General features: G+C 19.6%; 96 protein-coding genes, 1 tRNA gene and 3 pseudogenes (1 of these 100 running past the window's edge). 49 read left to right on the forward strand and 51 right to left on the reverse strand.

What is annotated here, in order from left to right; all coding sequences use genetic code 11:
* Positions 1-1,146: 1,146 nt before the first annotated feature.
* The 3 genes from nrdF to DH96_RS00015 all read right to left on the reverse strand — a co-directional run bounded on the left by nrdF (position 1,147) and on the right by DH96_RS00015 (position 3,970).
* On the reverse strand, positions 1,147-2,196 hold the full coding sequence (gene nrdF / locus DH96_RS00005) for a class 1b ribonucleoside-diphosphate reductase subunit beta (protein ID WP_181451609.1): 1,050 nt from the start codon (positions 2,194-2,196) through the stop codon (positions 1,147-1,149).
* A 21-nt stretch (positions 2,197-2,217) separates the two neighbouring features.
* A complete protein-coding gene (gene recA, locus DH96_RS00010; protein ID WP_111961275.1) occupies positions 2,218-3,207 on the reverse strand; it encodes a recombinase RecA in 990 nt (329 codons plus the stop codon).
* Positions 3,208-3,307: 100 nt separating this feature from the next.
* Positions 3,308-3,970 (reverse strand): CDP-alcohol phosphatidyltransferase family protein, encoded by a 663-nt coding sequence (locus tag DH96_RS00015; RefSeq protein ID WP_066539706.1) that lies wholly within the window; start codon positions 3,968-3,970, stop codon positions 3,308-3,310.
* Positions 3,971-4,743: 773 nt separating this feature from the next.
* Here DH96_RS00015 and rpsT point away from each other — a divergent pair.
* The 8 genes from rpsT to DH96_RS00055 all read left to right on the forward strand — a co-directional run bounded on the left by rpsT (position 4,744) and on the right by DH96_RS00055 (position 14,605).
* Positions 4,744-5,013 carry a 30S ribosomal protein S20 gene (gene rpsT, locus DH96_RS00020; RefSeq protein ID WP_066539708.1) on the forward strand — a complete coding sequence of 90 codons (270 nt, stop codon included), beginning with the start codon at positions 4,744-4,746 and terminating at the stop codon, positions 5,011-5,013.
* A 62-nt stretch (positions 5,014-5,075) separates the two neighbouring features.
* Complete coding sequence (serS, locus tag DH96_RS00025; protein WP_066539715.1) at positions 5,076-6,350, forward strand: serine--tRNA ligase; 1,275 nt, start codon at positions 5,076-5,078, stop codon at positions 6,348-6,350.
* Positions 6,351-6,529: 179 nt separating this feature from the next.
* The gene (gene ftsH / locus DH96_RS00030; protein WP_066539718.1) at positions 6,530-8,584 is read left to right on the forward strand and encodes an ATP-dependent zinc metalloprotease FtsH; all 2,055 of its coding nucleotides are present in this window, start codon (positions 6,530-6,532) and stop codon (positions 8,582-8,584) included.
* 69 nt (positions 8,585-8,653) lie between these two features.
* Positions 8,654-9,559, forward strand: a complete 906-nt coding sequence (locus DH96_RS00035; RefSeq protein WP_066539724.1) for an RluA family pseudouridine synthase — start codon at positions 8,654-8,656, stop codon at positions 9,557-9,559.
* 45 nt (positions 9,560-9,604) lie between these two features.
* On the forward strand, positions 9,605-11,299 hold the full coding sequence (gene argS, locus DH96_RS00040; RefSeq protein WP_066539726.1) for an arginine--tRNA ligase: 1,695 nt from the start codon (positions 9,605-9,607) through the stop codon (positions 11,297-11,299).
* Positions 11,300-11,334: 35 nt separating this feature from the next.
* On the forward strand, positions 11,335-13,362 hold the full coding sequence (gene ligA / locus DH96_RS00045; protein WP_066539728.1) for an NAD-dependent DNA ligase LigA: 2,028 nt from the start codon (positions 11,335-11,337) through the stop codon (positions 13,360-13,362).
* A gap of 27 nt (positions 13,363-13,389) precedes the next feature.
* Entirely contained in the window at positions 13,390-13,731 is a 342-nt protein-coding gene (locus DH96_RS00050; protein WP_066539729.1) for a holo-ACP synthase, read from the forward strand.
* A gap of 424 nt (positions 13,732-14,155) precedes the next feature.
* Entirely contained in the window at positions 14,156-14,605 is a 450-nt protein-coding gene (locus DH96_RS00055; protein ID WP_066539732.1) for a Spx/MgsR family RNA polymerase-binding regulatory protein, read from the forward strand.
* Between the two features lie 47 nt (positions 14,606-14,652).
* Here the strand turns inward: DH96_RS00055 and DH96_RS00060 are convergent, their stop codons facing one another.
* The 14 genes from DH96_RS00060 to rny form a co-directional block, all read right to left on the reverse strand.
* Positions 14,653-15,963, reverse strand: a complete 1,311-nt coding sequence (locus tag DH96_RS00060; RefSeq protein ID WP_111961276.1) for a DUF2963 domain-containing protein — start codon at positions 15,961-15,963, stop codon at positions 14,653-14,655.
* 69 nt (positions 15,964-16,032) lie between these two features.
* A complete protein-coding gene (locus DH96_RS00065; protein WP_111961277.1) occupies positions 16,033-16,809 on the reverse strand; it encodes a TatD family hydrolase in 777 nt (258 codons plus the stop codon).
* 82 nt (positions 16,810-16,891) lie between these two features.
* On the reverse strand, positions 16,892-18,289 hold the full coding sequence (lpdA, locus tag DH96_RS00070) for a dihydrolipoyl dehydrogenase (RefSeq protein WP_102135017.1): 1,398 nt from the start codon (positions 18,287-18,289) through the stop codon (positions 16,892-16,894).
* A gap of 13 nt (positions 18,290-18,302) precedes the next feature.
* On the reverse strand, positions 18,303-19,019 hold the full coding sequence (locus DH96_RS00075) for a dihydrolipoamide acetyltransferase family protein (RefSeq protein WP_066539739.1): 717 nt from the start codon (positions 19,017-19,019) through the stop codon (positions 18,303-18,305).
* Positions 19,020-19,040: 21 nt separating this feature from the next.
* Entirely contained in the window at positions 19,041-19,316 is a 276-nt protein-coding gene (locus DH96_RS02205) for a biotin/lipoyl-containing protein (RefSeq protein ID WP_235590190.1), read from the reverse strand.
* Between the two features lie 50 nt (positions 19,317-19,366).
* Positions 19,367-20,374 carry an alpha-ketoacid dehydrogenase subunit beta gene (locus DH96_RS00080; protein ID WP_066539741.1) on the reverse strand — a complete coding sequence of 336 codons (1,008 nt, stop codon included), beginning with the start codon at positions 20,372-20,374 and terminating at the stop codon, positions 19,367-19,369.
* A gap of 25 nt (positions 20,375-20,399) precedes the next feature.
* Positions 20,400-21,488, reverse strand: coding sequence for a pyruvate dehydrogenase (acetyl-transferring) E1 component subunit alpha (gene pdhA, locus DH96_RS00085; protein WP_066539746.1), 1,089 nt, complete (start codon positions 21,486-21,488; stop codon positions 20,400-20,402).
* Positions 21,489-21,842: 354 nt separating this feature from the next.
* Positions 21,843-22,592: an ABC transporter permease subunit gene (locus DH96_RS00090; RefSeq protein ID WP_066539748.1), complete on the reverse strand. Its 750-nt coding sequence runs from the start codon at positions 22,590-22,592 to the stop codon at positions 21,843-21,845.
* Positions 22,593-22,645: 53 nt separating this feature from the next.
* Positions 22,646-23,731 (reverse strand): type 2 periplasmic-binding domain-containing protein, encoded by a 1,086-nt coding sequence (locus DH96_RS00095; RefSeq protein WP_146735083.1) that lies wholly within the window; start codon positions 23,729-23,731, stop codon positions 22,646-22,648.
* Between the two features lie 70 nt (positions 23,732-23,801).
* Positions 23,802-24,497, reverse strand: coding sequence for an ATP-binding cassette domain-containing protein (locus DH96_RS00100; RefSeq protein WP_066539753.1), 696 nt, complete (start codon positions 24,495-24,497; stop codon positions 23,802-23,804).
* Between the two features lie 192 nt (positions 24,498-24,689).
* Positions 24,690-25,274 (reverse strand): elongation factor P, encoded by a 585-nt coding sequence (gene efp, locus DH96_RS00105; protein ID WP_066539755.1) that lies wholly within the window; start codon positions 25,272-25,274, stop codon positions 24,690-24,692.
* Positions 25,275-25,276: 2 nt separating this feature from the next.
* The gene (gene miaA, locus DH96_RS00110; RefSeq protein ID WP_066539758.1) at positions 25,277-26,167 is read right to left on the reverse strand and encodes a tRNA (adenosine(37)-N6)-dimethylallyltransferase MiaA; all 891 of its coding nucleotides are present in this window, start codon (positions 26,165-26,167) and stop codon (positions 25,277-25,279) included.
* Between the two features lie 27 nt (positions 26,168-26,194).
* A complete protein-coding gene (locus tag DH96_RS00115; protein ID WP_066539761.1) occupies positions 26,195-26,965 on the reverse strand; it encodes a TIGR00282 family metallophosphoesterase in 771 nt (256 codons plus the stop codon).
* Between the two features lie 81 nt (positions 26,966-27,046).
* A complete protein-coding gene (gene rny / locus DH96_RS00120) occupies positions 27,047-28,630 on the reverse strand; it encodes a ribonuclease Y (protein WP_066539764.1) in 1,584 nt (527 codons plus the stop codon).
* A gap of 754 nt (positions 28,631-29,384) precedes the next feature.
* On the opposite strand from rny, the gene DH96_RS00125 reads away from it, so the two are divergent.
* Complete coding sequence (locus DH96_RS00125) at positions 29,385-29,798, forward strand: hypothetical protein (protein ID WP_066539766.1); 414 nt, start codon at positions 29,385-29,387, stop codon at positions 29,796-29,798.
* A gap of 170 nt (positions 29,799-29,968) precedes the next feature.
* Here the strand turns inward: DH96_RS00125 and DH96_RS00130 are convergent, their stop codons facing one another.
* From DH96_RS00130 to DH96_RS00145, 4 genes and pseudogenes are all read right to left on the reverse strand, one after another.
* Positions 29,969-32,206, reverse strand: a complete 2,238-nt coding sequence (locus DH96_RS00130) for an ATP-dependent helicase (RefSeq protein ID WP_066539769.1) — start codon at positions 32,204-32,206, stop codon at positions 29,969-29,971.
* Between the two features lie 41 nt (positions 32,207-32,247).
* Positions 32,248-33,013, reverse strand: a pseudogene (gene tpiA / locus DH96_RS02240) (triose-phosphate isomerase).
* Between the two features lie 31 nt (positions 33,014-33,044).
* Positions 33,045-33,599 (reverse strand): helix-turn-helix domain-containing protein, encoded by a 555-nt coding sequence (locus DH96_RS00140; RefSeq protein ID WP_066539771.1) that lies wholly within the window; start codon positions 33,597-33,599, stop codon positions 33,045-33,047.
* A gap of 79 nt (positions 33,600-33,678) precedes the next feature.
* Positions 33,679-36,714, reverse strand: a complete 3,036-nt coding sequence (locus tag DH96_RS00145; RefSeq protein ID WP_066539774.1) for an RNA polymerase beta'' subunit family protein — start codon at positions 36,712-36,714, stop codon at positions 33,679-33,681.
* A gap of 273 nt (positions 36,715-36,987) precedes the next feature.
* Between DH96_RS00145 and ruvA the strand changes: the two genes are divergently transcribed.
* From ruvA to DH96_RS00190, 9 genes are all read left to right on the forward strand, one after another.
* Complete coding sequence (ruvA, locus tag DH96_RS00150; RefSeq protein WP_066539777.1) at positions 36,988-37,551, forward strand: Holliday junction branch migration protein RuvA; 564 nt, start codon at positions 36,988-36,990, stop codon at positions 37,549-37,551.
* Positions 37,552-37,577: 26 nt separating this feature from the next.
* On the forward strand, positions 37,578-38,567 hold the full coding sequence (gene ruvB / locus DH96_RS00155) for a Holliday junction branch migration DNA helicase RuvB (protein ID WP_066539780.1): 990 nt from the start codon (positions 37,578-37,580) through the stop codon (positions 38,565-38,567).
* Positions 38,568-38,947: 380 nt separating this feature from the next.
* Complete coding sequence (der, locus tag DH96_RS00160; RefSeq protein WP_235590193.1) at positions 38,948-40,297, forward strand: ribosome biogenesis GTPase Der; 1,350 nt, start codon at positions 38,948-38,950, stop codon at positions 40,295-40,297.
* Complete coding sequence (locus DH96_RS00165; RefSeq protein WP_066539783.1) at positions 40,294-41,277, forward strand: NAD(P)H-dependent glycerol-3-phosphate dehydrogenase; 984 nt, start codon at positions 40,294-40,296, stop codon at positions 41,275-41,277. Before der ends, DH96_RS00165 begins: the two co-directional genes overlap by 4 nt.
* A gap of 81 nt (positions 41,278-41,358) precedes the next feature.
* Positions 41,359-41,646, forward strand: coding sequence for an HU family DNA-binding protein (locus tag DH96_RS00170; RefSeq protein WP_066539786.1), 288 nt, complete (start codon positions 41,359-41,361; stop codon positions 41,644-41,646).
* Between the two features lie 85 nt (positions 41,647-41,731).
* On the forward strand, positions 41,732-41,941 hold the full coding sequence (locus tag DH96_RS00175) for a hypothetical protein (protein WP_066539788.1): 210 nt from the start codon (positions 41,732-41,734) through the stop codon (positions 41,939-41,941).
* A 106-nt stretch (positions 41,942-42,047) separates the two neighbouring features.
* Complete coding sequence (rpmG, locus tag DH96_RS00180) at positions 42,048-42,197, forward strand: 50S ribosomal protein L33 (protein ID WP_066539789.1); 150 nt, start codon at positions 42,048-42,050, stop codon at positions 42,195-42,197.
* A gap of 74 nt (positions 42,198-42,271) precedes the next feature.
* Positions 42,272-42,347: transfer RNA gene (locus DH96_RS00185), tRNA-Cys, on the forward strand.
* Positions 42,348-42,548: 201 nt separating this feature from the next.
* The gene (locus DH96_RS00190; protein WP_066539790.1) at positions 42,549-43,457 is read left to right on the forward strand and encodes a hypothetical protein; all 909 of its coding nucleotides are present in this window, start codon (positions 42,549-42,551) and stop codon (positions 43,455-43,457) included.
* A gap of 149 nt (positions 43,458-43,606) precedes the next feature.
* Here the strand turns inward: DH96_RS00190 and DH96_RS00195 are convergent, their stop codons facing one another.
* The 7 genes and pseudogenes from DH96_RS00195 to pduL form a co-directional block, all read right to left on the reverse strand.
* On the reverse strand, positions 43,607-44,182 hold the full coding sequence (locus tag DH96_RS00195; RefSeq protein WP_066539791.1) for a hypothetical protein: 576 nt from the start codon (positions 44,180-44,182) through the stop codon (positions 43,607-43,609).
* Positions 44,183-44,437: 255 nt separating this feature from the next.
* Complete coding sequence (locus DH96_RS00200) at positions 44,438-46,438, reverse strand: heavy metal translocating P-type ATPase (protein ID WP_066539792.1); 2,001 nt, start codon at positions 46,436-46,438, stop codon at positions 44,438-44,440.
* A 313-nt stretch (positions 46,439-46,751) separates the two neighbouring features.
* A pseudogene (locus DH96_RS02220) lies at positions 46,752-47,063 on the reverse strand (SpoVG family protein); the annotation flags it as partial.
* Positions 47,064-47,307: 244 nt separating this feature from the next.
* A complete protein-coding gene (locus DH96_RS00210; protein WP_111961279.1) occupies positions 47,308-47,526 on the reverse strand; it encodes a septation protein SpoVG family protein in 219 nt (72 codons plus the stop codon).
* Between the two features lie 121 nt (positions 47,527-47,647).
* A complete protein-coding gene (gene rsmA / locus DH96_RS00215) occupies positions 47,648-48,496 on the reverse strand; it encodes a 16S rRNA (adenine(1518)-N(6)/adenine(1519)-N(6))-dimethyltransferase RsmA (RefSeq protein WP_066539797.1) in 849 nt (282 codons plus the stop codon).
* Between the two features lie 37 nt (positions 48,497-48,533).
* Positions 48,534-49,805, reverse strand: a complete 1,272-nt coding sequence (locus DH96_RS00220; protein WP_066539799.1) for an HD domain-containing protein — start codon at positions 49,803-49,805, stop codon at positions 48,534-48,536.
* Between the two features lie 185 nt (positions 49,806-49,990).
* Entirely contained in the window at positions 49,991-50,593 is a 603-nt protein-coding gene (pduL, locus tag DH96_RS00225; protein WP_066539801.1) for a phosphate propanoyltransferase, read from the reverse strand.
* A 521-nt stretch (positions 50,594-51,114) separates the two neighbouring features.
* Between pduL and ychF the strand changes: the two genes are divergently transcribed.
* The 5 genes from ychF to holA all read left to right on the forward strand — a co-directional run bounded on the left by ychF (position 51,115) and on the right by holA (position 57,837).
* A complete protein-coding gene (gene ychF, locus DH96_RS00230) occupies positions 51,115-52,194 on the forward strand; it encodes a redox-regulated ATPase YchF (RefSeq protein WP_066539803.1) in 1,080 nt (359 codons plus the stop codon).
* A gap of 69 nt (positions 52,195-52,263) precedes the next feature.
* The gene (gene ileS / locus DH96_RS00235) at positions 52,264-55,005 is read left to right on the forward strand and encodes an isoleucine--tRNA ligase (protein ID WP_066539806.1); all 2,742 of its coding nucleotides are present in this window, start codon (positions 52,264-52,266) and stop codon (positions 55,003-55,005) included.
* A gap of 47 nt (positions 55,006-55,052) precedes the next feature.
* The gene (locus DH96_RS00240) at positions 55,053-55,859 is read left to right on the forward strand and encodes a YitT family protein (RefSeq protein WP_066539809.1); all 807 of its coding nucleotides are present in this window, start codon (positions 55,053-55,055) and stop codon (positions 55,857-55,859) included.
* A gap of 38 nt (positions 55,860-55,897) precedes the next feature.
* Positions 55,898-56,842, forward strand: a complete 945-nt coding sequence (locus DH96_RS00245; protein ID WP_066539812.1) for a tyrosine recombinase — start codon at positions 55,898-55,900, stop codon at positions 56,840-56,842.
* On the forward strand, positions 56,839-57,837 hold the full coding sequence (gene holA / locus DH96_RS00250) for a DNA polymerase III subunit delta (RefSeq protein WP_160330309.1): 999 nt from the start codon (positions 56,839-56,841) through the stop codon (positions 57,835-57,837). The genes DH96_RS00245 and holA overlap by 4 nt, the downstream gene beginning before the upstream one ends.
* On the opposite strand, the gene DH96_RS00255 is transcribed toward holA, so the two are convergent.
* From DH96_RS00255 to glyA, 12 genes are all read right to left on the reverse strand, one after another.
* Complete coding sequence (locus tag DH96_RS00255; protein ID WP_066539813.1) at positions 57,790-58,386, reverse strand: L-threonylcarbamoyladenylate synthase; 597 nt, start codon at positions 58,384-58,386, stop codon at positions 57,790-57,792. The two genes, holA and DH96_RS00255, sit on opposite strands and share 48 nt — an antisense overlap.
* Before the next feature lie 5 nt (positions 58,387-58,391).
* The gene (locus DH96_RS00260; RefSeq protein WP_066539814.1) at positions 58,392-59,465 is read right to left on the reverse strand and encodes a PCRF domain-containing protein; all 1,074 of its coding nucleotides are present in this window, start codon (positions 59,463-59,465) and stop codon (positions 58,392-58,394) included.
* A gap of 46 nt (positions 59,466-59,511) precedes the next feature.
* Positions 59,512-60,876, reverse strand: a complete 1,365-nt coding sequence (dnaB, locus tag DH96_RS00265; protein WP_066539815.1) for a replicative DNA helicase — start codon at positions 60,874-60,876, stop codon at positions 59,512-59,514.
* A 3-nt stretch (positions 60,877-60,879) separates the two neighbouring features.
* Complete coding sequence (rplI, locus tag DH96_RS00270; RefSeq protein ID WP_235590194.1) at positions 60,880-63,414, reverse strand: 50S ribosomal protein L9; 2,535 nt, start codon at positions 63,412-63,414, stop codon at positions 60,880-60,882.
* 119 nt (positions 63,415-63,533) lie between these two features.
* On the reverse strand, positions 63,534-63,776 hold the full coding sequence (rpsR, locus tag DH96_RS00275) for a 30S ribosomal protein S18 (RefSeq protein ID WP_066539816.1): 243 nt from the start codon (positions 63,774-63,776) through the stop codon (positions 63,534-63,536).
* 44 nt (positions 63,777-63,820) lie between these two features.
* A complete protein-coding gene (locus DH96_RS00280) occupies positions 63,821-64,306 on the reverse strand; it encodes a single-stranded DNA-binding protein (protein WP_066539818.1) in 486 nt (161 codons plus the stop codon).
* Positions 64,269-64,595 (reverse strand): 30S ribosomal protein S6, encoded by a 327-nt coding sequence (gene rpsF / locus DH96_RS00285; protein ID WP_066539821.1) that lies wholly within the window; start codon positions 64,593-64,595, stop codon positions 64,269-64,271. Before rpsF ends, DH96_RS00280 begins: the two co-directional genes overlap by 38 nt.
* 226 nt (positions 64,596-64,821) lie before the next feature.
* Positions 64,822-65,838: a tryptophan--tRNA ligase gene (gene trpS, locus DH96_RS00290; protein WP_066539823.1), complete on the reverse strand. Its 1,017-nt coding sequence runs from the start codon at positions 65,836-65,838 to the stop codon at positions 64,822-64,824.
* Between the two features lie 771 nt (positions 65,839-66,609).
* A complete protein-coding gene (gene dnaN / locus DH96_RS00295) occupies positions 66,610-67,752 on the reverse strand; it encodes a DNA polymerase III subunit beta (protein WP_066539826.1) in 1,143 nt (380 codons plus the stop codon).
* Positions 67,753-67,767: 15 nt separating this feature from the next.
* On the reverse strand, positions 67,768-69,162 hold the full coding sequence (dnaA, locus tag DH96_RS00300; protein ID WP_066539829.1) for a chromosomal replication initiator protein DnaA: 1,395 nt from the start codon (positions 69,160-69,162) through the stop codon (positions 67,768-67,770).
* 649 nt (positions 69,163-69,811) lie between these two features.
* Entirely contained in the window at positions 69,812-72,283 is a 2,472-nt protein-coding gene (gene nrdE / locus DH96_RS00305) for a class 1b ribonucleoside-diphosphate reductase subunit alpha (protein WP_066539832.1), read from the reverse strand.
* A 728-nt stretch (positions 72,284-73,011) separates the two neighbouring features.
* Complete coding sequence (gene glyA / locus DH96_RS00310) at positions 73,012-74,259, reverse strand: serine hydroxymethyltransferase (RefSeq protein WP_066539835.1); 1,248 nt, start codon at positions 74,257-74,259, stop codon at positions 73,012-73,014.
* Between the two features lie 322 nt (positions 74,260-74,581).
* Here glyA and DH96_RS00315 point away from each other — a divergent pair, with 322 nt between their 5' ends.
* The 16 genes and pseudogenes from DH96_RS00315 to DH96_RS00390 all read left to right on the forward strand — a co-directional run bounded on the left by DH96_RS00315 (position 74,582) and on the right by DH96_RS00390 (position 92,542).
* Positions 74,582-75,115, forward strand: a complete 534-nt coding sequence (locus DH96_RS00315) for a hypothetical protein (protein ID WP_066539988.1) — start codon at positions 74,582-74,584, stop codon at positions 75,113-75,115.
* Between the two features lie 275 nt (positions 75,116-75,390).
* Positions 75,391-76,698, forward strand: coding sequence for a phosphopyruvate hydratase (gene eno, locus DH96_RS00320; protein ID WP_066539840.1), 1,308 nt, complete (start codon positions 75,391-75,393; stop codon positions 76,696-76,698).
* 17 nt (positions 76,699-76,715) lie between these two features.
* Positions 76,716-78,251 carry a 2,3-bisphosphoglycerate-independent phosphoglycerate mutase gene (gpmI, locus tag DH96_RS00325; protein WP_066539842.1) on the forward strand — a complete coding sequence of 512 codons (1,536 nt, stop codon included), beginning with the start codon at positions 76,716-76,718 and terminating at the stop codon, positions 78,249-78,251.
* Positions 78,252-78,828: 577 nt separating this feature from the next.
* Positions 78,829-79,911 (forward strand): transcription termination factor NusA, encoded by a 1,083-nt coding sequence (gene nusA / locus DH96_RS00330; protein WP_066539848.1) that lies wholly within the window; start codon positions 78,829-78,831, stop codon positions 79,909-79,911.
* Positions 79,912-79,977: 66 nt separating this feature from the next.
* Positions 79,978-81,804 (forward strand): translation initiation factor IF-2, encoded by a 1,827-nt coding sequence (infB, locus tag DH96_RS00335; protein ID WP_066539850.1) that lies wholly within the window; start codon positions 79,978-79,980, stop codon positions 81,802-81,804.
* A 1-nt stretch (position 81,805) separates the two neighbouring features.
* Positions 81,806-82,150: a 30S ribosome-binding factor RbfA gene (gene rbfA, locus DH96_RS00340; RefSeq protein WP_066539852.1), complete on the forward strand. Its 345-nt coding sequence runs from the start codon at positions 81,806-81,808 to the stop codon at positions 82,148-82,150.
* A complete protein-coding gene (locus tag DH96_RS00345) occupies positions 82,134-83,348 on the forward strand; it encodes a primosomal protein N' family DNA-binding protein (protein WP_066539855.1) in 1,215 nt (404 codons plus the stop codon). Before rbfA ends, DH96_RS00345 begins: the two co-directional genes overlap by 17 nt.
* Before the next feature lie 718 nt (positions 83,349-84,066).
* Positions 84,067-85,128: pseudogene (priA, locus tag DH96_RS00350) on the forward strand (replication restart helicase PriA); the annotation flags it as partial.
* 85 nt (positions 85,129-85,213) lie between these two features.
* Complete coding sequence (locus DH96_RS00355) at positions 85,214-86,161, forward strand: tyrosine-type recombinase/integrase (RefSeq protein WP_235590196.1); 948 nt, start codon at positions 85,214-85,216, stop codon at positions 86,159-86,161.
* A gap of 10 nt (positions 86,162-86,171) precedes the next feature.
* Positions 86,172-86,654 (forward strand): dCTP deaminase/dUTPase family protein, encoded by a 483-nt coding sequence (locus tag DH96_RS00360; protein ID WP_066539859.1) that lies wholly within the window; start codon positions 86,172-86,174, stop codon positions 86,652-86,654.
* A gap of 129 nt (positions 86,655-86,783) precedes the next feature.
* Entirely contained in the window at positions 86,784-87,587 is an 804-nt protein-coding gene (gene rpsB / locus DH96_RS00365) for a 30S ribosomal protein S2 (protein ID WP_066539862.1), read from the forward strand.
* A gap of 230 nt (positions 87,588-87,817) precedes the next feature.
* A complete protein-coding gene (gene tsf / locus DH96_RS00370; RefSeq protein ID WP_066539865.1) occupies positions 87,818-88,663 on the forward strand; it encodes a translation elongation factor Ts in 846 nt (281 codons plus the stop codon).
* 119 nt (positions 88,664-88,782) lie between these two features.
* Entirely contained in the window at positions 88,783-89,496 is a 714-nt protein-coding gene (gene pyrH / locus DH96_RS00375; RefSeq protein ID WP_066539868.1) for a UMP kinase, read from the forward strand.
* Positions 89,497-89,498: 2 nt separating this feature from the next.
* Entirely contained in the window at positions 89,499-90,053 is a 555-nt protein-coding gene (locus DH96_RS00380; protein ID WP_066539875.1) for a ribosome-recycling factor, read from the forward strand.
* A gap of 2 nt (positions 90,054-90,055) precedes the next feature.
* On the forward strand, positions 90,056-91,027 hold the full coding sequence (locus DH96_RS00385) for a phosphatidate cytidylyltransferase (RefSeq protein ID WP_066539877.1): 972 nt from the start codon (positions 90,056-90,058) through the stop codon (positions 91,025-91,027).
* Between the two features lie 183 nt (positions 91,028-91,210).
* Positions 91,211-92,542 carry a hypothetical protein gene (locus DH96_RS00390; protein WP_066539880.1) on the forward strand — a complete coding sequence of 444 codons (1,332 nt, stop codon included), beginning with the start codon at positions 91,211-91,213 and terminating at the stop codon, positions 92,540-92,542.
* 50 nt (positions 92,543-92,592) lie between these two features.
* Here DH96_RS00390 and DH96_RS00395 read toward each other — a convergent pair whose 3' ends face one another.
* From DH96_RS00395 to DH96_RS00405, 3 genes are all read right to left on the reverse strand, one after another.
* Positions 92,593-93,921: a TldD/PmbA family protein gene (locus DH96_RS00395; RefSeq protein WP_066539883.1), complete on the reverse strand. Its 1,329-nt coding sequence runs from the start codon at positions 93,919-93,921 to the stop codon at positions 92,593-92,595.
* On the reverse strand, positions 93,914-95,299 hold the full coding sequence (locus DH96_RS00400) for a TldD/PmbA family protein (protein WP_066539889.1): 1,386 nt from the start codon (positions 95,297-95,299) through the stop codon (positions 93,914-93,916). The genes DH96_RS00395 and DH96_RS00400 overlap by 8 nt, the downstream gene beginning before the upstream one ends.
* Before the next feature lie 177 nt (positions 95,300-95,476).
* Positions 95,477-97,126, reverse strand: a complete 1,650-nt coding sequence (locus DH96_RS00405; RefSeq protein WP_066539891.1) for a DEAD/DEAH box helicase — start codon at positions 97,124-97,126, stop codon at positions 95,477-95,479.
* 1,463 nt (positions 97,127-98,589) lie between these two features.
* Between DH96_RS00405 and DH96_RS00410 the strand changes: the two genes are divergently transcribed.
* Positions 98,590-99,087, forward strand: a complete 498-nt coding sequence (locus DH96_RS00410; RefSeq protein ID WP_066539893.1) for a hypothetical protein — start codon at positions 98,590-98,592, stop codon at positions 99,085-99,087.
* A 457-nt stretch (positions 99,088-99,544) separates the two neighbouring features.
* On the opposite strand, the gene DH96_RS00415 is transcribed toward DH96_RS00410, so the two are convergent.
* The 7 genes from DH96_RS00415 to acpP form a co-directional block, all read right to left on the reverse strand.
* Positions 99,545-100,240 (reverse strand): hypothetical protein, encoded by a 696-nt coding sequence (locus DH96_RS00415; RefSeq protein WP_066539895.1) that lies wholly within the window; start codon positions 100,238-100,240, stop codon positions 99,545-99,547.
* Positions 100,233-100,709, reverse strand: a complete 477-nt coding sequence (locus DH96_RS00420; protein WP_066539898.1) for a hypothetical protein — start codon at positions 100,707-100,709, stop codon at positions 100,233-100,235. The genes DH96_RS00415 and DH96_RS00420 overlap by 8 nt, the downstream gene beginning before the upstream one ends.
* 342 nt (positions 100,710-101,051) lie before the next feature.
* Positions 101,052-102,353 (reverse strand): glucose-6-phosphate isomerase, encoded by a 1,302-nt coding sequence (locus DH96_RS00425; protein ID WP_066539900.1) that lies wholly within the window; start codon positions 102,351-102,353, stop codon positions 101,052-101,054.
* Between the two features lies 1 nt (position 102,354).
* Positions 102,355-103,788, reverse strand: coding sequence for an MATE family efflux transporter (locus DH96_RS00430; protein ID WP_066539904.1), 1,434 nt, complete (start codon positions 103,786-103,788; stop codon positions 102,355-102,357).
* Between the two features lie 93 nt (positions 103,789-103,881).
* The gene (locus DH96_RS00435) at positions 103,882-104,853 is read right to left on the reverse strand and encodes an ATP-dependent 6-phosphofructokinase (protein WP_066539906.1); all 972 of its coding nucleotides are present in this window, start codon (positions 104,851-104,853) and stop codon (positions 103,882-103,884) included.
* A gap of 21 nt (positions 104,854-104,874) precedes the next feature.
* The gene (locus tag DH96_RS00440) at positions 104,875-105,738 is read right to left on the reverse strand and encodes a class II fructose-bisphosphate aldolase (protein ID WP_066539908.1); all 864 of its coding nucleotides are present in this window, start codon (positions 105,736-105,738) and stop codon (positions 104,875-104,877) included.
* A 110-nt stretch (positions 105,739-105,848) separates the two neighbouring features.
* Positions 105,849-106,091 carry an acyl carrier protein gene (gene acpP, locus DH96_RS00445; protein WP_066539910.1) on the reverse strand — a complete coding sequence of 81 codons (243 nt, stop codon included), beginning with the start codon at positions 106,089-106,091 and terminating at the stop codon, positions 105,849-105,851.
* Between the two features lie 397 nt (positions 106,092-106,488).
* Between acpP and DH96_RS00450 the strand changes: the two genes are divergently transcribed.
* The 9 genes from DH96_RS00450 (at position 106,489) to rsmG (ending at position 114,715) form a co-directional block, all read left to right on the forward strand.
* Positions 106,489-107,142 (forward strand): hypothetical protein, encoded by a 654-nt coding sequence (locus DH96_RS00450; RefSeq protein WP_066539912.1) that lies wholly within the window; start codon positions 106,489-106,491, stop codon positions 107,140-107,142.
* A gap of 49 nt (positions 107,143-107,191) precedes the next feature.
* Entirely contained in the window at positions 107,192-108,391 is a 1,200-nt protein-coding gene (locus DH96_RS00455) for an AAA family ATPase (RefSeq protein WP_245927099.1), read from the forward strand.
* A 159-nt stretch (positions 108,392-108,550) separates the two neighbouring features.
* On the forward strand, positions 108,551-109,330 hold the full coding sequence (locus DH96_RS00460; protein WP_066539917.1) for a hypothetical protein: 780 nt from the start codon (positions 108,551-108,553) through the stop codon (positions 109,328-109,330).
* A gap of 680 nt (positions 109,331-110,010) precedes the next feature.
* On the forward strand, positions 110,011-110,259 hold the full coding sequence (rpmE, locus tag DH96_RS00465) for a 50S ribosomal protein L31 (protein ID WP_066539920.1): 249 nt from the start codon (positions 110,011-110,013) through the stop codon (positions 110,257-110,259).
* Between the two features lie 60 nt (positions 110,260-110,319).
* A complete protein-coding gene (locus tag DH96_RS00470; RefSeq protein WP_066539922.1) occupies positions 110,320-110,904 on the forward strand; it encodes a thymidine kinase in 585 nt (194 codons plus the stop codon).
* Positions 110,905-110,940: 36 nt separating this feature from the next.
* A complete protein-coding gene (locus DH96_RS00475) occupies positions 110,941-111,408 on the forward strand; it encodes a nucleoside deaminase (protein WP_066539924.1) in 468 nt (155 codons plus the stop codon).
* 179 nt (positions 111,409-111,587) lie between these two features.
* Positions 111,588-112,211: a hypothetical protein gene (locus DH96_RS00480; RefSeq protein ID WP_066539931.1), complete on the forward strand. Its 624-nt coding sequence runs from the start codon at positions 111,588-111,590 to the stop codon at positions 112,209-112,211.
* A gap of 37 nt (positions 112,212-112,248) precedes the next feature.
* Positions 112,249-114,108, forward strand: a complete 1,860-nt coding sequence (mnmG, locus tag DH96_RS00485; protein WP_066539933.1) for a tRNA uridine-5-carboxymethylaminomethyl(34) synthesis enzyme MnmG — start codon at positions 112,249-112,251, stop codon at positions 114,106-114,108.
* Positions 114,098-114,715 (forward strand): 16S rRNA (guanine(527)-N(7))-methyltransferase RsmG, encoded by a 618-nt coding sequence (gene rsmG, locus DH96_RS00490; protein WP_066539936.1) that lies wholly within the window; start codon positions 114,098-114,100, stop codon positions 114,713-114,715. Before mnmG ends, rsmG begins: the two co-directional genes overlap by 11 nt.
* 57 nt (positions 114,716-114,772) lie before the next feature.
* Here rsmG and DH96_RS00495 read toward each other — a convergent pair whose 3' ends face one another.
* On the reverse strand, positions 114,773-115,343 hold the 3' portion of the coding sequence (locus DH96_RS00495; protein WP_066539938.1) for a lambda-exonuclease family protein. The gene runs 17 nt beyond the window's last position; the window shows 571 of its 588 coding nt (coding positions 18-588); its start codon lies off the right edge, out of view; the stop codon is at positions 114,773-114,775.

The raw sequence follows: 115,343 nt of genomic DNA on the forward strand, positions 1-115,343 counted from the left end.
TCATAATTCTATCTCGATTCAAATCCTGTCACCCGTACCTTATTAATAAAATGAATTATTTATTTTAATTTAACAGGGATATTATGTAATGGTTAGCATAACGGTGGGCGGAAAAGAGACTTAAATATCGAGTAATCTTACCAATTACACACGTTGTGATAATACGTGGCAATCGATAATCGGTTATTTCCACGAAAGAAGAAATAATTAAAGCAGATTATCAAAGTGAAAGACAGACTAAGTAGTTTAGTTAAAGAGCTTTTGCGAATTGAAGATGATAAATGGATAACCTCTATAATGAGGCTAAGGGAAAAAAGGATTTAGAAAAAACTAACAGTTAACTACATTTTTACTGTTATTCTAGGTCGTTTATAGTTTAGACCGTTATTCTATAAAATTATCATTTAATTAAACAAAAACCTAGAACCTACCAAAAAAAATGATATCTAAAACCATCTTATATAATAAAAATATTTTATATAAAATTTTATATAAGTTGTTTATTTTGGTCATCCCGCCTAAAAATCATCAAGGGAGATATTTAAAGTAACTTTCATCTTCCTAAACTTCTTAACTAGAGGCAAGGAAAAAGCAGAATCAGAGTAGTCGAAGGAAATTAAAAGCTAACATTGAAATACGTTAGTGGACTGACCTTCCAAGGCAAAGGGGAAAGCCCTTTACAAGGCGAAAGAGGAAGTGTAAACGTTTTTCCCACATAGAAAAGGTGAAAAGATATTTTTTTCTTGTTTAGTAAATATGAATATCTGATCTTTTCAATGATGGGGGAAAATTATGAAAGTAAAAAGAATGTTTTTTTAGTTTAATAGTCATTTTTACTAGAAAGTATAATAAAAAAACTTTCTATGACAGTTCATTAAATCATTTTTTATGTTTCATTAATTTTAGTTTATGCAACCGCCGGATGCTTGGAAACTTGCTTGTCCGGTGGTGTGAGGGGCTTATGATAATAAATCCGTCTTGTACGGTTAAACGTCATAATTCTATCTAATCTCCAAAACCGTTCGTTCGGGTTCGAATCCTGATATCCCTGCCATTTTTTTTAAAAAAAAAAGAAACCTTTTAAAAAGTTTACTTTTTCTTTTAAAAAAAATATATTTTTTTGAATTTAAAAAAATTAAAAAATATTTAAAATATAAAATCTTCATCCTTCAAACTTTCTGATCTCATTTTTTGATATCCATTACCTTTTAAAGAAAAATTATCCATAGTTTTAGTTTCTGTATTCAATCCATTCAAAACTACAGGATTTACTTCTTCATAATCAAATTTTTGATCAAAACCTAAATTTAATAAAGCCTTGTTAATATTATAACGAACAAAAATATTAACATCATCAATTAAACCAACTTCTTTATATAATTCATTAATTAATGAAACTTGTTCTTGATAAAGTTTATCTAATAAATTATTAAGCCATTTTTCTAATTTGTTTTTTTGTTCTAAAGAAAAATTATTATACAATTCTCTAGATAATCTTCCAACATAAACACCATGAATACTTTCATCGCGAATAATCAAATTAATCATTTCTCCTGCTTGCATTAAAATACCTTGACCATAAAAATATAATGGATAATAAAAACCACTATAAAATAACCAAGTTTCTAAAAAAACTGAAGCTACCATCCCCTGCCATTTACTTTCATTAAAAATATTATCATTATATTTATCTAAATTAAACTTTTTAATAAAAATTTGATTTTCTAAATTTTCATAAATTTCAACAATAATATTCATTATATTTTGCAGATTTTTTTGTTTTTTACCCCAAAAAAATAATTTTTCAATTTCTTTTTTATTTAAAAAAGTCATAAATATATTGGAATAACTTTTAGCATGAACTGCATTTTCCATAGCTCCCATAAAATTTAAGGTTGCTTTTCTTTGATGTTCAAAAGATGGAAAAGAACGAAGAATAATGGGCATTCCAATATCACCTTGATATGTGTCTAAAAAAGTTAACACCAAAAGATTTTTTGAATAAGATTGTTTTTCTTCAAAAGATAATTTTTCCCAAGAAACTAAATCACTTTGTAAACTAATATCTTCTGGACGCCAAAATTGACTTAAATTTTGCTCATAAAAAAATTGTGTATATTGATCTTCTGATTTGTTCCAATTAGCACCTTCGTATATTTTTAAACTTTTTTTTATTTTTTTTTTGATAAAGCTCATTTTTAACAATTAACCTCCTTATTATTTTAAATTAAAATGTTTTTTTATATCTTTTTCTAATTTATTAATAATATCTTTATTTTTACTCAAAAATTCTCGAGTTTTTTCTTTTCCTTGAGCAATTTTTTTTTCTTGATAACTATACCAAGAACCATTTTTCTGAATAAAATTTAAAAAAACAGACAAATCTAATATTTCATTAATTTTAGAAATGCCTAAACCATACAAAATATCTAAACTTGCTACTTTAAAAGGACAAGAAACTTTTGATTTAACAACTTTAACATTAGATCTAATACCTACAACATTATTATCTTCACGAATAAATTCTGCTCTTCTAATATCTAATCTTAAAGAAGCGAAATATTTTAAAGCTTTTCCGCCAGGAGTAATTTCAGGACTACCATATATAACTCCTACTTTTTCTCTTAACTGATTAACATAAATAACAATAGTATTAGTTTTAGAAATAATCGCTGATTGTCTTCTCATCGCTTGAGCCATCATTCTTGCATGCAAACCCATAAAAGAATCTCCTATCTCACCTTTTAATTCAGCTTCAGGCGCTAAAGCAGCCACAGAATCTACAACTATTAAACTAATCACATTACTCTTAATTAAGCTTTCAACTATAGATAAAGCTTTATCACCTGAATCAGGTTGTGAAATAATAAAATTATCTATATCCACTCCAATTTTATGAGCATAGTTTAAATCTAAAGCATTTTCTACATCTATAAAAGCCACATTTCCTCCATTTTTTTGAGCTTCTGCAATAGCATGTAAAGTTAAAGTAGTTTTTCCAGAACTTTCAGGACCAAAAAGTTCAATAATCCTTCCTTGAGGAAAACCACCTATACCTAATGCTATGTCTAAATTTAAAGAACCTGTTGAAATAACTTTCATTTTATCAATTTTTTCAGAATTTAACTTCATAATGCTACCTTTTCCGAAACGTTGTTCAATATCTTTAATAGTATTTTCTAAAATATTTTTTTCTTCTTTATTCATAAAACTATTCAACCTTTTTATAAAACATAATTAATTATTTTCACTGTTCGAAAAATCAATAAATAAAATAAAAAAATTATTTTCAAATTTTTTAAAAAAATTAAACTAATTTAGAAAAAATAATTTTATAATTCTTAATAATATAATCTAAACCGGATAAAATAGTAAAAATAATATTTATAATTAAGACTAATTTGATAAAATTAATAAAAAAAATAATATCTTCTATATTTAAAATTTTTATCCATAATTCAACAAATAAAACTAATATAAAAGAAATAAAAATAAAAAAAGTTTTTATTTTTCCAAAAATAGAAGATTCAATTAACATTTTTTGTTCAAAAGCAACAAAACGAACACCCATTATCAAAAAATCCCTTAAATTATTAGTAATTAAAACACTTAAAATAAAATATTCTAATTTTTGATTAATTTGCGGAAAATTAATAAACAACATATTCTTTTGACACAAAATATAAATATATATAAAAGAAATAAAAACTAATATCTTATCAGCTATAGGATCAAAAAATTTTCCAAAAACAGTTTTTTGTTTAAATTTTCTAGCAATAAATCCGTCTAAATAATCTGTAAAAGATGCTAAAATAAAAATTATTCCAAATAAAATTTTATTAAATTGAATAAAATGATAATCTAAAGAAAAATTATAATACAAAAAAGGTAACATAGAAAAAACTAAAATAATTCTCAAAATAGTTAATAAATTAGCTGACATTTTCACTATTTTTACTGATTTTTTCATTATTTTAATTTCCTTTTATTATAAAGACTTCCAATGTATATATTTTACTCAATTTTAATAAAATAATCTACATTTTGAAATTAATAAGCATTATTGATTTTTTTCAAAATTTCATATTTATCTTAAAATAAAATCATAATTTAACTATATTTTTTTAAAATTAATATATTTATCTATTTTCATACTAAAAAATCTAACTACTACTATAATAACCTAAAAAATAACTAATAATATTTTAATATTTTCATCACATAAAAACATTATACATCATATATAATTAATATAATATATATATAATATATAATTAAAATATATAAAATGAATTAAAAATAAATATAATTTTATCAAATCAACATATTAAAAAATATTATTCAAATCTATAAAAAATACATTTTTTGAATTTTAATAAATAAAATATAATTTTATAAATTCATAAGATTAATCATAAATATAAAATAAGCTAATAATATAATTTTTATTATTTAATTATGTTTTTAATATATTTTTTTAATATAAATATTAAATTTTTTTAATTTATAATTTAAATTGATACTCTATTCAATAATATTAGTTATAATATTAAATAGAGTATAGATTAAAACATATTAAAAAGAAGATGGAAAAAATTTAAGTTATAGTAATCTTAATATTTTCTTAAATATAATTAAGAATAAAATATATAATAAAATAAAAAACTATCTTTTTAATAAAAAAGTTGAGATACTTTAAATAATATTAAAAAAATCGAAATCAAGGAAAGAATAAAATATAAAATGGCAAACAAAAAACAACAAAAAAAAAGAATTAAAACTGATGAAAAACGTAGATTAATGAATGCTTCATTTAAATCTTCTACCAAAACAACTATAAAAAAATTTAAAAGTTTTCTTGAAAATTCAGAAATAGAAAAAGCTAATATTTTTTTTAACTTATCAAATAAAAAATTAGACAAAGGTTTAAGCAAAGGTATTTTTCATTCTAATTTTGTATCTAGAAAAAAATCAGTTTTATCTAAAATATTAAACAGTAAAAAAGAAAAATAATTATTCTTTCATCAAAAATTTCAATTAAAGTATATATTGCTAAAAAGGATTATTTTTACAAAATGTTAGAATTAAAATTCATAGTTAACAACATAGATTTTATAATAAAAAAACTACAAAAAAGACAAAATGATTTTTCTTACTTAAAAGAATTAATTAATTTAAATCAAATTCGAAAAACAATTATCTTTCAAATAGAAAAAATAAGATATCAAAACAATATTTTTTCAAATAAAATAGAAAAATTAAAACAAAAAAAAAAAAAAATTGAAATACTAGAAAAGAATAAAATATCTAAATCAAAATTAAAAGAATTAGAACAATCATTAGAAAAAATACAAAAAAAAATAAATAAAATATTATATAGTATACCGAATATACCACATGATTCAGTTCCTGTAGGTAAAAATAGTCAAAATAATGTCGAAATTTATAAATTTTTAGAACCTTATCCCAAAAAATTTAAAATAAAAAACCATATAGAATTAAATAAAAAATTAAAAATATTTGATTTTGAAAAAGCTGCAAAAATAACAGGAAGTAGATTTGTAGTTTTGAAACAAATGGGAGCTAAGCTTGAAAGAGCTTTAATTAATTTTATGATAGATAACCATATTGAAAAAGGTTATAAAGAAATAATGACTCCTTTTATTGTAAATGAACAATCCATGATAGCTAGCGGACAATTACCTAAATTCAGAAAAGAAGTTTTTCAATTAAAAATGGAAACAAAAAAATGGTATTTAAATCCTACAGCTGAAGTACCTATAGTTAATTTACATAGAGATGAAATATTAGATATTAAAAAGTTACCTATCAAATATGTAGGTTATACAACTTGTTTTAGACAAGAAGCGGGAGCAGCAGGTAAAGATACAAAAGGTATTTTTAGACAAAAACAATTTAATAAAGTTGAACTAATACAATTTTCAGAACCAAAAGATTCTTATAAAATATTAGAACAAATGTTAAAAGATTCAGAAGATATTTTAAAAAAACTAAAAATACCTTACAGAGTAATTCTGCTTTCAACAGGAGATTTAGGTTTTAGCATGGCCAAAACATATGATATAGAAGTATGGATGCCAGGTCAAAAAAAATATAGAGAAATAGCCTCTATTAGTAATGCGGAAAATTTTCAAGCTATAAGAGCTAATATTAAGTTTAAAAATCAAAATATAAATGAATATATACATACTTTAAACGCTTCAGCTTTAGCTATAGGAAGAACTATAATAGCTATTTTAGAAAATTATCAAAATGAAGATAATAGTATAACAATTCCTGATGCTTTAATATCATATATGGGAACTAAAAAAATTACAGCAAAAACATAAAAATTTAAATTAAATTAATTAAATGATAAAATTAATTAAAATATTTATAATAAATACTTATTATAATTATGTTTAAAAAAATATTTAAGTAAAAAAAATTTAAATTTATTAAAAAAATATCAATATTTATGAATATCTTTTTGTAATATGATTCATAAATTTTTTTGAAGGAAAAATATATGAAAAAATTACCTCAATTTCCAAAATTACCTAATCAATTTCCAAAAATAAACTTTATACATTTATTGTTACTTATCATTGGTACCGGTCTATTTATATCTTTATATCAAATATGGGATAAAAAGTTTAATGAAACTGAAGATAATGCTCTCGAAATATTAAAAGATTTATCACAAGAAGAAGGAACTAATACTAATATTAAAAATATCCAAACAACTTTAATAAGTGTATTTCCTACATTTTATAAATTAAAAGTAACATATAAAAACACAGACAAAACAAAAATTTATAATTTAGTTGATGACCAAACATTTAAAAAAATAAGTAATGCAGTTTATGAAAAACATAATTATAATATTTCAGAAATTTTACCAGCACCTACAAAACCAGAACCTGATTTCGGATTTTCTCCATTATTTTTTTCACTAAAATTATGTTTCTTACTATTTTTAGGTTATCATACTTTAGATATGATTAAATCAGCAACAGGTAAAATTATTGATCAATTCAACGATAAAAATAAAACACAACCAGATATACCAAATGCTAAAAAAAATAATCAAATTACTTTTAAAGATGTAGCAGGCGCTGAAGAAGAAAAAGAAGAAATGCAAGAGTTAGTAGATTTTTTAAAAGAACCTAAAAAATATTCCGATATAGGAGCAAGAATTCCTAAAGGGATTTTATTATCCGGACCTCCTGGAACAGGAAAAACATTGTTAGCTAAAGCATTATCTGGCGAAGCTGGAGTTCCTTTTTTCGCCACTTCTGGTTCTGAATTTGTAGAAATGTTTGTAGGTTTAGGAGCTTCACGTATTAGAAAATTATTTGAAACAGCTAAAAAAAATGCCCCTTGTATTATTTTTGTAGATGAAATAGATACACTTGCTAGAAAAAGAAGAATGTCTCATGGTAATAGTGAGCAAGAACAGACTTTAAATCAACTTTTGATTGAATTAGATGGTTATAACCAAAATACAGGAGTTATTGTTATTGCTGCCACTAACCGACCAGACTTTTTAGATGCTGCTATATTAAGACCTGGAAGATTTGATCGACATTTTATAATTAATTTACCTACTGTCAAAGATCGTGAAGCTATCTTAAAGTTACATGCATTAAATAAAAAAATTGATCCTGAAGTTAGTTTAGAAGAATTAGCTAAACAAACTCCTGGTTTTAGCGGAGCACAGTTAGAAGGAATTTTAAACGAAGCAGCTTTATTAACAGCCCGTAAAGGTCTAAAAATTATAGATAAAAAAATAATTAGCGAAGCAGTAGATCGTATTTTAATTGGTCCTGCTAAAAAAAGTAAAAAATATTCACAAAAAGAAAAAAAATTAGTAGCTTATCATGAATCAGGACATGCTATTATTGGATTAAAATTATCAGAAGCTAAAAAAGCACAAAAAATAACAATTATACCAAGAGGCAACGCTGGTGGTTATAATTTAATGCTTAGAGAAGAAGAAACTTTCTTCTTATCTAAAAAACAACTTTTAGCTGAAATTACAGTTTGTTTAGGAGGAAGAGCAGCAGAAGAATTATTTTTAGATGATGTTTCTAATGGCGCTTATGCTGATTTTAAACAAGCTACTCAAATTGCTAGAATGATGGTTACTAAATTAGGTATGAGTTCTATTGGTTTAACACAATTTTCAGAAGAAGATCAACAATTTCACAGAAGTTTTTCTGATCCTAAAGCTTTAGAAATAGATCAAGCTATTCAAGATATTATTTCAAATTGTTATAGTTTAGCTAAAAAAATTATTTCTGAAAATAAAAAACTACTTTCTAGAATTGCTTATTATTTAATAGAAATAGAAACTTTATCAAAAAAAGATATAGAAGAGATAGAAAAAACAGGCAAAGTTAGTTGGTTCGAAGAAGAAATAAAAGAAAATCAAAAAAATAAAGAAAAAGAACAAAAAAAAACTATCATAATAAATGAAAAAAAAGATATTTCTTTTGATAAAAATGAAGCAAAAAAAGAATCATCTAAAAACAAAATCATTTCACAAAAAAAAAATAAAGAAAATAAAGAAAAAAATTAAAATTTTATAAAATAAAAATTTTTTTAACTAATATAAAATTTATAGATTAGGATTCCATCATTTATTAAAATGAAAAAAATTTTATTTACAGAAAAAGAAATAAAAACACGTTTAGATACATTTTTATCAAAAAAATTAGATTTAAGTAGAAATAAGTGTAATCATTTAATAAATTCTGGAGAAATTAAAGTTAATAATTCAACTAAAAAAAAAAATTATATCTTAAAAACAAATGATTTAATATTTTTAAATATCAATATCAAAAAAGAATCCAATAGTATTAAAAATATAAAACCAATTAATTTAAATTTACAAATTATTTATGAAGATAATTTTTTGGCACTAATCAATAAACCGTGTAACTTAATAGTACATCCCTCCTCTAGCTATTCTGGTATTACCTTAATTAATGGATTATTATTTCAGATAAAAAAAACAAAAAAAATTAAAAGTCATAGACCAGGTATAATTCATCGTTTAGATAAAGATACTACAGGATTAATTTTAATCGGTAAAGAAGAAAAAATTATATCAAAAATGAAAAAATTTATGCAACAAAAAAAAATTAAAAGAATATATTGGGCTTTAATTCATGGTTTTTTAGCAAAAGAAGGTATTATTGATTTACCTATAAAAAGAGATAAAAAAAATCGTTTAAAAATGTCTGTAGCTTCTGAAGGTAAACCTTCTATTACTCATTTTAAAACTTTAAAAAAATTTAAAAAATTTTCATTATTAGAACTAGAATTAGAAACTGGTAGAACTCATCAAATTAGAGTTCATTTATCTTATTTAAAAAAACCTATAGTAGGTGATCTTGTATATGGTAAAAAAGAAAAAACAATAAAAAAACAACTTTTACATGCTAAAAAAATAAGTTTTGTTCATCCCGTAACAGAAAAATATTTAAAATTTGAAATAGATCTACCAGATTTATTCAAAAAAACTTTAGAAGATTTAGAAAATTCTATTTAATTATGAAATAATAAAATAAAAAATGTCAAAAAGAAAAATAAAAATATGTATTTACAAAATATTCAAAAAAAAATAGAAAAAATTTTAAATAAAAAATATAAAAATGTAAAATTTGAAATCAAAATAAATAATAAAAATAATAATTATATGAATTTCGATTATTATTTACCATTATTTCATTATCAAACCAAAATAAAAAAAGATATTAAGCAAATTTTTAATGAATTTGAAAAAGAATTATCTACCATAAAAGAAATAAAAAAAATTTTTTTTGAAAAAGGTTTTTTAAATATCCAAATTAACAAATCATTAGCTTCTAAAAAAATTTTATTAAATATTTTAACTAAAAAACAAAAAAAAAAAAATAATGAAGAAAAAAATAAAAAAAAAATAATTTTAGATTATTCTTCTCCTAATATTGCTAAAAATTTTTCTATAGGACATTTACGTTCCACTATTATTGGAAATTCACTAAAAAAAATTTATGAAAAATTAGGCTTTAAAACTATAAGTATTAATCATTTAGGCGACTGGGGAATGCAATTTGCAAAAATGATTTTAGCTTATAGAAAATGGGGAAATAAAGAAATGATTAAAAAAAACCCTATTAATGAACTACAAAATCTTTATATTTTGTTTCATCAAAAAGAAAATACACAATTAAAAGAAGAAGCAAGGAAAATTTTTAAAAAATTAGAAAACCAAAATAAAAATGAAATAAAATTGTGGAAATGGTTTAAAAAAATATCTTTAAAAGAGTTTAAACAAATTTATAAATTACTTAATGTTACTTTTGATTATTATATAGGGGAATCTTTTTTTCATAAAAAAACAGTAAAATTAGTTAATAAATTAAAAAAACAAAATCTTATTATTTTAGATCAAAATGCTTATATTATGCCATTAGAAAATATGCCTCCTGCTTTAATCCAAAAAAAAAATGGTAGTTATCTTTATTTAACAAGAGAAATAACTTGTGCTTTATATAGATATAAAAAATTTCAATTCACAAAAATGTTATATATCGTAGGTAACGAACAAAAATTACATTTTAAACAATTATTTCAAATTCTCAATAAAATAGGCTATAATTTAGATTTGGAAAATATTAATTTTGGTTTAATTTTGGCTGATAATAAAAAAATTTCTACAAGAGAAAATAATAACTATAATCTTAAAACAATTATTACAAAAATTATAGAAAAATCTAAAGAAATAATTAAAAATAAAAATCCTAAATTAAAAAATAATAATAAAATAGCTGAAAAAATAGCTATAGGAGCTATTATTTTCAATGATTTAAAAAATGATAGACATTTAGATATTGATTTTAATTTAAATAAAATGTTACAATTTGAAGGTAATACAGGCCCTTACATTCAATATACAATTGTAAGATTTAGTTCTATTATTAAAAAGATAACCCAATCAATAAATAATAAATATAATTGGACTAAAATGCTTCAATATTATGAAAAAAATATTTATTTCGATTTAATTAAGTTAATGGATCAATTTAATGCAATATTAGAAAAAACAAAAACAAATAACATGCCCAGTATATTAGCTAGATATCTTTTACAATTATCTAAAAATGCTAATCAATTTTATGCAAAAGAAAAAATTCTAGTAGAAACAAAAATATTAAATAATACAAATTTTCTATTTATAAAAGCTATAATTCAAATATTAAAAGAAGGTTTAGAATTATTAGGAATTCCTATTTTAGATGAAATGTAAAATAATCATTTAAAATAAAATAATATTTATAATATATGACAATAGAAATTAAAAAAAAAATTAAAAAAATTACTAAAATTATACAAAAAGCTAATTTTGATTATTTTCAATTAAATCAATCTAAAATAACAGATGAACAATATGATAATTTATTAAAAGAATTAATTATACTTGAACAAAAATACCCTGAATATAAATTATCTAATAGCCCTACTTCTAAAGTAGGAGGTTTTTTAAGTCATAAATTTAAAAAAGTAAAACATGATATTCCTATGTTATCTTTAGGAAATGTTTTTGATTTCCAAGAACTAAAAAAATTTTATGATCGCATTATTAAAAAACATAATAATGTTACTTTTATTACAGAATTAAAAATAGATGGAATAGCTATTAGTTTAAAATATAAAAAAGGAATATTATATCAAGCCATTACTAGAGGTAATGGTTATTATGGAGAATTAATAACAAATAATGTCAAAAATATTAAAGATATTCCTTTAAAAATAAAAGAAGAAATAGATTTAGAAGTCAGAGGAGAAATTTTTTTTCATTTTAATGATTTTGAAAAACTTAATCAAGAACAAAAAGAAAAAAAAAATTTTTTATTTTCAAATCCTAGAAATGCTGCATCAGGAACTTTAAGACAATTAAATCCTAATATAGCATCAAAAAGAAACTTATCTTCTTTTATTTACTCTATCATAAATCCTCCATCTTTTATTAAAAAACAAAAAAATATTTTGATTTTTTTAGAAAAAATAGGTTTTTCTGTTAATAAATATTATAAATTAGTTAATTCTTTTGAAGAATTATTAGAAAAAATAAATTATTATGAAAAGATAAAAAAAAATTTACCTTACAATAACGATGGAATAGTTGTAAAAGTTAATGAATTAAATTTATATGATAACATTGGTTATACCAGTAAATTTCCAAAATGGGCTATTGCTTATAAATTTAAAACTGCAGAAAGCGAAACCATAATAACGAAAATTAATTTTCAAATCGGTAGAACAGGAGTTATTACTCCTATAGCTTTCTTAATTCCTACTATTGTGGATGGTAGTGTAATATCAAAAGTATCTTTACATAATTATAATTATATAAAAAAAAAAGATATAAGAATCAATGATTTTGTACTAATACATAAATCTGGTTCTATTATTCCTGAAATTATTAAAATAATTAAAGAAAAAAGAACAAATCAAGTTCCATTTAAAATGATTTCTTATTGTCCTTTTTGTAATTCAAAATTACAAAAAAAAGAAATTGAAGAAATAGAATTATTCTGTTTAAATGAAAATTGTGAAGAAAAACAAATAAAAGAATTAACTCATTTTGTTTCTAAAGAAGCTATGAATATCAATATATTAGGAAATAAAACATTAGCAATTCTTTTTAAACAAAAAATGATAAAAAAAAAATCTGATATTTATAATTTACAAAACAAAAAAAATGAACTAGAAAAATTACCTTTTTTCGGAAAAAAAAAAGTGAATAATATTTTAAATGCAATAGAAGAAAGTAAACAAAGACCTTTAGAAAATGTTTTATTTTCTTTAGGAATAAGACACGTAGGAATTAAAATAGCTAAAATATTAATTAAAAAATTTAAAAATATAACTAATTTAACTAAAGCTAGTTATAAAAGTATTTTAAAAATAAATGAAATTGGAGATAAAATATCTAAAAGTATTTTTAATTTTTTTCAAAATGAAAAAAATATAAAAGAATTAAATTTATTAAAACAAAAAGGCATTAATTTTTCATTAAACGAAGAAAATAAGTTAATACAAAATAAAAAAAAAGAAAAAAATATTTTATTCAAAAATAAAAAAATAGTTTTAACAGGTATTTTGAATAATTTTAAAAGAGAAAAAATTAAAAAAATATTAGAAGAATATGAAGCCATTATTACAAATAATGTTTCTAAAAAAACTAATTTTTTAATTTGTGGAAAAAAAAGTAGTGAAAATAAAATAAAAAAAGCAAATAATTTAAAAATAAAAATAATAAATGAACAAGATTTGATAAAAATATTATTTTATAAAAATAATTTATAATTCAAAATAAGGTAAACATATAATCTTATGAAAAATATTGGTATAGATTTAATAGAAATAAAAAAAATTCAAAATATAGGAATCGAAAAAGTTGCTAATAGAATTTTTTCTATAAAAGAATACAAGATTTATAATGAAATTAATCATTTAAAAAGAAAATTAAGTTTTATTGCAGGAAGATGGGCAGGAAAAAAAGCTATTTTTAAAGCTTATCAAAAAGGAAATTTAAAAAATAATTATAAAGATTGGTCTATTTTAAATAATAAAGAAAATGGATTTCCATATATTGAAAATATATCAAAACCTAAAATAATGATTTCTATTACACATAGTGAAAATTATGCTTTAGCTTTTGTAATCTTAATTTAATTTATTTTATACATTTTTTTATATGAAAAAAATTTTTTTATATTTTAATAAAGAGTTTTATTACATAAAACTCTTTTTTTTTATATAAAATTTGTTTAATCATATGATTTAAAATAAAAAAAATAAAATTATCTTTTTATTAAATTAGAATATTTTTTAAAAAACATTCGTAACATTTTTTTGATTTATCTAAAAAAATTTGATAAAATGATTTCGATTTGTTTTTGTATAGTTAATTTTTTATAAGTTTTAATGAAATAGATTTTTATATATATTTTTTTTAAAAAATAATATTTAATAAAAAAAAAAAAATTAAAATAAAAATCTATTTTAAATACTATATTGATTTTAAATACTATATTGTATATTTTATATAATAAGTATTTTTATATATAAAGCATTATTTAAGGAGAAGTGATTTATAATGGTTTTTATTTATACTACAAATCGTTGTTCTTCATGTCAAAAAGCTAAAAAATGGTTAGAATTGCATAATATACACTATAAAGAAAAAAATTTAAATAATTTTACATTAACAGAATCAGATATTGATTTAATTTTAAGTTATGAAGAAATAGATTTTACAAAAATAATTTCAACTCGTTCTAAAATTTTCAAAGAACAACAAATTGATTTATTTTCTTTAAAAACACAACAAGTAAAAAAATTTATAGTAAAAAATCCTGGAATTTGCAAAAAACCAATAATTTGTAATAGTAAATCTATCGTTATAGGATATAATCAAGAAGATATAAGAATTTTTATGCCTAAAAATCTTCGCCAATACATTATAAGAAATAATATTAGTATCAAAAATAATAGTTATATTAAAAAAATAAAAAAATACTTTTCTGATTTAAGAAAAAATCAATAAAAATTATAATTGATTTTGATTAATTATAAATTTTTTTTAATAAATTTTTATTTTTTATAATTTTGCCTTGGATTAGATATTTTAATTTTACGAATATTTTTACCATTAATTTCGAAAAATATTTTTTTAATCAAAAAATGATTATTTTCTGGTGAAAAAAATTCTTGTATTACTTTTTTTTTAGTTACACCATCTTTTAAAAAAAATATAGTTGTTTTTACTTTTTTTTCTTTATTAATTTTCTTTATTTTTTTAATTGATTGACCATCTAATTGAAAAAATGTTTTTTTAATAGGATGAAAAAAATTATCTTCTGATGAAAAAATCTCTTCTATTATATATTTTTTAGTTACACCATCTTTCAAATAAAATGTAGTAATTTTATTTTGTTTTATATGATTAAATTCTTCTATTTTTTTAATTGATTGACCATCTAATTGAAAAAATGTTTTTTTAATAGGATGAAAAAAATTATCTTCTGATGAAAAAATCTCTTCTATTATATATTTTTTAGTTACACCATCTTTCAAATAAAATGTAGTAATTTTATTTTGTTTTATATGATTAAATTCTTCTATTTTTTTAATTGATTGACCATCTAATTGAAAAAATGTTTTTTTAATAGGATGAAAAAAATTATCTTCTGATGAAAAAATCTCTTCTATTATATATTTTTTAGTTTGAGGTTTTTTTCTGTTATAAAAAGTTTTTTTAATAAAATTAGAATCATTATATTCTAAAATAAAATCTATTAATCCATTATCAAAATAAGTTGTTTTAATAAAAAAAGCATCATTTTCATTATCTTGGTTTTTTTCCAATATGAAGTATTTTTGTAAATCTTCAGAAAAATAATAGATACATTTTATTAAATCATTATCCTTATCAGGATTAAACTCATAAATATAATTTATGACACTTTCATCTTGATTATAAAAAATCTCTTTTATTTTATTACCATTATCATTATATTGAGTCACAATATGATTATTTTTATCTATTTTTCTAAATAATAAATCATCTGGTTTTTTTTTATATTCAAAAATTATACCTTTTAGATTATCTATTCTTTTAACTAATTGTTTAGATAAAAATAAATTATATTGTTCTATTATTCCGTCTTCTCTTGTAATTTCATAAATCGGAAATAATTTTGAATCATTAATGTTTAAATCTTGATTTAATAAATTAGATGAAAATTCATTTTTTTTATTATCAGAATAATTAATGTTTACTCTATTTTGTTCTACACTAAAAAATAATTGGTAAAAAAAGAAAATATTTACTAAAAAAGAAAAAAATAACAAAATAAAACAAAAAAAAATAGAATAATTTTTTTTATTCCATTTTAAAAACATATTTTTTAACCTTCTCTTTTTTTATTTTATTATTAAAAAATAAAAAAATTTTTTATTTATTATTATTTATTATAATTTTTTTTTTTTAAAAAATAATTCATTAGCATTTAAAGTTGTTTGAAATGATACTTCTTGAAAACTGATATTTTTTAAAAAAGCTATTTTTTCAGCTATAATTTTTAAAAAAGAAGGTTCATTTCTTTGATTTTTGTTTAAAGGAAAAGGAGTTAGAAAAGGAGAATCTGTTTCTAATAATATTTTATTTAAAGGTATTTCCTTAGCTATTTTATGAGCTTCATATGCTTTTTCATAAGTCACAATGCCACCAATACCTATATAAAAATTTAAATCTAAAGCTTTTTTAGCTTCCTGCAGATTAGAGACTAAACAATGAAAAACTCCTCTTACTTTATTTCCTTTTTGTCTATAAGACAACAAAATTTCATAAATTTCTTGAAAAGATTCTCTAGCATGTAAAATAATAGGAAGTTGGTATTTAATTGCTAATTCAATTTGAATTTTTAAGTTTCTCTTTTGTATTAATAAAGATTTTTTTTCATGATATAAATCTAAACCAATTTCACCAACAGCTACTACCTGAGGTAAATTTAAATATTTTTCAATATCAAAAGGATTTTGATTTAAATAATAACAAGGATGGATCCCTACAGCTGCTTTAATATAAGGTTTATCAATAGATAAATTTATCGTTTTTTTATTGGTTTCTTCATCCAAACCAGGAACAATAAAATTTTTAATATTATTTTGAAAAGATCTTTGTAATACATTTTCTAAATCTTCATTAAAATCCTTTAAATTAAGATGTGTATGTGTATCAATTAACATATTTTTTACTATATTTTTCTCTTTTTTAATCAAATATACAAAATAAAAAACTTACAAATATAAAAATATAAATTAATAAATATTATAAATGAATAGGTTTATCAATAACACCTAAAAAAGTTTCTAAAATTAATTCTGATAAAGTTGGATGAGGATGAATAGTATGGATAATATCATAAGCTGTTCCGCCTAATTCCATTGCAACTCCTACTTCAGTAATTAATTCAGTAGCATTATAAGCTAATATATGCATACCTAAAATTTTTAAATTTTTTTTATTAACTATAACTTTAGCAAAACCATCAATTTCACCATCTGCCAAAGCTTTTCCTACAGCATAAACAGGAAATTTAAAAGTTTTATAACTAATATCTGGATATTTTAATAATTCTTCTTCAGTTTTACCTATAGAAGATATTTCTGGAAAACCATAAACACAAGAAGGAACGTGATCATAATTAATACCTTTTATATTATCATTTAAATTTAACGCATGTGAAACAGCTATAATACCTTCATGACTAGCTACATGTGCTAACATATATTTACCATTCACATCACCAATAGCATAAACTCCTTCAATTGAAGTTCTTAAAAATTCGTCAGTAACTATACCTATTTTATCTATTTTTAAATTAATTTTTGTAATAGCTTCTAAATTAGGTTTTGTTCCTACAGCCATTAAAATAATATCCGCTTGTAAAACTTCTTTTTTTAATTGATTTTCTTCTGTATAAGAATAATAAACATGATTATTTTCGATTCGATCTACTTGTTTTTTAGTATAAATTTTAATACCAGCTTTAGTTAAAATTTGACTATATTTATTAATGATATCTCGATCCATATTATTCAAAATATATTCTTGTTTCTCTATAATTATCACTTCAGAACCAAATTTATTAAAAATAGAAGCAAATTCTACTCCAATTACTCCTCCGCCAATAATAATTATTTTTTTCGGAAAAACACTTAGTTGAACTATTTCATTACTGGTTAATAAATATTTATTTTGAAAAGATTCTAAAGCACCAGGTATAGGTGGTATAATAGCTTTAGAACCTGTAGCAATAATCATTTTTTTACAATTTAAAATTTTATTTTCTACTTTAACTTGATGCGGAGTTAAAACCTCTGCATAACTATAATAAATATCAACTTTATTTTTTTTTAAAAGCGAATGAACTCCAGCAGTTAATTGTTTAACAACTTTATCTTTACGTGACAATATTAATTTCCAATCAAATATATTTGCGCTTGAAGAATTAGATAAACCAAAATTACTAGCATTTTTTATTAAACTATAAACTTTAGCACTTTTTAAATAAGTTTTAGTAGGTATACAACCATAATTTAAACAAATACCGCCAATTTTATGTTTTTCTATTAAAGCTACTTTAGCACCTAACTGAGCTGCTTTAATTGCAGCAACATAACCTCCTGGTCCACCTCCGACAATTAAAATATCATATTCCATTATTCATATATTCCTTTTATTCAATACATTTTTCTAATTCTGAAATATCATTCAATAATATGGAAATTTTATTTAAAAATCTACCACCATAAGCGCCATCTATAATACGATGATCAAAAGTTAAAGCTAAAGGCAAAATATCAGATATTACAATTTCTTTATTTTTGAATACTGGTTTTTTTACAATACTACCAATCCCTAAAATACCTAATTCTGGATGTTTAATAATAGGAGTAGCATACAAAACACCAGTTGAACCATAATTACTTAAAGTGAAAGTACCATCTGTGATTTGCTCCATTTTTAATTTTCTTTCTAATGTTGTTTGAGCTATTGTTTGAATTTCTTTAGCTAATTGAAAAATAGTTAAATTTTCAATATTTTTAATATTTGGAACTATTAATCCATAAGGAGTATCTATAGCAATACCTAAATTGATAATATCTTGATAAATTAATTCATTCTTTTCATCATTAAAAGTAGCATTTAATATATCAAATTCTTTTAAGGCAACACTAACCACCTTAGCAATGAAAGCCATATAAGTCAATTTAATATCTTTTTTTTTAGCTATTTCTTTATATTTTTGCCTTAAAATAACTAAATTAGTAACATCAACTTCCATCATTAAAGTAGCATCTGGAATTAAATTTTTAGAAATTATCATTTTTTTAGCAATTGTTTCTCTTAAACGAGAAATTTTTTCAATTCTTTTTTTTTCTTCCTTGATCATACTTGTTTCACCATCTTTTTTTTAATTATCTTCTTCTAACTCTATATAAACTAAAACCTCATTTATTTTCACAACTTGTCCTTCTTCAAAACATATCTTTTTAATAGTACCTTTAACAGGAGAAGTAATATCATCTCTTAGTTTATCATTTTCAATATTAACTAAAGGAGTTTCAGGTTCAACTTTATCACCAACTTTAACATACCATTCTATAATATTACATTCATTGATACCTTCTCCTAAATCAGTATACTTTAATTCAAAAATTTTTTTATCATTTTTTTTTATTTCACTCATTTTTAAAACCTTCTTCTTTTTTTGATTAAAAAATAATATAATTATTTTTTTTAAATATTTTTTTTATTTAAAAAATTAATAGTTTTAAAATTATTTATAATACCATAAAAAATTTTTTCTACACTAATCATTTGATGATATTCACCTCGAGCTAAAGGCATAATAATATCATAACCAGTAATTCTTTTTGAAGATTCTTTTAAAGAATCAAACATATATTCATTAACTAAAGTGATTAATTCTGCAGCAGGTCCAAAAGTTCTTGTAGCTTCATGTACTACCAAAAATCGTCCAGTTTTTTTAACAGAATTCAAAATAGTTTCTCTATCAATTGGATTAATAGTTCTTAAATCAATCAATTCTACTGAAATATCATAATCTGTTTTTAATTTCTGAATCGCTAATTTAGCCATAGGAACAGCTGAACTCCAAGCTACTAAAGTTAAATCTTTTCCTTCTTCCACTACTTTTGCTTTTCCGATTTGTACTTCATACTCTTCTTCTGGTACTTCTTCTCTTTTTCCTCTATATAACATTTTAGGTTCCATATAAATAACCGGATTATTATCATTAATAGCAGCAATTAAAAGACCTTTAGCATCATAAGGATTAGACGGAACAATAACCTTTAATCCTGGAATAGAACCTAAAATAACTTCTAATGATTCTGAATGATGCTCTAAAGCTTTAACACCACCTCCGATAGGAAATTTTAATACCATAGGGCAGTAAAAATTATTTCTAGAACGATTCCTCATTCTAGCAGCATGAGATATCAAATCTTGTAAACCTACATAAACAAAACCATCAAACTGAATTTCTGCAATAGGTCTTAAACCGTTAATGGCCATTCCAATAGCACTGCCAACAATAGAAGATTCGCAAATAGGAGTATCAAAAACACGTTTTTCTCCGTATTTTTTTTGTAACCCTGCAGTTACTCTAAAAACACCTCCTAACTTACCGATATCTTGTCCAAATAAAACTATTTTATTATTTTTTGATAACTGAAGATCTAAAGTATGTTTAATAGATTCCAGTAAATTTAATAAAGCCATATTTTAATAATTTTCTTTCTTTTTTTCATTTTTTATTTTTTAAAAAATTTGTATATTCATTATATTGCTCTAATAATTGAGATGTCATTGTATCATAAATATGTTTAAAAATATCTATAGGTTTAACTTTATTTCCATACTGTTCAATCTCATTTTGTACTTTTTCAACATATTTTTTAGTTTCCTCTTCAATTTGATTAATTAATTCGGAAGTTAAAATATTTTTATTTAATAAATATTTTTGAAAACGCAAAATTGGATCTTTTTTTCGCCATTCTTCTTCTTCTTTTTTATCACGATATAAATTAGGATTATCATTTGTTGTATGAGCGCCCATTCTATAAGTAACCAGCTCAATAAGTCCAGGACTATTTCCCTGACGAGCTCTTTCAACTATTTCTTTAACAGCTGCATGAACAGCTAAAACATCATTTCCATCTACTTGTAACCCTGGTATACCAAAAGCATATGATTTTTCAGCTAAAGTTTCTGTTTTAGAAGCAATTTTTCTAGGAGTAGAAATAGCATATTGATTATTTTGAATCACCACTACTAAAGGTACTTGCAACACAGAAGCATAATTTAAACCGGCATAAAATTCTTCATGCGCTGTCCCTCCATCCCCTATTGTAGCAACAACAACTTCTTTTTTATTCTGGAATTTGCTAGCAAAAGCTAAACCAGCTCCTATATTAATACTTGAACCAATAATAATATTAACAGGCAAAATATGTTTAGATGCAGGAATATCTGAACCTATTTCATTACCATACCAATAAAGATATGGTTTATGCAAAGGAATATCTCTGTATAAGTAAATACCTAAATCCCTAAAATAAGGAGATATCCAATCATTTTCTTTAAGAGCTGAAGCTGTTCCTATTTGACTTGCTTCATGTCCTTGATTCATTACAAAAGAAAGCATTCTACCTTGACGTTGATATCTAACTGCACTAACATCTGCTATTCTAGTTAAAATCATTATTTTATACATTTTTAACAGATCTTGTTTATTGATTTTAGGTTCAAAATCAGAATTAATTACTTTACCTTCTAAATCCAATATTTGGAACATTTTTTTATTAAAAGAATTGAATGAATCAATTATTTTCATTTAAAATTAATTTCTCCTTTTTTTAATTAAAATATTTTATAACAATAAATTTATATAAATCAATAAAAAATTATTTAGATAAAAAAAATAACAAAAATTAAAATATTCAAATTAAAAAAATTATAAATATTTAATAAAATTATTTTTAAAATAAATAATATTTTTTTAACACAAATTTTTTAAAAAAATAAAAAGTTTCAAATAAAATAAATAAAAAAATTTACATAATAACACAAATATCATCATTTTCAATTCTAACTTATTTTTTAATTATTGTCAAACAGATATTAATAAATAAAAAATATAAATAAAACAAATAAAACAAATTATAAAATGAAATAAAAATATTTTAATTTAATTCAAACATTTATCTAACTGACGATGAATTCTTATAACTAAAAAATGAAAAATTTGTATAATTAAAAAAAGAATAATAAGGCAAACTAAAACTAAATCAGAATTTTTAAAATTATCAAAAGTATGAGATTCACTATATATAATAGCAATAAAAGCAATACTTTTTATACCTGTAATATGCAAAATACTAGAATAAGCAATAGAAGAAACAAAAATAGTATTTAATTTTAAAATCAAATGAGCACCAGCTTCTTTTAATAAAAAATATCTAATAAATTGTATTCTATTTGCTCCTAAAGTATAAGCAGTTTTATAAATTTCTGAATTCATTTGTAAAAAAACTTGTTCAAAATGACGTGTACTATGAGCAATTAAAACTAAACTTAAACAAATAAGACCTAATTTAAAACCATAAAAAATTTTAAAATAAGGTCCTAATAATAAATCTGTCAATAGTGACACTAACAACACAAAAGGCAAAGATAAAAAAAGATTCATAAAACTATTAATAACAAAACAAATAATTTTATTAATTAATCTTTCTTTTTTTATTTTTAATAAATACAAAATAATACTCAAAATTAATCCTATGAAAAAAGATATAAAAGTAGATAAAATAGAAATTTTAAGAGTTTCCCAAATACTATTAAATAATAAAAAAGGTTTTTTATTATTTAAATTAAAAAAACTATTATTGGGATAAATAAGAACATTATAAATACGTTTTAAAAAATTTTCTTTTAACATTATATATGTTTCCGATAAATAACCTAAAAATATATTTTATTGAAAAAATAAAATTAAGAATTATACTTTTGATTAATCCTTTCAGAAATTTGATCCATTTTTTCTACAGGAATCATTTCCAAATATAAACTATTTCTTTTATTCATATAGTCAATTAAATGTTGTTTTCTCAAAGCTTCTTTTAATATTTTTACTTTTTCTGAATTAATATCTTTTGTTTTTACTATTAAAGAAATTGTATAATCATAAATAGGATTTTTAATATCAGAAGGAATGATTAAAGATGTAAATAACTTAAATAATTGTTTTTTGGTACCTAAAACACCAGGATAATTAATGAAAAAATGAATAGAATTATCATTTTGAAACTTATTATGTAATTCCTTCAAACTAATTTCTTCTACTATTTCAATATGATTAGGAATTTTGAAATCATTTGGATTTAAAATAACATTATCCGCTTGAAGACCTTGTTTTAAATGAATTAAACCCATCTGTTGCAAAAATAAAAAAGATAAAACTTTTTGTATAGGATCAGAACAAACTAATATTTTTATTTTATTTATAACTTGATTTGGTTGATTTTGAGTCAATAAATTTATTATTGCATTTTGCAAATCTGTTATATTATTTATTTTTATTTGAGATTGAATTTGATTTTGTATTTGAAGAATTCTAGCATCTAATGTATAAAAACCTATTTTAGACAAATAAAAAGGTTGAGCAATCATTACATCTTCTGACATAGAATTATTACTTTTTTGTAAAGTATTTTTAGCAAAAACTAAATGAGAATCTAATATAGCTATAACATCTTTGTCATTTTGTAATAATTGATTTGTTTCTCTATAACTATTTCCTTTATAAATTACTTCTAAATCAATATTATCTTTCTTTAATTCAGGTTTTAAATTATCCTCTAAGAAAGCTCTAGTTGTTTCTAAAGCAGTTGCTATTTTTATTTTTTTCATATTATTATCATTTTTATGATTTCTTATTTTTATAATAATCCCAATAACAATTAAAAAAATAATTAAAAATAAAATTGAACATAATATTAATCTACTTTTTTTACTAAATTTATTTAAAAAAAACATGAATAAATAAGGCCTTTCTTTTTTTAATTTCAAATACAACATTTTTTAACTATATAAGAAATAAAATATAATCAATATAAATATTTAAAAAAAATAATTAAAATATGTAAAATTATTTAAATAATTTTTGATAAGAAATATTTTCAAAATTATAAGATGGTTTTAATAAGATAGTTTTTTCTATTGTACCTTGATTTAAAATAGCTACTTTATCGCATAAAATTTTGATAATATAAGGATCATGAGAAATTAAAAAAATGGTTGTTTTTAATTTTTTATTTATTTTATAAAACAAACGCAAAATCTTTTTAGCAGTACCAGGATTTAAAGATGAAGTTGGTTCATCACAAAAAATAATTTTAGGTTCATAAATTAAGCTTCTAGCTATAGCTACTCTCTGTTTTTGTCCTCCGGATAATTTATTGGGATAATAATTAATAAAATCTTGTAATTCAACAAAATTTATCATTTCTAAAATTTTTTTTCTTTTTTCCTTCGTAAAATTTTTTCTTATTTTCAAAGGTAAAGCTATATTATCAAACACATTTAAATTATTCAAAAGATTAAAATTTTGAAAAATCATAGCGCTTTGATATCTATTAAAATTTCTATAAATCAAAGTTTTGGAATTTACATCAGGTTGTAAAAGACCCAACATAATATTTAACAAAGTAGTTTTTCCTGAACCAGTATCACCTACTAAACCAAAAATTTGTTTTTCTTCGATTTCTAAACTAACATTTTTTAAAACAACTAATGATTTTCTATCATAAAAAAATGTTTTATAAAGATTACTAATTTTTATCATTATAATTAAAGACCTAAATTATTTATAATTTTTTTATATATTTCTTTGTGCTTATATTACGATATTAATTCTATTTAAACCAAATATATAATACTATATAATTATTCAATTATATTATATTTTTTAATAAAAAATATAATTATTTTATTTATTTAAAAAATAATTTATTATTAAATAAAATACTTATTAAGTTTAATCTTCTTTTTTCCCTGTATCTCGTGATAAATAAACTCCTGTTATTGTATTAATAATCACTCTTTCTCCTTCTGAAATAAAATTAGGTACTTTTATAACTAAACCAGTTTCTAAAACAGCTGTTTTAAAAGAATTATTTTTTTTAAAATTATTATTTTTTACAAAACTATCTGTTTTTTGGATTCTTAAAGAAATTTTATTAGGTATAATCACATCTATAATTTCTTTTTTTTCGTTATAAACTACTTCCACATCTGTTTCTTCAGTTAAATATTTTAAAATCTTTATAATTTTATCCCTAGGTATTTCTATTTGTTCATAATTTGTCATATTTATAAAAAAATATGATTCTCCAGATATATAAGATAATTTTAACTTAATTTTATGAATAATACCTGCTTCTATTTTAATGCCAGCATTAAAAATATATTCAATAATTTCTCCTGTTTGAAGATTTTTTAACTTACTTCTTACAAAAGGAGCTCCTTTACCAGGCTTTACATGCATAAAATCAATAATTTGATATATTTTATCGTTCAATTTAATAGTTTGTCCTGTTTTAAAATCATTTGTATTAATCATTTTTAATTATTATCCTTTTTTAAAAAATTAGAAATTAAACTAATAGCCTTTTCAGTTAAATTAAAACATAAAGCATCTAAAATTATTAAAGAATCAAATTGATTTTTAAACCATGTTTTTTGTCTTTTGGCATAACGAAGTGTTTTGGTAATAATATAACTTTTAGCTGTAGATAAATCTATTTTTTGTTCTAAAAAAAGTTTTATTTCTCTATAACCAATAATATTAAAATTAAATTTTGGAAATTTTTTTGTTAAGTTTTGAACTTCTTCAATAAAGCCTAATTCTAACATTTTTTCTAATCTTATAATAATTCTTTCTTTTAATATTGGAAGAGGTATATCCAGATAAAGAGTCAAAATATCAAATAAAGGTATATTTTTTCCTATTTTTTCAGATCTTAAAGTTTTTTGAAAAGTATTTCGGAAAGCTCTGATAACTCGATGCGGATTTTTCTTATCGAATACTAAATTAGGATCTTTTTTTTCAATAATTTCTAACATTTGATTAATATCTAATTTTATTTCTGATATTTTTTTTTTGTTATTATTCATTGTTTCTTGAAATTCATAATTAAACAACGCTGATTTAATGTATAATCCGCTGCCTCCTACTAAAAAAGGAATGTTAATTTTAGGTATTACCGACCGAACATCCTTTTGAAAATCATAAATACTATATTTTTGATTAAGTCCAATTTTATCCAATAAATGATGTTTAATATTCTTTTTTTCTTTTATGCTAATTTTAGCAGCTCCTATATTAAATTCTTTATAAATTTGAACAGAATCTGAATTAATAATTTCTCCTTTAAAAAAAATAGCTAATTTAATAGATAAATTAGTTTTGCCTGATGCTGTAGGACCAGCAATAATAATAACTTTTTTTTTCATAATATTTTGTTAACTTATTATAACAAATTATTCATTTAACTTTATCTTAATTATTTTTTTAATTTTACCTAAATTTAAAAAAACTCCATTCAACTGTCTTTTTCCTTCAGCTATTTTTTGTTTCATCTTATTATGGACATTTAAAAAATTATTAATAATAATATTTTTATCAGAACCAATAACACCTTCTAAAGAACCTGTCATTCCTACATCAGAAATATATAAAGTTTGTTTAGGTAAAATTCTATCATCATTAGTTTGAATATGAGTATGAGTTCCTAAAATAGCATCTATTTTACCGTCAAAATGATAAGCTAAAGCCATTTTTTCACTGGTAGCTTGAGCATGAAAATCTAATAAAGAGTAATCATACTGATTTTTGCAAATTTGTAAAATTTTTTCAACTTCTCTAAAAGGACATAATAAGTTATGACTGTCCATAAAAATTCTTCCTAAAATATTCATAATTAAAATTCTTTTTTTATTTTTTCTAATTATTTTGAAACCCTTACCAGGATATTTTTTTTTAAAATTAAAAGGTCTAATAATATTTGTATAATCTATAAAACTAGATAATTCATTATTACTCCAAGTATGATTTCCCATTGTAATTATATCTACACCTGCAAGAATTAAATTTTGATAACTATTATAATCTATGCCTTTTCCATTAGAAACATTTTCAGCGTTGACTATTATAACATCGGATTTATAGAATTTTTTGAGAAAATTTATTTTTTCAATTAAATAATCTACTCCTGGAATACCACAAATATCACCTATAAAAAGAATATTCATTTTGACTCCTTTTTTTTATTAATTGCAATTAATAATATAAAATTTGAGTTATATTTTATAAATTAAACATTTCAGTATATATTAATTTGATTCTAATTTTTCTTCTATTCTTAATTCTCTAATAACTGTTATTTTAATAGTTCTATTATTATGAATTTTCTTATTTTTTTGTATTTCTTTCTTTATTTTCTGAGCTATAATAAAAGTTTGTAAATCGTTTATTTCTTTAGATTTAACAATAACTCTAATTTCTCTTCCTGAACGAATAGCGTATGATTTTTCTACTCCTTCAATACTATCAGCAATTTGTTCTAATTGATTAATTCTTTGAAAATAATTTTCTATAGATTCTTTTCGTGCTCCTGGTCTTGATGAACTAATTGTATCAGCTATAGAGACTAAAATAGCGACAATAGTATTAGGTTCTTGATCTTCATGATGGGAGGCTATAGAATCAACAACTTCAATAGGTTCATTATATTTAATAGCTAATTCAACACCAATTTTAACATGGTTTCCTTCTGTTTTATGATTTAATGCTTTTCCGATGTCATGTAATAAACCAGCTCTTCTGGTAATAATTTCATCTTCGCCAATTTCAGCTGCTAATTTTCCAGCTAAAAAAGCTACTTCTAAAGAATGATTTAAAACATTTTGACCATAACTCATACGAAAATTAAGTTTGCCTAATAAATTTATGATCTCTTTATCAACTATACCTATTTTTGTTTCGTAAACTGCAATTTCACCAATTTCTTGAATAAAAGTATCCATTTCAGAAATTGTTTTTTTAAAAGTTTTTTCAATACTTGCGGGAGTAATACGACCATCATTTATTAAATTTTCTAAAGTTTTTTTTGCAGTTTCTCTCCTGATAGGATCAAAAGAACTTAAAACCACTGTATTAGGAATATCTTCTATTATTAAATCTACTCCTGTTATGATTTCAAAATTTCTAATATTACGACCTTCTTTACCTATGATTTTACCTTTAATATCATCATTAGGCAAAAATACAATACTCATATTATTATCAGAAATAATATCACTTTTTGATAATGTTTGCATTGCATAAATTAATAAAGTCTGAGCTTTTTTTTTAACTTGTATTTTGAATTCTTCTTCTTTTTCTTTTGCAAAATTCATTATTTCCTGAATAATTTTTTTTTTAGCTTCATTAAATAAAATTAATTTAGCTTGTTGTTGAGTAAATAATGATATTTCTTCTAATTTTTTTTTCTGTTGTTGAAATATCTCTTTTGTTTTGTTTCTTATTTGTTCAATATGAATTTTTATGTTGTTAATTTCTTGTTCTCTTTGATATAACAATTCTTCTTTTTTATTTAAATATTCTATTCTAGAAACTAATAATTCTTCTTTATAAATTATTTTTTCTTCTAAATTAACAATTACTTTTCTTCTTTGATTTAAATCATTCTCTGTTTCTTTTTTTAATAAATCATTTTTTTGTTTAGCTTCTAATATCATTTGTGAAAAAATTATTTCTGATTTTAGGATTTTTTCTTTAATTTTTTTTTCTGCTTGCTTTGTTTTTTTTTCGATTTTTTTCTTTTGTTTTAGAAAATAAAAAAAAGTACCTAAGAAAGAACAAACACTAGCGAAACAAAACAAAATAATAACTAAAATTATTTTTATTTTTTTCATTAAAATGCGTTTTTTCCTATTTTATTTCTAAATAATTATTAGATAATAATATATTTTAGCTAAATATAATTTCATTTTATTGATTCTTTTATTATCCTATCTTTATTTTATTTTTTTATATTTGAATTGCTACAAAAGTTATATAATATATTAGTAACATATTAAAATGAAAATTAATTATTCTATATTCGTATGTATATATTCTACTAAAATGATTCATAACTTGCATTTTTATTGTGTTCAATATAATTTACTTATATTCTTAATAATTTATTTTCACAATAAAATAATTTGTTTTAAGAAAATAATATTCCTATTTATATTATTACAAATTATAAACTTTTTCTAAAACAGTATTTTTTTAAAAACAATTTTGATTTTAATTAAATATTTCAAAAAATTAAAATTTTAATTATTTTCTTTTAAAAATAAATTTAATAAAATATTAAATTTATTTAAAAGGTTAAAAACATAAAAAATAAAATATTTTTATTTAAATTTTATTTAAAATCAAAAAAAATTATTGTCTATTAAACATATAACTATATTTTGCAACTTTACTATTATAACTATTATAATAACTTTATTTTTATGTTTATGTATAATTTTAAAATAATTAATTCAAAAATATCATTGATGTAATTGAATTATAATAATACAATTTAATAAAAATAAACATAATTTAATTAATTAATTATTTATATTTAATAAAATTTTAAAAAAATATCATAAAAAAAGAAAGGATTTTAAAAAAATGTTTCAAAATATATTAAATAAAAAAAAGAGAAAAAATTTACATATTTGTTTAAAATTAACATTAACCACAATAATTATGATTTTATTTTATATTTCTCTCAAATATTTTTATTTAAATAAAAATAAATCTGATTCAAATAAAAATGACTATTATCAAGAAAAAATTTATAAAAAAGAAGAAAAAGATTCAAACTACTACAATAAACAAAAAAAAGATTTAAATATAGAATTACAAAAACTAAAAAGTCAATATCAACAAAAATATGATTTATTATTATATCAAAATAAAAAAAAAATATCCCAAAATGAAGAAATAAAAAAGATCAAACAAGAAATAGAAAATATTAAAAAAAAAATAAAAATATTCGATAAAATTATAATAACATTCGAACAAAAAAATAAAAAATTATAAGGAAAAAAGAAATAAATTTGAAATATTTTTTATATTAAATAAAAAAATCTTTTGATATTAAATAAAAAAACCTAATAATTTACTAAAATTAAAAATAAAACAAAATCATAATTAAAATATACAAATATAAATTATAAATATTATAAAAAATTTTTTTTAATAAAATAATTTTATAATATTTTTTTAATCGCAGGATGTGTTATCAAAATTTTTTTAATACCATATGGAGGTAAAAAAGATACAATCACAATATTTTCATAAATTGAAATAATCTTTCCTATTCCAAAATTCTTATGTTCTATATTTTCAGATATATGATATATATTATCTAATTTTTGTTTATCTTTTTTATTCGAAAAATAACTATTATTTTTCGGCAAAGATTCTAATTTCATTTCTTCAATAAAACAAATAGGTTTGGAAGAAATATTTTGTCCAAATAAAAATCTATTTTGAACACTAGTAATATATAAAGATTCTTGAGCTCTTGTAATAGCAACATAAGCTAATCTTCTTTCTTCTTCTTTTTTGTCTAATAAAGAATAATTATAATAATTAAAAATATTTTCTTTATTAGATAAAAAAACTTTCTCTTCTAAACCGATAAAGAAAACTATTTTAAATTCTAAACCTTTAGCTTTATGAATAGAAGAAAGAATAACCTTGTTTTGTTTTTCTAAAACATTATTTGTATAAGATAAATTGATTTGAGATAATAAAAAATTGATTTTTTCAAAAAAATTTATTTTTTGATCAGGAAATGAATATTGAGTAAAAATATTTTGTAATCTTATTATATTTTTTTTAATTTCTTCTTGTTTCATATCTATTAGGTTTTGAAATAATTTTTGTTTTTTAAAAGCAGAAGAATAACCAATAATATCATCTATTATTAAAATAACATTAGTTAAATCACACTCATCTTCATTATGAAAAATTTTAGTAATTTGTTCAAATATTTTATAAAAATTAGCTACTTTTTTACCTATTTTAGTTTTTTGTTTTACTTCAGTTTGAATAACTTTAAATAAAGATATTTTTTTTTGAAAAGATATATTCTCTAATTTTTCTATAGTTTTTAAACCAATTTTACGAGAAGGAATATTAATAATTTTTTTTAAATAAAAATCTTTTTCAGGATTTAAAATTGCATTAAGATAATTTATAAATACTTTTACTTCAATTTTATTATAAAAAGAAATATAACCTTGAATCAAATAAGGAATATTTTTCATTATTAAATGATTTTCAATATCTTTATTAATATCATTTAAACGATATAAAATAGCAAAATCCCCATAATTATATTCATCATATTTCATTAATTTTTGAATTTCTTGAATTATAAATTGAGATTCTAAGTAAGAATTTAAAAAATGTTTATAAAAAACATTTTTTCCATTGCCTTTAACACTTTTTAACTGATTTTTAAAAATTTTTTCTGTTTTATAATTATTTTCAATTAATAAATTAGCTTTTGATAAAATTTCTTCTGTTGAACGATAATTTTTAAACAAACGATATATAGAAGCTTTGAAATCTTGCAAAAATAAGTTACTACAAATAATATCAGAACCTCTAAAGTTATATATATTTTGATTAGGATCTCCAACAACAAATAATATGCTATTTTTTCCTAAAATTTTCATCATTTGATATTGGATAATATCGATATCTTGAAATTCATCTATTAAAATATAAAGAAATTTACTTTGATAAAAATCAGATATATATTTATTTTCTTTTAATAATTTATAACTATTGATTACTAAATCATCAAAATCAAAAAGATTATTTTTTACTAAAAAATTCTGATATTCTACAAAAATATTTTGAATATAATTAAAATTTCTAATAAATTCTGTACGATTAAATAAATTTTTTTTTTCTATTTCTATATTAAATTTTTCTAATAATCCTATTTTCTTAAATATTTGATTTCTTAATAATTGAGTTTTATAGTAAGAAATAGCATTTTTTATTTTATTAACCGAAAAAAAATTTTTATCTAATTTTAATTTTTTAATTTGTTCTTTAATAATGATTTTACTTTCTTGTTCATTAATAATACTAAAATAAGAATTAAAATCTAAATTTGTTTTTTTTTCATATTTTTTTAATATTTTATTACTTAAAGAATGAAATGTTTCTACATTTAAATTAGAAAAATCTTCTTCTAAAATTTTATATAAACGTTCTTTCATTTCCTGAGCTGCATTATTAGTAAAAGTTATAGCTAAAATATTTTCTTGTCTAATTTTTAATTTTTTTAACAAAAAAATAATTTTAGCAGTTAAAGTTTTTGTTTTTCCTGTGCCTGCTCCAGCTAATACATAAATTGATTTTTTGTCTTGTTGAATTATCTTTTTTTGTTCTTCATTAAGGTTTTGTATCCATTTTAAAAACATATTTTTTTCTTAAATCCTTATTTTAATAAAAACTAATTATTTCATTTTTTTATTTTTTGAGCTATTTTAGTTAAAGATAAAAAATTTTTTACTTCTAAAGAATATTTTCCTACTAAAATACCATCTATCTCTTTTTGAAGAAGAAAAGATTCAGCATTTAAATTAGAAATAGAACCTCCATAAATTATTCTAATTTTTTTTGATATTTCATTTGAAAATAATAAACTAATTTTAATTCTAATATTTCTAACAATATTATTAATTTTTATAGGATCAGTTTTTCTTCCTGTCCCGATAGCCCAAATAGGTTCATAAGCTAAAATAATATTTGAAACATATTCTTTATTAACACTTTTTAAAATATTTTCTATTTGTTTATTTAAAAAAAATTGAGTTTCATTTTGTTCTTTTTTTTCTAAATTTTCGCCTATACAAATAATAGGATTCATTTTATGTGATAAAACTGCTAAAAGTTTTAAATTAACTATTTCATCATTTTCACTAAAATAAAGCCCTTCTTTCGCTATGACCTAACAAAACATATTGAACTCCTAAATTTTTAATATTTCTTGGTGAAACTTCTCCTGTAAAAGCACCTTTATCTTTATAAAAAACATTTTGAGCACCTATTTTTAAATTTTCACCTTCTATTTTGGTTAAAGCATCTAATAAAGTAGTTTGGGGAAAAATAATAGTTTCTATTTTTTTTTTATTTGGTAATTGATTTTGAATTTGAAAAATAAATTTTAAAGCTTCATCTTTGGATTTATTCATTTTCCAATTTCCTGCTATTATCATTTTTCTCATATCTTTTAATTGTCCTTTATAATATTTTTTCTTAATTAATATTTTTTTTTCTCATAGAGCAGTTAACAACTTTTAATATTTTAGATTTTTGAAAACTATAATTAAATAAATAATATTCTTTATTAGTTAATAAATAAAAACCATCACCCTTTGTTATATAATGTTGTTTTTTATTTAAAAATAAAATGACTTCTCCTTCTAACATAAAATAAAATTCTTCCTCTTTAGAATAATTTTCAATCATAGTTTGACCTTGTGATTCTATTTCTATTAAAAAACATTCCATCTTACAATTAATTATATTTGGAAAAATATAATAAATATTATTTTTTAATTCCTTATTATTCATTAATAAAAAATTTTCTGGTTTATTAATTATCTCTATATTAGTTTTTTCTTTGAAAAAATCTGATGCTGATATTTTAAAAATCTTTAATATATCAAATAATATTTTTATTGAAGGAGTAATTAAGTTATTTTCTATTTGAGAAATATAACCACTAGTAACTTTAACTTTTTCAGCCATTTCGCATTGAGTCATTTTATTATTAAGTCTTAAAATTCTAATTTTTAATCCTATGTTCACTTTGTTTTCCTTTTTTTGTATAATTTTTATTTTTTTCAAATATTAATATGAAAAAAATATTTTTTGTTAATACTAATTATTATTTTAAAAAGAAGTAAAATTTTTGATATAAATAAATATTCATTTTTAACTTTTGTTTTTTTTTTATTTGTTTTTTTTTAGTATTTCTTTTTAATTCTTTTTTTTCTTTTAAAAATTTAAACCAATTTAATAATCTATAAAACAAAAAAGAAAATTTTTTTTCCAATAATAAAAAATTTATATTTTTATAATTTTGTTGTTGAATAATATTTTTTTGTTTTAAATATTTTTTATAGTTTTTTAAATATTTTTTTTGATAATAAGTAAAAATCGATAATACTTTATCTTTTTCTTTTTGTTTTATTTTTGAATTAATTTTTTTTTTTTTAGATTCTAAAAAAATAGTTTTTTTATATATCTTTTCTTTTTTATTTAAAATTAATAATAAATTATTTTTATTATGTTTATATTTTTCTTTTATTTTTTTTATTTCAGATAAAAAAATATTTTTATTTATTTCTTGCGCTTCTTTTAAATTTAACTGAAGTAAAAACATTTTTTCTTTCATTTCTTTTAATTGATTTTCGGTTTGAAGAGTTAAATGAAACAAACTCTTATTTAATTCTATTGCTTTATGTTTAATTTCAAAAATGATATTTTCTTTTTTAAAAAAATATATATCTTCAATAATTTCATTACATAAATAAGATATACAACTTATTTTTTGTGTATATTCTAAAAAATTTTTTCTTTTATATTTTTCTTTATTTTGAAAAAATTTTTTTTGATATTTATGAAAATTTTTATATTCTAAATTTAATTTAGGATAAAATGTTTCCATATTCTTACAAAGATCAAACCAATAATTTAAAATTTTTCTATAATAAAGAAATAACCAAATTTTTTTTCCAAATCTTTTTTTATTTTTTAATTTTTCTATTTTATTTAAATATAAAAATATTTTTTTTTGAAAAAAATTATTTTTTTGTAATTTTTTATTTTGTTCTGTTTTTAATTTACTAATTTTATTATAATAATCTATATTATCTTTTTTTTTTTGAATATTTAATTTTAAAGACTCTTTTTTTAAAACAATATAAAAACTTTCATATTTTTTCATTTTATTTTCTATTAAAAATAGAATATTATCTTGATTTAAATTAAAATAAGATTTATTTTTTTGTATAATGTTTCTTAATAAAAATATATTTTTTTCATAATATTCTAATAAATGATTATTCATATTAATTTTTTTTTGTAAATTTATCTTTTTTAAACTATATAATTTTTTCACCCATAAATAATAATTATCAAATTGTTTATCTTTTAATTTATCAATAAAAAGCTGATATAGTTCATTAATAAATGAAAATTTTTTCAAAAAAAATTGATCTTCTTCTTTATAATTAAAATTTAAAAAATATGAACTTAATTTTAATTTAATATCTTTAAATAAACTTTGATCTTTTTTTTTTATATTATTCATATATTCAGAAAATAAATTCAAATCATTTAAATTTTTTTGATAATTTTCAAAATATTGTTCTACTAAATATTTAAATTGAACTTTAATTAATTTTTCTCTTTTTAAAAAATCATATTTATTTTGTTCACAAATAATAATTTGTTTTTGAATTTGACTTTCTTGATTATTTTTTAAATATATCTTCTGATTTTTTAATTCTTTAATTTTTTCATTTTTTTTAATAATATTTTCAAAATAAAAAGATTTTAAGTTTATTTTTTCTATTTTTATTTGCATTTTTAAAAGACATTTTTTTTTTTCATGTTTATTATTTAAAAATAACATTTTTTTTTGATATTTTAAATTTTCTATTTTTAATTTTTCTAAAATTTCTGATTTTTGAAATAAGAACAGTATTGAACTTTTGGATTGATCTTCTTCCGAATTCAACTCTATAATGCTATATTTTCTATCTATTTCTATTAATCTAAATTCAAGTTCTATGTCATTCAATTGTTGTAACAGAATATTTTTAAATATATTTTTTTCTTGATTTTGAAAAGAAATATTAGTTTCAATTTGTGCTTGTTTCATTTGTATTATTTTTTTTTTTTCAATGGAAATCAAATTTATTTTTTGATTATAAAAATATTTTAAAAATATATATTTTTTACGCCAAAAATATTTTTTTTTAAAATTCGAAAATTCAATTTGTATTTTTTTTTTTATAAAATTTTTATAGTTATAATAATTTTTTTTGTTAACTTGCTTAAAATTAAAAAATATTCTTAATTTTTCTTGAATAAATAAATTATTTTGTTCCTTTTCTAAATCTTGTTTTTGTTTATTAAATTCTTCTTGTTGTTGAATTAAAATTTTATTATGATAATTTAAATCATTTTCTAAATGATTATTAATATTCTTAATATACAAGTTTAAAAGATCTTCTTCTTTTTTATCTTGTTGTATTTGTTGAATTATATCTTCATATTTATTATCAATAATTACTATTTTTTCTTTATAATTCAGTTTTAATTTTCTTATTTTTTCATTTAATAAAACTGATTTTTGATAAAAAAAATTTTTTATTTTTTCTTTTTTTTCACTAATTTTATTTGAAACTTCTTTATTTTGATTTACAAAAATCTTTTCTTGTTGTTCTTGTTCTAAAACAGATTTTTTTCCTAAAATTAATATTTTTTTTAAATAATTTTCAAAATCTTCATCTATTTTTTGAATTATGCTTTTAAATTCCAAATATGTTTTGTTTTTTTTATAGAAATCATTATGAAATGAACTATAAGTTATATCTTTCTTAGTAGATATAATATCTTCTTTATTAATAATTTTTTTTTGTTTTTTAGATATTTGTTGAAGTTTTTTTTTAATATTTTTAATATTTTCTTGATATTCATCATTAATTTTTTGAATTTGTTCAATAATATCTTTTTGAAATTGAATATTTATTTTTGGATTTTGTATTTCTACTAAAAAATTAATCTTTTTCTTATCAAAATCTTCAAAAAAATCATTTTCTAAAATTTTTTGTTCTAATTGTTTTATTTCAAAAATAAAATTTTTTAAATATATTCTTTCTTTATTTTCTTCATTTTGAATATTTAAAAACATTTTTATAAAACCTCGCGAAATAAAACAAATAAATTTGTTTTTTTAATATTTTATATATTTTTAATATATATTATTTTTTATACCTATTCATTATACCATACACAAATAATAGTAAACTAATAGGATACAAAAGATTTTTTTGTTTATGATGGATATTTTTTTATTAAAAAAGAATTTTTTTATTATTGTAGTAGAGATAATTTGATTACTATATAATAATACTAAGATTGTTGAAATTAATTAATAAAATTAATTAAGGAGCATTATAATATTATGTATCATTATTTTATAGGAATCATAACGGAAATACAAAAAGATCATATTATTTTAGAAAACAATAATATCGGTTATATTATTCAATTCTACCATCCACATAATATTTTTGTTTTAAATCAAAAAATAAAAATATTTCTTTATTTTTATGTTAGAGAAAATATAAATTGTTTATATGGTTTTATTAATTTAGACATGTTAAAACTTTTTAAAAAATTGATAAGTATACCTAGTATAGGTCCTAAAAGTGCCATTATGATAACAAATACAGATTTTGTAAAACAAATTAAACAAACTTTAAAAAATAATGATTTATCTGAATTATTAAAATTCCCAGGTATTGGTAAAAAAACAGCTCAACAAATTCTTTTTCATTTCAGAGATAATTATTTTTCATTAGATGAAAAAAATACATCAGTTTCAAAAAAAGAAGACCTTAAAGAAGCATTAAATAATTTAGGTTTTTTAAACAAAGAAATTGAATCTATAACTAATAAAATAAATTTTAATCAAAACTTAGAAAATATAATAAAAGAGGCATTAGTTTTTTTAACTAAAAAATAAATAATAATTTTAAAAGTTGGGAAAATATGGAAATAATTGATAAAATTTCAAAAAATATTAAAGATGAACCATTTTTACGACCTCAAACATTAAAAGAATACATAGGTCAAGAAAATATTAAAAATATTTTAAATGTTTATTTAAAAGCAGCTAAAAAAAGAAATGAATCTTTAGATCACGTATTATTTTATGGCCCTCCGGGTTTAGGAAAAACTACTTTAGCTAAAATAATTTCTAATGAATTAAAAGTTAATTTTAAAACTGTAAATGGTTCGAATTTAGACAAAATAGGAGATTTAGCAGCTATTCTAAGTAGTTTACAAGTAGGTGATGTATTATTTATTGACGAAATACACAGTATTCCTAAAAATGTAGAAGAAGTATTATATATCGCTATGGAAGATTATATGTTAAATATTATTATTGGTAAAAATGACGAAAAAAGAAATATTCAAATTGATTTACCACCTTTTTCTCTTATAGGAGCTACTACTAAATTCGGTCATATTTCTTTTCCTTTGAGAGATCGTTTTGGTCTTGTTTTGAAACTGGACTATTATAATGAAAAAGAATTAGAACTTATTTTAAAAAGATCATCTTTAGTTTACGGTAATAAAACAGAAGAAAAAGCTTTAAAAGAATTAGCTAAAAGAAGCAGAGGAACTCCTAGAATAGCTAATCGTCTATTAAGAAGAGTAAGAGATTTTGCAGAAATTTATTCTAATAAAATTATTAATTACACAATTACTATGAAAACTTTAGAACAATTACAAATTGATTGTAATGGATTAAATGCTATAGATTATACTTATTTAGAAAATTTAGTTCAAAAATTTAATTGTGGTCCTGTAGGTATTAAAAATATTGCTGCTACAATAGGTGAAGAAATATTAACTATTGAAGAAGTTTATGAACCTTTTTTAATAAAAAAAGGTTATATCAAAAGAACTTCAAGAGGCAGAATAGCTACTCTTGCAGCTATAAATTTATTTAAAAAAAAATCCAAAAATATATAAAAAATTAATAATATTTAATATTCTCATAATCATAAAAATAAAAAAACAATATAAAATGTTATAATAAATAATAAGAGAAAAAAAAGAAAAATAAATAATCATTAAATAATTTTGTTAAAATAAAATTATTATATTTTATTATTATAAATATTTCTGTTATTTTTTAACTTATGATTATTATTTATTTTTTTATATAAACTTAAATAATATTAATCGATAAAATCAAAATTATTTAATTTTTTATTTTAATTATATTAAAAAAAATATATAAAATAAACAAAAAAAAAATTATAGAGATTTTTTGTGTAAAACTAAATCCTATTTTTATTATTGATACGCAAAAAAAATAACTATTCATTTTTAAGAAAAAAAGATAAATTATGAATGATTTTAAAATTGACTTCAAAGTAGCAATTGTGGGACGTCCTAATGTTGGAAAATCTAGTTTATTCAATAGAATAATAGAAAAAAGATTATCTATAATTTGCAAAAAATCAGGCACAACTAAAGATAGAATTTATGCTCAAGCATTATGGCTAAATAAAAAATTTATAGCAATAGATACTGGAGGAATTACATTTGATAATATTTCTTTAAAAAAAGAAATCAAGAAACAAACTGAATTTGCAATTAATGAATCAAATTTAATTGTATTTGTTACAGATGGCAAAACTAAGTTAGTTCAAGAAGATATGGAAATAGCAAAATTATTGCATAAAAGTAAAAAAAACATTATTTTAGCAGTAAATAAAATAGATAATCAACAATTATTAGAAAATACATATGATTTTTATTCTTTAGGTTTTAAAAATATAATAGCTATAAGTGTTCAACATGCTATCGGTATAGGAAACATTTTAGATAAAATTATCTCTTTTAAAAATATTAAAAATAAAATATCTCAAAATAATAATAAAAAAGAAGAAGAAATAAAATTTTGTTTAATAGGAAAACCTAATGTAGGAAAATCAACATTTAAAAATGCTTTATTATCAAAAAAAAGAATGATTGTTGAAAATAAAGCAGGTACAACAACAGATGTTGTTAGTACTTTTTTTAAAAAAAAAGATAAAATATATAATATAATTGATACTCCAGGTTTTAAAAAAAAAGGAAAAATCAGCGAAATACAGGAAAAATATAGTTTTTTAAGAACTATAGAAATTGTAGAAAAAAGTGATATTGTTTGTTTTTTATTAGATATTAGCCAACAAATAACAGATCAAGATAAAAATATTTCTTCTTTAATATTAAAATATAATAAAGCTTGCATAATTATTGGTAATAAATGGGATTTAATTAATTCTCAAAAAGAAAACATAAAATTCATGGAAGAAAATATAAGAGAAAAATTTTCTTTTTTTAAACATATTCCTATTATCTTTTTATCTTCTCAAAATAAAAAAAGAATTCATTTATTTTTACCATTGATAGATGAAATATTTAATAATTATAAAAGTTTTACTTCTGCCAAAACACTTAATAATATTTTATATGAATCAATACAAATAAATCCTCCTCCTTTTTATAAAAACGGCAAAGCAAAATTCTTTTTTTTAAAACAAATTAAAAATAAACCTCCAGAATTTTTATGTTTAGTAAATGATCCAAAATTTATTCATTTTTCTTACGAAAGATTTCTAAAAAATCAGTTAAGACAAAATTTAAAACTAAAAGGGGTATCTTTTAAAATTATATTTAAAAAAAAAGAAGGTAAAACATCATTATGACAAAAATTACTATTATTGGTGGAGGCGCTTGGGGAGCTACTTTAGGACAAGTACTAACAGATAACCAAAATGAAATATTGATTTATGATATTAATGAAAAATATATAGAAAAAATTAACAATCAAAAACATCCTATTTTTAACCTACCACTTTATAACATTAAAGTTTCTAATAATTTAGAAAAAGCTATAAATTTTTCAAATATCATAATTATTTGTATTCCTGCACAAAAAATTAGAAATTTATTAAAAAAAATAAATAAAATTATAAAAAAACCAAAAAATTTTATTAATGTTTCTAAAGGTATTGAAATAATTAATAATAAAATAATATATAAAATACTACAAGAAGAAATTAAAAAAAATAAAATAAAAAATTATGCTTGCCTTTTGGGACCTTCTCATGCTGAAGAAGTTATTTTAAGAAAAAAAACTTTTTTAACTACTGCTTCTTATAACAAAAATTTTGCTAAAAAAGTTTGTTCTTTATTTAATAATGAATACTTTCAAGTTAATACATCTTTAGATGTAATAGGTTGTGAAATTTGTAGTGCTTTTAAAAATGCTTTAGCTTTAATTAGTGGTATTTTAGATAATGAACTCTTTGATAAAAATGCAAAAGCAGCTTTTATTACCTTCGGTATTAAAGAAATGCAAAAAATTTTGTTATTATTTAAAACTAATCCAGATACATCAATAAATTTAGCTGGTTTAGGAGATTTAATAGTTACTGCTTTTAATAATAATTCTCGTAATTATAAAGCAGGAAGACAAATTAGTTTAGGTAAAACATTAAAGGAAATTTATAAAAATAATAATCAAGTAATCGAAGGAATAGATAATTTAAAAGTTTTTTATAAATTATCCAAAATAAAAAATATTGAATTACCAATTATTCATAGTAGTTTTCAAGTAATTTTTAAAAAAAAACCAATAAAAAAAATAATAAATACAATATTTAACAAAATAAAATTTTATTAAAAAAACATTTTATTTTGTTAAAAACACTATTTTATGTTAAAATTTTACTAGATTTAAAATAAAAAAGGAGTTTAAAGAATAATGACAAAATTAAAATTAATTAGTAAAATATCAGAAATTTCAAATATTTCTAAAAAAGAAGCAAATGATTTTTTTAATACTTTAAATAACGTTATAATAGATGCTTTAAAAAATCAAGAAAAAGTTTTTGTACCTGGTTTAGGAATTATTCAATTAAGAGATAGAAAAGAAAGAAAATGCAAAGTACCTAAAATAAATAGAATTGTTAATGTTCCTGCGCATATTACTCCTGTTTTTAAAATGAATAAAAAGTTTAAGTCAATTTTTAAATCATTTTATAAAAATTAAAAAAATTTAAATATACAAAAATATTTATAAAAAATATTATTTTCAATTTATTAAAAAAATTTTTTAAGGATTTGGTGTAAAAAAAATGGCTTGGGATAATGATACTTATCTTATCGGTGAAAGAGTCAAGATAGAAAATGAAAAAGAAATAGGTGTTGTTACTCGTATTGATTTTGAAAATGGTTTAATATATGTTTTATTTAAAAGATTGAGAGAAGAAATTTATAATTATCCTCAAGTTTTAGAAAATAATACTCTTAAACCTTTAATATCTAAAAAAAACAAAAACAGTTAAATATTAAAATTTCTTAAAAAAATGACTGTTTTTGTTTTTTTTCGTAAATAAAAAAAAATATATAGATTAATATATAATATAGATTAAATAAAAGGAAAAATAATAAATGAGTAATTTAATTAAATTAATTTGTGTAGAATGCAAAAGAGAAAATTATCATACTAAAAAAAACAAAAAAAAAAATTCTCAAGCTTTAGAGTTTAAAAAATATTGTCGCTTTTTAAGAAAACATACTATTCATAAAGAAAAAAAATAATTTTTCAAAAAATAAAAAAATATATTAAAAAAAATTTAATATTTATAATCATGCGTTTAGTATAAAATATTTTCGGCCCCGTAGCCAAGTGGAATAAGGCATAGCTCTGCAAAAGCTTGATCAACGGTTCAAATCCGTTCGGGGCCTCCAATAAATTAAAATATTTTTTTAAAAAAATATTTAGTTTAAAAAAACTTTTTAATTTATTTCAGAATATCTTTTTAACAAATTAAATTAAATTTTAAAGTAAAAATTTAATTTAATTTGTTAGTGAATCTTTTTATTTCAAAATTATTTTTTAGAAACATAAATAAAAAAATATCTAAATAATAGGTAATAAATTAAAATATAATGATAAAAATAAATTATTCAAAAAAAGAAAAATTTTTGTTTATATTATTATTGTTTATATTTTTATTTTTTATAATTTTACAAATATTTTATGATTTGAACATCCTAAATTTTAAAAAAAAAATTCAAAAGATAATAAATAAAAAAAAAAATTTTGTACATTATGAAAAAAAAGAAGAAAAAAAAGTAGTAATAAAAAATAAAATCCCTAAACCAGAAATTTTTCCAATAGATCAAACATGGATAGAAAATAATAATAATCAAAATATTATTATGATTAAAAAAAAATGGATTTTTTATGGTTTAAATGGTATAAATTTTTATAAAGAAAAAATAATTAAAAATAAAAATAAAATAGATAAATTAAAAAAAATTATAGATATAGAAGAAAAAAATAAAAACGTAGAAAAAATAGAAAAAATAAAAAATCAAATAGAATTTATAGGGTTAAAAACTTATGGAACATCTTTTTATGACTATATAAATAAAAAATATTTACCTAAAAAAATAATAAATTTCTATCCTTTTGATAATTTAATAGAATTAGAAAAAATTCAACAAGAACCAAAAAAATTTAATAATTGCATATATGATACATTTGACCAATGGAATAATTGGGATAATAAAATTATATTTGAAAAATCTGAAGAATCTTTATTATTTAATTATTTAACAATTATGCAAGAAAAAAAAGATGGAAAAAATATTTTAATTTTAGAATATACAGGTCCCAAAGAAATATTAGAAGAAGAATTAATGGATTATTATTTGGGAAAAATTAAATTATCAATTATTCAAAATGAAAGTAATAAAGATTTAAATATTGAATATAAATGTCATTTTAATCCTTTTTTCAACACACTAAGTATATATAAAGAAAAGTTTAATTATAAAAATAAAATAAGCTAAAATTTATTATTTCAATTTTAGCTTATTTTAATATATTATTATCATTTCATTATATATTTAAATAAAAATAAACTCTTAAGTTAGATATAACTAAGAGTTTATTATTTTTAAAACTATTTTTTTAGAATTTTATTCTAAAACTTTATATATTATGCATGATATCTGTGTGTTTTTGAAACTGTTTTTTTGAATATACTATTTTTTTGGTAAGTTTCACTAACTGGTTGCGGTGCTTCTTTATGATAATTAATATTGAAATCATCTCGTGATGATGTTTTTGGATTAATTATTTTTTTTTGACTACTTGAATCAACAACAAAAGTAGATGGTGAAACAACATTTTTATGAGATTTTGACTCGCTTGAAGGTAATAAATTTTTGCTCATATCCTGAACTTGACTAAAAATTTTTTTAGCTGTGTCCAAATTAGAATTAACATTTTGTACTAAACCACTCAAAGCACCATCTTGTTTTTGTTCAGAAGAAGGAACCTCTGTTTGAGAATTATGACTATATTGAGTATTCAAAATAGATGATTCTGGAATATGTTCGTTATTAGTAATAATTTCTTCTTCTAAAGAATCTAATGATGATTGTTCTCCTTCAGAAAAATCAGCTCCTACTAAATCAGTATTCAAAAAAATAATTATGGAAAAAATAACTGTTAAAATAACAATAACAGATAAAATAATAGTTTTTTTTTTAAAAGTAAAATTAGCAAACAAATTTATAAATCTCCGAAATCTTTTTTATATGGGTTTAATTTTTTTATTTTTTTAACATTTTATATTTTAAGTTAAATTATTTAATTAAAAATGAATGATTTATTATTTAAATGATTTTTAAGTAATTATGTAAAATAAGGTAAAAATAATTTCATTCAATACTATTATATATTATTATTATCAAAAATTAATGAAAAAATTTAAATAAAATAAATATTATAATATTTATTTTGAAAAAAATTTTTTATCTAAAAACTATAAAATTCTTAAACAATTGATAATAACTACAATAGTACTCGATTCATGTAAAATACCAGCATATTGAAATGGAATTGTAATAAAAAAATTTATAATAGACAGCATAATAATAATAAAAACAGAAAAAAAAATATTTTGTTTGATAATTGTTTTTAATCTTAAAGATAACTGATGAGTATATAATATTTTGATTAAATTATTTTGAATTAAAACAATATCAGAAAGTTCAATAACAATATCACTGCCTTCTTGAAGAGTAATAGAAACATCTGCATTAACTAAAGCTAAAGAATCATTAACTCCATCACCTACCATAGCAACAACATCATATTTTTTTTTAATTTGTTTTATATAATTCAATTTATCTTCAGGCAAACAATTAGAAAAACACAAATCTAATCCTAAAGAAGAATTAATTGTTTTAGCTACTTTTTCATTATCACCTGTTAACATTATAGTTTTGATTTTTTTTTCTTTAAAATAATTAATCATTTCTAAAGAATAATTTCTAATTTGATCAAATAAAGAAATAACCATTATAACTTTTTCATTATGACTAAAATAAATAACTGTATTTCCTTCTGTCAATAACAATTTAGTTTTTTCTTTTATTTGTTCAGAAACAAAATAAAAATTATTACTTGTATTAGTAAAATGATTATATTTAGCTATTTTATATTTATTTTTTCCACTAACAGATTCAATACCTATACCAATTAAATTAGAAATATTTATATTTATATTTTTAAAAGATTTTATTTTTTTTTGACAATATTTTTTTATTGCAAAAGCTATAGGATGATTAGTTTTCTTTTCCATTTCAAATAAAATATTTAAATAATTTAACTGTTGTTCTTTGTTTATATTAAAATTAGGATCAAAAAAAATTTCTTTAACAAAAGGTTTGCCTTGGGTTAATGTTCCTGTTTTATCAAAAGCAATAGCTTTAATATTTGAAAAAAAATCTAAAGACTTACCGCTTTTTAATAAAATACCTTTTTTAGCTAAATTAGAAACAGCAGCAAAAGTGGCAGGAATATCAGCAACTGCTAAAGCGCAAGGAGAAGCAACAGTTAAAAAAACCATCATTTTTTTAAAAATATTTTTAAATTGAAAATATTCTAAAATTGGATCTTCTAAAATTGGATTATAATAAAAAATTTTATTTATTGTAAAAGTAATTAATAAAACTAATAAAACCAAAATAATAACAATTTTTACATATATAGGCTCTATTTTTTTAATCAAAACGGCTTTATCAGAAACATTTTCCTTTATTTTATAGCTTATTTTAAGTATCTTGTTAAAAATTGATTCATCAACTATTTTAGTTATTTCGATTATCAAATTATTACTTAAATTTATACTACTTCCGAAAACTATATCACCATCTTGTTTTTCTATAGGTAAACTTTCACCAGTTATATTAGATTCATTTATAGAAGATAAACCTGAAACAATTATTCCATCAGAAGGTATTTGATCACCATTTAAAACAATTACTTTATCTCCAACCTTTAATTCTTTGGCTTCAATTAAACTAAAATTACCATTTTTATCTAATAATCTAGCTTGATTAGGAACAATTTTAAAAAGATTTTTAATTTCTTTGTAACTTTTATTTTCAATATATTCTTCTAAAAAATTAGCTCCGGAAAAAATTATAATCAATAAATTTGCTTCATTAAATTCTCTTAAATATATAGCTCCTAAAGCTCCTAAAGTCATTAAAACATGAATATTAGGAGTAAATTTTTTATTTTTTTTTGTATTATAATAAGTAAGTATAAAACCTTCAGAAATAATATGGTAACCTGAAAGTAATAAAATAACAATTGTAACAGAAAATTTAAGTAATACAAGAGTATCTTGATTTATTATTATTTTTTTAGTAATTTTTTCCATAAAAGTTAAAGGAACAAAAAATAAAAAATAAAATAAAATACCACAAAAAAAAAGAAAAATATATTTTCGCTCATTCGTTTTATTTGGATTCAATACATATTCTCCTCATTAATAAATATTTAGTTTTGTTTTTAAGTAACGATAATAATTTTTTTATTTTCTATTTATCAGTTTCTTCTTTTTTTTCTATATTAACTTCTTCATCTAAATTAAAATTTTTTTCTATATTTATTTTTTCATCTGAATTAAAATTTTTTTCTATATTTACTTTTTCATCTGAATTAAAATTTTTTTCTATATTTACTTTTTCATCTGAATTAAAATTTCTTTCTATATAAACATTTTCTTCAATGTTAACTTCTTTTTTTAATAAATCTTTAGTTTCTATTTTATCTTTTAATCTTTTTAACATTTCATAAAAATGATTTTTTATTTTTTCTTCAATAATTTTTCTAGTTTCACGATTAATTGGATGCGCTATATCTAAAAAATTTTCTCTTTTATTCCTAATATTTTCTGAATTATTATTCAAATCTTTTTTTTCTTCTGTTTTTTGAAACTTCCTGATACTAGGCATAGCAATAAAAATCCCCTTATCTCCTTGAATAATTTTTATATTATGCACTACAAAAGCATTAAAAAATGTTATAGAAGAGATACCTTTCAATCTATTTTGACTTTTATTTTGTTTTCTAATTTTTACTGAAGTAATTTCTATATTTTGATCTACACAATTATTATCTAATTTAACTTCAATTTTATCTTCTCCTCTTTCTAACATTTCTTGATAACATTTCTTAATTTCTTCAGATATCATTTTACGAGTTTCACGATTAATTGGATGCGCTATATCTAAAAAATTTAAAAAATTTCTTTGTTTCGAAATATGTTCTATATTTATAGTTTCTTCTTTTTTTTGCTTAGGAATATGTTCTATATTTATAGTTTCTTCTTTTTTTTGCTTAGGGAATATGTTCTATATTTATAGTTTCTTCTTGTCTAAACTTTTTTTTAACACTTGGCATTCCTATAAAAATACCCTTTTCATTTTCTAAAATTTTAATATTATGCACCACAAAAGAATTATTAAAAGTTATCGAAGCAATACCTTTAAATAACTTATTAAAGAACCTACCTTGTCTTTCCTTATGTTTCTTTATTCGAATGTAGGTAATTTTCATTTATAGCTCCCCCATCTTTTTTCTATTTTTATATAAAATTAAAAAATTATATCCACGATATCTACAAATTATTTTAACATATTATTCATAAATATAGTTTTATTTATGACTTTTTAGAAATTTATTTATCTAATCCTTGTTTTAAAATAATTTGTTTATTAAAAAAATTAAAAAATAAAGCTGATATTTCTTTAAATTTTAAAATACTTATTTGTTCAGCTCGAATATTAAAAGGAATTTGATATTTTTTAAAAAAAAGAAAAATTTGAGATTTAGATAAAGAAAAAAAACAACTTAAATTATTAATCATTTGTTTCCTTTTTTGTTTAAAAGAAGCTTTTAAAAACACATAAAATTCTTTTTTAATGAATTCTTTTTCTTCATCTTTTAATAACAATTTTTCAAATTTTAAAACGATACCATCCACCTTAGGTTTTGGAAAAAACATAGTATTTTTAACATTACGAATTTTAGTTATTTTAGTTAAAGATTGTAAAAAAATACTTAAAAAAGAACTAAATTTTCCTTTTTTTTCTTGAGATAAAATACGTAAACCCAATTCTTTTTGAATTAAAAAAGTAAAAGTTTTCACTTTTTCTAAAAATAAAATTTTAAATATTAAAGAAGAAAAAATATGATAAGGCAAATTACCAATAATATTTAAATCCTCTTCTGCGAAAAAATAATAAAAATCTTTTTCTAAATTACGTTTTAAAACATCATCATAAATAATATGAATATTATTATAATTATTAAATTCTAAAAAAATTTTTAAAGATGTATCAATTTCATAAGTTAAAACTTTTTTTGCTTCTTTAGCAATTAAACGAGTAAAAATACCTTTGCCAGCACCAATTTCTACAACATTTTTATTTTTTAAATTTGCTTCTTTCAAAATGATTTTTAATAAATTCATATTATTTAAAAAATTTTGACCATATTTTTTTTTAAATAAATGTTTTGATTTCATAATATAGCATATACTATTCTATTTAATAATAAAATATTCAATTAACTTTATTTTTTCTATAAAAAAATTTTAAGTATTTTTTATCATTTTTTATTAAACAATTAATAAAAAAAGATTTTTCACTTAACTTTTGAATTTTTTTTTGATTTTTTTCTGAAACAGAAATAAAAATATGTTCTCCTATATTTTTTCTATTTTCATAATAAGTATTTTGAAAAAATTCTTTTTCTTCTGTATAATATTGTCTTTCATCATCATTCTTATAAAAACTTAAAATTTTATTTTTTTGGTTTAATAAATCACTTTTATCAATAAAAAGCCAAATATTACGATTTAAAAAATCTTGACATAAACTAGATAAAATTAAATCTTTTTCTTGTTTAAAATGAAAAATTAAACTATTAACATAAAAATCATCTATTTCTAAATAATAATTTATATTATTTTGGTTATTTATAAATTTTTTCAAAATAAACATAATTTCTTCGAATTTAAAAATATAGTTTACTTTTAATAAATACTGAATTCTTTTAAAAATTTTCTCTAAAATAATAGAATATCCTATAACTTTAGGATGATAATAAACCTGATGGTACATATGATAACGACTTATTAAATAATTTTCAATTGAAGAAATACCATTTTGTTTAAAAACAACTTTACTTTTTTTTATATCTATAATTCTTAATAATCTATCTGTATCAATATAGCCATAACTAACTCCTGCAAAAAAAGCATCTCTTTTTAAATAATCTAAACGATCAAAATCTAATTGACTAGACAAAAGTTGTTCTATTAACTTAAATTTACTTTTTTTCTTAATGATAGCAGATACATCGTACTTAAATTGTTTATCAATTTGATTTAATATCGAAACTATTTCAGGATGAGAATTTATAATTTGAGCACTTTTTTCTTCATGTATAGTATGAAAAATATTTTCAAAAATATGAGAATAAGCACTATGTCCTATATCGTGTAATAAAGAAGAAGTTAAAAGTAACAATTTTTCTCTTAAATTTATCTTATTATGTAAAAAAAAAGAATTAGTTTCTAAAAACTTTCTTGCTAATTCATAAACTCCTAAACTATGAGTAAAACGTGAATGTTCAGCACCATGATAAACAATACTAACACATCCTAACTGTTTTATTCTTCTAAGTCTTTGCATAACACTAGTATCAATTATTTTTTTTAAAAAAACATAATTAAAATAAATATAACCATAAATCGGATCTCTAAAAACTTCTGGTTTCAAAAATTTTTCTAATTTTTTATTATTTTCTAATTTAAGAAAATTAGTAATCATTTAATTAATACAATATCTCTTTCTTATTATCATTTTTTCATTTATCTTCCCAATTTTACTATAAAGAAAAAATTAATAAAATTTAAAAAAAGAAAATAATTAAAAATATTTAATATTTATAAACATAAATTATACAAATAATTTAATAAAATAAATATTTTTAAAAAAATTTAAAAAATAAAATCTTAATCAATTAAAATTGGATCATATATCAATTCTACTAAATCTCCATTTTTAAGCAAAAAAGCACTACCATCATCAGTATCTAAATGACATTCTAAAACAAAATTCTTATCTACTCGACATAAAATTTTTCCTAAAATTCCTGATTTAATGCCTTTAATTTTAATATTAACTATTTGTTTATCTTTAATATTAAATTTATTAGCATCTTCAATACTAAGATGTATATGTCTATCTGAAATAATTACTCCTTCTGATATTTCTACTTGACCTTTAGGTCCAATTAAGATAGCTTTACCAGAATTTTTAATATTTCCTGAACTTCGAATAGGTGCTTTAAAATTATATCTCAAATTATCACTCTGACTTATTTCTATTTGATCAAAATTTCTTACTGGTCCTAAAACACGTACTCCAGATAAAATTTTACCTTCAAAATTCGAAATATTTATTTTTTCTTCAGCAGCAAACTGACCTGTTTGAGATAATCTTTTAAATAATTTTAACTCATAATTTTTACAACCAAATAAAATATCTAAAGTAGCTTGAGTTAAATGAACATGTCTTCCTGATATTCCTACAGGAATTTTTTTATTAACTAACATAATTATAATTAAAATATCTCCTTTTAACAATATAATAAAATAGATAAAAATATTTTCTATTTTAAATTTTAAGTCAATTTTACTTTTAAAATAAAATATAATTACTAAAATATAGTATTTTGTTGATCTTTTTTAAATGTTGAATATAAAATAGTATATAATAACTAGTATGTATGATTTATAATATTTTTATCATTTTCAATAAAATTATAATTAAAATTAAACAAAAAATAATAAAAATAATATCTTCTTCAAAATTTTTAATAATACTAAAAAAATTTAGTATATTTATAAATTGTTATTTATAATTTTACATATTTATTTTTTAAATTTTCAAAAAATAACTAATAACTATATCATATCATTGTAATTATATATGAAAACAAAAAAAAACAGAATATATTTTGAGAATAATATAATAATAGTAAAATTTATAAAAATTAAATTATATAAACTTTAATAAAAATAAAAAAATTAAAATATATTTAATTATAAAAAAGGAGGCAAAAATAAAAATTACTATGAAAGTAGGAATAATAGGTCTTCCGAATGTTGGAAAATCAACTTTATTTAATGTTTTAACAAAATCTAAAGTGCTTGAAGCTAATTATCCATTTGCAACTATTAATCCTAATAAAGGGACTGTTTTAGTGCCTGACAAGAGATTTGAAAAATTAGCAAATATTTTTCAATCAAAAAAAATAATTCCAACACAAATAGAATTTTTAGATATTGCTGGCTTAGTCGAAAATGCTTCAAAAGGATACGGATTAGGAAATCAGTTTTTAGGCCATATTCGAGATGTAGATGCTATTTGTCATGTCATAAGATGTTTTGAAAATCCACAAATTATCAATATTATGGAAAAAGTTGATCCTTTAAAAGAAATTGAAATTATAGAAACAGAACTAATATTATCAGATCTAGAACAAATAGAAAAACGTATTCAAAAAATAAATAAAAATCAAAAAAATTTAAAAGAAATACAAATTTTAGAAAAAATAAAAAAAAATATTTTTCAAGAAAAAATATTATCAAAACAAAAATTAAATTCAGAAGAAATAAAAATAATTAAAAATTTTAATTTTATTTCATTAAAACCTAAAATATATATAGGTAATTTTCAAGAACAAGATTTAAATAATCTATCAAAGAATGTTTTCTTTCAAAAAATGAATACTTATAGCGAAGAAAAAAAAATAAATTTTGTTCCAATATGCGCTTCATTAGAAAAAAAAAAACTTAATTTAAATAAAAAAGAAACAGAAGAAATAATCAATATTTATAAATCAACAAAAAATATACTACAAGAAATTATCAAAAAAAGTTATGAAATTTTAAATCTAAAAACTTATTTTACCGCAGGGCCGAAAGAAATTAAAGCATGGTCATTTTTAACAGGAATGACAGCGCCCGAATGTGCTGGATTAATACACACGGATTTTCAAACTGGTTTTATTAAAGCAGAAGTTTTTAATTACGAAGATTTAATAAAATATCAAAATTTAACAAATTTAAAAAAAAAAGGTAAATTAAGATTAGAAGGAAAAAAATATTTAGTAAAAGACGGAGATATAATTACTTTTTTTTTTAATGTTTAAATTTTTATTTTTTTAAATATAAAAAAATAAATTTGTTTACAATTTATTTTATTAGGAGAAAATTTTATAATGTCGAATAATAATTTCAAAAAAACTTTATTAATGCCGTGCACTGATTTTCCAATGAAAGCTAATTTAAGTCAAAAAGAAATTGAAATAGAATTATTTTGGAAAAATATAAATTTATATCAAAAAAATTTAAATAAAAATAAAAAAAATAATTTATTCTTATTACATGATGGACCTCCTTATGCAAATGGAAATATTCATATAGGTCACGCTTTAAATAAAATTTTAAAAGATTTTATTTTAAGATTTAAAACAATGCAAGGATTTTATACACCATTCATTCCAGGGTGGGATACACATGGATTACCAATAGAAATTGGTGTTTTAAAAAAAAAAACAAATAATAAAATTATTAATAAAGAAAATTTTATAAAAAGTTGCCAAGAATTTGCTTTAAATTTTGTAGAAAAACAAAAAAAAAGCTTCCAAAGACTAGGAATTTTAGGCGATTGGGAAAATTCTTATTTAACTTTAAATAAAGATTTTATATCAAATCAAATTCGTATTTTTGGAAAAATAGTAGAAAAAAAATTAATTTTCAAAGATTTAAAAAATGTTTACTGGTCTCCTTTTTTAAATTCTGTTTTAGCAGAATCAGAAATAGAATATAAAAATTGTTCATCTTTTTCTATTTTTATAACTTTTAAAATAATAAGTAAAAATTTTTTTGAAAATTCAAAACTTTTAGTTTGGACAACTACTCCATGGACTTTACCTGCTAATGTAGCTATTTGTGTAAATCCTGAAAAAGAATATTATTTAATTTCAACTTTAAAAGATAAATATATTATAGGGAAAAATCTTTTAGATAAATTAAAAGAAAAATTTAAATGGAAAGAAATAAAAATTATTAAAACTTTTAAAGGTTACCTATTAGAAAATATAATTTATGAAAATACTTTATTTAATAAAAAAGGCAAAATTATTTTAGATAAATTTGTTTCTGATCAAGAAGGAACTGGTTTAGTTCATATTGCCCCAGGACACGGTGAAGAAGATTTCTTAGTTGGTAAAAAAAATAATCTTCCGATACTATGTAGTGTTAATAAAAATGGTTTAATGACAGAAATATCAGGTATTTATCAAGGTATTTTTTATGAAAAAGCTAACAAACGAATTATAGAAGATCTCTATAAAAACAAATTAATTTTAAAATCTGAAACAATAATCCATTCATATCCACACGATGAAAGAATTAAAAAACCTGTTATTTGTTTAGTTATTCCACAATGGTTTTTAAATATTGACAAAATTAAAGATAATTTATTAGAAAAAATTAAAAAAATTGAATGGATACCTGAATGGGGACAAGTTAAAATGAATAATATGATAAAAGATAGAAAATATTGGGTTATTAGTAGACAAAGAACTTGGGGAGTCCCTATACCTATTTTTTATACTGAAAATAATGAACCTATTCTAGATTCTTATGTCATTAACCATATAGCTGATTTATTTCAAAAACATGGAATAGATATTTGGTATAAATGGGATGTTAAAAATCTTTTACCTTTAAATTATAAAAACAAACAAAGTCCTAATAACCTTTTTTACAAAGAAACAGATATTATAGATGTATGGTTTGACTCTGGAACATCTTATAGCATACTTCAAAAATTTTCATCTAGTTTTGTCTCTTCTGAAATATGTTTAGAAGGAGCTGATCAATATAGAGGATGGTTTAATTCTTCTTTAATAACTTCTACAGCTGCTTTTAATAAAAAACCATATAAAAAAATTATTACTCATGGATTTGTTTTAGATGGTTCAGGTCAAAAAATGAGCAAATCACTAAATAATGTTGTTGATCCTTTGGATATTATAAAAACAAAAGGCGCAGATATTTTAAGATTATGGGTTGCAAGTATCAATTATAATATAGACGTAAGATTAGATTCTTTAATTTTAAAACAAATAGAAGAAAAATATAGAAAAATAAGGAATATTTTACGTTTTATGTTAGGAAATTTAAATAATTTTAATCCTAAAACTAATTATATAATATTAGAAAAAAGAACAAATTTTGATAAAATTTTTATTGTAGAATTTTATAAAATTATAATTAATATTATTGAATTATATGAAAAATATAACTTTGAAAAAATAACAAGTTTATTATATTCTTTTATAACTAACAAAATTAGTTCTTTTTATTTAGATTTTATTAAGGATATTTTATATATCGAAAAAGAAAATAATTTCGAAAGAAGAATAATACAATCTAATATATATGATATGCTTATAAATTTATTAAAAATACTAACACCTATTATTCCACACACTACCTCAGAAGCATATAAATCAATGAATTTTTTAGATAAAAAAGAAGATATTTATCTTGAATCAATACCTAAAAAAGAAACAATGAATAATATCATTAGTATTTTTAAAGAAAAATACAACCAAATTAAAAATAGTTATGAACTATTTTTTAAATTAAGAGTTATTATACTTAAAAAAATAGAAGAAGCTAGACAAAAAAAAATTATTAATAAATCTTTAGATATAAAATTAATCTTAGATTTACCCAAAGAATATATTCAAGTTTTGAATGACTTAGAAATAAAACAAAAACTTTCTCAAATATTAATTGTTTCACAAATAGAAGTAAGAAAATCTAAAAAACTAAAAATAAAAATAATTAAAGCAATAGGTCATGAATGTCCGAGATGTTGGAATATTATCGCAGAAAAAAAAATAGATGTCTTATGTAATCGTTGTAATTTAGTTTTAAAAGAATAAATTATAACAAAATATAAAAATAAAAGGAAAATAATTAAAAATATATTATGGATAAACAAAAAAAATTTTTTTTAAATAAAAAAATAATTAATTTAAAAATTATTTTAATGGGAATATTTTTTAGTTTTATATATATTTTATCTGATGCGCTTTTTGTAAGTGGTAATTATGATATAAAAATTTACACTACAGGAATTCATGGAATAGGCGATGCTATTGCTAAAATTTTAAAAGAAATAAGCAATAAAGATTTTTTTTTAAATTTTCCTTATTTATTTAAATTAACTCAAAAAAGTTCTTTTAATGGAATTTTTGCTGGAATATTTTATGGTGTAGTTAATATACTATTATTTATTTTCATTGCTTTTCCTAAACTTGATTATAAATTTTCTATTAATTCTCTTATAAATAGTATTTTTTTATTTTTATTTATTATAATTTTAGCAAAACAAATAAATGGAGAATACGGTTATTTAAAAAAAATGCAAAATTGTTTTGGTTTATTTAAACCTAACGGAGGTTTTATAATTTCATTTATAAGAATTATTTTAACTTCTATAATAGCCGGTATTGCCCATGGATTTTCTATTAAAATAGGAAGTTCTACAGGAGGTACAGATATAATTGCTAAATATTTAGCTAATTACAAAAAAAAAGATATATCAATATATATTACGATATCAAATTTTTTAATTTGTTTAATAGCTGTTATTGTTTTATTTTTATTTAATCAAGAATTTGAATGGAAATCACTTATTTTATCTTTAATAAAAATATTTATAACTGGATATTTAATATATTTAATAGTAAAAAAAAAAGTAAATACAAATACAAAAAAAGATATAAAAACGTAAAATATTTGAATTAAAAAAAGAAATAAAAAAAAATTAAAATGAAGTCTATTTTAAAAAAATTTGAATTTTATTTAACTAATGAACTACTCTTATCTTTTAACACAATTTTATCTTATTTGAACGATATAAAACAATATTTAAATTTTATAACAAAAAATTTAAAACTTGAATATTTAAATCAAATAAATCAAAATCATATTTCCTTATTTTTAACTTATATTAAAAATAATTTAAATATAACTAGCAAAACTTTAGCTAGAAAAATAATTGTTATTAAAAAATTTCATTATTTTTTAATTTTAGAAAAACAAACTAAAAATAATGTAGCTTTAACTTTAAAAACTCCTAAAATAAATAAAAATTTACCTTCTGTATTATCATTAGAAGAAGTTTTTTTATTTCTGAAAAAAACAAATACTGATAATTCATTATTAGAATTAAGAAATAAAGCTATTTTTGAATTAATGTATGGTTCAGGATTAAGAATAACTGAACTTTTAAATTTAACTTTAAATGATTTAAATCTAAAATCTTTTTATATAAATATTATAGGTAAAGGATCTAAAGAAAGAATAGTTCCTATTACTAAACATTCTTCTTCTGCATTAAAATATTATTTAAAAAAAATTCGTCCTTTTTTATTAAATAAAAAAAAAGAAAATTTTTATGTTTTTTTAAATAAGAAAGGAGAACGTTTATCTAGACAAGGTTGTTATAAAATTTTCAAACAAAAATTAAAATTAGCCAATCTAAAAAGAAACTATTCTCCTCATACTCTTAGGCACTCTTTTGCTACGCATCTTTTAGAAAATGGAATAGATTTAAGAACTTTACAAAGTATTTTAGGACATGAAGATATTGCGACAACTCAAATATATACTCATATTAATCAAAAATATTTAAGAAAAATATATTTGAAATATCATCCTAGATCTATAAAAAAAAATAAGAATAAAAAAAAAGGAGAGCAATTTCCATTTTGAAAATATATCCTTTAAATTTATTTTTTTATAAACAAATTTTTTTTAAAGAACGTAAAAAAAAAATTTTACAAAAATTTTGTGAAAAAAATAAATATTGTTTTATAACATACAAAATAGAAAAAAATAATTATAATAGTACAATTAAAAATATAAAACAAGAATTATATACTAAATCTCTTTTTTTTAATAAAAAAGTGATTTTTATCGAAAATATTTCTTTTTTATTTACATCTAATAAATATAAAAATAATATAGATATTTCTTTTTTATTTAATTATTTTCAAAATACTCGTTCAGATATTTTTATTTACTTAATAGAAGAAAAAGATATTTTTCCTGTTAACATCAAAAAAATAATTTTCCAAAATTTTATAATTCAAACTAAAATTTCTATTAATAAAACAGAATTAATATCTTATATATATAAAATTTTTCAAAAAGATAATTTCATTATTAAATCTAAAATAATTTATAAAATTATTGAAAAAACTTATGGAGATTTAATGTTACTACATCAAGAAATTGAAAAAATTAAAATTTATTATTATAATAAAGACAATAAAATAATTGATGACGAAAATATAATTGATGAATTAATTTATTCTGAAGATAGAAAAATTTTTTTATTAATTAATTCTATGCTTCAAAAAAATAAAATAATAGAAAATTTTTTATTGTTTAAAAATTTAGCAAATGATAAAAAAAATATTTTTATAATTATAAATCAAATTTTAAAAAAATTAAAAAATTTTATTATTATAAAAAAAATTAAAAAAGAAAAAAAAAGAGAAAAAATAATTTCTCTTTTAAAATGTTCTCATAATGAATTAGATTTTTTAATTCAAGAAGCCAAGAATTTAGATATAGAAAAAATTAACAATTTATTTATATTTTTTTCAGAATTATTATTTCAAATAAAAAAAGAAAATTTATTATCCCGAATAAAATTAGAAATGTTTTTTATTAAAGAAATATTTGGAAAAAATATTCTTTAAAATTATAATATTTTTTTTTTCCCCTTTTCTAATTATATTCCAATAAAAAGTTGTTGTGTCTATAACTGTAGAAGAAATGCCAGAAGATACATGATTTTTGTTATTATCATAATAAATATAATCAACTTTATTTTGATACTTTTTCTTAATTTCTTGATAATTATTTAAAGGAGGTTCTCCGCTTTGATTAATAGAAGTAGTTCTTAAAGGACCTTCTTTTTTTAAAATTTTTAAAGCTAATGGATGATTAGGCATTCTAATGCCTATTTTTTTTTCTTTTTTATATAAATCACAAGATAATCGAACATGAACAATTAAAGTTACAGAACCAGGCCAAAAATAATGAATTTTTTTTTTAATTTCATTATCTAAAAATACTATTTTTTCAATTTGTTGTAAAGAAAAAAATAAAATAGAAATAGGTTTATTAAAATCTCTTTTTTTAATTTGATAAATTTTTTTTAAATTATATTTATCATCAATTCTAACACCTATACCATAAACTGTATCTGTAGGAAAAATAATAATTTTTTTTTGATTAACTTTCACTTTTTTTAAAATTCCGTTTTTAATTTTTTTTTATTAAACTCTTCAATTAAAGGTTCAATAACTAAATTAATTTTTCCCTCCATAAAAAGATCTAATTTATAAAAAATCAAGTTAAACCTATGATCTATAATCTTATTTTGAGAATAATTATAAGTTCTTATCTTTTCGCTTCTTTCTCCTTTTCCGAATATCTTTTTTCTTATAATATTTTGTTCTTTATGTTGATAATTAGAAATTTGATAATATATTCTATTTTTTAATAATTGAAAAGCTTTTTCTTTGTTTTGATGTTGACTTTTAGCAATTTGGCAAGCTACGCTAATTTTAGTTGGTATATGTGTCAATCTAACTGCAGATTTCGTAGTATTAACAGACTGTCCGCCTGGACCGCTAGCATTAAAAGTATCTATTCTAATATCTGACCAATTCAATTCTAAATCTATCTTTTTTTGTTCAGGAATAACTAATATTTTCACTGTAGAAGTATGTATTCTTCCTTGTTTTTCTGTTGAAGGTACCCTTTGAACTCTATGTATTCCAGATTCATATTTCAAAAAAGAATAACTTTTTGGTCCATAAATAATTACTTCTACAGAAGAAATACCATTATTCAAACCATTATTAAAATTAATTATTTCTGTTTTCCAATTTTTACTTTCTGCATATTTCATATAAGTACGGAATAAGTCAGCAACAAACAGATGAGATTCATTACCTCCAGCCGCACCTTTAATTTCCATGATAGTTCCTTGATGTTCTTCTTCTTCTTTATGAAAAATTTTTTTTTTTAATTCGCAAACAGTTTGTTGAATTTTATTTTCTAATTTTTTTTCTTCTTCTTTAGCTAAAGTTATTATTTCATTATATTCTTTATCTTTTTTTCGACTTTGAATCAAAATATTTTTTATTTTTTCCAAATCTGAATTTAATTTATTATATTTATTATAAATAAACATAATTTTTTCCAAATAATTTATTTTTTTCAGAAAATTAATATCTCTTAAATTTTCAGAATTGTCTAAAATTTTTTTTTGTAAATATAAATATTTTTTTTTTAAAATTTCTAATTCTTCAAACATACTTAATATATCTTTTCTCTTTCAAAAAAATATTAATAAAAAACAACTAAATTTCTTTATCTAATTCTATTTCATAAAAAAGTAAACAATCTAAATCAAAATTAAATGTTTTTGTACTTGTAGCACCGTGCCTATTTTTAGCAATAATTAATTCAGTATAACCCTTCATATCATTATCTATATCATTTTTAAATTTACTATAATAACTTTTTCTGTATAAAAACATTACTATATCAGCATCTTGTTCGATACTGCCTGAATCTCTTAAATCAGATAAAATAGGTCTTTTATCTTCTCTTTTTTCCACTTCTCTTGATAATTGAGATAAAGCGATAACCGGAACTTTAAGTTCTCTTGCCATTTGTTTCAAACTTTTAGAAATATCCGATACTTCTTCTTGTCTATTAAAAAAATTAAAATTAGATTTATGTGGTTTACGAATTAATTGTAAATAATCCACAATAACTATATCTAATTTATTTTGATTTTTTAATTGTCTACATTGTGATATAATTTCCAAAATATTTACAGTAGTAGTATCATCAAAATAAATATTTAAAGTTTCTAACTGATAAATAGAAGCATTTAACACATTAATTTGTTTTTCACTTAAAATTCCTAACTGAATATTTTTATGAGGTATTTCGCTTATAGAACTTAAAATCCTTGTACCTAATTGTTCATTAGACATCTCTAAACTAAAAATAGCTACAGAGGCTTTTGAATTTTTATTTTTTTGAGCAATATTAATAGCTAAATTTGTCATAAAACTACTTTTTCCCATAGATGGACGAGCTGCTAAAATAATTAATTCTTCCGGTTTAAAACCTAAAGTAATTTCATCTAGATTTTGATAACCACTACTTAAACCTATAATATTATGCTCCCTACGAATATTAATAGTTTTTTCTTTAATTTCTTTCAACAAATTATTAATTCTTATAAAATTACTATTTTTTTTTCTTTGAGAAATTTTAAAAATTTTTTCTTCAGCAATATTCAAAAAACTTTGTGAATCTATTTCTTTATTATTAATTCCATCATAAACAATAGTAGAAGCTGCATTAATAACTTCTCTCTTTAAAGAAGCTTCTAACAAAAATTCAATATAATTATCTAAATGATAAATAGAAGGAAATAAACTTCCTAATTTGATTAAATATTCTTTACCGCCTTCAATATTTTTTTTTTTATCTTCTAATAAAATATAAACAGAATAATAATCAATTTCCTTTCTTTGGAAATACAGTTCTTTCATCGTCATATAAATATATTGATGATCTATATTAAAAAAATCATTAATCTCTAATCGATTGATTACATTAATTATTTGTTTCGAATCTAAAAAAATAATACCTAAAACAGCTTGTTCAGCATCTAGATAATAAGGTAATTTAAGATTTTTATGCATTTTTTAATCTTTTTTTTCCTTTATTTCTGTTTTAATAATGTTCATAATAAAAAAAGCAGTTATATCTTTATCTAAAAAAACATTAACTTTATATTGTCCCAAAGATAAAGAATCAATTTCATTATCTAATGAAATTTTCTTACTATTAATGAAAATATTATATTTTTCATAAAAAACTTCAACAATTTGATTTAAAGTAATTTTACCATAAATCTTACCCTGAGGTCCTACTTTGACTTTGATATCAATTTCTTTATTATCAATATCTTTTTTTAATTGTCTTAATAAAACAATATGTTTTTTTCGTTCTTCTTCTTGTTTTTTTTGTTTTTCTTGTAAATTTTTAATATTCTCTTTATTAGCGTAAATAGCTTTTTTTTCTCTAATTAAAAAATTACCATAACCATTATTCACTTCAATAATATCATTTTTGTGTCCTTTATTTTTAATATCTTGTAATAAAATCACTTTCATATTTTTAAAACCTTCTTTATATTCTGTAAAAATTATATTTTTTAACTTTTTATAAACTTCTTCAATATTGTCACTTTCTATTTGAGTCGCAGCACTATTGATATGTCCTCCACCACCCATTTGTTCCATAATAATTTGGACATTGCATTCGTTATAAGAACGAGCGCTAATACCGATTAAATTATCTTGTAATTTTCCAATAGTAAAAGAAGCATCGATATTCTTAATATTTAAAATATTTTCTGAAACAGTTGATAAAAAAGATCTACTTTTATAAATTTTATTACTTTTTGTAATTGCGTATTTTTCCATATAAATTTCTACTTGAGAAATTAATTCATTCATTTCTAAAATTTTTTGAAATTCTTGTCTTAACCAAAATTTAACTTTTGTTCCATCAGCTCCATGAGCAATTAACTGAGAAGCAGCATCTAAAGTTCTAGAACTTGTGCGATATATAAAATAATTAGTATCTATAACCATTCCTCCATACATAATGCTAGCTTCCAAAGGAGTAATATCTATTTTTTTATTAAGAAAATAAATTAATTCTATCAACATTTCTGTTGTTGAAGAAGATGAAGAATCTATATAAGAAAATAAAGTATTTTCAATAATTTCTTCGCTAGATCTATGATGATCAATAATAATAATGTTAGAGGTTAAATTTAATAAAGATGGACTATGAACTATATCTTTACTTTGAGTATCTAAAATGACTAATAAAGATTTTTCATTAATCATTTTTTCTGCTGTTTTAGTCATAATAATTTGTTTAGATAATTTTTTTTCTTTTTTTAAAATATCTTGAAAAATAAACTTAAAATTTGGTTCTATTTTATCTTCATCTAAAATTAAATAATGATCATAATTATTATTAATAGATAAAGCTATTTTATAAAAAGCAATCATTGAACCTAAAGAATCTAAATCAGGAAAAATATGACCCATAATAAAACAATTATTATTTTTAGTTAAAAAATCTTTTATAATTTCAGCATTTACTCTAACAGAAACTTTAGATTCTTTACTTAAAGAAATTTGTGTAGCACCAAAATATTGAATTTTTTGATTTTCTATATCAATAACTGCTTGATCGCCGCCTCTTTTTTGAGCTAATTCAATTGCGCTTTGAGCATAATAAGCTAATTGGTTGTAAGGTAAATTATAACAAGCAATTCCCATAGAAAGAGTTATTTTTAACTTATATTTATTCGAAATATTACGAATATTTTTCAAAATAAAAAATCTTTCTTCTATCATTTTTTCTAATTGTTGTCTATTTAATAAAAGTAAAAATCTATCATCTGAAAATTGTTTTAAATAACCTTCGTATACATCATTAAAATCACATAAAGCACTAAAATATTCTACTTTTATTTGTGATTGTTCTGAAAGATCACAATTTTTTAAAGAATTTTCAAAATTATCGAAAGATAAAAAAATTAGTGCAGAAGTTTTTTTATTATAAAGATTTTTAATCTTTTCTCTTTCAGTAACGTTAAAAAGATAAAAAACATTAAATTCTTTTTTATATATGCAATCAAAACTTTCTAAACCTAAATTTAAAATAGTTTGTTTTTTATTAGTTTCTAAAAGATTAAAAATCTCCATATTAAATTCATGCAATGGTTTATTTATAACATCTACAAAATTAAAAATTTTTTTAGCATAATTATTAATCCATTGAATCTCTTGTGAAATAGAATCAATAACAATAATACCTATAGGTAATTCATTAAAAACTTCTTCACCTATATCATTTACATAATAAGAAAGTTTAGACCATAAATTCAATCTATTTTTTAATCTAATAATTTCAAAATGACTTTTAAAATTAAAATAAATACAAATTATTATGAATAAAAGAATAATTTTACCAACAATACTAACAAACAAAAATAAAAAATTTTTTTTTAATTCTTCTAATAATGAATGATCAGGATTTTGAATAATTTCTTTTATCCAATTAATATCAAAATATATAGTTTGAACAATAAAACAAAAGAAAATTAAAAAAAATACTATATATTTATTTTTTTTTGTTTTAAATATTTTTAACATATTTTTGATATAACTCGTTTTCTTTTTATTATTTGAATAAATTCTTCAAATTATTAGAAATTTATTTGAAAAAATAAAAAAATAAACAAGATAGATATTAATAAAATATTTCTTGTTTATTAATTAACTGCTGAACCACAAAAAGGTATCAAAGCCATAATTCTAGCCCTTTTAATTTCTTTGGATAAAATTCTTTGCCATTTAGCAGAAGTACCTGTTGTTCTACTAGATAAGATTCTGCCTCTATTTGTAATAAATTTATTCAATAATTCTACATCTTTAAAATCAATATAAGTAAAATTATTTTGTGTAAAAAAACATACTTTTTTACGTTTTTTAAAATATTTTTTTCCTTGTTTCATATTTTCCTAAAACCTTTTTTAAATTTTTCAAAAAATATAACCTTTTAAAAAGGCATTCCATCTTCTTCTTCGATACTGATATCTTCCTCTAAATCCATTTCTTTTTCAATATCTCTATTTTGAATCTGTTCTTTATTTTGGCTTTGAAAATCATAATTTTTTTTATTATCATTATTATGAAAATCACGATTATCATCCTTAATAATATTTTTTTTTGATTCTAAAAAACGAACTAAACTACAAGTAATTTCAGTAATAGATTGCTTCTGATTATGTTCATTTTCAAAAGAATTAATACGAATACTTCCTTCTATCCCTAATAAAGCACCTTTAGAAATATATTTAACTAAATTTTCAGCTTGTTTACGCCATACAACACAACGAATAAAGTCAGTTTCTTTTTCACCTGAAGAATTAGAAAAATTTCTATCAACAGCTAAACTAAAACGAACTAAAGGGATATCACCATTTACAAAGCGTAATTCTGGATCTTTAGTTATCCTGCCTACTAGAATGACTTTGTTTATCATATTTTTTCCCCTCTCTATTAATTAAAATAAAACGAATTATTTCTTCTTTAATATTCGCGATATGATTAAATTCTTCAATATGTTTTTCATTAGCTTCAACCAATAATGTGTTATAAAAGCCTTTTTCAAATTTTTGAATTGGATAAGCAAGTGTCTTTAATTTTGCATCTTCAAAATTAAAAATTTTTCCTTTATTCAAAAAAATATCTTTAATAATATTATTAATATTTTTTATATTTTCATCATTTAATGTAGGATTTAAAATATACATTATTTCGTATCTCTTCATTTAATTTTTAAAAGCTCCTTTTAACTATACCTTTTTTATAAAAAAAATAAAAAATGTCCAATATATAAAAAAATCTATATCTTTCCAACGCAATCAAGCTAAGATTATTATAACAAATAAAAAAAAAAATATCAATCTTATTATTTGTCTTAAAAAAACAATTATATTTTTTTCAATTTTAATAAATATTTATAGATAATTAATATTAATTAAAATTTTAATTATATTATTTTAATCCTATCTTCAATTTTATCTCTTTAATTTTTTCTTCAGCTATAATTCTGACTTTTTTAGCATTTTTTTCTAAAATATCTTTTAAAATAATATTTTTTTTAAGAATAAAAAATTTTTTTTGAAGATCAGAAATTTTTTTCAAAACTAATTCAGAAACTTTTTCTTTTAAAAAAACATAAGAACTATTAAAAAAATAATTTTCTGTTTTTTTAATAGACCATTCTTTGAAACAAGAATATATAACAATAAGATTACTTATTCCTGGTTTATTATCTGGATCATATTTGATTTTATTTTCAGAATCAGTTTTAGATCTCATAATTTTTTTTTTTATATTTTCTAACTTTTCTAAAATAAAAATACAACCTCTATCTTCACTATATTCAATATCTATAGTTTGACTCTTGCTCATTTTTTTAGTAGGATCTACCAAAGATTTAATTGTATGTCCTAACTTTATAAATTCAGGTACAATAAAAGTTTTTCCATACAATTGATTAAAACGTATTGCTAAATTACGTGTTAACTCTAAATGTTGTTTTTGATCTTTTCCTACAGGAACAATATCTATATCATAAAGTAAAATGTCTGATGCCATCAAAATAGGATAAGTCAAAAAAGAAGTTCTAATATTTTTAGAAAAATTTTTTTTTTGATAATCTTTAAATTGATTCATTCTTTTTAATTCTCCTAAATAGGTATTACATTCTAATATATAGTTTAAATAAGTATTTTGATAAATATCAGATTGAGCAAATAAAAAAAAATTTTGAATATCTAATCCTGAAGCTAGATATAAAAAAGCTATACTTTCAATTCTTTTTTTTAATAAAATAGGATCTTGAAAACTCGTTAAAGCATGAAGATCTGCAATAAAAATATAAAATTCATATTCTTTAAAATATTTTTTTTGAAAAATAACTAAAGGTTTAATAATTCCTAAATAATTACCTAAAGTTAAATCACCTGTAGGTTTAATTCCTGTTAATAATCTTTTTTTTCTCAACATAAATTTAAAATTCACCTTTTAATAATCTAATCTTTTTATTTTTTTATAAAAAAATGATTATATTTATTTTTCTAATAAAACAATGATAAAAATAAAAACAAAATAGAAAATTTTAAAAAAATATTAATTTAGCTTCTTTATTAAAATTAAAGAAAATTTAATTCAAAAAAAAATTATAATAATTGTATCGAATAAAAAAAAATAGATATACAAAATAAAAAACAAATAAAAAAGAATTTAAAAAAATTAAAATATTCCTAATTCTTTTAAATTAAGTAAAAAAATAAAAAAATTTTAAAATAAACTAATAATAAATAAATTCTTTTTAAATTGGAAAATTAAAAATTTAATTTATTTTTTTAAAATAAAAAATAAAAAATCACTTTTATTCTATACCAAAAAATAATAATAAATATATGTCATCGACAAAAAAAATAATAAAAAAAATTAAAAAACAAAAAAATAATATTTATATTTATTTTTTTATTTCTCCCAAAAACTAAAAAATATTAAAACAAATAAAATAATTTGATTAGTAAAATAATACCAAATATTTTTTAATATAATAATAACAATAGAAAATTAATCTTTTTTTAAATTTAATAAAAAAATATCCCCCAAAAAATTAATTACATACAATTAAAATAATAAAAATAAAATAAAATTTAATTTTATTTAAATTTAAAAATAAATTAATTTTTTCATTTTAATTAATAAACGAATATACATAATTTTATAAATAAAAAAATAATTATTTATACATATTAAAAACTATTTATTTAAAAAAGGTAAAATTAAATAAAAAAGAGTTTGTTCTTCATTACTGGATAAAATAAAAGATTGATTAGGATCATGAAAAGAAAAAATAATTTCTTTTGTAGGAAAAATTTTTATAATTTCTTCTAAATACTTTATATTAAAAACTATAGATATATCTTCTAAAAAAGAACTTTCTAATATTTCAATAATTTCTAATGCATTACCTATCTCTTCACTATTTGAAGAAATTTCAATAATTTTATTGTTAAAATTAGTTTTAAATTTAACTATATTATCGATAATACTTCCTTCTTTTGGCAAAAATAAAGATACTCTTTCAAAAATTTTTATCAATTTTTCTTTATTTAACTTAAAAAAATAAACAAATTTTTTTTCTTCAATATTAGGTAATTGAGGATATTTTCCTTCTAAAAGAGAAGTTTGGAAAGTTAGTGAATTAGTATATAAAAAAAATCTTTGTTTATTTATAGAAAATTTTAAAAATTTTTCTTTCTCAAATTCTAAAAGTTTTATCAACTCTTCCAAACTTTTATTAGGTAAAATAACATTAAAATCATCATAATCAAAACTTAAATTAATTTTCTTTTGACTTAAACGAAAAGAATCAGTAGATGAAGCTAATAAAAAAGGTTTTTTATAAACTAAATTAACTCCAGTTAAAATAATATTTCTCTGTTTATCCTTTGAAGTAGTAACGTTAATTTCTTTAATTAACTTCTTAAAAAGATTAATTTCTATTTTGCAAAAATTATTAAAATCTAAATTAAAATCGATAAAAGGAAAATCATCTAAATAAATCATTTTTAATTTATATTCTGAAAATAAAGTTTGAATTACTAAAAAATTATTTTCCATAGAAGCTATTTTTAATATTTTGCAATCAATTTTTTTTATAATATCAATAAAATATTTTCCAGATACAATCGCAAGACCTTCTTTTTTAATTTTTAAACTTTCATCTTCTATCCTTATTTTAACAGCTATATTCATATTACTAACTTCTAAAAATAAAAAGTTTTTTTTAGTATATAACTTAATAGAATAATAAATTGGAAAAAAAGTTTTTTGAGGAAGTATTTTTTGAATTTGCATTAAATAATTCAAAAAAAAATCCTTTTTTATTTCAAAATTCATATTTTTTTAATTTCTTTAATAATTATTTATTTTTTTTAAAATAATATCTATTGATTTTTTTAAATCATCATTATTTTTAATTTCTCTTTCTATTTTTTTAAAAGCTTTTAAAATAGTAGAATATTTTCTATTTAGAAAAAAACTAATTTTTCGAAAAGATATATTATGACAACTTTTCATTAAATAAATAAAAATATGTCGAGGCAAAGTATATTTATTATGTCTTTTCTTATTTTTTAAATCATCAGAACTAATATTATAAAATTCACTTATTGTTTTTTTGATTTTATCTAGAACAAATTTATCTTTGGATATTATATTTTTATTTTTTAATATCGGATTAAGAGATTCTATAGTATTTTTTAGATTAATTTCTAAATTATAAATTTGAGAATAATTTAAAATTCTTAATAAAGCTCCTTCCATTTCTCTTATATTATCACAAAAATGATAAGAAATAAATTCTAAAATTTCTTTTTTAAATTTATTTTCTTGATTTTTTAATGATAAAATTTTTTTTTTTAAAATGTCTAAACAATGTTTAGAATCAGGTTTTTTAATATCCACTATTAATCCTGCTTCAAAACGATTAGTTAATCTTTCCATAATATTATTTAATTCTGAAACAGATTTATCACTAGTTATTACTATTTGTTTTTTATTTAACTTAAGAAAATCAAAAAGTTTAAAAAATTCAACTTGAGTTCTCTTAGCTTCTGACATCATTTGTATATCATCAACCAATAAAATATCTATATTTCGATATTTATTTTTAAAATATTCTATTTTTTCACTTCTTAATTGATTAGTAAATTCTTCAACAAAAATATCTGCTTTAACATATAAAATTTTTTTATGAGGTTTTTTTTTAAAAATATAATTCCCAATAGAATGCAAAAGATGTGTTTTTCCTAAACCAACAGAACCAAAAATATACAATGGATTTATTTTAACATCTTCTTCTAATTCAGCAATTTTCTTAGCCATTTTAAAAGCAAAAAGATTACTTTCTCCCTCTACGAAATTATCGAAACTATAATAAGGATCCAAATTAAAATTATTAAAAGAATTAAAATCTAATATTTTTTCATATTTTTCTTTTTCATGTTGAATATTGCATTTTTTTTCTAAATCTTTCAATTCTTCATAAGTTGTAAATTTAAAAGAAATTCTTTTATTAGTATATTTTCTGGATATTTCTTCTATCTTTTTTAGATAAATATTATACATTTTTCTTTTTATAAAATCATTTTCTACTAAAATAAAAAAAATACCTTTTTCTACTTTGTATGGTTTCCCGATATTTGAAAAATTTTCTTTAAAAACTTCTTGACTATAAATAATTGATAAATTATTTAAAATATTAAACCAAATTTTTTCTTCTTCTTTTGATAATTCTTTTTTTTTCATTAAAACATACCTTTAAAAAGTATTTATATTTTAAAATTTAAAAAAATTTTTAATTCACAAAATTTTTAATTTTAAAAAATAAAAATTTAAACATTCTATTTAATCAATTAAAAAATCAACTAACTTTATAAATCAAAAAAATTAAATTTTAAAATAAAATATATAAATAAAAAAATTAAAATTGATTAAATATTTAAAATAATTTTATTTATTTATTATATTTATATCGTTATAAATTATTTCATTTTTTTTATATAGTAAAATAACTTACTTTTATTTAAAATAAAAACTTTTTATTTAATAATTTTTTATTATTTTAGAATAAAGAAAAATAGTATAATATCTAACTATTTAATAAATAAAATATACCTTTATAATACTTTTTTGAATTTTTTTTATATAAACAATAATAATTAAAAAATGAAAAAAATTAATCTTTATTATTGTAAAATTATTTTATTTAATCTTAAAAGAACAAATTAGCTAACGTATTAAAACGTTAGCTTTTAATTTTATCTATTTAATATTTTTTAATTTATGATTTTTTTCTTATACATCTTATATATGAAAACAATATTCTTCGATAGATTTTTATTTCATAAAAAATATATTATTATTTAATTTCATTATTATTAACTAAAATAAATTACTATATACCACAACTTTCACATTCGTTTATTTTTAATTTTTGAGTTCTTGTATAATAAAGAGTTTTTATACCTTTATAATGAGCATATAAATAATATCTTTGTAATTCTCTAGTTGTAATATCAGATGTAATACATAATTCAAAAGAAATACCTTGATCAATATGTTTTTGAGCCATGGCGATAACATCTATTATTTTAAATTTATCCATTTTATAAGCAGTTTCATACATAAAAGAAAATTTTTCTAAAAAAGGAGATGGAAAATAAGTTTTAGAATTGCCATAAGTTCTTTCTTCTACTAATTGTCTAATAGGTGTTAAAGAAGGGGTAGCAGACATAATATAACCTATAGAACCATTAGGTGCTATCGCTAATCTATGAGAATTATATAAACCATATTTCATAACACTTTCTTTTAATTTTAACCAATCTTTTTTTGAAGGTATATAAATATTTCTAAATATTTCTTTAACCTTAGGTAAAACTGGATAAATAGGTCCTTTATCTTCGAAATATTTTCCATTAAAGTAAGTAGATTCTTCAAACTTAAAAAACCTTTTTCCAGTTTCGATAGATTTCAAATTTGAATGAAGTAAAGAATAGTAATTAATAATATTAAAAAAAACATCTATTAATTCTAAGTCTTCTTCGCTACCAAATTTTATAATTTTTTCAGAAATAAAACCATGATGACCCATCATACCAAAACCAACACTTCTATTTAATCGATTAGCTTTAGATATAGAAGGAACGTGACTAATATTAGTTTTATTAGAAACAGAATTCATAATTTCCATAGCTGAAAATACAGTTTCTTTTATTTTATTATTTTTTATCATATTTCCCATATGTCCAGAAGATAAATTACAAGAAATATCCATACCTATCTCATCTTTATCTCTTTGATCATAAAAAGAATAATGAGAAGTTATAGTTGGTTGTAAAATTTCAGTACATAAATTAGAAAATTTAATTTTATTTGAAGAAGTATTTTTTTGATTAACGTTATCGCAAAACATTATATACGGATAACCAGATTCACCTTGAAGAAGAGCTATTAATTCTAGTAAATTTCTAGGATTTATAAATTTTTTGTTAACTTTTGGGTTTTTAACTAAAATATCATACCATTTATCCATAGAAACACTTATATCTGCGAAATTTAAACCATATTCTAAAAAAACACTATGAGGAAAAAAAATAGCCATTTTTTCATTATTTTTAGCTAGTTCAATCATTTTATTAGGTATAACAACACCTAAAGATAAAGTTTTTAATCTAAAATCTTCATCAGCATTTAATTTTTTAGAATTTAAAAAGTCTTCGATATCAGCATGAAAAACATTTAAATAAACTGCTCCTGCTCCTAATCTTTGACCCATTTGATCAGCATAACGAAAAGAATAATCTAAAAGTTTTGAAACACCTAAAACTCCTTTAGAGACATTAGATATTTCTTTTATTTTTTCGCCTTTAGCTCTTAAATTAGATAAATTTATAGAAACTCCGCCTCCAATTTTAGAAAGTTGCATAGAAAATTCTACAATACGACAAATATCATTTAAAGAATCACCAGCTTCTAATAAAAAACAAGAAACAAATTCTCCTCTTTTTTTTAAACCTGTATTTAATAAAGTTGGAGTAGAAGGTGTAAAATTTTGTTCCATTAAATTATTAATTATTTTTGTAGCTAATTTAAAATTACCAGAAGAATGATATAAAGCATTTACAACAAGTCTATCTTCATAAGTTTCAAGATATTCTTTTTTATCTCTTGTTTTTAAAGAATAATCATTATAAAATTTAAAAGCGCCTATAAAAGAAGGAAATCTAAATTTTTTTTTATAAGCTATTTTATAAATTTCTTTTATTTCAGAAAAATTATATTTTTCTAAAAATTCTTTTTCATAATAATCATTTTTTACTAAAAAATCTATTTTTTCTTCTAATTTATCAAATTTTTTTATTTTAGGAATAATTTCCTTTTTAAAATATTCTTTTAGTGCTTCTTTATCTTTTTTTATGTCTTTTATATTACCTTCTTCATCTATTATTTGATTGTTTAAAAAAATCCAAGAAGGTATTTTTTGATATTTTTCATTATTTTCTTTTTTTTCATGTTCTTTAAGCCATTTTTTTAAACTTTCAACATCTTCATTCAAACCTTTTCCTTCAAATTTTAATATTAGAGGTATTTTGAATTTTTCATTAATTAAATCTCCTGCTATAGCATAATTTTTTCCATAATTTTTATTACCAGAAACCGCTACACCAATTACATTAGAAGAATATTTTTTTAGAAAATTTTCTGTATTTTTAGTTATTTTCCCAAATCCAACTGTTTTTGTTATTAAAAAAATTTTTTCATTATTATAGTTTTTAAAGTTTTCTATATGTTCGGTATTATATCCTAATTTATTAGCAAAATCAAAAACATTTCCTTGTTCATAACCATCATAAATAATTTTCATTTATATTCACTCCATTTTAAATTAAATCTATAATAATAAAAGTAAAAAAATTAATTTATTTGTAATTTATATTTTTTTAATATTTTTTAATATGATATATATAAATTTTATTAATTCTATTTTTATATGTAATTAATTATTAACAATAATATAATAACATATTATTTATCTATTTTTTTTTTCAAAAAAACATTTTTTTGAAAACAAAAAAATATTTTATGTATTTATTTAGTTATTAATTATTATTATTAGTAACTGTTAAAAATGTGAATAACTTTACATTTTAAACCGATTTTATCGTTTAATTAAAAAAAGTTATGCATATATTTAGTAAAGTTATGCATATATTTTTTATATTTTTGTTTATAATTATTTCTTTTTTTAAAAAAAATCTTTTTTTAAAAGAAAAAACATTTTTTTGAAAACAAAAAAATATTTTATGTATTTATTTAGTTATTAATGATTATTATTAGTAACTGTTAAAAATGTGAATAACTTTACATTTTAAACCGATTTTATCGTTTAATTAAAAAAAGTTATGCATATATTTAGTAAAGTTATGCATATATTTTTTATATTTTTGTTTATAATTATTTCTTTTTTTAAAAAAAATCTTTTTTTAAAAGAAAAAATGTTTTTTTTGAAAACAAAAAAATATTTTATATATTTATTTAGTTATTAATTATTATTATTAGTAACTGGTAAAAATTTTAAAATTAAAAAAATTTTTAATAAATCAAAGGAAACGAATTTGTTAAACTAATTACTTTTTTTTTAACATTTTTTAAAATTTTTTTGTTTTGATAATTATTTAAAACTTCATCAATCAAGTAAGCTATTTTAAAAAATTCATTTTCTTTCATTCCCCTAGTAGTCATAGCAGGAGTCCCTATTCTAATGCCACTAGAATAATTTATTTTCTCTTTATCAAAAGGAATGGCGTTTTTATTAACAGTTATGTTAGCTTTATTCAAAGCATTTGATGAATTTTTACCATTTAAGTTTTTGTTTTTATGTTTTACGTCTATCATTAATAAATGATTATCAGTTCCTCCGCTAATTAATCTGTAACCCAATTTTTTAAACGTATTTTCTAAAACTTTAGCATTTTTTAATACTTGTTTTTGATAAATAATAAATTTTTTTGTCGAAGCTTCTTTAAAAGCGATTGCTTTAGCTGCTATAACATGCATCAAAGCTCCTCCTTGAATTCCTGGAAAAACACTTTTATTTATTTTTTTCATAATTTCTTCGTTATTACTTAAAATAATGCCGCCTCTTGGTCCTCTTAAAGTTTTATGTGTAGTTGAAGTTACTATATCACAATTTGCTAAAAAAGGAGAAGGATGAAGATTACAAATGATTAATCCAGCTATATGAGCTATATCTGCCATTAAATAAGCATTTACCTCGTTAGCAATTTTTCTAAATTTAAAAAAATCAATTTTTCTAGAGTAAGCAGAAGCCCCAACAATTATAAGTTTAGGTTTAATTTGATAGGCTATTTTTTTAATATTTTCATAATCAATCATTTCATTTTCCGGTGAAACACCATAACTAAATGATTTAAAAAAATAACCTGAAAAATTAAATTTTGAACCATGACTTAAATGACCACCTGCATTCAAAGACATTCCTAAAATAGAATCACCAGGTTTAAGAAGAGCTTTTAAAACAGCCATGTTAGCTTGTGATCCTGAGTGTGGTTGAACATTAGCAAATTTTACATTAAATATTTTTTTAGCTCTTTCTATAGCTATATTTTCTATTTCGTCTACGAATTCACATCCATTATAATATCTATTATTTATATAACCCTCAACATATTTATTAGTCAAAATACTTCCTTGAGCTTCTAAGATAGCTGAAGAAGTAAAATTTTCTGAAGCTATAAGTTCTAGATTATTGTTTTGTCTTTTTTTTTCTTTTTTTATTAATTTGAAAATTTCTAAATCTTTTTTTTTAATATTTTTCATTTTTTAATTTAATTAATTAATCCTTATTTATTTTTTTAGTTTTTTAATACTTTTCAAAATTATATTAAATTTTTTATAAAATAATTCAAAATAATTAGAAAATAATATTGAATTTTTTTATTTTATTTTTTATGATTAATATTTTACAATATATTAAATAAAAAGACATTTTTTATTTTTTGATTATTTTTATTTTATACTAATATTATCATAATAAAAATATTTATTAATATAATCATATTTATTTTTAATAGATTTTAAACAAATTTAAATTTAAATAAATAAAAGAAATTTAGAATTAATGGTTTGGAAAAAAAATAATATGAGAATAATACCGTATGAATTGTACAAATATACTCCAAATTTATCATTATGTGCATTAAGAAAAGAATTTGGTATGTATGATTATTGTTTAAATAATAGAATCAACAACAGAGCAATGCAACCTTTTTTAAATTTGGGTAGAAATTATTTTAATTTATCATTTATTAAGTGGGTAGAAGAAATGAAAAAAAGAAATCATTATATAAATAATTTTCATTTGTTCTATTCAGCAAATAATACATATAATGAAATTAATACAGATTTTTTTTTAATTTTAGAATGTTGTATACAATGGGAAATAAAATGTTTTGTGCCATATAAAAGTAGTTTTTCTTGGTATAAAATTGCTAAAGAAAATTTAATATCAAGTCATTTTTCATTTTTGATTAATAATTTCAATTTAAAAATTTATAAAATTTTATTAATTTGGTATAAAAGTGAATTTATGAAAATAAATAAAAATGGTTTTTTTAAACCAAAAAAATTAAACATGTTACAAGTGATAGAATATTTTGATAAAAGTTTAAGATAAAAAAATATTATTTTACTTTATATTTTTTTAAACTATTAAATTATATTTATTTTTTTATATCAATTTTTATTTTATTATATTTCTTAGATGATATTCAATAAATAGTTAATTATAAAAAAATTTAATTAAAATAACTATTTTAAATTTTTTTATCATTTTTAATTTACAAATAAAAAAAAATAGATATTATGGTATAGATATATATTATTATTTAGATAATTATGATATATAGAATATTTTTTATATAAAAAAAGAGAAAGAGGTTATTAAAAAAAATGTCTAATATTAAAAAAATTTTGGCACGTGAAGTTTTAGATTCTAGAGGAAATCCTACCGTTGAAGTAGATGTATATACTGAATCTCAACATTACGGAAAAGCTATAATTCCTTCTGGTGCTTCTACTGGAGAATACGAAGCAGTAGAATTAAGAGATAATGATTCAAAAAGGTTTTTAGGCAAAGGAGTTTTGAATGCTGTTAAAAATGTTAATGAAATTATTCAACCAGTTTTAAAAGGTTTTTCAGTTTTAAAACAGTCAAAAATCGATGATATTTTGATTAATTTAGATAATACTCCTAATAAATCTAAATTAGGAGCGAATGCTATATTAGGTGTTTCATTAGCCTGCGCCAGAGCATCAGCTTCTTATTTAAATTTAGAATTATATCAATATATAAGTAATTTAATTAAAATTAAACCTAAAAAAATGCCTGTTCCTATGATAAACATTATTAACGGAGGAGTTCATGCATCTAACAATATTGATTTTCAAGAGTTTATGATTTTACCAGTAAAAGCTAATAGTTTTAAAGAAGCTTTACGTTATGGAACAGAAATATTTCATTATTTAGGTAAAGTTTTAAAAAAAAGAGGTTTACCTACTACAGTAGGAGATGAAGGAGGATATGCTCCCAATTTAAATTCTAACGAAGAAGCTTTAAAAATAATTTTAGAAGCTATTAATGAAGCTGGTTTTATTCCTGGAACAGATATTTTTTTAGGAATGGATGTTGCTGCATCAACTTTTTATGATAAAAGCATTAGTAAGTATATTTTATCTTCTGAAAATCATAAATCTTTTACAAGTGCAGAATTAGTAGATTATTATGAAAAAATTATTAATAAATATCATATTATTTCAATTGAAGATGGAATGGATGAAAATGATTTCGAAGGATGGAAAATTTTAACCGAAAGGTTAGGAAAAAAAATACAATTAGTGGGAGATGATTTATTTGTTACAAATCCTAAAAAATTAATTTATGGTATTAAAAACAAAATAGCTAATTCTATTTTAATTAAGTTAAACCAAATAGGAACATTAACAGAAACTTTAGAAACTATTCAAATAGCTCAAAAACATTCTTATACTTCTATTATTTCTCATAGAAGCGGTGAAACAGAAGATACTATAATAGCTGATTTAGCAGTAGCTACTGATGTAGGTCAAATTAAAACAGGTTCTTGTTCTCGTACTGATCGTATTGCTAAATATAATCAACTATTAAGAATAGAAGAAAATTTGAATGATTCTATCTATCCAGGTATTAATGCTTTTCCTATTTTTAAAAAAATAATTTAAAAAAAGGTAATGTTGTTTTGAAGTTCATTGGATTAATTATTTTAGATGGTTTAGGTTTATCGGAAAAAAAAGAAAATAATTCTTTTTATTTAGCTAAAACTCCTTTTTTGAATTTTCTTTTAGAAAATTTTCCTTTTGCAAAATTAAAAGCTTCAGGAGAATCAGTAGGTCTTCCAGCTAATCAAGTAGGTAATAGTGAAGTTGGACATATGAATTTAGGAGCAGGAAGAGTTGTATATCAATCTTTAACAAGAATTAATAGATCTATTAGGGATAAATCTTTTTTTAATAATTCAGTTTTTTTAAATGTTATATCTCATGTTAAAAAAAATAATTCTAAAATTCATATTTTAGGTTTAGTTTCAGATGGTGGTGTTCACTCTCATATTAATCATTTTAAGGCTTTTTTGGATTTATTGAAAAAAAAAGGTTTAGAAAAAAAAACTTATCTTCATGCTTTTACAGATGGAAGAGATACTGGTATTCATGAAGGTATTAATTATATTAAAGATTTGATTGATTATGGTTTTCAAATTGCTTCTGTATCGGGTAGATATTATGCTTTAGATAGAGATAATAATTGGGATAGAATTAATTTAGTTTATAATATGTTAACATCTAAAAAAGCTATTGTTGTTAATTGTCCTTTACAGGAAATTAAAAATTTTTATTCCAAAAATATAACTGATGAATTTATTCATCCTTTTATTACTGATTCAAATGGATTAATAGGAGATTACGATGGTATAGTATTTTTAAATTTTCGTTCAGATAGATCTATACGTTTATCTGTTGCTTTGTCTAATCCTTCTGCTACTTCTTTTTATACTTCTCCGAATAAAGTTAATTTTAAAGGAAATAAATTAATAAAAGATATTTGTTTAGTTACTATGACTAACTATTCAGAACATGTAAAAAGTTTAATAGCTTTTCCTGGGCAAAATTTAGAAAAAACTTATGGTGAAGTTATTTCTAATAATTGTTTAAAACAGTTTAGAATAACTGAAACAGAAAAATATCCTCATGTAACTTTTTTCTTTGATGGCGGGAAAGAAATTAAATTAAAAAATTTAGATAAAATATTAATTCCATCGCCAAAAGTTAAAACTTTTGATTTAAAACCTGAAATGAGCGCTTTCGATATCGCTCAAGAAGCTAAAAAACTTATTTTATCTCAAAAATATCATACTATGATTTTAAACTTTGCAAATCCAGATATGGTTGGTCATACAGGTTCTTTAGTATCAACCATTAAAGCTATAGAAGCAGTAGATAAATGTTTAAAAAAAGTTGTTGATTCTATTCATTCTATAAATGGAATAGCAGTTATTGTATCTGATCATGGTAATGCAGAAATAATGAAATATGAAGATGGAAGCCCTCATACTTCTCATACTAGTAATTTAGTTCCTTTGATTATTACTCATAAAGGTTTATTGTTAAAAAAAAATGGTATTTTATCTAATATCTCTCCTACTTTGTTAGATTTATTAAAATTACCTCAACCTAAAGAAATGATTGAAAAAAGCTTAATTATTAAAAAAAATATTTAAGTATAAATTATTTATATAATATTTAAATTAAAATAATTATTTGATTTATTTTTATCTAATTTATAATAAATAATATTAAGTTAGTTATTAACTATCTTAATATTATGTTTTGGAAAAATTGTTTTTATATAATTTTAATTATCTTTAATGTTTTTTTATTATATTTTTATTATAAAATCAAAACATGTTTAAAAATAATAAAATAAAATTTTCTAATATTAAGAGAAGATATAGAAAGTTCTTTAATTTTTAAAGATAAATATTTTTTATTTTAAATTATATAAAATTTATTTTCAAAATAATTTAATGATAAAAATTTATATTATTTTAATTTTTTTTTTGTAGTAATAATAAGATTTGAAATGATAAAATTATATTAGGATGTTTTAATTTTATTATTAAAATAGTATAGAAATAAGAAATATTCTTAATAGTTTTGAAAAGTGGTTATGAAGATAAATTTATATTTTTAACCACTTTCATTAATTTTTATGCATGATTAAATTTAATATTTTTGATTTTAAAAAAATTTTTAAGCAAAAATATTTAAAGAAAGAAGATTTATTCAATATATAATATGAAAGCTAAAGATTTTTTAGATAATATAGAGAAATTATCAAAAGAATATGAAATCAGTAACGAACAAACTTTAGAAGCTTTAGAAAAAGGTTTAATTTCTGGTTGTAAAAAAAATTATCAAGTAAAAAGTTGTTCTGTTTCTTTTGATAAAGAAAATAACGAAATTTTTTTATATAAACAATATTTAGTAGTTGATTCGGAAAATATAAAAAATAGTTATGATAATGATATTGCGGTTAATTTTAAAAAAAATAGTTTTTTAAAATTAGAAGAAGCTCAAAAAATAAAAAAGGATATTAAAGTTGGAGATATTTTAAATATATTAGTTGATCCAAAAGAATTTAATTTTTATGCTAGTAAAGAGTTCAAAAATAAGTTCAATGAAGAATTAATTAAAAAAAGAAGAGAAAATATTTATAACTTTTTTAAAAAATATGAAAAAAAAATAATTATCGCAGAAGTTATTTCTGTTAGTGAATTTTTTTTTACTTTAAGATTAGAAAAAAATATAAGCACTATTTTGCTAAAAAAAGAATCACTTTCAAATGATAATTTTTATATTAACGAAAAAATTCAAGTTTATGTAGTAGAAGTTCGAAATACTAATAAAATGCCTAAAATTTTTGTTAGTCGTATAAAGAAAGGTTTTGTGAAAGAAATTTTTAGAGATTTAATTCCTGAAATTCAAGAAGGTATTATAAAAATTATGGGTATTTCTCGTGTTCCTTCTGTAAGGACTAAAATAGGTTTATTTTCTAAAGATAAAAAAATTGATCCTATTGGTTCTTGTATTGGTGAAAAAAGTAATAGAATAAAAAGTATTATTAACATTTTGAATGGTGAAAAAATTAATTTATTTTTATGGAGCGATAATATCGAAGAATTAATTTTTAATTCTTTACAACCTGCTAAAGTTCATGAAATTGTTTCTATTGATCAATATAATAAAACATCTTTGGTTTTAGTTACTCCAGAACAGGCTTCTTTAGCTATTGGCAAACTAGGTATAAATGTGTATTTAGCTTCTAAAGCTATTGGATGGGATATTAAAATTAAAATAATTGAGGATAAAAAATATTAAAATAATGTTTTTTATCAAAAAAATAAAGTTTAATTAAAAAAATATAAAAAGGAGATATTGAAAAAAATGAATGATGAATCAAGTAAAACAAAATATGAAAAAAATATTCAAAAAAAGGATTTTAATTTTATAGAATATAATTTTAATCCTAAACATACTATTAAAGATTTAGCTTCTATTTTAAAAGTTTCTAATTTTTTTTTAATTAAAAAATTGATAAAATTAGGTATTAAAGCTAATATCAATCACAAAATTAATAAAGAAATAATAGAAGTTTTAGCACATGAATTAAAATTTAAAGTTATTATTGATAATAAAATATATAAATCTTTTGATGATAAAAATGATCTATTTTTTCCGAAAGAAGATAAAAAAAAATTAACACCTAGAGTGCCTATAGTAATTATAATGGGTCATGTTGATCATGGCAAAACTACTTTATTAGATACCATAAGAAAAACACATACTACTCACAAAGAATTTGGCGGAATTACACAACATATCGGTGCATATCAAATTATCTGTGATAATGGAGACAAAATAACTTTTATAGATAGTCCTGGTCACGAAGCTTTTTTTAAAATGCGTTCTAGAAGTGCAAAAATAACTGATATTTGTCTTTTAGTAGTAGCTGCTGATGATGGAGTTCAAGAACAAACTATAGAATCTATAAAACATGCTCAAGAAGCAAAAATAGATATTATAGTAGTTATTAATAAAATAGATAAACATTTTAATAAAGAAAATATAATGACTGAATTGTCTAATTTTGATTTGATTCCGGAAGAATGGGGAGGTAAAACTCTTTATGTTGAAATTTCTGCTTTAAAAAATAAAGGTATTGATGATCTATTAAATTTAATTTTATTAACAAGAGATATGAAGGATATTAAAACGGATTTAACTAAATTATCTGAGGGTGTTGTATTAGAATCTGAATTAGATAAAAATAAAGGTCCTGTGGCTACTTTAATTTCTTTTCAAGGTATATTTAAAACAGGTGATTTTATAGTTATTGAAGATTCTTTTAGTAAAATTCGTTCTATAGAAAATGATTTTAAAAAAAGAATTAAACAAGTTTTTCCTTCTCAACCAGTTTTAGTTACAGGTTTGTCAAAAGTTCCTAAAGCAGGAGATAATTTTTTTATTTGTCATAATATAAAGCAAGCTAAAATATTAGCTGAAGAAACAAAGAAATTAAAACAATCAAAAAAAATAATAAATGAAAAAGAAATTTTTGATATTCAAGAAAAAAAATTTTTAGAATCTAAAGAAGAAGTGAAAGAAAAATTTCTTAATATTGTTTTAAAAACTGATAGACAGGGTAGTATCGAAGCTATTATTAGATCTTTAGAAGGATTACAAAAAGATTATGTTAAAGTAAAATTTGTTAAAACATCAGTTGGTATGATTACTAATAATGATATTCAATTAGCTAAAATGTTTAATGCTGTTTTGATTGGTTTTAATATTTCAATAAATAATAATCTTTATAAAATGGCACAAATTTTAGGAATTGAAATGAAAAATTATAACATTTTATATCAAATGATTGAATATATAAAAGATAAATTGGAAAAAATGGTTGATCCTATATTTGAAGAAAAATTAACTGGAAAAGCAAAAGTTCAAAAAATTTTTAATATTAGTAGTATTGGTTCTATTGCTGGTTGTTTCGTTATAGAAGGTAATATTTTTAATAATTCTGACGTTAGTATTATGCGTGATAATCATTTAATTATTAAAGATAAAATAATTTCTTTAAAACATTTAAAAAATAATATTTCACAGGCTAATCAAGGTCATGAATGTGGCATTTTATTGGAAAAATTTAGTGATTTTAAATTAAATGATATAATAGAATCTTATAAAAAAGAGAAAGTAAATAATTAAAATGAATGTAAATATTAAAAGAAGAGCTAAATTAATTCATGAGTTAATAGTAAATATAATTAATAATGTTATTAAAAATGAACAAATTGGTTATATTAATATAACTGATGTTGAATTAACTAATGATTTATCTTTTAGTACTGTTTATTATACTATTTTAGATAATTCAGAAAAAAATTTATCATTAGTATCTGAATTAATAGAAAAAAATAAAAAAAAAATTAGACTTAAATTTGCTAATCAAATAAGAAATATGAAAAAAATTCCTTATTTGATATTTAAATATGATCATTCTCTAGAATATGGACATAAAATTGATCAAATTTTAAATGATATTAAAAAATAAATATTTAAAAAAATATATTATAAAGAAAATAAATAAAAATAATATTAATAAAATGTTTGCTGAAGTTTGTTTGTTTATTAAAAAGTCTAATTTAAATATTTTTTTTGATTATATTATTCCTGATCATTTAATTTCTTTAGCTCAAAAAGGTATGAGAGTTATAGTACCTTTTGGTTCTAAAAATATAAGTCGTTTGGGATATATTGTTGATATAAAAGATAAAAGTTATTTAGCTACAAAATTTATACTTGAAATACCTGATAAAAAACCTTTTTTAAATAACGAACTTTTTTGTTTGGTCAAAGAAATTTTACAAATACCATTTTTATCTAAAACATCTGCATATACTACAATTATTCCTAATGGTTTTTTAGTTTCTTATAAACGAAAAATTTTACCTTTACAAAAAGAATTAATACCTTCTGATATAAAACAATATTTAGAAAAAAAAAAATGGTTTTTAAGTATTAAGGATATTTTTTTTAAAGAAAAAAAATTGGATAAATTAATTCAGAAAAAAATTATTGAATCTCATATTGTTATAAAAAATTTTTATGATGAAGAAAAAAAAACTAAAAAAAATGAAGAACTCAAAAGTGATTATATGAAAGATTTTTTTTATTCTAATTCTAAAAATAAAATTAAGTTAAATTTAACAAAAAAGTTAGAAAAAGTTTTTAAAAAAATTAATTTTTCTATTTCACAAACATATTTAGTTTATTACAATAATATTTTAACAAAAGTTAATTTTTACTTAAAAATTATAGAAAAAAATTATAAAAATCAAAAGCAAATTTTAATTTTAGTTCCAGAACTGATTCTTATAAAACCTTTAATTAACGAAATTAAAAAACATTTTTCATTTTTAAATATTTCAGTTTTGACTGGTTTTTTAAGTAAAAAAGAAAATTATATACAAAATAAAATGATTAAAGAACAAAAAGTGTCTATTGTTATAGGAAATAGAAGTGCTATTTTTGCTCCTTTAGAAAATTTAGGTTCTATTATTATAGATGATGAACATGATAGTTCTTTAATAGAAAGAAAATTTATTAATTATGATTCGAGAGAATTAGCTAAAATCAGGTCTATTTATCATAAAATTCCTATATTTTTGAGTAGTAATACTCCTTCTTTAGAAAGTGGGCGGAAAAGAGGCTTTAATATTGAGTGGCTTAACCAACCATACACAGCGTGATAATCTGTGACAATCGATCAGCGGTTACTTTGATGAAAAAATAAGTAATTATAGCAGTTGATCAAAGCGAGAAAAAGAAAATTAATTTAATTTAACAGGTGTTCTTGCCAATTGAATTGACTCAAGGATAACTTCTTTTACAAAGAAGCTAAGAGAAATAAAAAAAAGATAATATTTTATATAGATAGAAAATTCTATATTTTTATTAATTTAAGTCGGTTATAAATTTTAACTTTCGATTTATAATATTATCAATTTAAAAAAAACTTAGAAGAACCTACCAAACTAAAAATTGGTCATCTCGCCTAAAAGTCATAAGGTAAATATTAGAGTAACTTTCATCTTCCTAAACTTCTTAAATAGAGGCAAGGAAAAAGCAGAATCAGAGTAGTCGAAGGAAATTGAAAGCTAACGTTGGAATACGCTAGTGGATTGACCTTCCCAGGCAAAGGGGAAAGCCCTTTACAAGGCGAAAGAGGAAATTTTAATTGTTGATTTAATAAAATAGAGTATCAAAAAAAGTTTCTTTGTTAGATCTAACCCAGAAACTAATTATTAAATAATAATGAATTAAGAAACCTATACGAACAACAATTAACTTAACCGCCGGATGCTTGGAAACTTGCTTGTCCGGTGGTGTGGGAGGCTTAATATAATAAATCTATTTAAAAATAGTAAAACGTATTAATTCTATCTCGATTATTATTATGTTTGTGAAAAAAAATATAAATTTTTAAATTTATTTGAGAAAAAAAATGTTGTTCAAATGAATTTAATTGATATGAAAAAAGAACTGCAAAATGGTAATTTAGAACCTTTTTCTAGTTATTTAATGAATGCTTTAAAAGAAAAGATTGAAAAAAATGAAAAAATTTTATTATTTATTAATAGTAGAGGTTTTTCTCCATTTATTTTATGTTTTTTTTGTGGGCGTGTTTTAAAATGCTTAATTTGTAATAGTAATTTAATTTTTTTTTCAACAAAAAAAATTTTAAAATGTTGTTTTTGTAATTATAAGAAAGAATTTTTATTTAAGTGTTTTTTTTGTAAAAAAAAATTATTAAAACAAATAAGTTTTGGTATTGAGTATATCGAAGATTTTCTTAAAAAAAAATTTGATAATAAAATTAAAATTGCAAGAATAGATTCTGATTCTATTTCTGGTAGTCAACAATATAAACAAATAATTAAAGAATACAAAGAGAATAAAATTGATATTTTATTGGGAACTGAAATGATTAGCAAAAAAGTTTCGTTTCCTGGAATTTCTTTAGTTGGTATTATTATGGCAGATGTTTTATTAAATATACCTACTTTTAAATCATCTGAAAAAACATTTCAGTTAATAATCCAAGTAGCTCATCATTGTGAAAATAAAAATAATATCGTTGTACAAAGTTATAATACGGAACACTATTCAATTCAAAATGCTATTAATTATAATATTAAAGGTTTTTTAAAAAAAGCTTTAGAAGATAGAGAATTATCAAATAATCCTCCTTTTGTTTTTTTGAGTAAAATAATCATTTATAATAAAAGTATTATGAAATTACTGAAAGTATCTAAAAAAATTAAAATTATTTTAGAAGAAAGTATTAACCATAAAATAAAAGTTTTTGGCCCTTCTTTTCCTCGTATATTTAAAAAAAATAATATTTATAGAGTTTTTTTAACAATTAAGTATAAAGATTGGCCATTGAATTTAGATTTGATTAATCAATATATTTCTCAGGATTCTAGTATTTTTATATATTTTGATCTTTTTGCTAATATAGTATAAAAATTAAAAAAATGTTTTAAAATTCAATATTGATAAAATATAAATAATCAGAATATTAATTTAAAGATAAGGTAAAAATATTATTGTGAATTTAATCAAGGAATTTGAAATATTTTTAAAAATTGAACGTAATTATTCTCCTTTAACAATTAAAAGTTATATTAATGATTTAAAAGAGTTTAAATCATTTTTAATTCAAAAAAATCTTTTATTTAATTTCACTAATTTAACTAAATATGAAGAAGCTCGTATGTTTGTTTCAGAATTAAAAATTAAAAAAATACAAAATGTTAGTATTATAAGAAAGATTTCTTCTTTAAGAACTTTTTGTAATTTTTTATTAGAAAGATATAATATTTCCGATAATGTATTTAAATTAATAAAAATAAAAAAAAAAAATAAAAAATTACCTAAGATTATCGCAGAAGATAAAATTAAAATGTTATTTGATTCAATAGATTTAAAAAATCATCTAGATTATAGAAATTATTTAATATTAGAAATTCTTTATAGTTGTGGTTTAAGAGTTAGTGAATTAACAAATTTAAAAATTGAAGATATTTATTTTAATAATTCTCAAATTTTAATTTATGGAAAAGGAGGTAAAAATAGATATTTACCTATACATGATAATTTACTGAAAATGTTAAATTATTACATAATAAATATTAGAAATAAATTTATTGTTAAAAATAATATTCGAGAAAAAAAAAATTATTTTTTTTTATTTGTAAATTATTTAGGTAATCGTTTAACTGAAAGAGGAGTAAGATTTATTATAAAAAAAATTTGTAATAAAGTTAATGATAAAATAAAAATATCTCCTCATACTTTAAGACATGTTTTTGCTACAGTTTTATTAAATAATGGCGCAGATTTAAGAGTTGTACAAGAATTATTAGGACATGCTAATTTAAAAACTACTCAGATTTATACTTATGTATCAAATAATTTTTTAACAGATATTTTTTTAAAAAAACATCCAAGAAATATTTATAAAAAAAATTTTAAATTAAAAAAAAAGGAGTTTTAACAAAATACTTATGAAAAAAAATTTTTTTTTTGATATTATTAGTTCATTTAAAGGTAAGTATATTAATTTACCTCGAAGACAAACATATTTTAGTGCAGGATATGATTTTGAGTCAGCAACTAATATAATTATAAAATCTAAAGAAATTGTTTTAGTTCCTACAGGAATAAAAGCTTGTTTTGATAAAGATAAGGTTTTATTAATTTATTCTAGATCTTCTTTATCTTTAAAAAAAGGGTTGATGTTGGCTAATAATGTAGGAGTTATAGATAGTGATTATTATAATAATGATTATAATGAAGGACATATTTTTATTCCTTTATACAATTTTTCAGATAGAGATGTTTTAATTAATAAAAATGAAAGGATCGCTCAAGGTATCTTGCAGAGATTTTATTTAACAAATGATGATAATTTAATCAACAAAAATAATTTTCAAAAAGAGAAAATTATGAAAAAAAGAAAAAGTGGTTTTGGTAGTACTGATTTGTAAAATATTTTCTTTTTAATTATTAAGTAAGAACAAAAAAAACAAAATATGTTATAATTAATAGGTTAAAGTTAAAATCATTAATATTATTTTATTAGAATATTACGTATAAAAGGAGTTAATTTATATTTTATGGCCGTTGTAACTATAAAACAGTTATTAGAATCAGGAATTCATTTTGGTCATGCTGCCAGAAAATGTCATTATAAGATGAAACCTTTTCTTTTTTCTTCAAATGAAGGTATACCTATTGTTAGAAATAAAATTCATATTATAGATTTAAAAAAAACTATTGTTTATATTGAAAATATTTATAAAGAAATTGTAAAGATAACTTCTCAAGGTGAAAAAATTTTATTTTTAGGTACTAAAAAACAAATTCAAGATATTGTTAAACAAGAAGCATTAAGATCTAATCAATATTACATTATACATAGATGGTTAGGTGGTATTTTTACTAATTTTCAAACTATTTCTAAAAGAATTAATTTTCTAAAAGATTTATATAAAAAAGAACAAGAAGGTTTATGGAATTATTTACCAAAGAAAGAAGTTGTTGAATTAACTAAAAAAAGAGAGAAATTAGAAAAATTTTTAGGAGGCATTAAAAATATGGATAAGTTGCCTGGTGCTCTTTTTGTAGTTGATGTGCAAAAAGATGTTATTGCTATCCATGAAGCACGTAAATTAAAAATTCCTGTTTTTGGTATTGTAGATAGTAATTGTGATCCAGATTTAGTAGATTTTATTATTCCAGCAAATAATGATGCTATTAAAGGAATTAAACTGATTTCTTCTATTATTGCTAATGCTTCTATTGAAGGAATAAGTATTAGTCAGCAGAATTCTGTCAAAAAAGATATTCATGAAAAATATACAAAAATAATGAACAGTACTAATTCATCTGAAAATATTATTATTAAAGAAAATAATTAATAATAATATTTTTTTAAAAATCATTATTAATATTTTTTGAATAAGGAAAAATAATGGAAATTTAAAGGAAAAATAAAAGATGTTAAATTTTTGGCATCTTTTTTTATCCATAAATAGATTAAAAATTTAAATTAAATGGATTTTATATGGATTTTATTTTTTTATAAAATTTTTTTTTATATATATTAGATTTATTCTCAAATTAAAAAAAGAAGGAAATACATTATAATATGAGTGTAAAAATAACAATTGAAATGATTAAAACATTAAGACGTAGAACTCAAGCCGGTATTGTAGATTGTAAAAAAGCTTTAATCAAAACTCAAGGTGATATAGACAAAGCTATTATTTTAATCAATAAGGAAAGAAAATCTTTAAATAATTTTTTGCATAAAGATCAAATATTTTCTGAAGGTTTAGTAAATGTTGCTTTTAAAAAAAATAGAGGAATTTTATTTGAATTAAATACACAAACTGATTTCGTTAGTAATAGTCAATTTTTTTTAGATTTTTGTCATAAATTAGAAAATATTTTGTTAAATGTTGATGATTCTGTTATAACATTGGATGATTTTTTAAATTATAATGTAAATCAACAAAAAATTAAAGATATGATTTCGGAAAAGTCATCTATTTTAGGAGAAACAATAAATTTAAGAAGAATTAAAATAATTTATAAAAAAAACGAAGAAAGTTTTGGTATTTACAAACATATTGGTAATAAAATTGTTTGTTTAGTTCGTTTAACTAATCCTTGTATTGAAGTTGAAAAAAATTTACCTATCCATATAGTATGTTTTAATCCGAAATTTATTAGCAAAGATTGTGTTGAATCTTCTTTTATCGAACAAACTAAACAAAAAATTTTAAAAAAAATAAAATTAAAAAATCCTAAAATCAATGAAAAATGGATTAATATATCTATTAATAAAAAAATAGATTCCGTTTTAAATGAAATTTGTTTATTAGAACAATTTTTATATAATAATCCAAAACAAAAAATTACAGAATATTTAAAATTAAATAATACTGACATTATAGAATTTCATCGTTTTGAACTATGTGAAAATGATTGAAAAAATAAAAAAATATTTTAAAATTATTAAAAATTAATATATTTTATGAATTTATTTATGAAAGATCATTTGAAATTTAAAAATAAGATCAAAATATGAGGAGAAAAGTTATTAATATAATGTTTAAGAAGATTCTGTTAAAATTAAGCGGAGAAGCTTTAAAAGGAGAAAATTTTAATATTAGTCCGAAAAAAGTAAAAAAAATAGCTGAAGAAATTAAAGAAATTAAAGATTTAGGTTTACAGATAGTAATTATAGTAGGAGCTGGCAATATTTGGCGTGGTTTTGTGGGGCAAGAATTAGGAATGGAAAGAAGCCAATCTGATTATATGGGAATGCTAGGTACTATTATTAATGCTTTAGCTTTACAAGATGCTTTAGAACAAATTAAAATTCAAACTAGAGTTATGACTGCTTTTAATGTTATTGAAATAGCAGAACCTTATATTAAAATGAGAGCTTTGAGACATTTAAAAAAAGGCAGGGTTGTAATTTTAGGAGCAGGTTTAGGTTCTCCTTATTTTTCAACAGATACTGCTGCTGCTTTAAGAGCTGCTGAATTAAATATTAAATTTATATTAATGGCTAAAAATGGTGTAGAAGGTGTTTTTGATAAAGATCCTAAAAAAAATAAAGATGCTCTTTTATTAAAAAAAATAAATTATGAAGATGTGATTGCTAAAAAATTAAATATAATGGATATGACAGCTGTTACTTTATGTTTACAAAATCATATTAAACTTTTTGTTTTTGATATGAATAAAAAAGGAAATATTAAAAAAGTTATTTTAAATGAAAATATAGGTACCATAATTGCTTCTAAGGAGAATTAAAAATGGAAGATTTAGCTAAAAATATTTTAGACAAATTAGAAACAAAAATGTTGAAAAATCACAAAACAATGTTAGAAAAATTTAGTATTATAAGAACAGGTGTAGCTAATCCACAAATATTAGATAAAATTAAAATTATGTATTATAATGAAGAAATTTTATTAAAGAATTTGAGTACTATTAATGTTGAACAAGGTAATCAAATTAATATCAAACCTTTCGATTCTTCTTTGATACCGGAAATTACTAAAGTTCTTTTAAGTTCTAAATTAGGTATAACTCCTCAAAATAACGGTGTGATAATAAAATTAATTTTTCCTCAACCTACAGAAGAAGAAAGATTAAAATTAGTTAAAGAAATAAAAAAAATTGCAGAACAAGTAAAAGTTTCTATCAGACAGTTACGTAAATTAGGTAATGATGAAATTAAAAAATTAAAATTAAATAATTTTTTAGAAAATTCTTTTTTAGAAAAAATACAAGAATTTCATAATAAATGGATTGATAATGTTGAAATAGAAAAAAATAAAAAAAATAAAGAATTATTAAAGGTTTAAAAATGATTAAAAAAAAATTTTTTATAGATAAAATTTTTTTTGGTATTTTAATGTTTTTAATTAGTTTAATTTTTTTGTGTTTTTTGATTTATATAGATCAAAAGTTTTTTTATCCTGTTTTTTTTTATTCAAGTTTAATTATTGTTGTATTTTTTATGTTTTTTGCTTCTAAAGAAATTTTAAGTTTAAATAAAAAAAATGATAATAAAAATTTAATTATTGATATTAGCATAATTTTTTTTTGTTTTATCATTTTTTTTTATTCTTTTATTGTATTAACTAATTTTTTAGAAAATAATAATATAATTTTATATTCTTATAAAGTTAAAGAAAGTTTTTTATATAAATTTTCTAATTTTTTTTATAAAAATAAATATTTTTTATTTTATTTTTTATTATACTTATTTTTTTTCTTTTTATTTTTTTTATTTATTACTAATTTTGAAACTCAAAAATTTCAAAATTCTTTTTTAATTATTTTATATATAGGTTTTTTGAGCTCTTGTTTTTTTATTTTAGTAAATTATCATTATAAATGGTTTTTTTATCTTTTTTTAATAACAATTTCAAATGATAGTTTTGCTTTTTTTGGTGGTATATTATTTGGTAAAAAGTTATTATGTCCTAAAATTAGTCCTAAAAAGACTTGGGAAGGATCTATTATTGGCATTATTTTTTCTATAATTTTATCTCTTTTATTTTTTTTAAATTATCTGTTTTTTTTAGATTTTATATCTAATTTTTATTTTATTGTTTTTACATTTTTTAATTCTATTTTTGCCCAAATAGGAGATTTAATTGCTTCTAAAATAAAAAGAGATTTTAACATTAAAGATTTTAGTAACATATTGCCTGGACATGGTGGTTTGTTAGATCGATTTGATTCTATTTTATTTTTATCTTTTTTTATTATTTTATTTCTTTTTAGTCCTTTTGAGAATTTTAAAAAAATAATATTAATTATTTTATGTTAAAATAATTTTATAAATTAATTGAATTTATTTATATTTTTTTCTAAATTTTTTATAATTATAAGCAAAATTTAATTTATTTTTGAGTAATTTTTTTTAAAAAGGAGGAGATTAAATATTATTTTTTTTAAAAAAAAATTTTCTTTTTTTTTAATTTTTTTTTTAACAAATAATTTTTTTTTATTATTGTCAAACCCAAAATTAGTTTATGCTAAACCATTTTTTTATCAACAATCATGTTTACCAATTAAGATAGCTAATATTAAGAATTTACAAGAAGAATGGCTAAAAACTCAATTAAAAATAAAAAAATATGATTTTAATGTTTCGAATATAAAAGATATACAAGATATAATGAAATTTTTAAATATTAATTTAGATTACATTGAAAATGACATTCCTTCTTATAATTCATTTAATAATTTGTCTATTAAAAATTATCTTAAAGATCCTCCTGAAGGTCTTTTAGGGATTTATTTAAAACCAAGAATAAATCCATTTAAATCAGAATATCCTTCTCAAAATTATAAGTTTACTATAGAAGATTTTTTAGAATATAGATTATCTATACAAGAAATTTATTGTTTTTGGGATATTAATAAAAAAAAAAATAATAATGAAAAAGTTGAAATATTTCATATAAAAGATTTTATTAATTTTAATGAAAATATAGAAGATTATATTAATAATTATTTGTTAAAAAATAATATTATTCAACAGTCTAAATTAGTTCAAATAGGTTGTTTTAATAAAAGTCCTGATACAGAAATTATTTTTAATTTGCCTCAAGGAAAATATAATGGATATAATATTTCGGCAATTTATTTTGATAATGGCATAAGATCTATCGATTCTTCCGATAAAAATGTCAATGATTTATTAAAAATGAGTAATGGAGCTGAAAAAATTTATATATTTTCTATTGAAAATTCACATAAAATTATTAAAAATATTAATTTAGGTTTACAACCTAATCCTTTAGAAGCTATATTGAATTGGAAAAAAGAAAATAATTTTTTTGATTTACAAGGAGAATATAAAGAAAAAAAAGATTTTAATAATAATATAGAATTTATATTAAATACTTTTTCACAAAAAGATACAATTTATTTAGTTAAAGCTTTTAAAGATTATTCTTTAGAAATAAAGGAATATTATCAAAAACTAAAAAAATGGCAAGATCAATGTTATTTTAAACCTAATGATATTTTAACTTTAGAACAAATTATTGAAAAAATATTTCTATTTTTAAGAACACGATTTATTTATAGTTCTACTAATTATGATGGAATTTATCATCTTTCTTCTCAACAGTATTTTTTACCTAATCAAATATTGAGTGGTATTTATTCTTTTAAAATTCAATTAGAAGAACAATGTTTTAGCAAAAAAAATTGTGATAAAATTATAATTATTGGTCAAAATATTAATGATAAAATTTCTAAAAAAGATATTTTTATTTTTAATGAATATTATGATATTCTTGCTCCTCCTCTAAAACCTCAAATTTTAAGTTAATTTTTTTTCTATTTTATATTCAATAAAAAAATATTATTAATAAATTTTTATTATTCTTTTCCGGCTACAGATAAAGTACCTACATAAACACTAGCACTTCCGTATCCAGCGGAATTAAATATAAAATCATTAGCAATATTTTTTAAGTTTTGAAGAATATTGAAAAAATTACCAGAAATAATAATCATTTTTACTGGATAAGTAATTTTACCTTTTTCTATTTTAAAACCTTTAGCTTGAATACTAAAATCTCCTGTAATATCATTAATTCCAGCATGCAAACCTATTAATTCATCAATAAAAATTCCTTTTTTTATTTTTATTATTATTTCATTTAATGTTTCTTGCCCTTTTTCTAAATAACAGTTACTCATACTAATGTTGTTGTTAAAACAATTTCCTGTAGATTTAACATTAAAAATATTAGCTGTTCTTAAATTATGGATGAATTGTTTTAATATTCCTTTTTGAACAATTATTTTTTTTTTACCTGCAATTCCTTCATCATCAAATTTATATTGAAAAAAAGATGAAGATGATAAAGGATTATCAATAATAGTAACTTTACTCGATGCTATTTTTTGATTTATTTTATCTTTTAGTTTGGTTAAGTTATGATATACATTCATACCATTAAAAATACCACTAAATTTTTGAAGAAGTTTAGCAAAAGTTTTATTTGAAAAAATTATATCATAAATGCCAGATTTTAAAAATTGAGCATCTAATTTTTTTTCTCCTTTTTTTATTATTTTTTGTGCATATTTTTCTATATCAAAATGTTGAAATTCTTTAACTAAAAAATATTCACTAATTTCTTCGATTTTGTTATTTTTTTCAAATAAACAAAAAACATATATTTCTGCAAAATTTTCTTTTTGTTCTAAATTGAGACCTTTTGAATTAATTATTTTTTTATTGTAAAAAGTTTCGCTATAGGTTATATTTTCATTTTGTTTATAAAAAGGACTTTTTGATATTTTTTTTTCTAATTTGAATAATAAATTATATTTTTTTTCAATTTTTATTTTTGAGAAGTCAAAATTATTTTTTTTTATGGATGGATATTCAAACGATCCGCTAAAAATATCATCTTTATATTCTGAAAATGATATTTCGATTTGATTTTTTAATGTATTTAAAATTTCTTCTAACATATTATCATCTATTTTTTCTAAATAAATAGACGATTTTTTTTGTTGATATAAACCTTTTAATGTTATTGATGTTGATTTATTTTGTATATGTTCATTAATTTTTTTATTTTCTAAACTTATAGCTAAATTTTTATTTTGATTAATTAAAAATTCTAAAGCTTCAAATTTTTTTTTAAAAATAGCATTTTGAAACCATTTATTATAGTTTAATTGATTATTCATTTTTTCCTCCTCCTACAATCATTTTTGTTACTCTAATAGTAGGTTGGCCTAAATCAACAGGAATATATCCAGAAATAGAACCGCAATAACCTTGGCTAAAATTCAAATCATTACCAACTCTATCTATTTTTAATAAAATTTCTTGACCATATCCTATCAACATCATTCCCTTAACAGGTTTGGTTATTTTACCTTTTTCGATTAAATATCCTAAATTAACCATAAAATTAAATTCTCCTGTTGCTGTTGAAACAGTTCCGCCGCCTAAATTTTGAGCATAAAGTCCATAAGAAGTATCTTTTATAATATCTTCTGGCTTATGTTTACCAGGAGCTATATAAGTAGAATTCATTCTAGATGTCGGTGAATATTTATAGGATTCTCTTCTTGAAGATCCTGTGGGTGGCATTTTCATTCTTAGACTATTGCGATAGTCTATTAAGTAATTTTTTAAAATACCGTTTTTTATTAAAAGATTTTTTTGAGTTTTATTTCCTTCGTCGTCAAAATTAAGTTTTCCCCAAGCTGTAGAAATATTTCCATCATCAAAAGCTGTTATAAGTTCGGAAGCTATTTTTTGATTAATTTTGCCACAAAAAGGAGATAATCCTTTCGCAACAGCAGTAGCTTCTAAAGAATGACCACAAGCTTCATGAAAAATAACTCCTCCTACACCGTTATTGATAACGACTGGCATGTTTTGGGGTTTTAATTCTAGTGCATCTAACAATATTACAGCATTTTGAGCTACTTTTAGAGCTTTTTCTTTTAAATTAATAACATCAAAAAATTCTAAACCCATTGATCTACCAATACTATCATGAAATTCTTGTAAATTTTGTTTTTTTTGAGCTATAGATGTTAAACTACATTTTATATAAGGTCGAAAATCATTTTGATATACTCCTTTAGAATTTATTATTAAAACTTTTTGTTCTTTTTCTTCCATATTAACAATAGTTTTAGTAATATAATCACTATATTTCATCATTATTGTGGATAAATCAATCATTTTTTGAGTTTTTTCTTTTGTTGTTACACTATTGAAAGGTTTTTTAAATTCATTTTTAAAAATTTTTGATTTTCCTAAAGGAATTAATGAAATAATATTTTTTTCGCAAGAATATTTTTTTTGTTCTTTAATCAGATTTAATATTGTTTGATAATTAACTTCATTTGTATATATATAAACTTCTTTTGTATTTTTTAATAAACGAATACCGACACCGAATATATTTCCGCTATTATATGAAATAATTTTTTTATTAATAATTTTAAGGTTTTTATAAATAGTATCTTCAAAAAATAATTCTATAAAATCAAATCCTTGTTTTAATGCAGTTTTTAAAATATTATTTATTTCTATTTTATTTAACATTAAATTTTTATACTTTTCCTTTTTATTTTTTTAATTTTAATCAAAAAATATTTGTTTATAAAAAAAATATAAATATATGATATGAATTTATATTTATATTTTTTTATTTAATTAATATATTTTAATAAAAAATAAAATTAATATGTATTAATATTTTTTGTCTAAAACAATTTTTATTTATTTAAATGAAGTTATTTTTAAAAGTTTGTTTTCAAAATAAACATTATTTTTATATTTGATTTTTTCTACTAAATTTTTGGAAATTTCAAAAATAGTTTTTTCATAGTAATGTTTAATATTTCCTATATTTCTTTTATAAATATGGAATTTTTCATCCATAATTTTTAATAATAATAAAGGATTGTTTATACCATCTTTTTTTCCTAAATTAATACTTATTTCTTCCATATTTTCTCTTTTTTTAAGAAAATTAGTATTTTTATTATTAAATTTTGTTCTAAATTTATTTTCTATAATATTATTTTTTTTATAATTTGTATTTTGTCTAATATCAGATATTGGTTCATAGTTTTTCTTTTTTGGTCTGAAATATTGGACAAAACTATTAATAATTTTTCTGGCTTCAAACTTATCTAATAAATCATTAATTAATATTTCATTTTCTTTAGTTTCTACAATTTCTTCTTTTTCGATGAGTTTTTTAATTTTTTTATAAAAATGAGAATTTTGTTCTTTTTGTATTTCTTCTATAGTAGGTATATTTAAAAAAGTTATTTTGTCTTTTAAATAATATTCTAATTTTTTTAATCTGTTTATTTTTGTATAACTTATAAAACTATAAGCTAAACCATCCTTACCTGCTCTGCCTGTTCTTCCAATCCTATGAACATAAACTTCATCTTCATGTGGTAAATCATAATTAATAATCATTTTAACATCAGAAATATCTAATCCTCTAGCAGCAACATCAGTAGCTACTAATATTTTTATATTTTTTTTTCTAAAATTATCCATAACATATTTTCTTTGATTTTGTTTTAAATCTCCATGAATAGCATTAACTAGAAAGTTTTCGTTTTGTAAATAATTAAATATATTATCTACATCTTTTTTAGTATTAGCAAAAATAATTACAGAATCTAAATTTTTTTGATCTAAAAGACGAACTAAAAGTTTATTTTTATTATATTCTTTGATTATGAAATAAAATTGTTTAATAGACTTAACAGCGATATTGTCTTGTTTAATTTTTAATATTTTAGGATTTTTTTGGTATTTAAAAGCTATCTTTTTGATTGTTAGAGGTAGAGTGGCTGAAAAAAGAACAGTTTGTCTCTGTTCAGGAATATTTTTTAATATAGTTTCTAAAGCTTCTTGAAATCCCATTTTTAACATTTCATCAGCTTCATCTAGTGTTAAAATTTTAATTTCAGAAATATCTACTTTTTTCTTTTCTAAAAGATCTATGATTCTTCCTGGAGTAGCAATAATGATATGTGGTTTTTTTTCTAAAATTTGAAATTGTTTAGTGTATGATTCTCCACCGCAAATTAATGCTATTCTAATTTCCTTATAAAATTTTAATAATTTTTTAATTTCGTCAAATACCTGCATAGATAATTCTCTCGTAGGGCATAATATTAAAGACTGTGTTTTTTCTATTTTAGGATTAATTTTTTCAATTATAGGAATACTAAATGAAAAAGTTTTTCCAGTTCCGGTTTGAGATTGAGCAATGATGTCATTTCCATTAATCATTTCAGGTATCACTAAAGCTTGGATAGGAGTAGGGTTTGCAAAATTTAATTCTTGTAAAGCTTCTTTTGTTTGTTTTAACAAATTTAATTCTTTAAATAAAATATTCATCTTATTTTCCTCTATTTTTTTATAATTAACAAATAATTTTATAAGTATAAAATAAATTTTAATTAGCTAATATATTTCTTAATTTTTATTTAATTTATATTTTTTTAATTTATTTTTTTAATTAATATTAAAAAATATTATTTTATTATTAATTTTATAAATATATAATTTTTGTTTATTAAAAATTTTATTTTTTTATTAAAAAATAAAGATTATAAAAAAATAAGATAAATTAAATCTAATAATTTTAATAAATAATAAATTTCAATTGTTTTTTGAATTTTTATTTTTTATATATTATTACAAATATTTTTTTAAAATAAATTAAATGATATTATTAATCATATAATATTTTTATTTAATTTTATTTTAATTCAACACTTTAATTGAATTCTATTTTTAAAAAAAATTTTTATTTTATATTCTGTTTTATTTTTTTATAAATTCATAAAAAAAATTATTTATCTTTTAACTTTTTTATAATTTTTTTATTATATATTTATTATATTTTTTATACTTTTTTTATTATACATTCATTATACAAAATAAAAGTTAAATTAAATTTTTTTTTGTTTATAATTTATTAATTTTAATATTTTTTTATTTTTATTTTTTTTAGTGAAAATTATAATTATAGGTAAGATTATAATATAAATATAAGTTAATGAAGTATAATTAGAATATATTTTTATATTTTATTTATGAAAAATTTTTGTTAATATTTTATTTTTTAAAAAAATGTTTTTTAAGATTATTCAAAATATTTTATAAAAATTTTTCATAATTATTAATTTTTTATTTATTTACATATTTTTATTTATTAATATATTTAATATTAATATATTTAAATATATTTTTTACATTGAAACTTATTTTTTTCAAACTTATATATTAAAATTTAAATTTTTATTAAATTAAAAAAACAAAACTTACAATTTTGTTTAATTTAAAAATTTTTTTGATATTTTTATATCTAAAATTTTGATAAAATATAAATAATTTAAAAGAAATTTTTAATTTCTAATTTATTTTTTTATTCTATTTTTTATAAAAAAAATTAAAAAAATTTTATTAAATTTGAATTAATAAATAATTTAACAATTTTAGTAATTAAAAATTTAGTAATTCAAAATCAAAAAAAATTTATACAAAATAAGTTAATTTAAATTTTTAATTTTGTTTTTTTTATCTTTATTTTATTTTCTACATTTTGCTATTTTTTTAATTATAAATTTAATATCAAATAAATAATAATAAATAGAATAAGAATAAAATAATAAAAATTTATTAATAAAATATGATAAAATTTCAAAATATTTTTTTTCATTAATTAAATTTATTAAAAAATTTTTTGAATGTTTTTTTATTTTAAATAAAATTTAAAAAACATAAAATAATAAAAATTAAAGATAAAAAAATATTATAATTAATTTGTAAATCTTATTAGAAAGTTTTTCAAAATTATGAATTTAAATTTAAAAAAGATCAAATTTACTTCAATTTTTTTATTTATAATATTTATGTTTTTTGTTTTTATAAATTTTTTCAAAACTAATTTAATTTATGCTATTGGTGGTTCTTATTCTATTAAAGAAAAAAGTATTTCTCCGGAAAAAAGAGACGAGATTAAACCTTTGATTAGTAGAATAGATTTTTTATTAGAAGAAAAAAAAATAAATAAAAAAGATATTTCTATATTAGAAAATAATATTGAAAGTTTAAAATTAGAAAAAAGAAAAGTATTAATTTATCCAGATAAATTTTATAAATTTCAATATTCAAACGGATTAAAAACATTTCATTTAATGCAAAAAAAACATTTTTTTAAAAAGAAAAATTTTTTAAAGAAAAGACAAGACGAAATAAAATTACAAATTAAAGTTTTAGAAAATGTTATCGAAGAAATTTTGCATTATGATTCTAATAGCCAAATTTTAGATTCTAATTCTAATAGTAATTAAAAATTAAATATAAAAAACACATTTAATATTTTATATGTGTTTTTTATATATATTAAAATTACATAAAAAAATTAAAATTTAAAATTAAATAAAAAACGAATTTTTTTCAAAAGAGATAAATAAAAATTATTTATTAAATTTAAAATTTAAATGTAATAAAATAAAAGAAAAATTTTTTTTAAAAGATATAAGTAAATATAAGAAAAAAATTTTTTCGAAAGAATAAATATGCCATTATTTTTTTAAAACTTTTAATGAAATAGAAATAATTCAGAGGGAAAGGTAAATTCAAAGTAAATTTTATATAAACCCGTTTCTTATTTTGGTTATAAAAAAATGGCTATTTTTTTAGTATTATTTTTATGTTTGTATAAGATGTCACTATCTATATCTTTTTCCTAATTTTATTTAGGATATATTATATTAAAATTTTTTAGGAATATAGATTAAAAAAAACTTAAATTATATTTGAATTATTAATAAAAGAATTGGTTAGAGTTAAAGGAGTGATAATATTTAAAGCTTTTTTAGAATTTTCATAAAGATTATTAATTAAACAAACAGCTGGATTTGAAATATAATTCCAATCAAAAGATTTATCTTGAGAAGATGAATTTTGGCTATCTGTAGAAGATATGACATCTGAAGGATAATGATGTGGTTGAGAATCAGATATATTTAATTCTTTTTTAAAATTTAAAACTTCTTCTCTCAGTTTACTTATTTTAATTTGAAAATCTGAATCTAAAATAGAAGTATTGGATATTTGTTTAAATTGATAAATTAATTTTTCTAATGCTTTGATCTGATTATTATTTAAATTATCGAAAAAAATATTATTTTTTTTAAAAAAAGCTATTATTTTATTTTTTGTTTTTGTATTTTGCAGATTACGAAAATATAATAATGAAGATAAATCAATTTCTTTTTGATAATTTTCTTTTTTTAATTTAAAAATAGCTTCATTATTTTTTGTAGTAGTTTGGGAAATTTTTTGACTGGAAGAAACTGTTGGATAAGAAAAATTTCTATAAGAAGAGGGAATAAAGTAAAAAGGAAAAAGAAATAATAAAAGGAATAAAAATATAAAAAACATAACAATTAAAAATAAAAAAATAGGAAATAAAATAGTTATTTTTTTGCTTTTATTCATTATTTTTTTTAACTTCTTCTGAAGATGAACATAATTTTTTATCTGAAAAATATAAATTATTTTTTATTTCTTTTTTTATTATTTTATCAACTTTATTTTTCAAATAATATTTTTCTTTTTGTCTATTTTTTTTAAAAATAATAATTTTATAAGGCCAAATAAATAAATAAAGTAGAAAATAAAAAATTTTTTTAAAAAAAAGATAAAAAAAATTAAAAATTATTTGAAAAAATTTTAAAATATCTTGAAGGAAAATAAAAATAATTATAAGAAAATAAATATGAATAAAACTTATTAAAAATAAAAAAAGATACTTTATGCTAGCTATAATACTAGAAACATTATTAAAACTAATTTTCTTAATATTTATTAAGTTATGATATTGAGTTATAATATAACCGTTAGAGTTTAAAATAAAATTTTTAATTTTAACAAAAATTTTTACAATAAGATTAATAATTTTTTTCATAAAAATATATATATCCTCTTTAATTAAAATTAATTATATAATTGTTGGCGCAATTATATAATTTTTTTAATATTATTTTTTGAGAGAATGAAATTTATGTTATTAAAAAAAGAAAAAAATAAGAGCTATACAACAACATGATATAAATCACATATAATGTTTACATAGCTCTTTTTGTTTTGTGATTTTTTCTTTTTTTAAAATATTTTTTAAAAAAAAGATAAAATTTCATTCTCTATTTTTATTATGTCATAAAAAAATAAAAAAATATATTTTATTTTTAAATTTAATGTAATATGTTTTTATATTTTTTTTTTATAAAGAAAAATTAAGCTTTTTATTTTATGCATTAAACAAAATAAACATTTTTTTTTTATAAATTTCTACTCCTGGTTGATTAAAAGGATTAACATCTAATAGTAAAGCAGAAATAGCACAAGCTTTTTGAAAAAAAAATATTAAATAACCAAAATTATATTCATTTAAACAACTAAAATTAATTTCTAAATTAGGAACATTACCTTCTACATGTGCTATTTGAGTTGATTTTATAATTTTTTGATTAATTTCAGAAAAATATTTGCCAGCTAAATAGTTCATATTATCAAAATTTTGTTCATTTTGCGGAATTAAACAATCATCTTGAATAGAATGAACATTTAATACTGTTTCGAACATTATTTTTGAACCTTCTTGAATGAATTGTCCTAAAGAATGAAGATCTGTAGTATTATGAAGAGATCCTACAAAAAGACCTTTATTGTTTTTTCCTTCGGATTCAGTAAATAATTGTTTTAACCATTCTGAAAAATAGAATAATTGTGGTTCATAATCCACAAATAATTCTATCTTTTTTTGTAATTTAATATGCAAAAGATATCTAATTATAGCATATTTATAAGCAAAATTTTTTTCAATATCTTCATGAATAGTATCTTGAAAAGCTTTTTGGGCTCCTTTGAATATATCTTCTATTTTTAAACCTGCAAAAATAAAAGGTAAAATACCAACACTAGTTAAAATGCTAAATCTCCCCCCAATATTATAAGGAATAATAAATTTTTCATATTTTTCATAATTAGCGATATTGAATAAAGAACTTTTTTCGTCATTACTTGTAGTTATAAAAATTCTTTGTTTTGATTGTTCTTTACCGTATTTATATTCTATTTCATTTTTTAATATTCTAAAAGATAAAGATGTTTCTAAAGTGTTACCGGATTTAGAAATAACATTAATAGCCCAATTTTTTTGTTTTAGATATTGAATTAAATTATTTAGATAAGTGCCTGACATTTGGTATCCTGCAAAAATTATCTCAGTTTGTTTTTTTATATTAAAAGGTTTTTTTAAAAATTCTATTCCTGCCTTAGTTCCTAAAAAAGATCCTCCTATACCTATAACAACTAAAATATCTAATTCTTTTAATTTTTTTTTTATTTTTTTAATTTTTTGAATTTCTTGAAAATTAAATTGAAATGGCAAATCCATCCATCCTAAATATTTTTTTTTTAATGCTTGATTATGGTGAATTTTATTATGTAATTTTTTTAATTTAGGAATAATTTTTTGAGATTCTTTTTTCCAATCTAAAAAATTATTTATTTGATTTATTTTTAAATTAAAAAAAAAATTTTTTTCCACTTTATTCTCCTTTTTTTGTCAAAAAGTCTTTTTTTTTTAAAAAAAAGATAAATATAATCGTTATAATTATTAAAATGATAAAATTACTTAAAAAAGTACTTAAACCAAATTGGGTATAAGATGAAAATTCTAATATTTCTCTTATTTGGTATAAGGTCCAGAAAAAAAATATTCTAGTATTAATTCTTAAAAGATTAATCCAAAAAACAATATTAGCTTTTTTAGTATAAGCGATTATGAAATTTATCATCAAAGAAGCCCAAATAGAAGTTATTAAAGAAGTTTGTTCCCAAAAAATACCAATTGTAAAACCTTTTTTTTCTTCAAAACTTAAAGATTTACCATTTTGAATAATTTTTAATAATTTTTCACCTATAAATTTATTTATTAAAAATCCGAAAATTGCAATAATAAACGTAATGAATAAAACATTTTTAAAAATTTTTAAAGTTTCTTTTTTATTTTTTAAAACTATACTTTGAGAAACCATTAGTGTTTGAGCTTCTTCAAAAGATTGAGAAATAGAATAACAAATTCCATTAATAAGCGACACAAAACCAATAGTAATCATTATTATAGATTCTTTTCCGTAAAAACTATTAGCCATATCTAAAATAACTTTTTTGCCATAATCATAAGTAGTTTTTCCGATTACTATAGTCATAGATAATTTTATAATCTGAAGTATAATATTTTTAGAAAAAGTTATTTTTTTAAGTTGAATTCTAAATTCATTATTAAAATTAAAAAACATATGATAAAAAGCAATTAAAGTAATAATTAAATGAGACCATAAATTTGCATATGCTAAATGTACGACAGAAATATACTTTCCGTAAAAAATTTTATAAAAATAAGAAAAAAATATTTTTGAAATTATAATAATAAGATTTAATATTAATAAAAATTTTTTTTTTCCTTTTGATCTTTCTAAACTAATATATAAAGTATTAATAGTGATAAATACAAAAGTGATTAAAGTGATAAAATAATATTTTAATCCACCATCTGAATGATATGCTTTATTTAGGAAAATATTACAAAAAGGATAAGGTAATAAAACTCCACAATATAAAAATAAAAAAAACAAAAAAGAAATTAAAAGAACTAAAATAAAAGATAAAGTAGCATATTTTATAGCTAATTCTTTTTTGTTTTTTTTATATTCTCTAGCTACTAAAACAATTCCTGCACTACCTAAACCAATACCAATGCTTTGTAGAAATTTCTGTGTTTGTTTCATATAAGAAATAGTTTGTTTAATATTTTTGGTTGTTATTGTTTCTCCTACTACAAAATAATCAATAAAAGAACATAAATGTTGAAATAATAAATATATAGCAATCGGAAATGCCAGAATAATTAAATTAAACCAAATACAATCTTTAATTTTTTTTATGTTTCTAAGAAATTTTATTAATTTAGAAAACTTCATAAAATACCTCTTTTTTAATTTTTTTTTGTTCTTTAAAGATTGAATGTAGTTTTTTAATTAAAAGTTATTTGATTTAATTAAATTTTAAAATATTTAAAATTTAATTAAATTGATTAATGGATTTTTAATTATTTTTGGTTCTAATATTTTTTCTAATGTAAAAAAACATAAATCTCCTTTATAAAAACTTACTCCAACATTATAAATTCCTTTAGATAATAAGTTAACAGCATAATAACCCATTTGAGATGATAAAAATAAATCTTCGGCTGTTGGATTACCTCCTCTTTGTATATGACCCAAAACTTGTACTCTTGTTTCAAAACCGCTATATTTTTCTATTTCTTGAGCTAAATTGACGATATTTAAAATATTTTCAGTAATAATAATAATTAAATGTCTTTTTTGAGAATTATATAAAACTTTAGTTTTTTCTAAAATTTTTTTTTTAGGAATAATATTTTGAGGAGTAATAATAATATCAACTCCTTTGGCAATTCCTCCATATAAAGCTAAATCACCTGTTATTCTACCCATAACTTCTATGATAGTACATCTGTGATGAGAAATAGAAGTATCCCTTATTTTGTCAATAGCATCAGTTATATTATTAACTGCTGTACTGAAACCAATAGTAAAGTCGTTATAATTGATATCATTATCTATAGTGGCTGGAATACCAATACACTTTAACCCTAACCTGCTTAAAAGTAAGGTACCTTGATAAGAACCATTACCTCCAACAACAATAAGTGTTTCAATGTTTTTTTGTTTTAAATTTTGTATACACTTTTGTCTTATATTTTTATCTGTTTTAAATTCTATAAAACGAGAAGTACCTAAGAAGGTTCCAGAAATATTCAATATTCTCGAAGGAAAACTTTTTTCTGTCATTTCTTCTATTTTATTTTTATATAAACCTAAAAATCCATCTTTTATACTATAAACTTTATAATTTTTTTTTTGTGATGTTAAAAAAACAGTTCTAATAACAGAATTCATTCCAGGAGCATCTCCTCCTGAAGTTAAAATTGCTATTTTTTCATATTTTTTTTCTAATTTCATTTTTTTAATAAGCCTCTTTTTTTAACTTTGATTAATAGAACCGAATAATATTAATTTATTTTTAATAGCTTTTTTAATAGATAAAAAACTTGGTTTTAATAATTTTATTGGTTCAAAACCTTTCTTTAATAAATCTTTCCCATCTTCGATATATTTACGTATTGATTTTGCAAAAATCATTTTAAATTCAGTATCAACATTAATTTTAGCTATACCGAGAGAAATAGCTTTTTTGATCATTTGATCAGGAATACCGGTTCCTCCGTGAAGAACTAAAGGAATGTTTTGTTTTGTTTCTTTTTTAATTTGTTCAAGAATTTTAAAATCAAGACCTAACCAATCTGGAGGATATTGTCCATGAAAATTTCCTATACCAATAGCAAGCATATCAATTCCTAATTTTGTTATTTTTAAACATTCTTTTGGATTAGCAATATTTTCTTCTCTGAAAATACCTTCTTCTTCGCCGCCTATACAACCTATTTCAGCTTCTATTAGAATATTTTTTTTTTGACATATTTCTATAAGTTGTTTTGTTTTTGACATATTTATACTAAAATTATAATTACTTCCATCAAACATAATAGAATTAAAACCAGCTTTAATGGCTTTCTCAGAACCTTTAAAAGAACCATGATCTAAATGTAGTATTATAGGAACAGAAATTTTATAAAATTTTTTTAATTCTTTAATTATTGCAACAACTGTTCCAAAACCACCCATATATTTTACACTTTTTTCTGATACACCTACAAATATAGGTGATTTTAATTCTTCAGCAGCTTCTAAAGTAGCTTTAATCCATTCTAGGTTAGTGACATTAATTTGAGCAATAGCATAGTTTTTTTGAAAAGCTTTTCTGATAATCTCTTTATAGAAATACAATTTTAGTTGAAATCCCTTCTTTTTTTATAAAAAACTATATTTAAACTTTTTGAATTTTATGTATAAAATAATTTAAATTATTTTATCAATACATAAAAAAACTATTAGAATTATTTTTTACTTTCATTTAAGGTCTTTTTAATATAATCAACAATGTCTTTAATTTTTTTACATTGTTGTATTTTTTCATCTGTTATTTTTAAATTAAAAATTTTTTCTAACTGAATTACTAATTCTACTGCATCAAAAGAGTCCAAACCTAAATCTTCTTTTAATCTAGTAGATAAATAAATATCTTCTTTTTTGATAGATACTTTTTGTGCAATTATTTCTTGTATTTTTTGAAAAATCATTTTTTTATTTATCCTTTTTAAAAAAATTTTAATTATAATTTATAATTATTATTTTAATAATTATTAAAATAAACTTAAAGTTAATGAATTTATATTTTATAATGTAATTATACTATATTAAATTATTAAATGAATCTTGTTTTATCTAAAAAATTGACTTTTTATATAAAAATGATAGTATCATCATATGTTTTAACATTTTTTAGTAAAAATTTAATAATAATAATTTCATTGAAATCAAATAATTAAACAATTTATTTTACTATTTTTTAGAATTTAAATAAATTAAATAATGATTTTTTTATTATTTAAATGTGATTATATCATAAATAATAGTATATTTTTCTTAAAATAATAATATCTTTTTGAAAATTTTTCAAAAGATAGGAGTTTTAAATTGAAAGTTCAAAAGAAAAACAAGATTAAAATATTTTTTTTAATATTTATATTTTTATTATTAACATTTGGTTCTATTTATGGCATAAGAAGATATTTTTTTTATTTACAAAAGAAAGAAAAAATTAAGTTTATTAAAAATATGCCATCTTTCGAAGTACAAAAAAAAATAACAAAGAAAGATAATGAAAAATTAGAGATTATACCATTATTTTTGCCAAATTTAAATGAACAAAAATATACTCATTTAATTGAAATAGAACATGAAGCTCAATTAAATAAAAATAGTATGGATATACAAATTCCTCTATTTTTGAAAATAAACTATGAGTTTGATACAAATAATACTTTTTATGATCCAGAAAAATATTTTAATTTAAGTATTTTTTTTTATTATCCTCAAGGCTTTAGTAATTTAACGAATTATCAAATTTATGAAGAAAATAAAAAACCTCAATTTTTTTATGATAGTGTTGGTATTGGTAAAATTCAAGTTTTAATTAAAATTGAACAAATCAAAGAAATTAAAAATTATATAGATAAAGAAAATCCAGAACTTTCTTTAATTATTCATTATCATTTAGTTAATCAACAAGATAAAGATTTTGAAAGTGGTGTTAAAACAATTCATAATAATTTAATTTTGAATGTTTAAATAAAAAAAATTTTTACAAAAATTTAAAATATTTTTTATTTAAAAAATAATGTTAAAGAAGAAAACGAAATATAATGATATGTTTAATGATAAAAAAATATTGAAAAATAACAAAATTTATTTGTTGGTTTTATTTTTTTTATTATTTATTTTGGGTATATTTACATGGATAAATTATAAAAATTATATAAGAATAAATACTTTAATAAATGAAGTAAAGGATAAAATAAAATTAGAAACAGAATTAAATCCAATTACGCAAGAGTTATTTTTCCCAAATAATATGCAAATACAAAAAGATAAAAATAATGACGAACAAAACATAATAAAAGAAGAAAAATATTTTTTTAAGCCAATAGATACTAAAAAATTTTTAAATTTTAATGAATTAATTGGTTTTGAAGATGAAATAGAATCATTAGACAATTTTATTGATTTTGTTGCAAATAGAAATAGTGAAAAATATCAAGGGATAGGAAAAGTAGAAGCTCCTTTAGGAATTCTATTTTATGGTGTTCCTGGTACAGGAAAAACTACTTTGGTTAGATCTTTAGCTAAAGAAATTAATTTACCTTTTTTTGAAATATCAAGTTCTTTGTTTTCGCAAAAATATAAAGGAATAGCTCCTCAAATGGTAAGAGATTTATTTCAAAGAGCACGTGAAGTAGCAGAAAAAAAAAATGGTGCTATTATTTTTTTGGATGAATGTGAGACTATTTTTGCTAAATTAAATACTTTAGAAATAGGATCGGAAATTGCTAATGTTGTTAATCAATTTAAAACAGAAATTACTTCTTTTCATAATAATATCCAAAAACCTATTTTTATAATTGGAGCTACAAATCATATTAACCAAATTGATGAAGCTATAAAATCTAGATTTACTTATCATATAGAAATCAAACCCGGAAATAAAAAAGAAAGAGAAGCATTTTTATATTTTATGATTAATAAAAGACAAAATCCTTTCAGTCAGGAAGCTAAAGAATATTTAAAAGTAATTAATGAATTATTAGAAAAATTACCTGTTCAAAAATCTTTTTTTAAAACTAATCGTTCTTTAGAAAATATTTTAAAAACAACTGTTTCTGTTTTTGCTAATAATCGCGAGGATAAGCAAAGTAAAATTTTAAGAAAAGAAATTAATAAAGAAGATTTAAAAAAAGCTGTTAAAAAGGTAATTGATTTAGAAAATATATCTGATCTTTTAGATAAAATAGAACAACAACAATTGAACAATAATATTTAAAAATATTTTATTTAGTAAATCTTAAACAAAATAATTTGATTAAATTAACGATAAAAAAATCTCAAATTTTAATTTAGATTTTAATAAAAATTGAAAATATTTTTTTATGTGATAAAATTTTTTTTAAAGTAAGGAAAAAAGGAGAGAAAATTATCAATAATGTTTTTAATTAAGAAAGAAAAAATAAAAAGAATAATTGTTGTAGTCAATTTATTAATAGTTATGGTAAATTTTTTTTTATTAAACAATAAAAAAGTAATTGCAATGAATGTAGATAATAACGAATCAACAGCAAGTTCGTCGTATTCTGATGAGTTAGTATTAAATGTTTATGATAAAGCAACGTTTTCATCACATACAAATAATGTTTTTGGTTATAAACCCGATGATCAATCATTTTATGAAGATTTAAAAATTATTAATAAAAAAATGTTAAATAAAACTTTAAATATTAATTCTATAGAAGAATTCAAAAATAAATATAATACAATTAGGATTAGTTTTTTTTTATATTTAACTTTTAATCAATATTACAACTATATTTTAGGATCAAATTTAAATCCTTATCCTCATTATAAAAAAATTTGTTCAGAAACTCATGAAGTAGCAGTATCTGATCTAAAAACAGAAATAATAGATGGATTTTTACAATTAAATCTTCCTGATGTTATCGAAGATAAACAAAAAGAAAGAAAAATTTTGAATTATATTTATGATTTTCAAAGAGGAGAAGAAATTAGTTCAGAAATAGATGCAAGAATTAATGCTAAAAATCTTTTTATGATTTTGTTAGATTCGTTGAATATAAAAGAAGTACAAAATGATAGAGGAAAAAAACAAATTTTTTTAGGTTGTAAATTAGAAACTTTTTCTTTTGTAGAAAACACTTGTTATGCTTTTAAATTTGATTTTAGGCTAGAAGGGATTAGCTTTCGATAAAATATTATTAATATTTGATTATTAAAGAATATTTTTTTAAAAAATTTTAAAAAATTAAATTTTTTTTTGTTAAGTAATAAATCAGTTTTTTCAAATTATCTTAAAATAGAATTTTTTAACTAAAAAATATTTGTTTTAAAAATTTTTTTATTAAAAAAGAAGTAGAAATTTAATTTTGGTTTTTATATTGTTTTTAAAAAAAAAGTAGCTAATTTTTATTATTTTTTTTTATAATTGACTATTTTTTGTTCTAATACGGATAGTAAATTTTTAAAGTTGCTAAAAAGAAAAGAATATTCAATATATTTATGATATATTTTGGAGATGGATAATTTAGTAATTTTTTATATATTTTTAAAATGATATTTTAGATAATAATTATTCTTTTAAAAAATATTATTTAATTATTAAATTATTTTTTATATAATTATTTTGCCGATTTTGTATAATAAAAAATTTTTTTAGAGGTCATTTAGTTTTTTATATTTTATTTTTATAGTTATTAAAATCATAAAGAAGATGAATATTTTTTTAAAAAGATATATTAAAATATTTTTTTGATTTTATTTTTTAAATATATAATAAAATATTTTTAAAATTATTTTGATATCAATAATATTATATGTTAAAATAATTAATATGTATTTTATAATATTAGATTTAAAATGAGGAAATTTATTATGAAAAATAAAAAACAACCTAAAATGTATGAGATAGAAGTTGTTTGCGATACTTGTAAAGAAAAGCATAAAATAGGAACAACGGTTACTAAAATGAAAATAGATACTTGTTCTAATTGTGATTCTTTTTATAATAATACTCAAGAATTTATAACTGTAGCAGGACAAGTAGATAAATTTAATAAAAAATATAATTATACTCTTCATAAAAAAGAAAAAAAAGAAGAAAATAAAAATGATAAGAAATAAAAAAATATTGTTATTTAATTTTTTTAAATATTAAATATAGAATATGAAAGGTTTTTAAAAATGATTTTCAATAATAAAGGTTTTATAGAAGTGATTTGTGGTCCTATGTTTTCTGGTAAAACTACAGCATTAATAGCGAAAATTAATTTTTTAAAGTCTAATAATATTGATTTTTTAGTTTTTAAGCCCATTATTGATAAACGTTATTCTATAAAAAAAGAATTAGTTACTCATGATTTAATTACTTTCCCTTCTTTAGTAGTTCATAATAGCGATGAAATATTAGATTTTGTAAATAAAAATAAAAATAATTTTGATACTTTATTTATAGATGAAGCACAATTTTTTGATAGTAATATTGAAAAAATTTTAAATAATTTATCTTTTAAAGGTATTAATATTGTTATTAGTGGTTTAGAATTAGATTTTTGTGCTCGCCCTTTTGGTTCTATGCCTTATTTTTTATCAATTGCTGATAAGGTAACTAAATTAAAAGCTACTTGTATGGTTTGTAAAAAAGAAGCTTCCAGGACTCAAAGAATTATGCAAAACGGTAATTTACCAAGTTCCAAAGACAAGGTCGTTTTAGTTGGAGGTTTAAATTTTCATGAACCTCGTTGCAAGCAATGTCATATTTTTTTATAAATTTAATTAAAATAAATAATTTAATCAATATAAAATATGGTATATAAAAAAATTTTTTTTATGAAAGAAGCTTTAAAAGAAGCTCAAAAAGCCTTTTTAAAAAATGAGGTACCTATAGGCGCTGTTGCTGTTTTAAAAGATAAAATTGTAGCTAGAGCTCATAATAATATTGAAAACAAAAAGTTATTTTTTGCTCATGCTGAGTTTTTGGTTTTAAGTAAATTGAATCAGAAAATAAAAAATTATAAATTTGAAGAAATAAGTATTTATACAACTTTAGAACCTTGTATAATGTGTATAGGAGCTTTAATTCAAGCAAGAATTAAAAAATTATATTATGGTGCTAGTAATTTTAAATCGGGTTTTATAGAGCATTTTAATATAAAATTTTCTAAATTAAATACTTGTTCTTTTAAAAATATATTTATTCAATCTGGATGTTTATCTGAAGAAAGTTCAATTATTTTGAAGAAATTTTTTTTAAATCTTAGAAAAAATAATTAAATTTGATATAATTATTTATTTTAATTTAAACTTTTTCTAAAGTTATTATTCAATTAAAGACAAATAAATCTGGTCAGGTCTTAATTGAAGCATCCATAAGTTTGAATTTAATGTGAATAATAACTTTAGAAGAAGTTTAAATATTAATTTTTAAAAAATAAGAAAGAGTTGAATTTTAGATGTTAAAAAAAATTTTTTATAAAAAATATAAAATTCAACTCTTTCCTTTTATTTTTAAAAATATTCAAGGAGACTCTTTTAAACAAGAAGAATTTTTTTTAAATCAACAAAAAAAGAGAATTGAGTTTTTTTTTCTTCATCAAAGTAAATATAATAATTATTTTTTAGAAATGAATCAATTTGTTATTTGGACTATTGAAGGAGATATATGTCGAGTTCTTATTGAAAAAGATTATTATAATCAATTTAAAGAATTATATCAAAAAGAAATTAATATTTTTTATGCTAATTTTCTTTATAGTTTATTAGAAAAACGTAGAGATTTGATATATATAGATTTTTTGTTAATTTTTAATTTTATTTGTTTTACTTTATTTTTTGCTTTAATGATAAAAATATTTATTAATTATTTTAAATTTTGGTTTTTTTTATTTATTTTTTTTATATTTTTTGTTGTTATTTTTATTTATTTTCGCAAAAAACGAAATGATTTTTTTTATAAATTTAAAAAAGAATCTTTTTTAAAAACTATTAAAAAAACTAAAGTTTTATTAGGCGAAGAAAAATTTGAAAGTATATTAAAAAAACAAAATTTTTTTAGTTTAAATTTAAAGAAAAAATAGAAAACAAATTTTTTAAAAAAATGGAGATGCGAAACGAATGATTTATGACAGTATTATTGTTGGGGGCGGTCATGCAGGTGTAGAAGCGGCTTTTATATTATCTAAAAATCATAAAACTTTATTGATTACGGGAAAATTAGAACAAATAGCTTTTTTACCATGTAATCCTTCTATCGGTGGTCCAGCTAAAGGTGTTGTTGTTAGAGAAATAGAAGCTTTAGGAGGTTTGATGGGTAAAGCAACTGATTTATCCCAAATTCAAATAAAAATGTTAAATACATCAAAAGGTCCTGCTGTTAGAAGTTTAAGAGCTCAAATAGATAAAATAGAATATCCTAAGATAATATTAAAATTTTTAAAAAAACGTTCTAATTTATTTTTTTTAGAAGGTTTAGTTAAAAATTTAATTATTGAAAAAAATATAGTAAAAGGAGTAAAATTAATTAATAATACTTATGTTTATTCCAAAACTGTTATTTTAACTACAGGAACATATTTATCAAGTCAAATTTTAATTGGAAAAAAGAGAATTAATTTAGGCCCTAATAATTCACCTACTGTATATGATATTAGTCACCAGTTAAAGGAAAAATATGGTTTTGAAATTATACGTTTAAAAACAGGTACTCCGCCAAGAGTTAAAAAAAATACTATAGATTATAGTCAAACCAAAATTCAAGAAGGAGATAAATTTCTTCAAACTTTTAGTTCTCCATCTATTATTAAAAAATTAGGTATTCAACAACCTTGTTTTTTAGTTCATACTAATCAATATACTCATGAATTAATAAAAAAAAATTTAGATAAATCTCCTATGTACAATGGTAATATCAAAAGTAAAGGACCTCGTTATTGTCCTTCGATAGAAGATAAAGTGGTGAGATTTTGTAATAAAGAAAGACATCAAATTTTTATCGAACCAGAAAGTTTGCAATCAGAAGAAATGTATTTGCAAGGACTTTCTACTAGTATGCCAGAAGAAGTTCAACATGAAATTTTAAAAACTATTCCAGCTTTAAAAAAAGCAAAAATTACTAAATATGCTTATGCTATTGAATATGATGCTTTTAATCCTAATCAGTTGAAATATAATTTAGAAACTAAAAAAATTAAAAATTTATTTTTTGCTGGACAGATTAATGGTACTAGCGGTTATGAAGAAGCTGCTTGCCAAGGTTTGATGGCAGGAATAAATGCTAGTTTAAGCATACAACAAAAAGATATGTTCGTATTAAGTAGAAAAGAAGCTTATATTGGTGTTTTAATTGATGATTTAATTAACAAAGGAGCTCAAGAACCTTATCGTTTATTAACTTCAAGAGCGGAATTTCGTTTACTTTTAAGACATGATAATGCTGATTTAAGATTAACACATTATTCATATAATATGGGTTTAATAGAAAAAGATATTTATGATAAAGTAGAAGAAAAACGTAAAATTATTAATTTTTTAAAAGAAAAATTAAAAAAAGTTATTATTTTACCCAATGAAAAAAATCTATCTTTTTTAAAAAAAAATAATTCTTCTTTGATTAAAGAAAGTATTAATTTATATCAATTATTAAAAAGAACAGAAATTAATATGAATGCTTTAAATTTTTTTCTTAATCAAAAGTATGAAACAGAAATATTAGAACAATTAATAATTCAAATTAAATATGAAGATTATATTTTAAAAGCTGAAAAAGAAGCAGAAAAATTAATTTTTTTAGAAAAAAAAATAATACCTAATAATATTAATTATGCTGATATCAATAATTTATCTATGGAAGCTAAAGAAAAATTGAATTTAATTAAACCTAATAATTTAGGACAAGCATCTAGAATTTTAGGAATTAGTCCTTCTGATATTTCAATTTTAAATATTTATTTAAAAAGATATCATTATGTTTTATAATAATTTACTAAAAGAAAGTTTTTTTTTAAGTAATTTTCAACTAAAACAATTAGAAAAATATTATTTTTTTTTAAAAAGTTATAGTAATAAAATCAATTTAACTTCTTTGTTATCTGAAAAAGAAGTTTATTTAAAGCATTTTTATGATTCTTTTTTAGTTTCTAAAATAATTAATTTAATAAAATTTGAACATTTATGTGATTTAGGTACAGGGGCTGGTTTTCCAGGAATTCCATTAAAAATTTTATATCCTCATTTAAAAGTTTTTTTATTAGAATCTATTAGTAAAAAAATAATTTTTTTAAAAAAACTTGTTTCAATATTGAATTTATCTAATATTTTTATTTTTCATCATAGAATAGAAGAACACAAAAATAAATATAATTTTATTATAACAAGATCATTAGGAAAAATGGATGTTATTTTTAAATTATCTTCTTTAGTAATAAAAAAAAAAGGATATTTAATAGCTATGAAAGGACCAAATTATATAGAAGAATTAAAAAATATTAAAAAAAAATTTTCTTTTCATTTAAAAAAAAAAAAAAAATCTGAATTACCATTTAATTTAGGTAAAAGAGTAAATTTATTATTTCAAAAAAAATAAATATTTCATTTTAATATTAATTAAATTATTATTTTAATACATAAAATTTGTTATATTTTAGTAATTTAACTTATTTACAATTTCTTTAGCTTTAATAAATAAATTATAAAAATCTAAACATTTTTGATACATTTCTTTAATAAAGGAAATATTTCTTTCTACTTCTTGTATTTTAGCATTTTGATAAGTATGATATACTAAAAAAAATGCTTTTTCCGCATCGGAACAATATAATTGAGCTTGTATTTGAGCATAATAAAATATAGGAATTTTATTATTCATAAAAAAATTTTTCCAAGTAGCACTATTATGAGAAAACGGACATTTTATTTCTAATATAGTTTGAGATTTTTCATGCCAACCATCTAAAGATGCAGATAAAAATTCTTTAACACAAACTATAGGAGTGAAATTAGTTTTATTTATTTCATTAAAAAAATTTCTCGCTTCTGGTTCTAAATATCTTCCATGTTTCATAGCAAAATTATCTTCTATTTTTTCACCAAAAAGTTTTCTTTTAAAAAGTGTTTTTTTGTTATCAAAAGGATTTAAATCCATAATTGTAGCAACTTCCGAAGCATTAATATATTTTTTTCTATGTTTATGCCAATTATCAGAGTTTTGTTCT

This window comes from Candidatus Phytoplasma oryzae (assembly GCF_003263355.1).
Taxonomy (GTDB): domain Bacteria; phylum Bacillota_I; class Bacilli_A; order Acholeplasmatales; family Acholeplasmataceae; genus Phytoplasma; species Phytoplasma oryzae_B.

Excerpts from the sequence above, each read along its gene's own strand:
- nrdF (WP_181451609.1), bottom strand. The coding sequence starts at position 2,196 with ATGAGCTTTATCAAAAAAAAAATAAAAAAAAGTTTAAAAATATACGAA.
- recA (WP_111961275.1), bottom strand. The coding sequence starts at position 3,207 with ATGAATAAAGAAGAAAAAAATATTTTAGAAAATACTATTAAAGATATT.
- DH96_RS00015 (WP_066539706.1), bottom strand. The coding sequence starts at position 3,970 with ATGAAAAAATCAGTAAAAATAGTGAAAATGTCAGCTAATTTATTAACT.
- rpsT (WP_066539708.1), top strand. The coding sequence starts at position 4,744 with ATGGCAAACAAAAAACAACAAAAAAAAAGAATTAAAACTGATGAAAAA.
- serS (WP_066539715.1), top strand. The coding sequence starts at position 5,076 with ATGTTAGAATTAAAATTCATAGTTAACAACATAGATTTTATAATAAAA.
- ftsH (WP_066539718.1), top strand. The coding sequence starts at position 6,530 with ATGAAAAAATTACCTCAATTTCCAAAATTACCTAATCAATTTCCAAAA.
- DH96_RS00035 (WP_066539724.1), top strand. The coding sequence starts at position 8,654 with ATGAAAAAAATTTTATTTACAGAAAAAGAAATAAAAACACGTTTAGAT.
- argS (WP_066539726.1), top strand. The coding sequence starts at position 9,605 with ATGTATTTACAAAATATTCAAAAAAAAATAGAAAAAATTTTAAATAAA.
- ligA (WP_066539728.1), top strand. The coding sequence starts at position 11,335 with ATGACAATAGAAATTAAAAAAAAAATTAAAAAAATTACTAAAATTATA.
- DH96_RS00050 (WP_066539729.1), top strand. The coding sequence starts at position 13,390 with ATGAAAAATATTGGTATAGATTTAATAGAAATAAAAAAAATTCAAAAT.
- DH96_RS00055 (WP_066539732.1), top strand. The coding sequence starts at position 14,156 with ATGGTTTTTATTTATACTACAAATCGTTGTTCTTCATGTCAAAAAGCT.
- DH96_RS00060 (WP_111961276.1), bottom strand. The coding sequence starts at position 15,963 with ATGTTTTTAAAATGGAATAAAAAAAATTATTCTATTTTTTTTTGTTTT.
- DH96_RS00065 (WP_111961277.1), bottom strand. The coding sequence starts at position 16,809 with ATGTTAATTGATACACATACACATCTTAATTTAAAGGATTTTAATGAA.
- DH96_RS00075 (WP_066539739.1), bottom strand. The coding sequence starts at position 19,019 with ATGATCAAGGAAGAAAAAAAAAGAATTGAAAAAATTTCTCGTTTAAGA.
- DH96_RS02205 (WP_235590190.1), bottom strand. The coding sequence starts at position 19,316 with ATGAGTGAAATAAAAAAAAATGATAAAAAAATTTTTGAATTAAAGTAT.
- DH96_RS00080 (WP_066539741.1), bottom strand. The coding sequence starts at position 20,374 with ATGGCTTTATTAAATTTACTGGAATCTATTAAACATACTTTAGATCTT.
- pdhA (WP_066539746.1), bottom strand. The coding sequence starts at position 21,488 with ATGAAAATAATTGATTCATTCAATTCTTTTAATAAAAAAATGTTCCAA.
- DH96_RS00090 (WP_066539748.1), bottom strand. The coding sequence starts at position 22,592 with ATGTTAAAAGAAAATTTTTTAAAACGTATTTATAATGTTCTTATTTAT.
- DH96_RS00095 (WP_146735083.1), bottom strand. The coding sequence starts at position 23,731 with ATGTTGTATTTGAAATTAAAAAAAGAAAGGCCTTATTTATTCATGTTT.
- DH96_RS00100 (WP_066539753.1), bottom strand. The coding sequence starts at position 24,497 with ATGATAAAAATTAGTAATCTTTATAAAACATTTTTTTATGATAGAAAA.
- efp (WP_066539755.1), bottom strand. The coding sequence starts at position 25,274 with ATGATTAATACAAATGATTTTAAAACAGGACAAACTATTAAATTGAAC.
- miaA (WP_066539758.1), bottom strand. The coding sequence starts at position 26,167 with ATGAAAAAAAAAGTTATTATTATTGCTGGTCCTACAGCATCAGGCAAA.
- DH96_RS00115 (WP_066539761.1), bottom strand. The coding sequence starts at position 26,965 with ATGAATATTCTTTTTATAGGTGATATTTGTGGTATTCCAGGAGTAGAT.
- rny (WP_066539764.1), bottom strand. The coding sequence starts at position 28,630 with ATGAAAAAAATAAAAATAATTTTAGTTATTATTTTGTTTTGTTTCGCT.
- DH96_RS00125 (WP_066539766.1), top strand. The coding sequence starts at position 29,385 with ATGTTTCAAAATATATTAAATAAAAAAAAGAGAAAAAATTTACATATT.
- DH96_RS00130 (WP_066539769.1), bottom strand. The coding sequence starts at position 32,206 with ATGTTTTTAAAATGGATACAAAACCTTAATGAAGAACAAAAAAAGATA.
- DH96_RS00145 (WP_066539774.1), bottom strand. The coding sequence starts at position 36,714 with ATGTTTTTAAATATTCAAAATGAAGAAAATAAAGAAAGAATATATTTA.
- ruvA (WP_066539777.1), top strand. The coding sequence starts at position 36,988 with ATGTATCATTATTTTATAGGAATCATAACGGAAATACAAAAAGATCAT.
- ruvB (WP_066539780.1), top strand. The coding sequence starts at position 37,578 with ATGGAAATAATTGATAAAATTTCAAAAAATATTAAAGATGAACCATTT.
- der (WP_235590193.1), top strand. The coding sequence starts at position 38,948 with ATGAATGATTTTAAAATTGACTTCAAAGTAGCAATTGTGGGACGTCCT.
- DH96_RS00165 (WP_066539783.1), top strand. The coding sequence starts at position 40,294 with ATGACAAAAATTACTATTATTGGTGGAGGCGCTTGGGGAGCTACTTTA.
- DH96_RS00170 (WP_066539786.1), top strand. The coding sequence starts at position 41,359 with ATGACAAAATTAAAATTAATTAGTAAAATATCAGAAATTTCAAATATT.
- DH96_RS00175 (WP_066539788.1), top strand. The coding sequence starts at position 41,732 with ATGGCTTGGGATAATGATACTTATCTTATCGGTGAAAGAGTCAAGATA.
- rpmG (WP_066539789.1), top strand. The coding sequence starts at position 42,048 with ATGAGTAATTTAATTAAATTAATTTGTGTAGAATGCAAAAGAGAAAAT.
- DH96_RS00190 (WP_066539790.1), top strand. The coding sequence starts at position 42,549 with ATGATAAAAATAAATTATTCAAAAAAAGAAAAATTTTTGTTTATATTA.
- DH96_RS00210 (WP_111961279.1), bottom strand. The coding sequence starts at position 47,526 with ATGAAAATTACCTACATTCGAATAAAGAAACATAAGGAAAGACAAGGT.
- rsmA (WP_066539797.1), bottom strand. The coding sequence starts at position 48,496 with ATGAAATCAAAACATTTATTTAAAAAAAAATATGGTCAAAATTTTTTA.
- DH96_RS00220 (WP_066539799.1), bottom strand. The coding sequence starts at position 49,805 with ATGATTACTAATTTTCTTAAATTAGAAAATAATAAAAAATTAGAAAAA.
- pduL (WP_066539801.1), bottom strand. The coding sequence starts at position 50,593 with ATGTTAGTTAATAAAAAAATTCCTGTAGGAATATCAGGAAGACATGTT.
- ychF (WP_066539803.1), top strand. The coding sequence starts at position 51,115 with ATGAAAGTAGGAATAATAGGTCTTCCGAATGTTGGAAAATCAACTTTA.
- ileS (WP_066539806.1), top strand. The coding sequence starts at position 52,264 with ATGTCGAATAATAATTTCAAAAAAACTTTATTAATGCCGTGCACTGAT.
- DH96_RS00240 (WP_066539809.1), top strand. The coding sequence starts at position 55,053 with ATGGATAAACAAAAAAAATTTTTTTTAAATAAAAAAATAATTAATTTA.
- DH96_RS00245 (WP_066539812.1), top strand. The coding sequence starts at position 55,898 with ATGAAGTCTATTTTAAAAAAATTTGAATTTTATTTAACTAATGAACTA.
- DH96_RS00260 (WP_066539814.1), bottom strand. The coding sequence starts at position 59,465 with ATGTTTGAAGAATTAGAAATTTTAAAAAAAAAATATTTATATTTACAA.
- dnaB (WP_066539815.1), bottom strand. The coding sequence starts at position 60,876 with ATGCATAAAAATCTTAAATTACCTTATTATCTAGATGCTGAACAAGCT.
- rplI (WP_235590194.1), bottom strand. The coding sequence starts at position 63,414 with ATGTTAAAAATATTTAAAACAAAAAAAAATAAATATATAGTATTTTTT.
- rpsR (WP_066539816.1), bottom strand. The coding sequence starts at position 63,776 with ATGAAACAAGGAAAAAAATATTTTAAAAAACGTAAAAAAGTATGTTTT.
- DH96_RS00280 (WP_066539818.1), bottom strand. The coding sequence starts at position 64,306 with ATGATAAACAAAGTCATTCTAGTAGGCAGGATAACTAAAGATCCAGAA.
- rpsF (WP_066539821.1), bottom strand. The coding sequence starts at position 64,595 with ATGAAGAGATACGAAATAATGTATATTTTAAATCCTACATTAAATGAT.
- trpS (WP_066539823.1), bottom strand. The coding sequence starts at position 65,838 with ATGTTGAGAAAAAAAAGATTATTAACAGGAATTAAACCTACAGGTGAT.
- dnaN (WP_066539826.1), bottom strand. The coding sequence starts at position 67,752 with ATGAATTTTGAAATAAAAAAGGATTTTTTTTTGAATTATTTAATGCAA.
- dnaA (WP_066539829.1), bottom strand. The coding sequence starts at position 69,162 with ATGAAAAAAAAAGAATTATCAAAAGAAGAAGAAAAAATTTGGTTTAAT.
- nrdE (WP_066539832.1), bottom strand. The coding sequence starts at position 72,283 with ATGAAAATTATTTATGATGGTTATGAACAAGGAAATGTTTTTGATTTT.
- glyA (WP_066539835.1), bottom strand. The coding sequence starts at position 74,259 with ATGAAAAATATTAAAAAAAAAGATTTAGAAATTTTCAAATTAATAAAA.
- DH96_RS00315 (WP_066539988.1), top strand. The coding sequence starts at position 74,582 with ATGAGAATAATACCGTATGAATTGTACAAATATACTCCAAATTTATCA.
- eno (WP_066539840.1), top strand. The coding sequence starts at position 75,391 with ATGTCTAATATTAAAAAAATTTTGGCACGTGAAGTTTTAGATTCTAGA.
- nusA (WP_066539848.1), top strand. The coding sequence starts at position 78,829 with ATGAAAGCTAAAGATTTTTTAGATAATATAGAGAAATTATCAAAAGAA.
- infB (WP_066539850.1), top strand. The coding sequence starts at position 79,978 with ATGAATGATGAATCAAGTAAAACAAAATATGAAAAAAATATTCAAAAA.
- rbfA (WP_066539852.1), top strand. The coding sequence starts at position 81,806 with ATGAATGTAAATATTAAAAGAAGAGCTAAATTAATTCATGAGTTAATA.
- DH96_RS00345 (WP_066539855.1), top strand. The coding sequence starts at position 82,134 with ATGATATTAAAAAATAAATATTTAAAAAAATATATTATAAAGAAAATA.
- DH96_RS00360 (WP_066539859.1), top strand. The coding sequence starts at position 86,172 with ATGAAAAAAAATTTTTTTTTTGATATTATTAGTTCATTTAAAGGTAAG.
- rpsB (WP_066539862.1), top strand. The coding sequence starts at position 86,784 with ATGGCCGTTGTAACTATAAAACAGTTATTAGAATCAGGAATTCATTTT.
- tsf (WP_066539865.1), top strand. The coding sequence starts at position 87,818 with ATGAGTGTAAAAATAACAATTGAAATGATTAAAACATTAAGACGTAGA.
- pyrH (WP_066539868.1), top strand. The coding sequence starts at position 88,783 with ATGTTTAAGAAGATTCTGTTAAAATTAAGCGGAGAAGCTTTAAAAGGA.
- DH96_RS00380 (WP_066539875.1), top strand. The coding sequence starts at position 89,499 with ATGGAAGATTTAGCTAAAAATATTTTAGACAAATTAGAAACAAAAATG.
- DH96_RS00385 (WP_066539877.1), top strand. The coding sequence starts at position 90,056 with ATGATTAAAAAAAAATTTTTTATAGATAAAATTTTTTTTGGTATTTTA.
- DH96_RS00395 (WP_066539883.1), bottom strand. The coding sequence starts at position 93,921 with ATGAATAATCAATTAAACTATAATAAATGGTTTCAAAATGCTATTTTT.
- DH96_RS00400 (WP_066539889.1), bottom strand. The coding sequence starts at position 95,299 with ATGTTAAATAAAATAGAAATAAATAATATTTTAAAAACTGCATTAAAA.
- DH96_RS00405 (WP_066539891.1), bottom strand. The coding sequence starts at position 97,126 with ATGAATATTTTATTTAAAGAATTAAATTTGTTAAAACAAACAAAAGAA.
- DH96_RS00410 (WP_066539893.1), top strand. The coding sequence starts at position 98,590 with ATGAATTTAAATTTAAAAAAGATCAAATTTACTTCAATTTTTTTATTT.
- DH96_RS00415 (WP_066539895.1), bottom strand. The coding sequence starts at position 100,240 with ATGAATAAAAGCAAAAAAATAACTATTTTATTTCCTATTTTTTTATTT.
- DH96_RS00420 (WP_066539898.1), bottom strand. The coding sequence starts at position 100,709 with ATGAAAAAAATTATTAATCTTATTGTAAAAATTTTTGTTAAAATTAAA.
- DH96_RS00430 (WP_066539904.1), bottom strand. The coding sequence starts at position 103,788 with ATGAAGTTTTCTAAATTAATAAAATTTCTTAGAAACATAAAAAAAATT.
- DH96_RS00435 (WP_066539906.1), bottom strand. The coding sequence starts at position 104,853 with ATGAAATTAGAAAAAAAATATGAAAAAATAGCAATTTTAACTTCAGGA.
- acpP (WP_066539910.1), bottom strand. The coding sequence starts at position 106,091 with ATGATTTTTCAAAAAATACAAGAAATAATTGCACAAAAAGTATCTATC.
- DH96_RS00455 (WP_245927099.1), top strand. The coding sequence starts at position 107,192 with ATGTTAAAGAAGAAAACGAAATATAATGATATGTTTAATGATAAAAAA.
- DH96_RS00460 (WP_066539917.1), top strand. The coding sequence starts at position 108,551 with ATGTTTTTAATTAAGAAAGAAAAAATAAAAAGAATAATTGTTGTAGTC.
- rpmE (WP_066539920.1), top strand. The coding sequence starts at position 110,011 with ATGAAAAATAAAAAACAACCTAAAATGTATGAGATAGAAGTTGTTTGC.
- DH96_RS00470 (WP_066539922.1), top strand. The coding sequence starts at position 110,320 with ATGATTTTCAATAATAAAGGTTTTATAGAAGTGATTTGTGGTCCTATG.
- DH96_RS00475 (WP_066539924.1), top strand. The coding sequence starts at position 110,941 with ATGGTATATAAAAAAATTTTTTTTATGAAAGAAGCTTTAAAAGAAGCT.
- DH96_RS00480 (WP_066539931.1), top strand. The coding sequence starts at position 111,588 with ATGTTAAAAAAAATTTTTTATAAAAAATATAAAATTCAACTCTTTCCT.
- mnmG (WP_066539933.1), top strand. The coding sequence starts at position 112,249 with ATGATTTATGACAGTATTATTGTTGGGGGCGGTCATGCAGGTGTAGAA.
- rsmG (WP_066539936.1), top strand. The coding sequence starts at position 114,098 with ATGTTTTATAATAATTTACTAAAAGAAAGTTTTTTTTTAAGTAATTTT.